The 115,343-nt window shown below is 61.7% G+C and carries 101 protein-coding genes, 1 tRNA gene and 1 riboswitch (2 of these 103 cut by a window edge); of the genes, 40 read left to right on the top strand and 62 right to left on the bottom strand.

Translation table 11 applies throughout. The features are described from left to right. Positions 1-1,012: the 5' portion of a 2-oxoadipate dioxygenase/decarboxylase HglS gene (hglS, locus tag OS035_RS14045; RefSeq protein ID WP_097624988.1), read on the bottom strand. The gene continues 401 nt to the left of window position 1, outside the view; 1,012 of the gene's 1,413 nt are visible here — the first part of the coding sequence; the start codon lies at positions 1,010-1,012; its stop codon lies beyond the left edge, outside the window. Positions 1,013-1,115: 103 nt separating this feature from the next. On the opposite strand from hglS, the gene OS035_RS14040 reads away from it, so the two are divergent. The 3 genes from OS035_RS14040 to OS035_RS14030 all read left to right on the top strand — a co-directional run bounded on the left by OS035_RS14040 (position 1,116) and on the right by OS035_RS14030 (position 3,779). Then, the gene (locus tag OS035_RS14040) at positions 1,116-2,024 is read left to right on the top strand and encodes a LysR family transcriptional regulator (protein ID WP_097624989.1); all 909 of its coding nucleotides are present in this window, start codon (positions 1,116-1,118) and stop codon (positions 2,022-2,024) included. A gap of 70 nt (positions 2,025-2,094) precedes the next feature. Continuing rightward, a complete protein-coding gene (locus OS035_RS14035) occupies positions 2,095-2,331 on the top strand; it encodes an Lrp/AsnC ligand binding domain-containing protein (protein ID WP_003567502.1) in 237 nt (78 codons plus the stop codon). A 269-nt stretch (positions 2,332-2,600) separates the two neighbouring features. After that, the gene (locus tag OS035_RS14030; protein WP_097624990.1) at positions 2,601-3,779 is read left to right on the top strand and encodes a glycosyltransferase family 4 protein; all 1,179 of its coding nucleotides are present in this window, start codon (positions 2,601-2,603) and stop codon (positions 3,777-3,779) included. Positions 3,780-3,798: 19 nt separating this feature from the next. On the opposite strand, the gene OS035_RS14025 is transcribed toward OS035_RS14030, so the two are convergent. The 9 genes from OS035_RS14025 to epmA form a co-directional block, all read right to left on the bottom strand. Then, a complete protein-coding gene (locus OS035_RS14025) occupies positions 3,799-7,110 on the bottom strand; it encodes an oligosaccharide flippase family protein (RefSeq protein ID WP_183778453.1) in 3,312 nt (1,103 codons plus the stop codon). 191 nt (positions 7,111-7,301) lie between these two features. After that, a complete protein-coding gene (locus OS035_RS14020; protein ID WP_183778455.1) occupies positions 7,302-8,480 on the bottom strand; it encodes a glycosyltransferase family 4 protein in 1,179 nt (392 codons plus the stop codon). A gap of 46 nt (positions 8,481-8,526) precedes the next feature. Further along, a complete protein-coding gene (locus OS035_RS14015) occupies positions 8,527-11,007 on the bottom strand; it encodes a glycoside hydrolase family 2 protein (RefSeq protein ID WP_183778457.1) in 2,481 nt (826 codons plus the stop codon). A gap of 16 nt (positions 11,008-11,023) precedes the next feature. Then, complete coding sequence (locus OS035_RS14010; protein WP_331813837.1) at positions 11,024-12,004, bottom strand: DUF1839 family protein; 981 nt, start codon at positions 12,002-12,004, stop codon at positions 11,024-11,026. Beyond that, complete coding sequence (locus OS035_RS14005; RefSeq protein ID WP_097624993.1) at positions 11,995-12,903, bottom strand: amino acid--[acyl-carrier-protein] ligase; 909 nt, start codon at positions 12,901-12,903, stop codon at positions 11,995-11,997. Before OS035_RS14005 ends, OS035_RS14010 begins: the two co-directional genes overlap by 10 nt. Before the next feature lie 5 nt (positions 12,904-12,908). Then, complete coding sequence (locus OS035_RS14000) at positions 12,909-14,090, bottom strand: acyl-CoA dehydrogenase family protein (protein WP_097624994.1); 1,182 nt, start codon at positions 14,088-14,090, stop codon at positions 12,909-12,911. Continuing rightward, positions 14,090-14,341 carry an acyl carrier protein gene (locus OS035_RS13995; RefSeq protein ID WP_012559298.1) on the bottom strand — a complete coding sequence of 84 codons (252 nt, stop codon included), beginning with the start codon at positions 14,339-14,341 and terminating at the stop codon, positions 14,090-14,092. Before OS035_RS13995 ends, OS035_RS14000 begins: the two co-directional genes overlap by 1 nt. Positions 14,342-14,603: 262 nt before the next feature. Further along, complete coding sequence (locus tag OS035_RS13990) at positions 14,604-15,656, bottom strand: lysine-2,3-aminomutase-like protein (RefSeq protein ID WP_097624995.1); 1,053 nt, start codon at positions 15,654-15,656, stop codon at positions 14,604-14,606. Beyond that, a complete protein-coding gene (epmA, locus tag OS035_RS13985) occupies positions 15,653-16,714 on the bottom strand; it encodes an EF-P lysine aminoacylase EpmA (RefSeq protein ID WP_183778458.1) in 1,062 nt (353 codons plus the stop codon). Before epmA ends, OS035_RS13990 begins: the two co-directional genes overlap by 4 nt. 147 nt (positions 16,715-16,861) lie before the next feature. Here epmA and efp point away from each other — a divergent pair, with 147 nt between their 5' ends. Further along, positions 16,862-17,431, top strand: a complete 570-nt coding sequence (gene efp, locus OS035_RS13980; RefSeq protein ID WP_097624997.1) for an elongation factor P — start codon at positions 16,862-16,864, stop codon at positions 17,429-17,431. A gap of 160 nt (positions 17,432-17,591) precedes the next feature. Here efp and OS035_RS13975 read toward each other — a convergent pair whose 3' ends face one another. The 6 genes from OS035_RS13975 to metA form a co-directional block, all read right to left on the bottom strand. After that, the gene (locus OS035_RS13975) at positions 17,592-18,320 is read right to left on the bottom strand and encodes an SIS domain-containing protein (RefSeq protein ID WP_097624998.1); all 729 of its coding nucleotides are present in this window, start codon (positions 18,318-18,320) and stop codon (positions 17,592-17,594) included. A gap of 17 nt (positions 18,321-18,337) precedes the next feature. Continuing rightward, entirely contained in the window at positions 18,338-19,489 is a 1,152-nt protein-coding gene (gene nagA / locus OS035_RS13970; protein ID WP_097624999.1) for an N-acetylglucosamine-6-phosphate deacetylase, read from the bottom strand. Further along, entirely contained in the window at positions 19,489-20,520 is a 1,032-nt protein-coding gene (locus tag OS035_RS13965; protein WP_097625000.1) for an SIS domain-containing protein, read from the bottom strand. Before OS035_RS13965 ends, nagA begins: the two co-directional genes overlap by 1 nt. Beyond that, a complete protein-coding gene (locus OS035_RS13960) occupies positions 20,517-21,290 on the bottom strand; it encodes a GntR family transcriptional regulator (RefSeq protein ID WP_097625001.1) in 774 nt (257 codons plus the stop codon). Before OS035_RS13960 ends, OS035_RS13965 begins: the two co-directional genes overlap by 4 nt. A gap of 148 nt (positions 21,291-21,438) precedes the next feature. Continuing rightward, positions 21,439-22,461 carry an aldose epimerase family protein gene (locus OS035_RS13955; RefSeq protein ID WP_097625002.1) on the bottom strand — a complete coding sequence of 341 codons (1,023 nt, stop codon included), beginning with the start codon at positions 22,459-22,461 and terminating at the stop codon, positions 21,439-21,441. 93 nt (positions 22,462-22,554) lie between these two features. Further along, positions 22,555-23,478, bottom strand: a complete 924-nt coding sequence (gene metA / locus OS035_RS13950; protein WP_097625003.1) for a homoserine O-acetyltransferase MetA — start codon at positions 23,476-23,478, stop codon at positions 22,555-22,557. 49 nt (positions 23,479-23,527) lie between these two features. Then, a riboswitch (SAM riboswitch) is annotated at positions 23,528-23,605 on the bottom strand. A gap of 155 nt (positions 23,606-23,760) precedes the next feature. Here metA and OS035_RS13945 point away from each other — a divergent pair. Continuing rightward, positions 23,761-25,626, top strand: a complete 1,866-nt coding sequence (locus OS035_RS13945) for an ABC transporter ATP-binding protein/permease (RefSeq protein WP_097625004.1) — start codon at positions 23,761-23,763, stop codon at positions 25,624-25,626. 46 nt (positions 25,627-25,672) lie between these two features. Here OS035_RS13945 and OS035_RS13940 read toward each other — a convergent pair whose 3' ends face one another. From OS035_RS13940 to OS035_RS13925, 4 genes are all read right to left on the bottom strand, one after another. Further along, positions 25,673-26,302: a hypothetical protein gene (locus OS035_RS13940; RefSeq protein ID WP_331813810.1), complete on the bottom strand. Its 630-nt coding sequence runs from the start codon at positions 26,300-26,302 to the stop codon at positions 25,673-25,675. A 171-nt stretch (positions 26,303-26,473) separates the two neighbouring features. Further along, the gene (locus OS035_RS13935; protein WP_097625006.1) at positions 26,474-28,294 is read right to left on the bottom strand and encodes an ABC-F family ATP-binding cassette domain-containing protein; all 1,821 of its coding nucleotides are present in this window, start codon (positions 28,292-28,294) and stop codon (positions 26,474-26,476) included. A 3-nt stretch (positions 28,295-28,297) separates the two neighbouring features. Then, on the bottom strand, positions 28,298-28,954 hold the full coding sequence (locus OS035_RS13930; RefSeq protein ID WP_179867093.1) for a thiamine diphosphokinase: 657 nt from the start codon (positions 28,952-28,954) through the stop codon (positions 28,298-28,300). A gap of 113 nt (positions 28,955-29,067) precedes the next feature. After that, positions 29,068-29,595: a MarR family winged helix-turn-helix transcriptional regulator gene (locus tag OS035_RS13925; protein ID WP_097625008.1), complete on the bottom strand. Its 528-nt coding sequence runs from the start codon at positions 29,593-29,595 to the stop codon at positions 29,068-29,070. 115 nt (positions 29,596-29,710) lie between these two features. Between OS035_RS13925 and OS035_RS13920 the strand changes: the two genes are divergently transcribed. Further along, positions 29,711-31,249, top strand: a complete 1,539-nt coding sequence (locus OS035_RS13920; protein WP_331813809.1) for an MDR family MFS transporter — start codon at positions 29,711-29,713, stop codon at positions 31,247-31,249. Positions 31,250-31,631: 382 nt separating this feature from the next. Beyond that, on the top strand, positions 31,632-33,176 hold the full coding sequence (locus OS035_RS13915; protein ID WP_097625010.1) for a M48 family metalloprotease: 1,545 nt from the start codon (positions 31,632-31,634) through the stop codon (positions 33,174-33,176). A 102-nt stretch (positions 33,177-33,278) separates the two neighbouring features. Here the strand turns inward: OS035_RS13915 and OS035_RS13910 are convergent, their stop codons facing one another. From OS035_RS13910 to OS035_RS13890, 5 genes are all read right to left on the bottom strand, one after another. Continuing rightward, positions 33,279-34,142: an RNA polymerase factor sigma-32 gene (locus OS035_RS13910; protein WP_097625011.1), complete on the bottom strand. Its 864-nt coding sequence runs from the start codon at positions 34,140-34,142 to the stop codon at positions 33,279-33,281. A gap of 378 nt (positions 34,143-34,520) precedes the next feature. Next, positions 34,521-35,093 carry a CarD family transcriptional regulator gene (locus tag OS035_RS13905; RefSeq protein WP_003543775.1) on the bottom strand — a complete coding sequence of 191 codons (573 nt, stop codon included), beginning with the start codon at positions 35,091-35,093 and terminating at the stop codon, positions 34,521-34,523. Between the two features lie 395 nt (positions 35,094-35,488). Then, complete coding sequence (gene fdxA, locus OS035_RS13900) at positions 35,489-35,827, bottom strand: ferredoxin FdxA (protein ID WP_007632346.1); 339 nt, start codon at positions 35,825-35,827, stop codon at positions 35,489-35,491. Positions 35,828-36,020: 193 nt separating this feature from the next. Further along, on the bottom strand, positions 36,021-36,425 hold the full coding sequence (locus OS035_RS13895) for an RNA-binding S4 domain-containing protein (RefSeq protein WP_097625012.1): 405 nt from the start codon (positions 36,423-36,425) through the stop codon (positions 36,021-36,023). 2 nt (positions 36,426-36,427) lie between these two features. Beyond that, complete coding sequence (locus OS035_RS13890) at positions 36,428-39,652, bottom strand: helicase-related protein (RefSeq protein ID WP_097625147.1); 3,225 nt, start codon at positions 39,650-39,652, stop codon at positions 36,428-36,430. 794 nt (positions 39,653-40,446) lie between these two features. Between OS035_RS13890 and OS035_RS13885 the strand changes: the two genes are divergently transcribed. From OS035_RS13885 to OS035_RS13875, 3 genes are all read left to right on the top strand, one after another. After that, positions 40,447-40,602, top strand: a complete 156-nt coding sequence (locus OS035_RS13885; protein WP_003543790.1) for a DUF3309 family protein — start codon at positions 40,447-40,449, stop codon at positions 40,600-40,602. Between the two features lie 27 nt (positions 40,603-40,629). After that, positions 40,630-40,890: a YMGG-like glycine zipper-containing protein gene (locus tag OS035_RS13880; protein WP_003543792.1), complete on the top strand. Its 261-nt coding sequence runs from the start codon at positions 40,630-40,632 to the stop codon at positions 40,888-40,890. Between the two features lie 194 nt (positions 40,891-41,084). After that, on the top strand, positions 41,085-41,243 hold the full coding sequence (locus OS035_RS13875) for a hypothetical protein (RefSeq protein ID WP_165503890.1): 159 nt from the start codon (positions 41,085-41,087) through the stop codon (positions 41,241-41,243). 91 nt (positions 41,244-41,334) lie between these two features. Here the strand turns inward: OS035_RS13875 and OS035_RS13870 are convergent, their stop codons facing one another. Together OS035_RS13870 and OS035_RS13865 are read right to left on the bottom strand one after the other, a co-directional pair. Continuing rightward, positions 41,335-42,060: a beta-ketoacyl-ACP reductase gene (locus OS035_RS13870; protein WP_331813808.1), complete on the bottom strand. Its 726-nt coding sequence runs from the start codon at positions 42,058-42,060 to the stop codon at positions 41,335-41,337. Positions 42,061-42,129: 69 nt separating this feature from the next. Beyond that, on the bottom strand, positions 42,130-43,311 hold the full coding sequence (locus OS035_RS13865; RefSeq protein WP_097625013.1) for an acetyl-CoA C-acetyltransferase: 1,182 nt from the start codon (positions 43,309-43,311) through the stop codon (positions 42,130-42,132). Positions 43,312-43,549: 238 nt separating this feature from the next. Between OS035_RS13865 and phaR the strand changes: the two genes are divergently transcribed. Then, positions 43,550-44,122, top strand: a complete 573-nt coding sequence (phaR, locus tag OS035_RS13860) for a polyhydroxyalkanoate synthesis repressor PhaR (RefSeq protein WP_003583046.1) — start codon at positions 43,550-43,552, stop codon at positions 44,120-44,122. Here phaR and OS035_RS13855 read toward each other — a convergent pair. From OS035_RS13855 to mtgA, 5 genes are all read right to left on the bottom strand, one after another. Beyond that, positions 44,117-44,524: a hypothetical protein gene (locus OS035_RS13855; protein WP_003589652.1), complete on the bottom strand. Its 408-nt coding sequence runs from the start codon at positions 44,522-44,524 to the stop codon at positions 44,117-44,119. The two genes, phaR and OS035_RS13855, sit on opposite strands and share 6 nt — an antisense overlap. A 143-nt stretch (positions 44,525-44,667) precedes the next feature. Then, entirely contained in the window at positions 44,668-44,853 is a 186-nt protein-coding gene (rpmF, locus tag OS035_RS13850) for a 50S ribosomal protein L32 (RefSeq protein WP_003543812.1), read from the bottom strand. Positions 44,854-45,008: 155 nt separating this feature from the next. Then, positions 45,009-45,656 carry a glutathione S-transferase family protein gene (locus OS035_RS13845; RefSeq protein WP_310805813.1) on the bottom strand — a complete coding sequence of 216 codons (648 nt, stop codon included), beginning with the start codon at positions 45,654-45,656 and terminating at the stop codon, positions 45,009-45,011. 13 nt (positions 45,657-45,669) lie between these two features. Continuing rightward, the gene (locus OS035_RS13840; protein WP_183778466.1) at positions 45,670-46,392 is read right to left on the bottom strand and encodes a DUF1868 domain-containing protein; all 723 of its coding nucleotides are present in this window, start codon (positions 46,390-46,392) and stop codon (positions 45,670-45,672) included. 95 nt (positions 46,393-46,487) lie between these two features. Beyond that, on the bottom strand, positions 46,488-47,225 hold the full coding sequence (gene mtgA / locus OS035_RS13835) for a monofunctional biosynthetic peptidoglycan transglycosylase (protein WP_183778468.1): 738 nt from the start codon (positions 47,223-47,225) through the stop codon (positions 46,488-46,490). Positions 47,226-47,359: 134 nt separating this feature from the next. Here mtgA and OS035_RS13830 point away from each other — a divergent pair, with 134 nt between their 5' ends. After that, positions 47,360-48,274, top strand: a complete 915-nt coding sequence (locus OS035_RS13830) for a polyprenyl synthetase family protein (protein WP_097625017.1) — start codon at positions 47,360-47,362, stop codon at positions 48,272-48,274. 8 nt (positions 48,275-48,282) lie between these two features. Here the strand turns inward: OS035_RS13830 and hisC are convergent, their stop codons facing one another. From hisC to OS035_RS13810, 4 genes are all read right to left on the bottom strand, one after another. Further along, positions 48,283-49,344 (bottom strand): histidinol-phosphate transaminase, encoded by a 1,062-nt coding sequence (hisC, locus tag OS035_RS13825; protein ID WP_097625018.1) that lies wholly within the window; start codon positions 49,342-49,344, stop codon positions 48,283-48,285. 16 nt (positions 49,345-49,360) lie between these two features. Then, positions 49,361-50,611 carry a flavodoxin-dependent (E)-4-hydroxy-3-methylbut-2-enyl-diphosphate synthase gene (gene ispG, locus OS035_RS13820; RefSeq protein ID WP_331813807.1) on the bottom strand — a complete coding sequence of 417 codons (1,251 nt, stop codon included), beginning with the start codon at positions 50,609-50,611 and terminating at the stop codon, positions 49,361-49,363. A gap of 96 nt (positions 50,612-50,707) precedes the next feature. Further along, a complete protein-coding gene (locus tag OS035_RS13815; RefSeq protein ID WP_097625020.1) occupies positions 50,708-51,901 on the bottom strand; it encodes an MFS transporter in 1,194 nt (397 codons plus the stop codon). Between the two features lie 64 nt (positions 51,902-51,965). Then, positions 51,966-52,742 (bottom strand): DeoR/GlpR family DNA-binding transcription regulator, encoded by a 777-nt coding sequence (locus OS035_RS13810; RefSeq protein ID WP_097625021.1) that lies wholly within the window; start codon positions 52,740-52,742, stop codon positions 51,966-51,968. 202 nt (positions 52,743-52,944) lie between these two features. Here OS035_RS13810 and OS035_RS13805 point away from each other — a divergent pair, with 202 nt between their 5' ends. From OS035_RS13805 to OS035_RS13790, 4 genes are all read left to right on the top strand, one after another. Beyond that, a complete protein-coding gene (locus tag OS035_RS13805; RefSeq protein ID WP_331813806.1) occupies positions 52,945-53,802 on the top strand; it encodes a DMT family transporter in 858 nt (285 codons plus the stop codon). Between the two features lie 153 nt (positions 53,803-53,955). After that, positions 53,956-54,729 carry an amino acid ABC transporter substrate-binding protein gene (locus OS035_RS13800; protein ID WP_331813805.1) on the top strand — a complete coding sequence of 258 codons (774 nt, stop codon included), beginning with the start codon at positions 53,956-53,958 and terminating at the stop codon, positions 54,727-54,729. Between the two features lie 207 nt (positions 54,730-54,936). Then, on the top strand, positions 54,937-55,617 hold the full coding sequence (locus tag OS035_RS13795) for an amino acid ABC transporter permease (protein ID WP_064841116.1): 681 nt from the start codon (positions 54,937-54,939) through the stop codon (positions 55,615-55,617). Next, positions 55,614-56,378: an amino acid ABC transporter ATP-binding protein gene (locus tag OS035_RS13790; protein WP_097625024.1), complete on the top strand. Its 765-nt coding sequence runs from the start codon at positions 55,614-55,616 to the stop codon at positions 56,376-56,378. Before OS035_RS13795 ends, OS035_RS13790 begins: the two co-directional genes overlap by 4 nt. Before the next feature lie 44 nt (positions 56,379-56,422). On the opposite strand, the gene OS035_RS13785 is transcribed toward OS035_RS13790, so the two are convergent. The 3 genes from OS035_RS13785 to OS035_RS13775 form a co-directional block, all read right to left on the bottom strand. Continuing rightward, the gene (locus OS035_RS13785; protein ID WP_097625025.1) at positions 56,423-56,995 is read right to left on the bottom strand and encodes an NADPH-dependent FMN reductase; all 573 of its coding nucleotides are present in this window, start codon (positions 56,993-56,995) and stop codon (positions 56,423-56,425) included. A 269-nt stretch (positions 56,996-57,264) separates the two neighbouring features. Next, positions 57,265-60,729, bottom strand: a complete 3,465-nt coding sequence (gene pyc, locus OS035_RS13780; protein WP_097625026.1) for a pyruvate carboxylase — start codon at positions 60,727-60,729, stop codon at positions 57,265-57,267. Between the two features lie 216 nt (positions 60,730-60,945). Continuing rightward, the gene (locus OS035_RS13775) at positions 60,946-61,701 is read right to left on the bottom strand and encodes a LuxR family transcriptional regulator (protein WP_097625148.1); all 756 of its coding nucleotides are present in this window, start codon (positions 61,699-61,701) and stop codon (positions 60,946-60,948) included. 322 nt (positions 61,702-62,023) lie between these two features. On the opposite strand from OS035_RS13775, the gene OS035_RS13770 reads away from it, so the two are divergent. Next, on the top strand, positions 62,024-63,787 hold the full coding sequence (locus OS035_RS13770) for a glucan ABC transporter ATP-binding protein/ permease (RefSeq protein ID WP_097625149.1): 1,764 nt from the start codon (positions 62,024-62,026) through the stop codon (positions 63,785-63,787). A gap of 428 nt (positions 63,788-64,215) precedes the next feature. Further along, positions 64,216-64,569, top strand: coding sequence for a VOC family protein (locus tag OS035_RS13765; RefSeq protein ID WP_097625027.1), 354 nt, complete (start codon positions 64,216-64,218; stop codon positions 64,567-64,569). A 51-nt stretch (positions 64,570-64,620) separates the two neighbouring features. Here OS035_RS13765 and OS035_RS13760 read toward each other — a convergent pair whose 3' ends face one another. The 13 genes from OS035_RS13760 to OS035_RS13700 form a co-directional block, all read right to left on the bottom strand. Then, positions 64,621-65,859, bottom strand: a complete 1,239-nt coding sequence (locus OS035_RS13760) for an OpgC family protein (RefSeq protein WP_183778487.1) — start codon at positions 65,857-65,859, stop codon at positions 64,621-64,623. A gap of 100 nt (positions 65,860-65,959) precedes the next feature. Continuing rightward, positions 65,960-74,479, bottom strand: coding sequence for a GH36-type glycosyl hydrolase domain-containing protein (locus OS035_RS13755; RefSeq protein ID WP_131710926.1), 8,520 nt, complete (start codon positions 74,477-74,479; stop codon positions 65,960-65,962). 554 nt (positions 74,480-75,033) lie between these two features. Beyond that, positions 75,034-75,198, bottom strand: coding sequence for a hypothetical protein (locus OS035_RS13750; protein ID WP_165503891.1), 165 nt, complete (start codon positions 75,196-75,198; stop codon positions 75,034-75,036). 158 nt (positions 75,199-75,356) lie between these two features. Next, positions 75,357-75,545: a hypothetical protein gene (locus OS035_RS13745; RefSeq protein WP_097625030.1), complete on the bottom strand. Its 189-nt coding sequence runs from the start codon at positions 75,543-75,545 to the stop codon at positions 75,357-75,359. Between the two features lie 162 nt (positions 75,546-75,707). Further along, the gene (locus OS035_RS13740) at positions 75,708-76,457 is read right to left on the bottom strand and encodes an ABC transporter ATP-binding protein (protein ID WP_097625150.1); all 750 of its coding nucleotides are present in this window, start codon (positions 76,455-76,457) and stop codon (positions 75,708-75,710) included. Then, on the bottom strand, positions 76,454-77,287 hold the full coding sequence (locus tag OS035_RS13735; protein WP_097625031.1) for an ABC transporter ATP-binding protein: 834 nt from the start codon (positions 77,285-77,287) through the stop codon (positions 76,454-76,456). Before OS035_RS13735 ends, OS035_RS13740 begins: the two co-directional genes overlap by 4 nt. Then, a complete protein-coding gene (gene nikC, locus OS035_RS13730) occupies positions 77,284-78,219 on the bottom strand; it encodes a nickel transporter permease (RefSeq protein WP_097625032.1) in 936 nt (311 codons plus the stop codon). The genes OS035_RS13735 and nikC overlap by 4 nt, the downstream gene beginning before the upstream one ends. Further along, positions 78,216-79,283, bottom strand: coding sequence for an ABC transporter permease (locus OS035_RS13725; protein WP_097625033.1), 1,068 nt, complete (start codon positions 79,281-79,283; stop codon positions 78,216-78,218). Before OS035_RS13725 ends, nikC begins: the two co-directional genes overlap by 4 nt. A gap of 18 nt (positions 79,284-79,301) precedes the next feature. Continuing rightward, on the bottom strand, positions 79,302-80,945 hold the full coding sequence (locus OS035_RS13720; RefSeq protein WP_331813804.1) for an ABC transporter substrate-binding protein: 1,644 nt from the start codon (positions 80,943-80,945) through the stop codon (positions 79,302-79,304). 100 nt (positions 80,946-81,045) lie between these two features. Continuing rightward, entirely contained in the window at positions 81,046-82,104 is a 1,059-nt protein-coding gene (locus OS035_RS13715) for a dipeptidase (protein ID WP_097625035.1), read from the bottom strand. A gap of 149 nt (positions 82,105-82,253) precedes the next feature. Next, positions 82,254-83,279, bottom strand: a complete 1,026-nt coding sequence (locus OS035_RS13710) for an ABC transporter permease (RefSeq protein WP_049733299.1) — start codon at positions 83,277-83,279, stop codon at positions 82,254-82,256. 34 nt (positions 83,280-83,313) lie between these two features. After that, the gene (locus tag OS035_RS13705; protein WP_085743472.1) at positions 83,314-84,855 is read right to left on the bottom strand and encodes a sugar ABC transporter ATP-binding protein; all 1,542 of its coding nucleotides are present in this window, start codon (positions 84,853-84,855) and stop codon (positions 83,314-83,316) included. Positions 84,856-84,918: 63 nt separating this feature from the next. Continuing rightward, positions 84,919-85,848 (bottom strand): sugar ABC transporter substrate-binding protein, encoded by a 930-nt coding sequence (locus tag OS035_RS13700; protein ID WP_088936927.1) that lies wholly within the window; start codon positions 85,846-85,848, stop codon positions 84,919-84,921. A 367-nt stretch (positions 85,849-86,215) separates the two neighbouring features. Here OS035_RS13700 and OS035_RS13695 point away from each other — a divergent pair, with 367 nt between their 5' ends. After that, complete coding sequence (locus tag OS035_RS13695) at positions 86,216-86,713, top strand: DUF1993 domain-containing protein (protein WP_097625036.1); 498 nt, start codon at positions 86,216-86,218, stop codon at positions 86,711-86,713. 6 nt (positions 86,714-86,719) lie between these two features. Here OS035_RS13695 and OS035_RS13690 read toward each other — a convergent pair whose 3' ends face one another. Further along, entirely contained in the window at positions 86,720-88,276 is a 1,557-nt protein-coding gene (locus tag OS035_RS13690; RefSeq protein WP_097625037.1) for an alkaline phosphatase family protein, read from the bottom strand. After that, positions 88,254-89,237 (bottom strand): UDP-glucose 4-epimerase GalE, encoded by a 984-nt coding sequence (galE, locus tag OS035_RS13685; RefSeq protein ID WP_097625038.1) that lies wholly within the window; start codon positions 89,235-89,237, stop codon positions 88,254-88,256. The genes OS035_RS13690 and galE overlap by 23 nt, the downstream gene beginning before the upstream one ends. A 246-nt stretch (positions 89,238-89,483) precedes the next feature. Between galE and OS035_RS13680 the strand changes: the two genes are divergently transcribed. Then, the gene (locus OS035_RS13680; protein WP_097625039.1) at positions 89,484-90,128 is read left to right on the top strand and encodes a ThuA domain-containing protein; all 645 of its coding nucleotides are present in this window, start codon (positions 89,484-89,486) and stop codon (positions 90,126-90,128) included. A gap of 161 nt (positions 90,129-90,289) precedes the next feature. Continuing rightward, positions 90,290-90,859, top strand: coding sequence for a GNAT family N-acetyltransferase (locus OS035_RS13675; RefSeq protein ID WP_097625040.1), 570 nt, complete (start codon positions 90,290-90,292; stop codon positions 90,857-90,859). 34 nt (positions 90,860-90,893) lie between these two features. Here OS035_RS13675 and OS035_RS13670 read toward each other — a convergent pair whose 3' ends face one another. Next, positions 90,894-91,148 (bottom strand): DUF2934 domain-containing protein, encoded by a 255-nt coding sequence (locus tag OS035_RS13670; protein ID WP_097625041.1) that lies wholly within the window; start codon positions 91,146-91,148, stop codon positions 90,894-90,896. 197 nt (positions 91,149-91,345) lie between these two features. Between OS035_RS13670 and OS035_RS13665 the strand changes: the two genes are divergently transcribed. Both OS035_RS13665 and OS035_RS13660 read left to right on the top strand, forming a co-directional pair. Beyond that, on the top strand, positions 91,346-92,782 hold the full coding sequence (locus tag OS035_RS13665; protein ID WP_097625042.1) for a DUF6880 family protein: 1,437 nt from the start codon (positions 91,346-91,348) through the stop codon (positions 92,780-92,782). Between the two features lie 35 nt (positions 92,783-92,817). Then, a complete protein-coding gene (locus OS035_RS13660) occupies positions 92,818-93,378 on the top strand; it encodes a DsbA family protein (protein ID WP_183778491.1) in 561 nt (186 codons plus the stop codon). Positions 93,379-93,580: 202 nt separating this feature from the next. On the opposite strand, the gene OS035_RS13655 is transcribed toward OS035_RS13660, so the two are convergent. Continuing rightward, a tRNA-Ser gene (locus OS035_RS13655) sits at positions 93,581-93,670 on the bottom strand. Positions 93,671-93,975: 305 nt separating this feature from the next. On the opposite strand from OS035_RS13655, the gene rplU reads away from it, so the two are divergent. The 4 genes from rplU (at position 93,976) to OS035_RS13635 (ending at position 95,962) form a co-directional block, all read left to right on the top strand. After that, positions 93,976-94,293: a 50S ribosomal protein L21 gene (gene rplU / locus OS035_RS13650; RefSeq protein ID WP_003543907.1), complete on the top strand. Its 318-nt coding sequence runs from the start codon at positions 93,976-93,978 to the stop codon at positions 94,291-94,293. 33 nt (positions 94,294-94,326) lie between these two features. Further along, the gene (rpmA, locus tag OS035_RS13645) at positions 94,327-94,596 is read left to right on the top strand and encodes a 50S ribosomal protein L27 (protein WP_003567620.1); all 270 of its coding nucleotides are present in this window, start codon (positions 94,327-94,329) and stop codon (positions 94,594-94,596) included. A gap of 125 nt (positions 94,597-94,721) precedes the next feature. Beyond that, the gene (locus OS035_RS13640) at positions 94,722-95,378 is read left to right on the top strand and encodes a GNAT family N-acetyltransferase (protein WP_097625044.1); all 657 of its coding nucleotides are present in this window, start codon (positions 94,722-94,724) and stop codon (positions 95,376-95,378) included. Then, positions 95,375-95,962, top strand: a complete 588-nt coding sequence (locus OS035_RS13635; RefSeq protein WP_331813803.1) for a GNAT family N-acetyltransferase — start codon at positions 95,375-95,377, stop codon at positions 95,960-95,962. The genes OS035_RS13640 and OS035_RS13635 overlap by 4 nt, the downstream gene beginning before the upstream one ends. A gap of 38 nt (positions 95,963-96,000) precedes the next feature. Here the strand turns inward: OS035_RS13635 and OS035_RS13630 are convergent, their stop codons facing one another. Beyond that, positions 96,001-96,867: an endonuclease/exonuclease/phosphatase family protein gene (locus OS035_RS13630; protein WP_097625046.1), complete on the bottom strand. Its 867-nt coding sequence runs from the start codon at positions 96,865-96,867 to the stop codon at positions 96,001-96,003. Between the two features lie 84 nt (positions 96,868-96,951). On the opposite strand from OS035_RS13630, the gene obgE reads away from it, so the two are divergent. From obgE to modC, 7 genes are all read left to right on the top strand, one after another. Next, positions 96,952-98,046, top strand: coding sequence for a GTPase ObgE (gene obgE / locus OS035_RS13625; RefSeq protein ID WP_183778493.1), 1,095 nt, complete (start codon positions 96,952-96,954; stop codon positions 98,044-98,046). Continuing rightward, positions 98,033-99,202 (top strand): glutamate 5-kinase, encoded by a 1,170-nt coding sequence (gene proB, locus OS035_RS13620; RefSeq protein WP_097625151.1) that lies wholly within the window; start codon positions 98,033-98,035, stop codon positions 99,200-99,202. The genes obgE and proB overlap by 14 nt, the downstream gene beginning before the upstream one ends. Next, the gene (locus OS035_RS13615) at positions 99,195-100,478 is read left to right on the top strand and encodes a glutamate-5-semialdehyde dehydrogenase (protein WP_097625048.1); all 1,284 of its coding nucleotides are present in this window, start codon (positions 99,195-99,197) and stop codon (positions 100,476-100,478) included. Before proB ends, OS035_RS13615 begins: the two co-directional genes overlap by 8 nt. A 37-nt stretch (positions 100,479-100,515) precedes the next feature. After that, on the top strand, positions 100,516-101,115 hold the full coding sequence (locus OS035_RS13610) for a nicotinate-nucleotide adenylyltransferase (protein WP_239620443.1): 600 nt from the start codon (positions 100,516-100,518) through the stop codon (positions 101,113-101,115). Between the two features lie 478 nt (positions 101,116-101,593). Beyond that, positions 101,594-102,388, top strand: a complete 795-nt coding sequence (modA, locus tag OS035_RS13605) for a molybdate ABC transporter substrate-binding protein (RefSeq protein ID WP_097625050.1) — start codon at positions 101,594-101,596, stop codon at positions 102,386-102,388. Positions 102,389-102,654: 266 nt separating this feature from the next. Continuing rightward, positions 102,655-103,356, top strand: a complete 702-nt coding sequence (gene modB, locus OS035_RS13600) for a molybdate ABC transporter permease subunit (protein ID WP_097625051.1) — start codon at positions 102,655-102,657, stop codon at positions 103,354-103,356. Next, on the top strand, positions 103,353-104,420 hold the full coding sequence (modC, locus tag OS035_RS13595; RefSeq protein WP_097625052.1) for a molybdenum ABC transporter ATP-binding protein: 1,068 nt from the start codon (positions 103,353-103,355) through the stop codon (positions 104,418-104,420). Before modB ends, modC begins: the two co-directional genes overlap by 4 nt. An 8-nt stretch (positions 104,421-104,428) precedes the next feature. Here the strand turns inward: modC and OS035_RS13590 are convergent, their stop codons facing one another. Further along, positions 104,429-104,788 (bottom strand): winged helix-turn-helix domain-containing protein, encoded by a 360-nt coding sequence (locus OS035_RS13590; RefSeq protein ID WP_097625053.1) that lies wholly within the window; start codon positions 104,786-104,788, stop codon positions 104,429-104,431. A gap of 209 nt (positions 104,789-104,997) precedes the next feature. Here OS035_RS13590 and rsfS point away from each other — a divergent pair, with 209 nt between their 5' ends. The 6 genes from rsfS to OS035_RS13560 all read left to right on the top strand — a co-directional run bounded on the left by rsfS (position 104,998) and on the right by OS035_RS13560 (position 110,759). Further along, the gene (gene rsfS / locus OS035_RS13585) at positions 104,998-105,441 is read left to right on the top strand and encodes a ribosome silencing factor (RefSeq protein WP_003589592.1); all 444 of its coding nucleotides are present in this window, start codon (positions 104,998-105,000) and stop codon (positions 105,439-105,441) included. A 116-nt stretch (positions 105,442-105,557) separates the two neighbouring features. Then, positions 105,558-106,040 (top strand): 23S rRNA (pseudouridine(1915)-N(3))-methyltransferase RlmH, encoded by a 483-nt coding sequence (rlmH, locus tag OS035_RS13580; RefSeq protein ID WP_097625054.1) that lies wholly within the window; start codon positions 105,558-105,560, stop codon positions 106,038-106,040. A 163-nt stretch (positions 106,041-106,203) separates the two neighbouring features. Beyond that, a complete protein-coding gene (locus tag OS035_RS13575; RefSeq protein ID WP_097625055.1) occupies positions 106,204-107,604 on the top strand; it encodes a murein hydrolase activator EnvC family protein in 1,401 nt (466 codons plus the stop codon). After that, a complete protein-coding gene (locus OS035_RS13570) occupies positions 107,594-108,916 on the top strand; it encodes a S41 family peptidase (protein ID WP_003543943.1) in 1,323 nt (440 codons plus the stop codon). The genes OS035_RS13575 and OS035_RS13570 overlap by 11 nt, the downstream gene beginning before the upstream one ends. A gap of 74 nt (positions 108,917-108,990) precedes the next feature. Continuing rightward, positions 108,991-110,187, top strand: coding sequence for a divergent polysaccharide deacetylase family protein (locus OS035_RS13565; RefSeq protein ID WP_097625056.1), 1,197 nt, complete (start codon positions 108,991-108,993; stop codon positions 110,185-110,187). A gap of 38 nt (positions 110,188-110,225) precedes the next feature. Beyond that, positions 110,226-110,759, top strand: a complete 534-nt coding sequence (locus OS035_RS13560; protein ID WP_097625057.1) for an RNA pyrophosphohydrolase — start codon at positions 110,226-110,228, stop codon at positions 110,757-110,759. An 84-nt stretch (positions 110,760-110,843) separates the two neighbouring features. Here the strand turns inward: OS035_RS13560 and bfr are convergent, their stop codons facing one another. From bfr to OS035_RS13540, 4 genes are all read right to left on the bottom strand, one after another. Further along, positions 110,844-111,329 carry a bacterioferritin gene (gene bfr, locus OS035_RS13555; protein WP_003589587.1) on the bottom strand — a complete coding sequence of 162 codons (486 nt, stop codon included), beginning with the start codon at positions 111,327-111,329 and terminating at the stop codon, positions 110,844-110,846. Next, a complete protein-coding gene (locus OS035_RS13550; protein ID WP_082366254.1) occupies positions 111,295-111,693 on the bottom strand; it encodes a (2Fe-2S)-binding protein in 399 nt (132 codons plus the stop codon). Before OS035_RS13550 ends, bfr begins: the two co-directional genes overlap by 35 nt. Before the next feature lie 121 nt (positions 111,694-111,814). Beyond that, a complete protein-coding gene (locus tag OS035_RS13545; protein WP_097625058.1) occupies positions 111,815-115,279 on the bottom strand; it encodes an error-prone DNA polymerase in 3,465 nt (1,154 codons plus the stop codon). Beyond that, a protein-coding gene (locus OS035_RS13540) for a Y-family DNA polymerase (protein WP_331813836.1) crosses the window boundary here: on the bottom strand, positions 115,276-115,343 show its 3' end. 1,378 nt of this gene lie beyond the right edge of the window; the window shows 68 of its 1,446 coding nt (coding positions 1,379-1,446); the start codon falls outside the window, past its right edge — the gene reads right to left on this strand; its stop codon occupies positions 115,276-115,278. Before OS035_RS13540 ends, OS035_RS13545 begins: the two co-directional genes overlap by 4 nt.

Here is a 115,343-nt window from a genome sequence, read left to right as displayed (position 1 = left end):
CAAGTTCCTGATCGTAGGCGCCGGCCTTGGCGCCGCCGGCGCCGACCTGCACTTCGCCGCGGACCGAGGCGAGCAGCCGGTCGTAGAGCGCCCGGCCCTTGGCCGTCAGTGCCACGCCGCGCTGTTCGATCTCGCCGAAACGGGCGGTATGCGTCCCTTGAACCGCTTCCACGTCACCGGCAAAGACGATCGTTTCTTCAAGCGCCTTGAAGCTCGTCTGCCGCAGCAGAATATCGCAATGGCGGCGCGGCGGTCCTTCGATGACGGCCTTCGGGGTGATGCCGCGTTCCGGCATGCGGGCCTGGACGGCATCGATATCGAGCGTGCGCGGCGTCAGGTGGTTGATATGCGGGCCCTTGAAGCTGACAACGTCGGCGATCAACCGGTGCGCATCATGCAGGCGCTTATAGGTTTCGGCGCTAACCGTCGCCTCGCCGTGCCAACGGAAGGTTTCAAGCGCCTCGGCGACGAACTCCGTCGCCTCCGCCTCCGTCAGGCCGCCATTCTGCTCGTGACGCTCGATCAGCGCGACGGCGCGCGGCGTATAGATGCGCCGCTTTGCCAGAATGGCTTCGGCTTCGCTGCGCAGCCCTTCGTCCTCGATCAGCTCCAAGCGCAACAGCGAGGTGAAGACGCGGAACGGATTGATGTTGAGTGCGGCCTCGTCGATCGGCCGGAAGCAGGTAGAGTGAACAGGCACGCCGGCGACCGAGAGATCGTAATAGCCGACCGACTGCATGCCCATGACCGCAAACAGCCGGCGGATGGTGAAAAGCTCTTCCGCCGTGCCGAGCCGGATGGCGCCGTGGCGCTCGACATCAATGCGCTCCAGTTCGCCGGCGCCGGCCAGCCTTTCGCGCAGATCGGGATTGTTTTTGAGGCAGCCGGCATTCACATCCGCCACCAGTTCGATCAGCGTGCCATATTGCGGCACCTCGGCCCGATACATCTGCGACATCGCTTCGGTGAACAGCGAGCGGATACGGTCTGTGGAAACGAAGGCTTGCGGCATCTCGGAAACTCCGGCTCATTCCGTTTTTGCAGGATGAGCCTCTTTACAACGGCCATAAAGGCGGAAATATCGACATTTTGGAAATAGCTCATTCTGAAATGGAATGAACATGTTCGCTTCAAGACGTTTTCTGCCGTCGATTTCGCATCTCGCCGCTTTCGAAGCCGTTGCCCGCACCGGCAGCGTCACGGCCGCCGCCCGTGAACTCGATCTGACGCAGAGCGCCGTCAGCCGCCAGGTGAGCGCGCTGGAGGAGCAGCTTGGTGTCGAACTCTTCCTGCGCGAACGTCAGACCATGCGGCTGACGCCAGCCGGCGACAGTTATGCCCGCGAGATCCGCGAGGCGCTGCGGCGCATATCGAGCGCCTCGCTGAACCTGCGCGCCAATCCGCATGGCGGCACGCTCAACCTCGCCATCCTTCCGACCTTCGGCACGCGCTGGCTGGCGCCGCGCCTCGGGCGCTTCCTCGTTGCCAATCCCGGCGTGACGATCAATCTGGTGACCCGGCTTTCGCCTTTCGATTTCCGCCTCGATTCGATCGACGCCGCCATCCATTTCGGCCATCCGCACTGGCCGGGCGCCGAACTCGCCTTTCTGATGTCGGAGCGCACGGTGCCGGCCTGCAGCCCCGATTTTCTGAAGCGATACACGATCTCCGGGCCGCAGGATCTGCTGTCCGTTCCGCTGCTGCATCTGACGACCCGGCCCGACGCCTGGGAGCAATGGTTCGCCGGCAACGGCGTGTCTTTCGAAAGCGTGCACGGCATGCTCTTCGACCAGTTCGCCACCGCCGCGCAAGCGGCGATCGCCGGTCTCGGCATCGCTCTTTTGCCGAAATTTCTGATGCAGGAAGAGCTGCGGCGCGGCGATCTCGTCGCCGCCATCGACGGCGAAATGGAAAGCCGCGAGCGCTATTATCTCGCCTTTCCGCCCGAGCGTGCCCACTATGCGCCGCTTGCCGCCTTCCGCGACTGGATCGTCGCGGAAGCGGCCGCCGAGCCGGCAGCGTGACGAACGGCTTGCATCGGCATGGCGCTTTCGACCATTATATTAGCCAAACAACCCTTTGCAGGAAATCCCCATGAAGCCGATCTTCGTCCAGCTCCAATGCGCCCCCGGCAAGACCTATGAGGTCGCCGACGCCATCTACCAGACCGAACTGGTCTCGGAGCTCTATTCCACAAGCGGCGACTACGACCTGCTGCTGAAGGTCTACATTGAGGAAGGCCAGGATATCGGCAAGTTCATCAACGACAACATCGCCAACATTCCCGGCATCGTCCGCTCGCTGACGACCCTGACTTTCAAGGCCTTCTAAAGCAATTCCAGCAAAAGTGTGCAGCGGTTTTGCCAGGCAAAGCGCGAAGCGCTTTTGCCGGGAATTGCGTAAAAAACAAAAGACAGAGCATTTCCGTGATGCGAAGAAAAACGGAAATGCTCTGAACTCCGTCAGACGCGGTTAACCTTTTTACGAAGAATCGCCTCTCGGGATGCCGCTTAAACCACGGCTTAACGCCTGAGATATCTGGTCGTTGCTATAAGAGTCCCGTCTCGGCATGAGGCGGCGCGTGCAGCGATAGGTGGAAAATGGTGATCGTCGAGGCAGACAGGATGCGCGAGAGGCCGCAGCCGGAAACGGCGCCGCTGATCGTCCATGTCGTGCGCCAGTTCCTGCCCAACCGGGGCGGCCTGGAAGACGTTGTCGCCAATCTCGCCCGCCAGACCGTTCGCCGCGGTTATCGCGTCCGCGTCGTCACCCTCGATTCGCTGTTCACCGCACCTGATGACAAGCTGCCGCCGCGCGAAGATATCGACGGCATCGAGGTGGTGCGCATTCCCTGGTCCGGCAGCAGCCGTTATCCACTGGCGCCCAAAGTTTTCGGCCATCTCGCCGATGCCGATCTCGTCCACGTCCATGCCATCGATTTCTTCTTCGACGCGCTCGCCTGGGGCCGGCTGCTGCACCGCAAGCCGATGATCGTCACCACCCATGGCGGCTTCTTCCACACCAGGAAATACGCGGCGATCAAGAAGATCTGGTTCCGGACGCTGACCCGCGCTTCGGCACTGGCCTACCGGCGGGTCGTCTGCTGCAGCGCCTCCGACCTCAAGCAGTTTTCCGAAATCGTGCCCGACAGCCTGCTGATCGAAAACGGCGCCGATATCGGTAAATTTGCCGACACTGCTTCGCGCCGGGCGCGGCGCCGCATCGTCACCATCGGCCGGTTCTCGGTCAACAAGCGGCTGGACCATTTGCTCGATGCGATGGCCGAGCTGAAGACGCGCAATGCGGAATGGCATCTCGACATCGTCGGGGCCGAATCCGATCAGAACCGGGCCGACGTCGAAGCCGCGATCGAAGGCCGCGACCTGTCCGGCCGCGTCACCCTGCACGTCTCACCCGACAACGCCGCCATCCGGCGCATCATCGCCGACGCCTCGCTCTTCGCCTCCGCCTCGGAATATGAAGGTTTCGGCCTGGTGGCGCTGGAGGCGATGAGCGCCGGCCTGCTGCCGGTGCTGAACGCCAACGACGCCTTTACGACACTTGCCGGCCGGCATCCCGTCATCACGCTTGCCGATTTCACCAATCCGGAGACCGCCGCGACCGGGATCGAAGCGGCCTATGAAACGCTCGCACGCCAACCTGACGCCGTCCGCGCCGGGCTTCTCGACGCCGCGCGCGGTTACTCCTGGGACATTGTTGCCGGGCGTTATATCGATCTCTATCGGTCGCTGAACGTCGCCACTGCAGACAGCATCTGAACTACCGGCCTGAAATTCCTCACGCCCTCGCCAGGCGGATGATCTCGTCGAGCACGAATTTGCGCGATTGCGGCGGCGTCAGATTGTGGTCGGCATCCGGCAGCATCAGCAGCCGCACATTCGGATAGCGGGAAAGCTTGGCGCCGCGCGGTCCGAAATGGAAATAGACATGGTCGAGCCCGACATCGCCCTCGCTGTAAATCAGCGTCAGCGGCACCTTGCGCTTGCCGAACAGCGCGAAGGAATGCCGAACCTCGCGAGCAATATGGCGCCGGTCGGGAAGCAGTTCCAGCAGCGGCGCGATAAAGGGTGACAGACGCCGGCCACCGGCGATGACGATATTCTGCAGCGCCGACACCACGTCCACCTGGCCGCTGAGCAGCCGCTTCAGCGTATCCACCCGCGCCAGGCGCTGACCGTAGTCATCCAGGCTGCGCGGGACGGAAACGACATGCTCCCGACGCACCGGCACCTCGGGATCCCAGTAATAGACGAAGGGATTGATCGAGACCACCGCCTTCAACCGCTCGTCGGCGACGCCGGCGCGGAAGGCGACGTAGCCGCCGCTGCACCGGCCGGCCACCATGACCGGACCTGCAACGACGCTTTCGAGCAGATCGAGCGCGGCAACCGCATCCTCGGTCTGCGTGCTGGAATAAAGCACCTGTTCCGGCGCATCCGGCCGCGGCGGGCTGTCTCCGACATTGGCGGAATCGAAGCGCAGCGAAACGACGCCCTGACGTGCGAGCTCACGCGCCATATCCACCGTCGTCCGTCCCCAGCCGGCATGCCGGTCATAGGCCGTCGACAGGAAGAGAACCGCATTGCCCTTGATCTCGCCGAGCGGCCGGCTGACGACGCCGACCAGATGGTCGTGGCTGCCGAAACGCACCGGTGTTTCGACAAAACCCTCGCCGGCAAGCGGCGCATTTTCGATCGTCGCCGGCGAATGCGCGCCGGACGTCTCCGTCGTCATCCTCTCCAGCCACGTCTTCAGCAACTCGACGACCTCAGCCGGCGTCTTGGCAAACAGCGGATTGGTGGCGAGCTCGTCATAGCCTTCGAAAACCGTCTGTTCGACGTCGGCGCCGAGCGCCTTCAGCGCATCGGCAAAGCCGGTATCGTCGACCTTGGCGGGACGCTCGAGGATCAGATAACGCGACGCAGCAAGCCCCTGCGGCGCGGCGATGTTGAGCTTGCCGAGTTCGGCGGCGATCTCTTCGGGCATGACGAGCCCGGCGATCTGCACCTTCGCGGTCTGGACATGCTCCTTGCCGAGGCCGAGATCGGCATCGATGATCTTGGACCACATGTTGAGTTCGCGCAGATAGGCCCGGCCGCTCAGCACCGGCGCCAGCATGACGAGGCTGTCGACGCCGTCGATCGAAGCGCCGATGCGATGAGCAAGCGTTGCGCCGAGCCCCTGTCCGATGAGGATGATACGGTCGCAGCCGCTCAGCGATTTGAGCTTGGCGGCCGCCGCGCGGATCGAATTTTCCCAGGTTTCCAGCCTTGCCGGCAGCGCGCCGAAATCGAGCGCATCGCCGGTGCCGCGATAGTCGAAACGCAGGCTCGCCACGCCGATATCCGAGAAATGCTCGGCGGCCACACGGAAGAATTTGCGGCTGCACATTTCCTCGAAACCCCAGGGGCTGACGAAGAGCACGGCGGCCGAACGCTTTTTCGCCAGAGGGTTTTCAGGCATGAACAGCCCGATCGTGCCGTCGAAGACGACAGGCAGGGCGGCGTTGCGCCCGGCACCCTCGGCCGGTTCGAGCGAAAATTCCCCGGGCGCGACCTTGGCGCGGTCGGGGTCGCCCGGAAGCCGCGGCGCAATGAAATTGATCGCGTAGCCTACAGGGCGCTGCAGCACCCGCGGCATCTTGGCGAGAATGGAGCGCATGACCTCGACATCTTCGGCCGGCATGACGCGCAGCAGGCGGAGTGCCACGAGATAGCAGAATGTGCCGGCAAGGATCGCGGCGACGAGACCGACCGGCCCCTGGATGAATTCCAGCACCGAGAGCGCCCCGCAAGCACAAAGCACGGCGGCAAGGGTCACCTTCGTCAGGCTTGTGTAGAGGCCTGAAAGCTGGGATCCGAATCCTGTCTGTCTGATCATCATCACCGACATCGCAACGAAGACGAGGATGCGCACGAGTGCGGCACCCTCGGCTGCAAGCCTAGGTATGATCAGTAAACAACCGACTACCATCAGAAGGCCACCTATCACACTGATGTTCAGGCGAGAGCGAACCCTGTCCATCGACAAGAGGTAGAGACTGAGGATCTGCATGAAGGTATAGGCGGGCGCGACCAGCGCAAGCAGCGCTACCACCGTTCCGCTGCGGCGGAACGCTTCGCCGAACACCACGAGCACCAATTCACTGGAGATCGCCGCCAGCCCGAGGCTCATCGGCAATACGATATAGGCCATGCTGCGGGTGACGGCGGCGAAGACCTCGACCGGCAAGGTCGAATCGTCGCTGTTGTGCCGCCGCTCGGAATAATAGGGCAGCAGGCTGCCGGTCATCTGGATCGGCAGCTGCAGCGCGATATTGGCGATCGACAGGCCGACGGCGTAGTAGCCGACCATCTCCACCGACCAGAACTGCTGCAGGAAGAGCAGCTCGAGCCGATTAAGGAAGATCGAATCGATAATAAACTGGATCGACAGGATGACCGAGGAGGAGGCGAGCGCTTTGAGAGAGACCCCGCACCAGTCGCGCCGCGCAAGAAGGATCGGCAGTGTGGCGAAGAAAAGCACGAGCTGGCCGAGCGCATAACCGACGAGAACGCCTTCCACCCCATAGAGCACGGCGCCGACGGCAACGCCGGCAAGCTGTACGATCGAGACGGCAACCGTCAGCCGGAAGAAGGCGCCCAGTTTCTTTTCGCCGATCAGGTAGAATTTGACGAAGGATCCAATTGCCTGGACGAAGAACAGCACGCCGGTGACAAGCGCGACGGACGGCGCGGTATCGGCCCAGTGCATCTCCTCCGACGTCAGGAAGAACAGCGCGTAGAGCGCCAGCAGCACGACGGTCGAAAACATCATGAAGCTGACGAGGATGGCGGCAAAACCCCGCCGACGGCGCATATCGTAACCTTCCGCCGAAAGCTGCGGCAGGGTCTTCAACAGCGTGATGCTGGAACCGAGTTCGGCGATCGAGGCGCCCGTGACCACCAGCCACAGCGAGAAGGCGACGATGCCGTTGGCCTCCGGCCCGAGCAGCCGCGCGGTTATGATCGACGAAACGAAACCCGTCAGCAGCAGCAGCATGCCTGCCGCCGCATTCATCACCGAATTTGCGATAATACCCTTCGACATCTGTCCATCCGCCGGCATCGGCCTAAAGCGCGCTGCGATCTTTCAGATTCGCTCCTCGCGCTTTAGCTCTCGTTTTTAAGCATGCCGTTATCGCAAAACCGCCGCACACTTTTGCGCGCCATGCTCTAAAGCCGCATACCCGTCATCTCTAATGCGAAAATGTTAAAATAAAGCGGAGTGACGACCTCACCTTAGCTGGATTGCATCGCCGCCAGCGTCTGGAGCGCCCTCTCATAGCTGTTGTCTGCGAGATGGTGCCGTAGGAACTCCCGCGCTTTCTCGGCCTTTCCTCGCGCGAGCTCGGGCGCGCGGAAGATGTCGCTCAAATGGGCGGCGGCGGCTTCGGGAGAGGGATCCGCCCAGACCGCACCCTCAAGCCCGGCAAATTCGGGATGGGTATCGACGACGGGGATCAGAGGAGTGGGGACCAGCCAGCTATTGCGGGGGTCGCAGAAATCCGCTGTGCCGGACCAGGCCGTGGAGACGACGGGCGTGCCCTGCATGATCGCCTCGGCGACCGTCAGCCCGAAACCCTCTGAACGATGCAGCGAAAGATAGGCGTCGGAAGAGCGGATGAGGCCGTTGATATCGGCGTTCGACAGCCTGTCGGTGACGATCCTGATCCGGGCGTCGCCCGCGACCGAAGCGACCAGCGCGCTGAGGGCTTCATCCTTGTTCACATCGCCGCTGGCCTTCATCAACAGGAAGGCGCTTGGGGCTTCGGCGGCAAATATCCTGAAAGCCTCGATGACGGCCTGCGGATTTTTCCGGTTGATCGACGAGCCGGCGCTGAAGATGAAGCTGACGAGAAAGGCGTCCTTCTCGATGCCGAACCTCTCCCGCATGCCTTCGGTCGCCGGCGCCTCGATCACCGGATGGGGAACGACGAGGACCGGTGCCTTGGTGAGCGGCGCAATCGCCCGCCGGGTGAATTCCGACGGCACGAAGACCGCGTTCATGTAGTGCATGGCATTGCGCCATTCCGCCGGCACCACTTCGAGCTCCCAGGCGAAGTAGCCGATATTGAAGGTGCGGGTGAAATTGCCGACACCCTTCTTCAGGATGGCGCGCGGCAGCATCGGCGGATTGAGGTGCCAGATACGGCTTCCTGGCGGCTCGGTGGAAAGACGCGACGACGTCCATCCGGGGAAGGACTTCTCGTCGGGATGCGTGCTGACGTCGGAGAGCGAAATTGCCCTTCCGGCTTCGGAGAGCGCACCGGCGCAGAGCCTTGCCGATTCGCCGACGCCGACAGCCATCGAGAGATAGCCGACGATTTCCACCGGCCGGCGCGGATTGAAGGCAAGGCGCGACCGCGGGATCAGCCGCTGCAGGACATGGGCACGCAAAAAGCGGTATGTCGTTCTCAAATCACGGTCTTTCTCAATGGATGGGCATCGTTTTTCACAGAGAGCGTCAGCCCGAGAGCACGACACGATGCGAACTGCCTAGGCTTCTGACCTCGCCTGCGGGCGCGATATCGCTCTCAGTGCCCGACAGCGCGACGAGTTTCACGCGCCGCATCGCGCCGGGCGCGAGATGGAACCAGTCGTCATCGGGCCGATAGCCGTCGACGTCGATATGCACCGATTGCGCCAGCCGGTCGGTCCTGAGATCGACGAACCAGTCGTCGCCATCTCTTCCGAGCGATGCCTCGATGCCTGCTTCATGCAGCGCCTTGTCCCGTCCGCAGGGAAAGTGGAAGCTTTCGGCTAGAACGGCGCCATCCGCAAGCGAACGCAGGCGCGCCACACTGACATCATGCGACGGCGGTCCGAAGCGGAAGGCATAGGTCGTATCGAAAAAGGCACCGAACAGCGCGGTCGCGGCAAGACGTTCCGTGTCCCTTGCCGCCAGTTTGAAGGCCCTGCTGCCGCTGACGACCTGCTGCTTTCCATCGCGCAGGCAGACGACTTCGAGCTCGACGTCGAGGTCTGCGTCCGTCTCGTTGACGACATGCACGTCGAGGCCGTTGGTTCCCTCGTCGGTGAACACCGTCTGCACCGGCCGAAAGGCGCGGCGCATCGCATACCAGACCGGCTTCGGCTCGCCGGTGGAATCGATCACCCCCCAGCCGGGACCGGGCAGCAGGTCCTGCAGCGTCCAGACGAGCGCGCCGTTGCAAGCCGAACCCTTGCGCCGCCATTCGGCAAACGTCTCCTCAATCACCTCGCCAGTGACGGCGCGGGAGAAATCGAGATAAAGTTCCGAATCCTCGCGCCGCAGGCGGGCCGGATCGAAACCATAGAGAAGCTCCAGATAGAAATCGCGAACGTCCTCGAAATCCCAGGATGCGCTGCGGTCGCGCGGCACGCGGGCCTTCCAGAGCGGGCTGTGGACGGCCGGCACGTCGAGATGACGATGCAGCGTCCTTAGCTGCGGCACATGCGCAAACGCAAGGCTTTCTGAGGCAAAACGCACATCGGCGCGGCGCGCATCGGCAATCGGCCGCATATAGGCGCCGACGCCGTAATAATGGGCGATACCGGCATTCGGCGAAAACGGCATCGCCCCGCCATAAGGCGAATTCGGAACGTAGGGCACGTCGGGACGCATGCGCGTAACGATGGCCGGGATGATTTCATCGGTAACCGGTCCGCTCCAGAATTCCACGGGCAGACCGAGCATCGCCGCCTGCTGATGGATTTCGCTGCCGCCGCAGAGCACCGCCAGCGATGGCGACGCCTGGACGCCGTGCAGGAATTCCTCGACCTCCGCATGCACGTGGCCGAGAAAAGCCTTGTCGTTGCGCGGATAATCGAAGTTGGCGAACATGAAATCCTGCCAGACCAGCAGGCCGAGTTCGTCGCAAAGCCCGAAGAAATCCGGTGTCTCGTAGGCCATGGTGCCGCCGATGCGGATCATGTTCATGCCGGCTTGCGCGGCAAGCCGCAGGAACGGCTCATAATCCGCCCGCGTGCCCGGCAGACGCGCGATATCGGCTGTCGTCCACACCGCGCCGCGGCAGAAGATGCGTTCGCCGTTAATAAGGAGCGCGAAGTCGTCGCCATCGGCGCCGCGCTCGACGTCGATCCGCCGGAAGCCGGTCGTGCCGAGCGGATAGTCCACGCCGTCGGAAACGAGCGTCAGCTCATAGAGACGCGGAGCGCCGTGCGTATGCGGCCACCAGGGCTCGATGTCGGCAAGCTTGAGGATAGAAGAGTAATGACTGTCGCCGATCTTCTCGAAAGGCTGCTCCATGCCGCCGCAGCGCAGCAGCATTGCCGGATTCTCGGCATTGCTGTGCAGGGAAACGCTGAGACGGCCGACGCCGTTCTCGTCTAACACGGCGCGGACGGAGACATTGTCGATCGAGACGGGGTTGCGCCGCACCAGCGAGATCGGCCGCCATGGCCCGACCGCATGGATATCGGGGCACCAGCCCGGCATATGGCCGAGCAGCGTCGTGCGGAAATTTTTGAGACCCGCCGGCGTGATCATCTGCGGCCGCCAGCGCGCACGCGGGCCGGGCTCCGACAGGCGGGGGCCGAGCGCCCGGAAACACAGCGCCAGCTCGTCGCCACCCACCAGCGTCACCGGGATTTCATGGGCCGTGAACATGCTCTCGGAAAAAAGGATTTCCTGGCCGTTGAGGAAGACATGGCAAAGCGTGGCAAGTCCCGCGAAACACAGGATCGCTTCACCCGGCTCGGCATCGAACAGCCGGCAGAGATACCAGGCATCCCGCGTATTCAACGGCTCTGGATTTTCCCGGTCGAACAGTCCGGCCTTTTCGAGTGCTGCGGCAACGGTCCCGGGAACGGGGGCGGGAGTGAACTGCGCGGAGAGCGGAATATCATGCGGCACGGCGCAGGCGCCCGGCTCCGTCAGGATCAGGTTCCAGCCTTCGGAAAGCAGGCTTTCCTCGGCACCGATGCTTGCCAAACGCCCGCGCATGGTCAGATCTCCGGCCTCAGATTCGCTCCGCAAGCGATGTCATCATGGAATCCCATGCATCGGCGGCCGGATCAAGGGCTGCCTGCAGCGGCTCGAACTTCCGGCGGGCAATGGCGCGCGCAAGCTGGAACTGCACCGATTTCGCCACGTCCGAAATGCGCCGGGCATGCTCGGCGGCGGCGGCGAATTCATCTGCGGAAAGCCAGGCCAGATAATCGGCCGCCAGCTCGAAATTGGCGCCGACCTGGCGAAGCGTGTTGAAGGCATATTTGTGGAAGAATCCGAACGGCCGCTCGGCAACCGCTTCGACCTGCTGCGGAAAGACGGCTGCAAAGGCGCGGATCGGATTTTCGCTCGGGCGCCTGCTGAAATGAACGCCGGCAAGCCGCCGGGCAGTGGCGCTGAGATGCGCTTCGTCAGCGGGCTTTTCCGGGAACCGTGCAAATTCCGTATAGGGCAGGAACGGCGGCTCGTTCTCCGTCAGGTGCAGCTGGAACAGCCCATCGAAATCCTCGCCTTCGAGGCGGAAATAGCCGGCATTGTGGAAATAATCGACGCGCTTGGCCGCAACGTCCAGCCGGTTGATCGCAACCGTCGTCTTGCCGTGCTCCTGCCGGTAGGCGGTGCCGCGCGTATCCGGCATGTAGAAGGAATCCATCTCGATCAGGCAGAGACGGCCCCGCGCGATCTGGACTTCGACATGGCGTTCGACACGGTCGTAGATGGCAAGCTCGGTTGCGCGAATGCCATAGAGCGCGTCGAGATCCTCGAGCGGCACCTTAAAGAAGGTGAACTGATCGCCCTCGAAATCCTGCGTCAGGGTGAAACCGAGCATCGCCTCGGGCGCCACCCCCGAGGTCGCCAGCACTTCGATCCAGAGATCGACGTAGCAATTGGTTTCCGGCCAGGCGCGTTCGCCGGAATGCAGCGCGTGCTGACGGTAGGTTTCCGGGTCGATTCCCGAAAATACCGATGTCATCGACCGGCTCAGCCCCACAGCGCTTTCCGTACGTTGGCCGGCCATTCCTTCACCTCGAGCCCGTGATGGTGGAAGAGGGCAAGCGCGATGCGCTCCAGCCCGAAGCCGACGCAGGCCGTATGCGCGACACTGCCGTCTTCGAGGTTCAGGCCCCACTTCGAACCGAAGGCATCCTGATGATAGTTGAAGCTCATGCAGGCGGTCGGATTGGCGGCCGAGGTGATCGGGATCAGCAGTTCGAACTTCAGGTTCTGGTCGCGCTGATTGTTGGCGAGCATCTTGCCGGCGCGGCCGAAGAACGGATCGTTGGCGATATCGATCGTTACATCGAGGCCGACGGCCTTCATCATCTCGACGCCGCGATCCATCCAGCGTTGGCGGAAATCGGTGACATGCTCTTCGGTGCCCATGCAGACATATTCGCGCATGCGGAACAGCTGCTGGCGGGCCGGATCTTTCGACGGCTCATGGCGGAAGCAATAGGATTGCAGATCGAACAGGCCGCCCGTCTTCGGCAGATTGCCGCGCTTGGCAACCGTCGGATAGAGCGGATAGCAGGCAGCCGGGGTCAGCACGATATCGGTCGCCTCCTGACCCTTGGTCCAGTCCTCGCCGACTTCCATGCATTGCAGCAGGCTGACATGATCGAGTTCGCTGCCGCAGAAACTATGCACCGTTCCTGCAAGCTGCGGGAAGCTCTTCATATAGCCGCTCTTTTCGAAGAAGGCGCGATTCATGCCGGGCGGAAAGCGCATGGCCTCCGCACCGTCGCCGCCGCCAACCTTGTCGATGAGACGCTCGAAGGCAGCGATCACCTCCTCGAATTGGCCGCTGCGGCCATAGAGCCCATCGATGCCCGTATCGATCAGCAGGCCGGCTTCGAAAAGCCGGTCGAGAAACGAGGTCTGCATATCCATGACTGTCACCCCAGTAGGCTAGTGTCCTGCTTATGGACAAGAAGCATGCTCGACGTATTGCCGAGGATGCGGTCGTTCGAAATCATGAGCTGAGCCGAATGCGCGTCGCGCAGATGGCGTCCGAGACTGAAGGGCGTGCCGTTCTTGTAGCCCATGATGCCGCAGATCAGCATGGCATGGTTGACGATCTCCAGGATCGTCTCGGAAGAGGCGATCTTGACGTTGTTCATCGCCACGGCAAAGCCCATCGAGGACAGCCTGTCGACATCGGCCTTTGCATCCTCATAGGCCTTGAGTCCGGCAACCACGTTGGATTTGACCATCTGCAGCAGGTTCGAAACTTCGGCGAGGCGCAAGGCGCCCGGCGGCTGAGTATCCGGCGCCTTGCGCGCGGCAGCGCGCACGAAGGCCTGGGCGCGCGCGACGGCGTCGACCGCGATGCCGTACCAGACGCCGCTCCATAACAGGTGCGACGAAGCGAGCATGGATTGCGCCGCGATCTCGGCGAAAGGCTTCGGCAGGATCTGATGCGCCGGCGCTTCGCCTTTGAAGAGGAAGCCATCGGAGCAGGTGCCACGCATGCCGAGCGTATTCCAGGCGTGCGTCTTCTCGAGCGTGTACTGGTCCCTGAGAAAGGCCGTCAGCACCTGGTCTGAGGAAGCCGCCTTCGCATGGGCACGCGAGGTGATGAGGATGGCGTCGGCATGCGAACCGTAGGAAATGACGGTCGCATCCTTTTCGAGACGGCAGGTATCGCCGTCGACTTCGACAGCGCAGATACTGTTGCGCAGGTTTCCGCCGATACCGCCCTCGGTGGTGGCCGATGCGATCAGCAGCTGCTCGGCCGCAATGCGGCGCATGAAGTCGCCATGCCATTCGCTGTCGGCGCCATGTTCGACAAGGCTCGACAGCTTGATGTGATGCATGGCGAAGACCATGGCGCTTGCAGCGCAGGCCTGACCGAGCATCGAGCACAATTCGGCGATCTCAGTGATTGAGGCGGATTCGCCGCCGAATTGGCGCGGCACCTGGATGCCGAGCAGTCTTTCGGCCTTCATTGCATCCACGGCTTCCCTGGGGAAGCGGGCTTCGACATCGACGGCATCGGCGTGTTTCGCCGCGATTTCGGCGACTCGGGCGACCCGCGCGACAAGACCGTCCTGCATGATCTTGACGGGGAAATTCATCAGGCGACCTTCCGGCTGTCCCGAATGAGATCGACCGTCCTGGCGATCGCCGAGATGCTCGCGAAGGATTTACGGTTCAGGAGATTGTCGGGAAATTCGATGTCGAAGGCTTCTTCGATGCCAAGCATCAGCTGCACCGAAGCAAAGGACGTCAGACCTGCCGCATAAAGATCGGCATCGTCGGCGACCTGGTCGATCGACGCCGGAAGTTTGCCGAATTTGGCTACAAGGTCGCGGATTGTCTTATTCATCCCATCACTCCAAGATTCTCATGATCCCGAACCGGCGTTCATCGCCTTGTCATGAGCGTTCTTTTAGTGCGGAAAACAGAAAATTCCGCTAATTTATAGCGTTAAATATGACTAAGGCTCACAGCTAGAATTTTAGCGATCGCCGTGGCAGGAGTTCCAATATCGATTTAAAATCAACGCATTACGCCTATTTCGTCGACGGCGCTCGACGCAATTTTCGCCGCGGCGAGTACAGAAATGACACGGAAAACGCCGTTTCACGTCATTCAGCGGGTGGGTAGGAATGCTCGTCACCGCGATAATCCGAGACGGAATAACATCCATCGCCCCTGGCCTGCACGGTGCTGCCGCTGACGACGGTTTTGCCGTAACCGCCCGGGATATCGAGGATGTAGGTCGGCTGGCAGAGCCCGGAAACCCGTCCGCGCAACGCCGAGACGATCCTTTGTCCCTCCTCGATCGTCAATCTGAAGTGGCCGGTGCCGGGCGCCAGATCCGGGTGATGCAGGTAATAAGGTTTGACGCGGATTTCGACGAAGGCCTTCATCAGCGCCGCAAGCACGTCGGGATCGTCGTTGACGCCTTTGAGCAGCACCGACTGGCTGACCATGGCAATGCCGGCATCGACCAGACGGGCGCAGGCGGCACGCGCTTCCGCCGTCAGTTCCCTCACGTGATTGGCGTGCAGCGCCACATAGACCGTCTTGCCGCTCGCCTTCAGCGCGGCGATCAGTGCGTCGTCGATCTTGTCGGGATCGACGACGGGAACACGCGTGTGGAAACGCACGATCTTCACATGCGCAATGTCCGCCAGCGCCTCCATGATCTCGCGAAGGCGGCGCGGGGACAGCACCAGCGGATCGCCACCGGTGAGGATGACCTCCCAGATCTCCTCGTGACCTCTGATATAGTCAAAGGCTGCCTGCATCGCCGCCGCATCGAGCGTCCCGAGACCCTGCGGCCCGACCATTTCGCGCCGGAAGCAGAAGCGGCAATAGACCGGGCAGACATGCACGGCCTTCAGCAGCACGCGATCGGGATAGCGGTGGACGATGCCTTCGACCGGGCTATGGGCGTGATCGCCGATCGGATCGGCGCGTTCTTCAGGCAAGACCGTGAGTTCGGCGGCATCGGGCACGAACTGCCGCGCGATCGGATCAGCGGGATCGGCGCGATCGATCAGCCTGGTCATAACAGGCGTCAAGGCAATTGCGTAACGCACGGCAACCTCCTCGAGCGCTCTGCGATCGGCGGAAGAGACCAGCCCCGCCATCACCAGATCGTCGACGCTCTTGACCGGTTTGACGGCATTCATCGTCCATACTCCGCGACCGGCGCCCAAAGCACCTGATCAATGCGCGACGCTCCCGTCGCCAGCATCACCAGCCGGTCAAAGCCGAGCGCGATGCCGCTTGCCTCGGGCATCAGCGACAGTGCGGCGAGGAAATCCTCGTCGAGCGGATAGGTCTCGCCATAAACACGCGCCTTCTCGGCCATCTCGATCTCGAACCGCCGCCGCTGCTCGGCAGCACTAGTGAGTTCGCCGAAGCCGTTGGCAAGTTCGACTCCGCAGGCATAGAGCTCGAAACGCTCGGCAACGCGTGGATCGCGGGCCGAAGGGCGCGCGAGCGCTGCTTCCGAGACCGGATATTCGTCGAGGATGGTGATGCGGCCGAAGCCGAGATGCGGCTCGATTTTTTCCACAAGCACCCGGCTGAACAGATCGGCCCAGCCGTCGTCATCGGCAACACGCATGCCGACACGCTTCATCTCGGCGGCCAGATGATCGCGATCGGTCGAACCGTCGGCGGCGACCGAGGCGAGAAGATCGATGCCGGCATGGCGCTCGAAGGCTTCGGCAACGCTGATCCGCTCCGGACCGGCGAAAGGATCGCTCTCGCCGCCGCGATAGGCAAGCTTTTCGGTGTTTGCCGTCTCGGTCGCAAGCGCCAGAATCCGCACGCAATCCATCATCAGGCTCTCATAGCTTTCGCCGGCCCGGTACCATTCGAGCATGGTGAATTCGGGATGGTGCAGCGGCCCGCGCTCGCGGTTGCGATAGACATGGGCAAAACACGAGATACGTTCCTCACCCGCCGCAAGCAGCTTCTTGCAAGCGAATTCCGGCGAGGTGTGCAGATAGAATGGCGCCTTTTGCCCGTCCGTCGTCAGCGCTTCCGTGGCGAAGGCATGCAGATGCGCCTCGTTGCCCGGCGAGATTTGCAGCACCGCCGTATCCACCTCGATGAAATCCTCGCGCGCAAAAAAGCCGCGCAGCGCCGCCTGGATCGCATTGCGCCCGATCAGGAACGGACGGCGATCGGCATGCACGGACGGGGTCCACCAGGGGGACGCTTTCGCCGAAGAGTTCATTCCAAGCTTTCTTCGCCGGAGAAGCCGGTATGGGGATGGCTATTTCCCGGATTTTAGGTTAGTTGCGCCCCAAAGAAAAATATTTGCGTCTCCGAGGCGTCTCGACAGTCATCTACGACGCCGAAAGCCGAGTTACAAGGAAGTCTTATGGTCAAGGTCATCGCCTCTTCGGTCCGCAAGGGCAACGTTCTCGATGTCGACGGCAAGCTCTACGTCGTTCTCACCGCTCAGAACTTTCACCCGGGCAAGGGCACGCCGGTCACCCAGGTCGACATGCGCCGCATCGTCGACGGCGTGAAGGTCTCCGAGCGCTGGCGCACCACCGAGCAGGTCGAGCGCGCCTTCGTCGAGGACGTCTCCTTCCAGTATCTCTATGAAGACGGCGAAGGCTTCCACTTCATGAACCCCGGCAACTACGATCAGGTCGTGGTCGATGTCGAAACCATGGGCGATCAGAAGGCCTATCTGCAGGAAGGCATGTCCTGCGTCCTGTCGATCCATGAAGGCATTCCGCTGGCGCTCGAACTGCCGCGCCACGTGACGCTCGAAATCACCGAGACCGAGCCGGTCGTCAAGGGTCAGACGGCATCGTCTTCCTACAAGCCGGCGATGCTGTCGAACGGCGTGCGCACCATGGTGCCGCCGCACATCAATGCCGGCACCCGCGTCGTCATCGCAACGGAAGACAATTCCTACGTCGAACGCGCCAAGGACTGATCCTCGTCATCATCGCATGCAAAAGGCCGGTTTCGACCGGCTTTTTTGTGTCCGCCGCCAACAGGGAATTTCCGGTCAATGCATGTCATCAGGAAGTGTGCAGCGGTTCCGGGATAACGACATGCATAAATTGCATGAATCAAATTCGATGCGATGCGCTTTAGAGATGCGGGTTGCGCGGCCGGTATTTCCGCACGAGCTTCTGATTGATCTCGGCGGCACCCGGCATATTGGCGCTGAGATAAACCGGCGCATCGCCGGATTTCGAAAGCTCCGAGGCGACTTCGGCGAAGATCGCATTGATGACCGTCACTCCGACCGCCGTCGAGACCGGCCCAACCCGAAGGCCCGTGCCTTCCAGATCGAGAACGGCGTCACCCGGCGGCAGCCCGTTGTCGAGCACCACATCGGCCGCGTCGGCAAGCCGCCGGCGGCCATTGGCGATCGCTGAGGAATAGGCGATCGACGTGATGGCGATCACCTTTGCGCCGATTTCGCGCGCATAGTCGGCAGCCTCGATCGGCGCGGCGTTCACGCCCGAATTGGAGGCGATGATGATGACATCGCCCGGCTGCATGCCGTATCGCTCCAACATCGGCCGCACCAGGCCCTGCGTGCGCTCATAGACCGAACTGATGACCGCACCCTCATGCAGCATGGCCGAGCCGACGAGCACCGGCACGGTGAAGGCGAGCCCGCCGGCCCGATAATGCACCTCTTCGGCCAGCATATGCGAATGGCCGGTGCCGAAGACATAGACGCGCTTGTCGCCGCGGGCAGCATCGAGAATGACGGCCGCCGCCTGCGCCATCGGCTCGGCAAGCGTCTGCTTCAATTCTTCCAGCCGGCCGATCAGGTTGGAGAAATAGGCATCGGTGATATCGGTCATCCCACGTCTCCTTGAGGTCACGCCGTTTCGCCGGCAAGCCAGGTGGCGATGACGGTAAGCGCATCGGTGAGATGCACGAGGTCGGCGCGCGCGCCCGGCGAGAGATGGCCGCGATCGGCAAGCCTGAGGAAACGGGCGGGGTAAAGCGTCGCCATGCGCAAGGCTTCGGCGAGCGTCAGGTCGAGATAGGTGACGCCGTAGCGGATCGTCGAGATCATGTCGACGTCGGAACCGGCCAGCGTGCCGTCGGACAGCACAAGCTTCGAGCAGAAGCCTCCCCTTTCGCGCCGGACGGTGCGCCCGTTCAACGTGAACGAGTCCTTCTCAGACCCGACGAGCGACATCGCGTCGGTGACGAAGAACAGCTTGCCTTCACCGCGCTTGGCGCGCAGCGCCGTGCGCAAGGCCTTCGGATCGACGTGATGACCGTCGGCGATGATGCCGCACCAGGTCGAGGGATGATCGATCGCCGCGCCGACGAGGCCGGGCGCTCGGTGCCCCAGCTGGCTCATGGCGTTGAAGAGATGCGTGACGCCGCGCGCGCCGGCATCGAAACGTTCCGCCGCTGCCTCGCTCGAACAATCGGAGTGGCCGATGCTGACGGTCACGCCGGCTTCCGCAAGTTCGCGCACCTGGGCAACCGTCACCTGCTCGGCGGCCATGGTGACGAGCAGCGTGCCGATCGCCTCGCGCGCCTGGATGAACGCCTTGACGTCGCGGCCCTCGACCGGCCGCATCAGTTCGGCCAGATGCGCGCCCTTGCGTGCCGGTGCCAGATGCGGGCCTTCGAGATGCAGACCGGCGACGCCGCGGTTCGCCTTGACCGCTTCTGTCGCCGCCTCGATCGCGGCAATGGACGCTTCAGCCGTATCGGTGATCAGCGTCGGCAGCAGCGATGTCGTGCCATAGGGGCGGTGCCCGCCGGCGATGATCTCCATCGAGGCAACCGAAGGTTCGTCGTTCAGCATCCGTCCGGCGCCGCCATTGACTTGCGCATCGATGAAGCCGGCCGATAGCACGCCGCCGGAAAGCGTCACCGTCTCGCCATCCGGCAGATCGTTTCCAGCAGCAATCGCTTCGACCCGGCCATCGGCAACGATGAGCGCCTTGTCGTCATGGAAGCGCTCGCCATCGAAGATGCGCGCGCCGACAAAGATCTTGCGGGCCATCAGACCGTCTCCGTCACCTTGAGCAGGTTTGCCGGCCTGTCGGGATCGAAGCCCTTGCGCCGCGTCACCGACTCGATCAGCCGATAATAGACGAGCAGCGACACCAGCGGATCGACCAGGCCGTTGCCCGTCGTCGGCACGCGCAGATTGATGCCGGAAAGCGGCTGGGTGGAAAAACCGACAGTGGTGGCGCCGAGCTTCTGCAGACGCTCCAGCGCTAGGCCGTTATTGGCGAAGGCCGCATCGTCGGGCGCAAAGGCGACGATCGGAAAGCCCGGCTGCACCAGGCGCATCGGACCGTGCATCAGTTCCGCCAGCGAGAAGGCTTCGGCATGCAGGCCGGACGTTTCCTTGGCCTTCAGCGCCGCTTCGAGCGCGATCGCGAAGGCCGGGCCGCGGCCGGCCGTATAGAGCGAGGTCGCGTTGAAGAGCACCTCTTCGGCTGCCGCCGTGTCGATCCCGGCGGTGGCCGAAAGCGCCTCCGGCAGTTTGCCGAGTGCAGCCTGCAGCTCGGACGCGCCGCCGATCGCAGCCGTCACCCCGGAAAGGGCAGCGACCGAGGCGATGAAGGATTTCGTCGCCGCGACGCTCTTTTCCGCTCCGGCATTGAGGCCGAGAACGATATCGGCCTGTTTCGCCAGCGGGCTGTCGATGACGTTGACGACGGCGATCGTCGTCGCCCCGCCCTTCTTGGCCGCCTCCTGCAGCGCGACGATATCGGGGCTGGCGCCCGACTGCGAGACGGTGAAATGAACGCCACCCTTCAGATGGAGGGCAGCGCCGTAGACCGAAGCGATCGACGGGCCGACCGATGCGACCGGGACGCCGCAGGTGATCTCGAAAAGATATTTGAAGAAGGTGGCGGCATGGTCCGAGGAGCCGCGCGCCGCCGTCGTCACCACGCTCGGGCGGGCTGAGGAAAACAGCCGGGCGATCTCGGCAAAGACCGGTTTTTCCTTTTCGAGAAGCGTGGCCACCACCTCCGGCGATTGGCCCGCTTCTTGAAGCATCAGCGACTGGTTCTCACTCATAGGTCATCTCCGATTCTCAATTCGGCAACGAAATCATAGGCATCGCCGCGATAATGCGAGCGGGTGTATTCAACGACGCGCTGGTCTTCCAGGCGCGAGACGCGTTCGATCAGCAGCGCTGGCGCGCCGGCATCGACATTCAGGATCGCCGCAGAGGACGGGTCAAGCGTCACCGCGGTCAGCCGCTGCAGCGCCCGCACCGGCCTGTGGCCGTTGGCGGTCAGCGCATCATAGAGCGATCCCTCGCCGCCGGCATCGTCGCCTAAAAATTTGATCGGCACCACGGCACGTTCGATCGCCAGCGGCAGGCCGTCGGCGAGACGCAATCGGTCGAGCCTGAGCACCGGCTCGTCACCGCCAAGCCCGAGCAGGAAGGATTCGTCCGGCGACGGCGTATTGACCGTCCGTGACAATATCTTTGCGGCCGGTTGACGCCCGCGCGAGCGCATGTCGGCGGAGAAGGAGGACAGCCGCCAGAGCGACTGCTCCATGCGCTCGACCTTGCTCGATACGAAAGTACCGCTTCCGTGGCGCGATTCCAATGCGCCGGATGCCATCAGATCGCGATAGGCGGTGCGCACGGTGACGCGGCCGAGCTTCAAGGCCTCGGCAAGATCGCGCTCCCCCGGCAGCGCCGTGCCGGGTTTCAGCAATCCTTCCTGAATAAGGCCGGTCAGCGTCTGCGCCAGCCGCTTGTAGAGCGGCCCGGTCAGCGCCGCGTCACGCAGGCCGCGACTCTTTAGCTCCGCTATCAGACTGGTCCTATCCATGGGCAAGCAATAGAACCTATTTAGAACCAATCGGCAAGATATAATTACCGGCAAGCGAGAAAAAACCTCCCCGGCGCGGGCCGGAGAGGTTTTCATAGCGATAAAATTTGACAGCCGTACGTCCCGGCGCCGCGTCTCAAAAAGACGCTCAGTTCTTGGTGAAGATGTAATCCGTCTCCTGGCGCAGCACTTCGCCGGGGCGCAGCACCGCATTCGGGAAACCCTGGTGATTGATGGCATCCGGCCAGACCTGCGTCTCCAGGCAGAAGCCAGCGAAGGGGCCGTATTTGCGTCCGCCGAGGCCGGGAGCACCGGTATTGAGCTTGAAACCGGCATAGAACTGCACGCCCGGCTCGGTGCTGCGCACTTCAAGCGACACGCCGGAATAGAGACTGCGGGCGAGCGCGACGCTGCGCTTGGCGGTGCGTTCGCCGGACAGGCAGAAATTATGGTCGTACAGCACCTGCTCGCTGCCGGCGAAACGCTTCATCGGCGCCATCTCGCGGAAATCGAATTCCGTGCCGGCGACGGAACGGATCTCGCCGGTCGGCACCTGTTTCTCGTCGGTCGGCAGGTAGTGGTCGGCAGCGATCATGATGTCGTGGCCAAGCGCGTCCTCGCGACCGTCGAGATTGAAATAGGCATGCTGGCAGACATTGGCGAGCGTCGGCTGGTCGCTTGTGGATTCGTAGGTCACCGACAGTTCGCCGTTGCCGTGCACCCAGAAGGTTGCCTGGATGGTGCAATTGCCGGGATAGCCGGCGCGGCCATCGGGATCGACGATCTTCAGCACCACGCGGTCGACATCATGCTCGACGACCGTCCAGTTGCGTTTGGCAATATTGTCGCTGCCGCCATGCAGATGCGTCACGCCGTTTTCGTTCAGCTCGAGCTGGTGATCCTTGCCGTCGAGCATGAAGGCACCGCCGCCGACACGGTTGGCGCAGCGGCCGGGCGTCGCGCCGAAATAGGCTGAATGGAGCGGGTAGCTGTCGAATTCCTCAAAGCCGAGCTGCAGCGGCGCGTCATGCCCTTCCAGGCGCAGATCCTGGATGACCGCGCCCCAGCTGATGATCTTGGCGGTCAGTCCGCCGCCGCTGATGACGACGCGATAGACGGTCTCGCCCGCCTTCGTCTGCCCGAAAACTTCCCGCTCCAACTTATCCGACATGATCGACCGTCCATTTGATATCTAGCATTCCGACCGGAACCTGCCCGCATTTGTTCCAAACCGCAACCGGCCACGATGAGAAAGGGGTACGGCTCACAGATCCGTGCCGATCTCCTCCACATCGAACGGCGTCGTCTGGTAGATCTCGTTGATCCAGTTGCCGAACAAAAGATGCGCATGGCTGCGCCAGCGGTTCTGCGGCGCAAGCGCCGGATCATTATGCGGGAAATAGTTGTGCGGCATCTTGATCGGCACGCCAGCATTGACGTCGCGGAAATATTCGTCGGACAGCGAGGTGGAATCATATTCGACGTGGTTGAACATATAGAGCCGCCGGCCTCGCCTCTCGTGCACGAGGCAGACGCCCATCTCGCTGGATTCCATCAGGATCTCCAGCTTGTCCGATTTCTCGATATCGTCGCGGCGCACTTCGGTCCAGCGCGACACCGGCACCTCGAAATTGTCGGAAAAGCCGTTGAGATAGATCGACGCAGGCTTCAGGTTGCGGTGGCGGTAGACGCCGAAGGCCTTCTCCTTCAGCTCGTATTTCGGAACGCCGTGGAAATGATAGATCGCCGCCATCGCGCCCCAGCAGACGTTCATCGTCGAATGCACATTCGTTTCCGTCCAGTCGAGAATCTCCTGCATCTCCGGCCAATAGGTAACGTCCTCATAGGGCAAAAGCTCGATCGGCGCCCCGGTGATGATGAAGCCGTCGAATTTGCGGTGCTTCACCTCCTCCCAGGTCTGGTAGAAGGCAAGCAGGTGATCTTCGGAGGTGTTCTTCGCCTTGTGGCCGCCGATGCGGATCAGCGACAGCTCGACCTGCAGCGGCGAGGCGCCGACAAGGCGGGCCATCTGCAATTCGGTCTTGATCTTGTTCGGCATCAAGTTGAGCAGCCCGATCTGCAGCGGACGAATATCCTGACGGATCGCCAGCGTCTCGGTCATCACCCGTACACCCTCTTGAACGAGGGTTTCAAAGGCGGGCAGCGTGTCGGGGATCTTGATGGGCATTGCGGTCACTCGATCAAAAAACAAAAAACCGGCGGCGAAAAAAATCGCTACCGGTCCGCACGCGGCCCTTTAGCGAATTTTTTAACGTGGCTGCAAGCCGGCCGGCCAAATCACCACGAAACGCTTAAATAGACCCAGTCGAGCCACGAATCAACTGTCGAATGCATGCGGGAGCGACTCATGCAAGCATCATCACAGTTTAATGACTGATAGAATCTGTTGATAGACCGGTAACGCCACCATGTTAATAATGGTAAGCATGGGCGATGTTGGAAAAGCGTGATGGCAGATAAGACCGAGGGGAGGCCGGGCATCCGAAGGCAGGATAGGGTAGGCTATGATCTCAGCCTGACTGACCGCCTCGGGGTGATGTTCTCAGCATTCTGGAATTCGCAAGTGCGTGGCAAGGTGCTGTTTCTGGCGACCGTGCTGATCCTCGTCATCCTGGCGACGTCCTACGGCCAGGTCATCCTCAACAAGTGGAATGCACCCTTCTACGATTCGCTGGAGCGCCGCGACCTCGGTGAATTCTTCCACCAGCTCGAAATCTTCGCGATGATCGCCGGCACGCTGCTCCTGCTCAACGTGCTGCAGGCATGGCTGAATCAGATGACCGCGCTCTATATGCGCGAGGGCCTGTCGCGCGACCTCGTCGACCAGTGGTTGAAGCGCAAGCGGGCGTTGCGGCTCGCCTCCAGCGGCCTGATCGGCGTCAATCCGGACCAGCGGCTGCACGAGGATTCCCGCAACCTCGCCGAGAGCACGACAGGGCTCGTTCTCGGCCTGCTGCAGTCGACCATTCTTCTCGTAAGCTTCATCGGCGTACTCTGGGAGCTTTCCAGCGGCTTCATCTTCCACATCAGCGGCCACAGCTTCTCCATTCCCGGCTATATGGTCTGGGCGGCGATTTTCTACGCCGCTTCCGCCTCGGTGCTGAGCCAGGTCGTCGGCCGCAAGCTGGTAAAGCTCAATGCCGACCGCTTCTCGAAGGAGGCCGAGCTTCGCTTCACGCTGATGCATGCCAACGAGAACATGCCGGCGATCACGGTTGCCCGCGGCGAGGAGAACGAACGCCGGCGCATCAACACCGACATCAGCTCGGTGCTAAGGGTGGTCAAGCGGCTCGCCATGGCCAATACCAACCTCACCTGGGTTTCGGCCGGCTACGGCTGGCTGGTCATCGTCATTCCGATCATCGTCGCCGCACCGGCCTATTTCTCCGGCGGCCTCACCCTCGGTCAGCTGATGATGTCGGTCGGCGCCTTCAACCAAGTCAACACGGCGCTGCGCTGGTATGTCGCGAATTTCGGTCCGATCGCCGAATGGCGCGCCACACTGATGCGCGTCACCGATTTCCGCCAGGCGCTGCTCGACATGGAAGAGGAATTCGCCCTGAAAGACGGCATCGCCTATGAAAACACCGCGCCCGACACGCTGACATTGAAGGACGTGGTGATCGTCGCCAAGATCGGTGAAGACATCGACGAATGCGGCGGCTTCCGCCTGCGCGAAACCGATGTCGTGATCAAGGTAGGCGAAAAGATCATGATCAACGGCGATCACAGCGTCAACCGCAAGCTGCTGTTCCAGGCGATGGCCGGCCTCTGGCCGTGCGGCAGCGGCACGATGGGCCTGCCGCCGGTCGACGACATGCTGTTCGTCCCGCAGATCGCCTATATTCCCGGCGGCACGCTGCGTGAGGCGCTGGCCTTCCCCGAAAGCCCCGATGCCTATGACAAAGCCGCCGTCGAGGCAGCCCTCGACAAGGCCGGCCTGCATTCGCTGATATCAAGGCTCGATACCCGCGCCCGCTGGGACAAACTGCTCGATAGCGACGAACAGAAGGCAATCGGCTTCGCCCGTCTGCTTCTCGCCCGTCCGCGCTGGATCATTTTCGACGAAGTGCTGGAGGGCATGGAGCCGGAATGGCAGGAAACGATGGCCGGGCTGCTCACTTCCATGCCAGAGAGCGGCATGATCTATATCGGCCGTTCCGAAGCCTATCTCGAGGCATTGAAGCCGCGCGTGCTGCATCTGCAGGCGCTGCCGGCAAAATCCGAGGAACAGCAGCAGCAACAGCAGCAAGTCACCCGTACCGGCGCCAGCGCCGCCACCGGTGCTGCCGCCATGCCCGCGCCGGCACTGTAGAGCGCCGCGCCGACAGCCGCTACATACCTTTGAATTTCACGAATGGTCACATCGGCGGCGTGATACCGTTCAGGCCGACGGCCACCTGGCTGGCCGAAATGCTGCCGTCCGCCGCTTTCTCGCCGGTGACGATGACGCCGGCGCCGGCCTTCAGATCGTCCTTGGTCGCCGGCGCCAAGGTCACGATCGGTGTCGCATCGGCGATGGTGATCGTCTTTTCTTTGCCCTGATAGGTCAGCGTGACCGTATGGCCGTCGACGGATTTGACGGCATTGCTGACGGTCGCGTTGGTCATCTGGCTGTTCGGCTGCGCATCCCAGGGGCGGTTGCCCTCGCCGGTTCCCTTCATCGACGCCGGAAAGATCAGCACCTCGATCGCCCCATCCGGGCCGCTGCCTTTCGGGAGCGAGGCAACACCGACGAAATCGCCGGGCTTGATATCCTCGACCGACGCTTTTTTGATGCCACCGACTTTCCAACCGGCTTTCAGCGTGATCGTCGCATCGCCGCCTTCGCGCGTCTTGACGACGAGACTATCGCCGCTGAAGCTTTCAATGGCACCGCGAACGCGAATGCGGTTGCCATCCTGTGCCTGTGCGGCCTGCAAAGCGGCAAGCGCAGCGAGGCCGCCGGCCGCAAGTATCGTGAAAATTCTGGAATTAGGCTTGAGGGACATATGAGTTTTCCTTATCGCCATTGCGATCGGCATAGCCCAGCAGCGCCGCGCGTCTTTTCAACCGCACAGCAGACGCTGCAACACTTGGATTTTCTGCCGGACGGCACCTTATGCCGCGCAACGGCAGACTGGCCAATCAAGGAAAGGTGAGGCGGGTGGAGTTGGAAAGCCTCAGCCTTCCAGCTCTTCCCGCAGCATTTCGAGCTCCAGCCACTCCTCTTCCATCTTGGTGAGGCTGGCCCGCAGTTTCTCCATCTCGCTGGCAAGCCGGTTGAAGGCAGCGGCATCGCGCGTAAAGAGGTTGGGATCGGCCATCGCCTGTTCGCGTTTGGCGATCTCGGCTTCGGCTTTCGCCATCTCCTTCGGCAAATTGTCCAGCGCGAATTTCTGCTTGAAGGAGAGCTTGCTCTTCGAGCTTCCGCCGGAAGGTGCCGCCTCCTGGGGCTTCGGCTTCTCCGTCGCCTTCTCGGCCCGCTTGCGCTCGTCGATCGCGCCCTTGCGCTGCGCAAGCATGTCGGAATAGCCGCCGGCATATTCGATCCAGCGGCCATCAGGCGCATGCGGCACGGCGGGTGCAATCGTCGAGGTCACGGTGCGGTCGAGAAAATCGCGGTCGTGGCTGACGAGAATGACGGTGCCGGGAAAACCGGCGACGATCTCCTGCAGCAGATCGAGCGTTTCGATATCGAGATCGTTGGTCGGTTCGTCGAGGATCAACAGATTTGCAGGGCGCGAGAGAATACGCGCCAGCATCAGCCGGGCGCGCTCGCCGCCGGAGAGGCTTCTGATCGGCGTTCGCGCCTGCTCCGGCTGGAACAGGAACTCCTTCATATAGCCGGTGACATGGCGCTGTTCGCCGTTGACGAGCAGGTTTTCGCCGCGCCCATCCGTCAGGTAATTGGCGAGAGTATCCTCGGGATCGAGATCCTCGCGCTTCTGGTCGAGTGTCGCGATCTCCAGATTGGTGCCGAGCTTTATCGTGCCGCTATCCGGCGAAAGCTGCCCGGTCAGCATCTTCAACAGCGTCGTCTTGCCGGCGCCGTTCGGCCCGACCAGACCGATGCAATCGCCGCGATGCACGCGGATCGAGAAGGGCGTGACGATCGGCCGGTCGCCGAAGCTCTTGGTGATCTTGTCGGCCTCGATCACCAGCTTGCCGGATTCCTGCGCGTCCGAAGCCGTCGCCTGCACCGTTCCCTGCGGCCCCTTGTGGCCGCGATATTGCGAGCGCATCGTCTGCAACTCGCCGAGGCGGCGCATGTTGCGCTTGCGCCGCGCCGTGACGCCGTAACGCAGCCAGTGCTCCTCGCGCTCGATCGCCTTGCCGAGTTTATGCTGCTCCAGCTCTTCGGCTTCGAGCACCTGGTCGCGCCAGGCCTCGAAATGCGAAAATCCCCTGTCGAGCCGGCGCGAGGTGCCGCGGTCGAGCCAGACGGTTGCCGTCGAGACCTTTTCGAGGAAGCGCCGGTCGTGCGAGATCAGCACCAGGGCGCTGCGCGTCTTCTGCAGCTCGCCCTCCAGCCATTCGATTGTGGGAAGGTCGAGATGGTTGGTCGGCTCGTCGAGCAGGAGAATGTCGGGCTCCGGCGCCAGCACGCGGGCAAGTGCTGCGCGGCGCGATTCGCCGCCGGAAAGGGTGCTCGGATCTTCCTCGCCGGTCAGCCCGAGATGGGACAGCAGATAGGTGACGCGATATGGGTCGTCGCCCGGCCCGAGGCCGGCCTCGGCATAGGCCTGGACAGTGTTGAAACCAGCAAAATCGGGCGCCTGTTCGAGATAACGCACCGTCGAAGACGGATGACGGAAGACCTCGCCGGATTGCGCCTCGACCAGGCCGGCGGCGATCTTCAGAAGCGTCGATTTTCCCGAGCCGTTGCGCCCGACGAGACAGATTTTGTCGCCGGGCTCGATCTGCAGGCTGGCACCGGCCAGAAGCGGCGCGCCGCCGAAGCTCAGAAAGATATCGTCGAGTTTCAGAATGGGAGGGGCCAAAAATCAGACTCCGGAAAGATCATAGGGCCTGGCGAGCACAATCGCCCGGCCGCTGCGGAGCGAAAAGCAAACCTTGCCTTCCGCGACATTGGAAATGGTGCGCGACGAGCCGAAAGGCAGATGGAAATCGGCCAGCGGATAACGCGCATTGTCGATGCAAAGCCCGGTCAGCTCGCTGAACCCGAGCACGGAAAACAGGCTGGCCTTGGGAAGATGCAGCTCGATCGTTCCGGCAAGCAGCGGCACCGCCTCCTCCTTGCCCGAGGTCAGCAGCAGGTCGAAACCTTGTTCCGCCAGACTGACGGCCGACAGCAGATGCTGAAGCGCGTGGTCCGAGCGTTCGCCGCCAAGCGCACCGGCCAGGATCAGCCGCCGCGCACCCCGCGCGATTGCTTCCGACACGGCGATTTCGCCGTCCGTCGCCGCCTTTGCCGCGGGATAGGGCTGTTTCGGCACATCGGGAAAGGCGCCTTCGAGATCGGCCGGGGTCGAATCGAAATCGCCGACCCAGATCTCCGGCGTAATGCCAAGTGCCGCCGCATGCCGCATACCGCCATCGGCTGCGATGAAACGGCTGCCGCCGACGGCATGGCGCAGACGCTCCGTCAGGCTGAGTTCGCCGCCAAGGAGAATGGTAAAGGTGGATTGGCTCATGGGCATTGCCCTTAGCGCAAACGAGGGGTCGAGGGGAAGGGGCGCGGCTGGATCGGCCCCATTTGCCGTCTAGCGCCGCGCATCCAACAGGACGCGCCCGCGCTCATGTGAAAATGACGCTAGCCCGGCGTGTCCTTGTCGCGCGACTGGAAGACCGCCTCGTAGCCGCCGATGAAACGTTCGAACAATATGGCGAAGCGATCGACATCCTCCTCGGACCAGTCGGAGACGATCTCGGAGATGATCGCTAGTTTCTGCGCGACGATCTCGGCAAGCAGTTTCTGGCCGACCTCGGTCATGACGACGACAATCCGCCGGGCATCGGCCTGTGAAGCCTCGCGGCGCAGCACGTTACGCCCGACCATGTCGGCCACCACCCGGCTTGCCCGTGACGGATCGATGCGCAGCATCTCCGCGATCATGCCGACCGTGACTTCGCCGGCAGGCTGCGCCCTGCGCACAGCATCGAGCACATCGAGATGCGAAAGTTCGAGGCCCGGCGCGGCACTCTGGATCGCCAACCGGCCGATCAACCGCCGCCCGGTCATCAACCGCATGCGCCCCATGCTCCGGCCGATGCGTGGGACGTTTTTCTCATCCGGCGCAGCCGGTTCCGGGGAATTGGTTTTGGTCAGCACGTCATTCATAATCGGACCATATCAGAGCCGTTTCAGATTTTGAATATGCCGATGTCATTAATGTGCTATTGACAAATATATGCTGTCAGCACATAAAAAGCGGCCAACCCGGAACGATGCTCCCATGGACATGCAATTCGCGCCTCAGCCGCTCGTGACGGATCCTCGTCGCCGGCTTATCCTCTTCTTCTTCCTGATGACGGCCATGTTCATGGCGACGCTCGATAATCAGATCGTTTCGACGGCGCTGCCGACGATCGTCGGCGAATTCGGCCATCTCGAGCGTTTCGGCTGGATCGGCTCGGCCTATCTCCTGGCGCTCAGCGCCGTCATGCCGCTCTATGGCAAGCTCGGCGATCTCTTCGGCCGCAAATATGTGATGATGGCGGCGATCATGATTTTCACCGTCGGCTCAGCGGTCTGCGGCCTCGCGGTCTCGATGAACACGCTAATCGCCGCCCGCGTGCTGCAGGGTCTCGGCGGCGGCGGCATCATGGTGTCGATCTTCGCGGTCAATGCCGATTTGTTCGAGCCGCGCGAGCGGGCGCGTTACCAGAGCTATTCCAGCCTCGTGCTGATGGCGTCCGGCGCGATCGGTCCGGTGCTCGGCGGCACGATGAGCGACCTTTTCGGCTGGCGTTCGATTTTCCTCGTCAACGTGCCGATCGGCCTGATCGCGCTCGCCGGACTTGCCATGATGTTACCTTATCGCAAGCCGCATCGCCGCCCGAGGATCGATTATGCCGGTGCGCTGCTGCTCGCGCTGACGACAACCAGTATCGTGCTTGCCACTGACAGCAGCGAACTGTTCGGCGCATTGGTCTCGCCGCAGAGTATCGCCATCGTCGCCTTCGGCGTCGTCTGCGCCGTCACTTGGGTATTCGTCGAACGCTGCGCGCCGGAGCCGATCGTGCCGCTGGAGCTCTTTCGTAATTCGACCTTCAACCTGCTCCTGGTGATCTCGATTATGGGCGGCGCCATCGCCATCGGCATGGTCAATTACCTCGCGCTCTTTCTCCAGACCACCACCGGCCTTTCGCCCTCTGCCGCCGGCCTTCTCTTCATCCTTCTGACGGGCGGCCTCGTCTGCGGATCGCTGTCCGCAGGCCGCATCATCTCAAAGACGGGGCGCTACAAGCCCTTCGCCATTGCAAGCCTGACCTGCAGCGCCATCGCCTTCGCGCTGATGTCGCAGATCCATGCGGGAACGCCGATCGCTTTCATCGGCGCGATCATGATGCTGCATGGTATCGGCATCGGCCTTGCCCAGCAGGTTCCCGTCATCGGCGTGCAGAATGCAGCGCCCGCCCGCGACGTCGGCGCCGCCACCGGTTCGGTGACGCTGTCGCGCATGGGAGGCGCGTCGATCGCTATCTCCATCTATGGCGCCATCATCGCCTCTCAGCTTAACAAGGTCGGCGTGTCCATTCCCGGTGTCGCTGATATCGAGCAGCTGACGCCGAAGATGATGGCTTCCCTTCCCGAAGCAAGCCGCCAGTCTGTCGCCGACCTTTATGCCGCCGCCTTCTCGCCGCTCTTCCTGACGGCCTGCGCCTTTGCGGTGATCGGCCTTGTGGCCGCTCTCATGCTGAAGCCTGTGCAACTGCCCCGCGCCGGCGAGACGATAAGACCACAACCGACGACGGCCGAAGCCGCGGAATAACGAATCGGGGCGGATACCTCATCGGAAGGCGTTCTTCTGGGACAGGACCATCAAGGATTGTAATTTTCCCGGCTGACTGCCCCCATCAGCTCGATTGCTTCAATCGGGCCGTTCTTTTTCCGCGCAGTCGACGAATCTCCGCTTTCTGACGGAACTTTCGCCATAATTTCATCCGAGCGAAGGGAGGCCTCAACGCCCGAGGCTTGCCAAAATGCAACGCCGCCACATTTAAGCAGAGTCTCGCTATGCAACCGATGCGTAAATCAGCTACAGCAAGGACTTGTATCGGCCGATTGTGCAGCGCGAGATCAGGGGTGGGCACCTGTTGAATTCCCCTTGCCACGGTCGGTGCCAATCTGCGGCGAACCGGCAAAATAGCGACATGATGCGGAGAACCAGACTGGAAAGCTTGACGACGTGGAAATCGCCCGCGCTTTCCAGTGATGCCATCTTCGCGCCCCGGCGCTTCGCGCGTCGCCTGATGCTGCTTTCGACCATCGCAATGGCGCTGAATGGCTGTCAAACGCTGATCGAGCAATCCTATCAGCCGAGCGTGTCGCCTTCTTCCAATCCGCAGATCGTCGACGAGGTGCAGAAGAACGACCCGCGCGCGGCAATGGGCGCCCGCGAACATCCGCGCATCGTCGCAAGCTACGGCGGCGAATACAAGGACGCCAAGACCGAGCGCCTCGTCGCCCGCATCGCCGGCGCGCTGACGGCGGTGTCGGAAAATCCGAGCCAGTCCTACCGCATCACCATCCTGAATTCACCGGCGATCAACGCCTTTGCGCTGCCGGGCGGCTATCTCTACGTCACCCGCGGCCTGCTCGCCCTTGCCAACGACGCCTCCGAGGTCGCCGCCGTGCTGTCGCACGAGATGGGCCATGTGACGGCGAACCACGGCATCGAGCGGCAGAAGCGCGAAGAGGCTGAGGTCATCGCCAGCCGCGTCGTCGCCGAGGTCCTTTCCAGCGATATCGCCGGCAAGCAGGCGCTAGCCCGCGGCAAACTGCGGCTCGCCGCCTTCTCCCGCCAGCAGGAATTGCAGGCCGATGTCATCGGCGTGCGCATGCTCGGCGAAGCCGGCTACGACCCCTATTCCGCTGCCCGCTTCCTCGATTCCATGGCGGCGTACAGCCGCTTCATGTCGGTCGATCCCGAAGCCGATCAAAGCCTCGACTTCCTGTCGAGCCATCCGAATTCCGCCCAGCGCATCGAGCTTGCCCGCACCCATGCGCGGGCCTTCGGCCAGGAAGGGTCGGTCGGCGACAAGGGCCGCGACTATTATCTCGACGGCATAGACGGCCTGCTCTACGGCGACAGCCCGGAGGAAGGCTATGTGCGCGGCCAGACCTTCCTGCATGGAGGCCTCGGCATCCGCTTTGACGTGCCACCGGATTTTCACATCGACAACAAGGTCGAAGCCGTGATGGCCACCGGCCCGAACGACATCGCTGTCCGATTCGACGGCGTCGCCGACAATCAGAACCAGAGCCTCACCAACTATATCTCCAGCGGCTGGGTGACCGGCCTCGACCCGTCGACCATCCAGCCAGTCACCATCAACGGCATGGAAGCAGCCACAGCGCGTGCAAGCGCGGATCGCTGGGATTTCGACGTTACCGTGATCCGCAACAATTCGCAGATCTTCCGTTTCCTGACCGCCGTGCCGAAAGGCAGCGACGCCCTTGAGCCGACCGCCAATGTCCTGCGCGCAAGTTTCCGGCGCATGACGCCGGCGGAGGCAGCCTCGCTGAAGCCGCTGCGCATCCGTGTCGTCACCGTCCGACCGGGTGAAAACATCTCGACGCTCGCCGCCCGCATGATGGGCACCGATCGCAAACTCGATCTCTTCAAACTCATCAATGCCCTGCCCACGGGTGCAGCCGTTTCACCCGGCGATCGCGTCAAGATCATCGCCGAATAAAAAAACCCGGCTTACGCCGGGCGAGTCAGTGCTGCTGGAGGGGAACGAAGTTACGGCGCCGGGCGTCTTTCGACGCCCTCGGGACGCAGCAGAACTTTAAATCTAAGCATAGGCCGCCATGTGCGGATCGGCGTTGACCAGCGCGCTGCGGAGCTTCTCCATCGCCCGGCTTTCGATCTGCCGCACACGTTCCTTGGAAATACCGAGATCGGCGCCGAGTTCTTCGAGCGTGGCGCCGTCTTCCGCCAGACGCCGGGCGCTGATGATTTTCATCTCGCGTTCGTTGAGATGTTTCAGCGCCGAGGCGAGCCAGACGCGGCGGCGCTCGCCGTCGATCATGTTGGAAACCTGCTCATCCGGCAGGGGATCGTCGCTGACGAGGAAGTCCATCTTCTCTGCACTCTCGGCATCGCCGGAGACCGAAGGCGCCTGCAGCGAGGCGTCGTTGCCGGAAAGCCTGGCATCCATCGTCTGCACATCGGCGAGGCTGACGCCAAGCGCCGCGGCGATTTCCTGGTGAATGGATTGCAGCGTCAGCTGGGTGTCGCCCTTGGCGAGCTTGGCGCGCAGACGACGCAGATTGAAGAACAGCGCCTTCTGGGCCGAGCTCGTGCCGCCGCGCACGATCGACCAGTTGCGCAGGATATAATCCTGAATCGAAGCCCTGATCCACCAGCTTGCATAGGTCGAAAAACGCACATCGCGTTCCGGCTCGAAGCGGGCGGCCGCCTCGAGCAGGCCGACATAGCCCTCCTGCACAAGATCGCTCATTGGCAGGCCGAAATTGCGGAACTTGCCCGCCATCGATATGACGAGCCGCATATGGGCCATGGCGATCTGGTTGCGCGCGCCGCGGTCGTCGTGATCCTTCCAGCGAATGGCGAGATCGTGCTCTTCCTGACGGGCGAGGTAGGGGGCGGCCATCGCGATCTTGATCATGCGCCGGTCTGCAGACATGTTCTTCATTTCGATCTCCTGAAACAGGCCTCTCGCCCTAAATGAACAATAAAACGCACCTTCCGGAACATCGCGGTCCGGACTGAATGGGGGATCTGAATGCATAAAGGCCTCGCCCCTGGACTTTTCAGGGGGAGGCCCTATTTCTCATCATGTGCCGTTAAGACGGCCGGGCTGGACCTGTTTCTTCACCTTGCCGGATGGGCAATATTGAAAAGGCATGATCCGCTCCTCATCGAACATTGACGGAATAGCAGTTCGCCCGTCGAGGCACATTGCCCGACGAGCAGTCCGCAATTACGTGTGTTAAACGCGGCAGCCGTGAAAAAGTTCCAATAAAAAACCCGGCTTGCGCCGGGTTTTTTGATAAAGAAAAACAGGATCGCCTTAAGCGGCTTCGTCCTGCGAATCGTCTTCTTCGATCGCCTTACCACGCTTCGGACCCTTGTTGAGATTGGTCTCGACGAGGCGGACGGCTTCGGTTTCCGACATCTTGTTGACGGCGGCGATTTCGCGCGCCATGCGGTCGAGTGCAGCCTCATAAAGCTGGCGCTCGGAATAGGACTGTTCAGGTTGGTTTTCGGCACGATAGAGATCGCGCACGACTTCAGCGATGGAAATCAGGTCGCCGGAATTGATCTTGGCATCATATTCCTGGGCGCGGCGGGACCACATGGTGCGCTTGACGCGGGCCTTGCCCTGCACGACCTTCAATGCACGCTCGACGAAATCCGTTTCCGAAAGCTTGCGCATGCCGATGCTCATGGCCTTCGCGACCGGAACCTTCAGGCGCATCTTGTCCTTTTCGAAATCGATAACGAAAAGTTCGAGCTTCATGCCGGCAACTTCTTGCTCTTCGATAGCGGTGATGGTACCGACGCCGTGAGCGGGGTAGACGATCGATTCACCGGTCTTGAAGCCATGGCGTGCTGTGGAAGGCTTTTTCTGCTGAGTCGTCATTCTATTCAAAAACTCCCTGTTACGCTTCCGGCGGCGGCCGGAGCCGGGTCAGTCAGGCCCGGGTGAGACGGTAGAATCCGTCGGGTGACTTCACTCTGGTCCCATCGGGCAAAAGCAAAGAACTTCTTGCGCACGATCTTGGGACCCGGCGCTCAAAGCGTTGATATGTCACGGAAACCGCGTACGGATTTGGTTTTGCTTTCGTGATGGTTTTGGGCATGCGTCATGCCACAAATGGAACAGTAGACGAAACCTATCATAAAAATATGAGGAAATCAATAATTTGCTTCGCTTGAGTCATGCGGGCAACACATGTCACCCATATCCCTCACGCAGCTTTTAAAACGTTTTACCCCACAGCCGCCTCAATCCGGCGGCCGATTATGGCCGCCGTCTCAATCGCCGGAACCGGGTTTTTCCGAGAAATACTTCTCGAACTTTCCGGTCTCGCCATCCATCTCCTTGGCCTCCGGCAACGGCTCCTTCTTGACCGTGATATTCGGCCAGATGGTGGCATATTCGGTGTTGATCTTCAGCCATTTGTCGAGGCCTGGCTCGGTATCCGGCTTGATCGCCTCGGCGGGACATTCAGGTTCGCAGACGCCGCAATCGATGCATTCGTCGGGATGGATGACGAGGAAATTCTCGCCCTCGTAGAAGCAGTCGACGGGGCAGACTTCCACGCAATCGGTGTATTTGCACTTGATGCAATTGTCGGTCACGACGTAGGTCATGAAGAACTCCAGGATTCCATGCTGATGGGGCCGGGCAACCTGGAACGTCGCGCCTGTCCCCGTGCCGGAAGAAAAGCGTGGGCAGGCTTGGGAGGCAAGCACGCTTCCGGCAGGTTGTCAGTGACGTATCGGCTTTAACGCCGGATTTCAAGGATAAACGATCTGCAAAAGCCGCCACCGCGGGCAGAGTTTTCTAATCCTCGTCCGACATCAGGCGGTCGATTGCGCGTCGTTCCTTTTTGGTCGGCCGGCCGGTGCCGGTCGCCCGGATCGCCTGCTCGTAGGGGCTGAGGCGTTTTGCCTCATCCGGCGGCGGCGACAGGTCCTCGTAGAGCAGGCGGGCCTCCTCGTAAGGCCCCCGCCGCTCGCCGGCGAGTCGCATGACGAGAACGACGTCGCGCCGCTCCAGCGTCAGCTCGATACGGTCGCCCGGCTTGACCATCTGGCTCGGATGATTGCAGCGCTCGCCGTTGATACGCACATGGCCCGACTGGATATGGCTCTGCGCCAGCGAGCGCGACTTCACCATACGCGCGAAGAACAGCCACTTGTCGATGCGCTGGCGCGAACCGCTTGTCGGCTGTGTCTCCCCGCTCATGATTACTTCTTCATCTGCTCCTTGAGAGCCGCGAGCTTGGCGAAAGGCGAATCCGGATCGATCGGCTTCTCCTTGCGCGGCGGCTTGGCTTCGAAGCGCAGCGGCTGCGAACCGCCGCGGTTGTTGTTGCGATCGTTGCGGTCATTTCGCTCGCCGCGATCCTTGCGGTCCTGCCGGTCACCGCGTGGCTGGTCGCCCCGTGGCTGGTTGTTGCGGTCGCCTCTTGGCTGCTGCGGCCGGCCGCCATCGCGGTTGCCGCCGTCCTTGCCGCGGTTGTGACGATTATTGTCGCGGCCTTCGCCGCCGCGATTGCCATCGCCGCCTTCACCACCACCCGGCCGGCGATTGCGGTCGCCGCGTTCCTGGTTCTGGCCCCGCTCCTGGCCCTGGCCGCCACGGCGTTCGCCATGCCCGCCGCGCGCCTGGCGCTGATTGTCGTTGCGGCCGCCGAGACGCCACAGAAGAACCGGCTTCGGTTCCACCGGCTCGCCGGTTTCCTCGGAAGCGGACACCGCTTCCTCAGGCGCGGAAGCTTCATCAGGAGCAGATGTCTCGACCGCTTCATCAGGAGCCGCGGTTTTCACCGTTTCCGCCACCGGCGTGTCCACATCAGCAGAAGCTGCCTCGGCCACAGATGGCTCGGCGGCAGTTTCCTCCGTCGCGCCGTCGGCATCGTCGTGATCGGCCTTTTCAGCTGTATCGTCGGCAGGCGTTTCCGCGGCCGTTGCCGGCACTGAGGCCGCATCCTGCGTCGCAAGATGTGCCGATGCCTCTTCCGCCTTCACCGCATCGGCGCGATAGCCGAGACCCTTGAGGATTTCTTCCATGTCCTCGAGCGTCGCCCCGAGGATCGACAGCATCGCCGTCGTCGTCGTGAAGCGGCGGCCGTCATAGGCGCCCTCCGGCCGGTTGCTCTGACCGGGCTTCCACTGCAGCAGCGGCCGGATGATATCGGCAAGCCGCTCGAGGATGTCGATGCGCACGGCACGCTTGCCGAGGAAGCGGAAGCCGGCGAGCTTATAGAACATCCGCTCGAAACTTGGGTCGGTGACGACCGAGGTGCGGCCGGCGGCAAGCACCGGAATGAGATCGCCGTAGCCCGGCTTGTCCAAACCGTCGTTCTTCAGCGCCCAGAGCAGCGTGATGAGCTCGGCCGGCGCCGGCTTCAGAAGTGCCGGAACGAAAATATGGTAAGCGCCGAAACGCACGCCGTAGCGGCGCATCGAGGCGCGGGCCTCCTGATCGAGCGACTTGACCTCCTCGGTCACGTCACGGCGGAACAGCACGCCGAGGTTTTCGACGAGCTGGAACGCGAGCCCCTTTGCCAGACCCTGCAGGTCCTCGGCGCGCGACAGATCATCGAGCGGCTTCAGCACCGTGCTGATATGATGATTGACGAAGCGTTCGACACGGGCGGCGACATGATCGCGGGCATTGCCCGTCAACTGCTCGTCGGCCAGCAGAATCACCCGCGGACGCATGATGTGATCGCTGCCCGAAAGCCGCGCCACCGGGTCGCCGATCCAACGGATCAGGCCATCCGAACCGATCGCCAGGTCACTGTTGCCAGCGGCATGGATTCGAGCCGCACGGGCCTCGAATTCGAGCGCGAGCGCTTTCTGCGACGCAGCCTGAACCGCCTTGGCATCCGGTCCGTCCGTTCCCGCCACCGGCGTGAAGCGGAATCCGCTCAATTGCCCTACATGATGTCCTTCAACGAAGACATCGCCATTCACACTGATTTCAGCTTCCAGCATCGCATTCTCTCTCAGGCGCTTCATGAGCACAGATGTCCTGCGATCAACAAAGCGTTTCGTCAACCTTTCATGTAACGCGTCGGACAATCGATCTTCGATTTCCCGCGTCTTTTCCTGCCAGTGTGTCGGATCGGCAAGCCAACCAGGCCGATTCGAAACATAGGTCCAGGTTCTTATCTGCGCGATTCGCGCCGAAAGCGTGTCAATTTCCCCATCTGTCCGATCGGAGCGATGAACCTGTTCCGCGAGAAACTGCTCGTTCACCGTGCCATAGCGCACGAGATCGGAAAAGAGGGTCGAGATAAGATCGGCATGTTGTGCCGGGGTGATACGCCGATAGTCGGGAAGCGCGCAAGCCTCCCAGAGTTTTTCGACCCGGGCCGGCCTGTCGGCAAGGTTGATCACCTCGGGATAACGTGAAAGCTGTTCCAGCGCCTGCTGGTCGACCGCAGGCAGCGCCCGCGTCAACCCCGCTACGCGCGGTCCCGCCTCGAGGCTGGCGCGCAGCGCTTGGATCGAGGAGAAGTCCATCTCGGTGGTGCGCCACTGCAAAACCTTGACGTTGTCGAATTCATGCCCTTCGATGCGCTGTACCAGCTCCTCGTCCAGGGGCGAAACCTGTCCGGTGACGCCGAAGGTACCGTCGCGAACGTGCCGCCCGGCGCGTCCGGCGATCTGGCCGAGTTCGCCCGGATTGAGATTGCGAAACTGGTAGCCGTCGAACTTCCGGTCCTGGGCGAAGGCGACGTGATCGACATCGAGGTTGAGGCCCATGCCGATCGCATCGGTCGCCACCAGATATTCGACATCGCCCGCCTGATAAAGCGCCACCTGCGCATTGCGGGTGCGCGGGCTGAGCGCGCCGAGCACGACAGCCGCGCCGCCGCGCTGCCGGCGGATGAGTTCGGCGATCGCATAGACCTCGTCGGCCGAGAAGGCGACGATGGCCGAGCGCTGCGGCAGCCGGGTGATCTTCTTCTGCCCGGCATAGAAAAGATGCGAAAGCCGCGGCCGCTCGACGATCGTGATGCCGGGCAGGAGCTGCTGCAGGATCGGCTGCATCGTTGCCGCGCCGAGCAGCAGCGTTTCCTCGCGGCCGCGAAGATGCAGGATGCGGTCGGTGAAGATATGGCCGCGCTCAAGATCGCCGGCGAGCTGCACCTCGTCGATTGCGACGAAGGCGGCCTTGGTCTCACGCGGCATCGCCTCGACGGTGCAGACCGAAAAGCGCGCATTGGGCGGCGAAATCTTTTCCTCGCCGGTGACCAGCGCCACATTCTGCGCGCCGACCTTCTCCACCACCCGCGTATAGACCTCACGCGCCAGCAGCCTGAGCGGCAGGCCGATCACGCCGGTCCCGTGAGCGACCATGCGCTCGATGGCATAATGGGTCTTACCGGTATTGGTCGGCCCAAGCACCGCGGTCACACCGCGCCCGCTCAGAATCATCGGCTGCGAAGTCAGAGTCATGGTCCATGCAAATGAGGCGGGCAGCCCCCAGGAAAACAGTGCTTCCGCGACGGAAGCCAGAGAACACATGGACAGCCGCCGCCGCAAACGCAAGGGCAGATTTTAAAATGCTGCCGGGATTACGACCTTGGCGAGTCACGCGGACCGCCGGTATTTGCGATTCGGAACAGCGTGAGAACGAATCAGCGACGAATCGCTGACTCCCGATGATTCAGCTTTTGTTCACGGCTAAGTATTGATTTTGAATCACTTTTTCCCACTAGATGCTGAATCGTCTGACTCCCTCCGCTTGGCATTTTCGTCACCGCCATCGGCGAATCCGGCCAGTGGCGAACAATCAAAAATTGCGCCTGAAATTAACCTCTCGACCAAAGCCGGAACGAATCGGCGACGAATCGCTGACCGCATCGTTTTCGCCTTTCGTTCACGGCCACATCTGGTGGCGAAACTCGGTCCATGCGCTATATGCGTATCGCCGATCGGCGTCCCCGTTCCGCCTTGTCCATCGGCATTAATCTTTCGGAAGCCGGATTCATATCCCGTTAAGCCGGGATGGTCGCCGGCGGCGCGCCGATCAAATACGGAACGAATCGCTGACGAATCGGCGACATCGGGACCTTCTCGCTTTGTTCACCGCAACATGTTGTATTTAAACGCCTTTTTAACCATACGGGCAGGTTTTCGATAGGGCGGGGGTCCGAGCGCGTCACATTTCCTGGCTTAACCGGGAACAAAAATCGCCAATGCGTGTTTCTGGTCCATTCAAATTGCGGATGAAATGAAGGAAACACACCATGCTTGGCACAATACTTCTTGTTATCCTCATTCTGCTCTTGATCGGAGCCTTGCCGAATTGGGGTTATAGCCGTGGCTGGGGCTATGGACCTTCTGGCGGTTTGGGGCTAGTTCTCGTGATTATCATTATCCTTGTACTCATGGGCCGCATCTAAAGGCCAACAAACCTGGGGAGTTACGACATGATGAAGAAGATTGTTCTTATTGGTGCGCTCGTCGGCGCCCTGGCATCCTGCACAGCGACCGAGCAGGGAACGGCGATCGGCGCCGGCACCGGCGCGGTCATCGGCGGTGCCGTGACCAACAGCTGGGGTGGTGCCGCCGTCGGCGCCGTTGCCGGCGGTCTGACCGGCGCTCTCATCGGCCAGTCGGTCGAACGCCGCGGCTACTGCGTCTATCGCGACCGCTACGGCCGCCGCTACGAGGCCCGTTGCCGCTACTGATCGGCAAAAGCATATCGGACTTCCCAACGGGCGCTTCGGCGCCCGTTTTTCTTTGATGGCCGCCTCCGTCAACGCGGCGTTGACGATCGGTCGCCAAAGCCAAACCTACCGACCTCCATCAGGCAGGTGCACATTTGCTTCATGAGCGCAGTGGGCAGGCGAATCCGCCCGGCGCATCTGAAAGGAACGCTTCCATGGGTCAGATTTTCCTGAATTCCGCTGTCGCCATTCTCATCGCCTTGGCTTTCCTCACAAGCGCGATTTCAGCTCTTCGCGGCCAGGATCGCTCGCCGCAGCGCGTGCCGGTCAAGATTCCGCCACGGCGTCACCAAAACACCGGCGGCCGTTCCTGATGTCCGCACGGCGGGCATCCATACAAAGAGCGATAGCGCGTCCGGCAAGACGCGCTATCGCTTTCAAGTCGATTCCGATTTCCGGGGCCGGTTAGACGAAGAACTGCCCGCCATTGGCGGTCAGCGTCGAGCCGGTGATGAAGCCGGCATCGTCGGAGGCGAGGAAGGTAACGCAGCGCGCAATTTCCTCAGGCTCGCCGAGACGCCCGACGGGAATCTGCGGAATGATACGTTCGTTCAGCACCTTCTCCGGCACGGCGAGCACCATCTCGGTTCCGATGTAACCGGGGCAGATGGCATTGACGGTGATGTTCTTGGCCGCCCCTTCCTGGGCCAGCGCCTTGGTGAAGCCGAGATCGCCGGCTTTGGCCGCCGAATAGTTCGCCTGACCCATCTGCCCCTTCTGGCCGTTGATCGACGAAATATTGACGATGCGGCCGAAGCTGCGGTCACGCATGCCGGTCCAGACCTGATGCGTCATGTTGAACAGGCCGGTGAGGTTGGTATTGATCACCTCGTGCCACTGCTGCGGCGTCATCTTGTGGAACATCGCGTCGCGGGTGATGCCGGCATTGTTGACGAGCACTTCCACCGGCCCGCTCTCGCTTTCGATCCGGGCGATCCCCTCGCCGCAGGCGGCGTAATCCGAAACATCCCATTTGAACACCGGCACGCCGGTGGCGTCGTGGAAGGCTTTGGCCTTCTCGTCGTTGCCGGCATAATTGGCGGCAACCCTGTATCCGGCGTTTTTCAGCGCCACGGATATGGCCGCACCAATGCCGCGCGTACCCCCGGTGACCACAGCCACTCTGCTCATGTTCCGCTCCCCTTTTGTTTTCGCCCCGCTCTGGCGGGATTTTTCAATCAATGACGGATCGTATGCTGTTTAAAGTGCTTCGAAGCACATGGCGACACCCATGCCGCCACCGATGCAAAGCGTGGCCAGCCCCTTCTTGGCGCCGCGGCGCTTCATTTCGAACAACAGCGTATTGAGAACGCGCGCGCCGGAAGCGCCGATCGGATGGCCGATCGCGATCGCCCCGCCGTTGACGTTGACGATCGCAGGATCCCATCCGAGATCCTTGGTGACGGCGCAGGCCTGCGCCGCGAAAGCCTCGTTGGCTTCGACGAGATCGAGATCGCCGACCGACCAGCCGGCCTTTTCGAGCGCCTTGCGCGACGCCGGGATCGGGCCGGTGCCCATGATCGAAGGATCGACGCCGGCGGTCGCCCAAGAGACGATGCGGGCGAGCGGCTGGATACCGCGACGGACCGCCTCCGCTTCGCTCATCAGCACCGCGGCAGCGGCGCCGTCGTTGAGGCCGGAAGCATTCGCTGCCGTCACCGTGCCCTCCTTGTCGAAGGCCGGGCGCAGCTTACCCATCGCCTCCAGCGTGGCGCCATGGCGGATATATTCGTCGGCATCGACCGTAACGTCGCCCTTACGCGTCTGAATGATGTAGGGGATGATCTCGTCGGCAAAGCGGCCGGCCTTCTGCGCCGCCTCCGCCTTGTTCTGCGAGGCGACGGCGAACTGATCCTGCTCGTCACGCGAAAGCTGCCACTGACGCGCGATATTCTCGGCGGTGATGCCCATGTGGTAGCCGTGGAACGCATCGGTCAGGCCGTCCTTGATCATGGTGTCGACCATCTTGGCGTCGCCCATCTTGACGCCGCCGCGCAAGTGCATGGCATGCGGTGCCATCGACATGGATTCCTGGCCGCCGGCAACGATGATCTTGGCGTCGCCGGTGGCGATCTGCTGCATGCCGAGCGCGACGGCGCGCAGACCCGAACCGCAGAGCTGGTTGACGCCCCAGGCTGTCGCCTCCTTCGGAATGCCGGCTTTTATCGCCGCCTGGCGCGCCGGGTTCTGGCCCTCGCCTGCAGCGAGCACCTGACCGAGGATCACCTCATCCACTTCGCCGGCATCGACGCCGGCGCGCGCGAGCGCACCCTTGATGACGGCCGCGCCGAGCTCATGCGCCGGAACCGTTGCGAAAGCGCCGTTGAACGAGCCGACGGCCGTTCGACCTGCACTGGCGATGACGATGGATGAATTGCTCATGGGGACGCTCCTCGTTTTCGTCTCACTTACATAAGAGGAAACTGGCAAAGCTTGGAGCGCAAGTCAAACGCGAAGACCGGCCGGGGTCATTTTTCGGCACGAACGCGAAAGCCCGAATTCATCTGCTCTGTGAAAGGTTTGCCGCATCGCACAAAGAGATTGTCACCGGCCTTCTTTTGCGTTTACAGTCTGAAGTGGAGGAATATCCATAATTCAGACGGGGGTCCAGGAGACTGATATGGCGAAGCATGAGGGTCAGATAGTCATCAAGAAATACGCCAATCGCCGCCTATACAATACAGGCACCAGCACCTACGTCACGCTGGAAGACCTGGCGGAGATGGTGAAGAAGGGCGAAGAATTTACCGTCCAGGATGCAAAAAGCGGAGATGACATCACTCATTCGGTGCTGACCCAGATCATCTTCGAGCAGGAATCGAAGACCGGCAACACGCTTCTCCCGATCTCCTTCCTGCGCCAGCTCATCACCTATTACGGAGACCAGATGCAGATGGTCGTGCCGAGCTTTCTCGAACATTCGATGCGCGCCTTCAGCGAACAGCAATCCCAGATGCGCGAGCAGGTAAACCGGGCCTTCGGTGAAACGCCGCTCGGCAAGAACCTGCAACTGCCGATGCAGATGGTCGAGGACCAGGTTCGCCGCAACACCGAGCTGTTTCAGCAGGCGATGCAGATGTTCTCGCCCTTCATGACGCCGCCGGCCAAGGAAAGCCGCAAGGCCGAGGCCAAGGATATCGATGAGCTGAAGGAACAGCTCCGCGCCCTTCAGAACAAACTCGACAACCTATAATCCGATCGAGACATCCCGTCCGGCGCTCCGGATCGACACGGCAAACCCGCCAATCACATCGATCAGAGCGATCGTCATCAAAATGAAGAAGACCTGCGTTGCAGCATCTCGGACGAGCAGAAACTCGACCAGGAAGGCGATGAAAACCAGCATCGACAATATGTGGTTGATGAGGTTGCCGGGACCCGTTCTGGTCGCTTTCAGGATTTCGAAGAACAGCACGACGAGCGCGATGACGATGAAAAGATCGCCGAGCGCCATGCTCCAGATCGCGCCTGATATCATCGACAACACGATGACGTCATGCTGCAGCGCCGGAATACCGCCCTCGCCCATCAGGCCGAGCATCGCCAGGTTGTAGAGAACGAACGGGATAATCATCAGCGGCATTGCAGCTATCATCGGCAATCTCCTTGGCGGCTGGAAGAATACTGCCGCAAAGCATTGCCCCACCGCAAGTCATTGCAAATATTATATCGCTGAATATGAAAAGGCCGGCGTGACGCCGGCCTTTAAGCGTTCGATCGGACGAGCCGAATCGGAAATTATGCGCTTTCCTTCGGCGTCAGAACCTGGCGGCCGCGATACATGCCGGTCTTCAGGTCGATGTGATGCGGACGGCGAAGTTCGCCGGAGTTCTTGTCTTCGACATAGGTCGGAGCCTTCAGCGCATCAGCCGAACGGCGCATACCGCGCTTGGACGGGCTTGTTTTTCTCTTCGGTACAGCCATTTCTATTACTCCACTTGCGGGCAAAACATTCCCACGGCCAGACTGGCGGCCGAAACGGACATGTCGCGATTTCGGAATTTTGCGCGCTTATACATGCAAGGCGCGGCCTTGACCAGTCCCCATGCATATTTTTTGACACGCCGATGATTCCCACCTCAGACTTCGTCTTCCGGCACAACCCAAGGCTCGGCGCGCGCCGCCTCTTCCCATTTGCGCCAAGCCGGATGCGCCTTCATGGTCTGCATGTAGGCAAGTGTATCGCTTCGGTCGACCAGATCATAGATCTCGAACCGGTTGACGACGGGCGCAAACATCGCATCTGCGCCCCCGAACGCGCCGAAGAGAAACGGCCCGCCGGATTGCTGCAAGAGATCCCGCCAGATCGTCTCGATTCGGCTGATATCGGTATCGACACCATCCGGCAGCGCGATCCTCGCCTTCGGCCGGCGGATATTCATCGGGCAGGCGCTGCGCAGAGCCCGGAAGCTCGAGAGCATCTCCATCGAAACCGACCGGGCGAGCGCCCGCTGGGCGCGATCGGCAGGCAGAAGACCGGCGTCCGGATACAGCTCGGCGGCATATTCGATGATCGCCAGCGATTCCCAGATCTTCAACGCGCCATGCTGCAGAAGCGGCACCCGCCCGGTCGGAGACACGGCCTTGATATTGGGATTGCCGGCTGCGTCGTCGAAGGGGATCAGGACCTCCTCGAAATCGATACCGAGGCCCGTCAGTGCCATCCACGGCCGGAAAGACCAGGAGGAATAGTTCTTGTTGGCGATATAGAGCGTCGGTCTATCCATGGGCTTCTCCCGTTCAGGCGTCGAAATCGAAAATCAGCAATTCGTGGAAATGGTTCATGTCCTCGAAAACGCAGAATGCCGGTAGCGTCAGCTCGAAAACAGGGGCCTTGCGGCGGATGTCCTCGGCAACGTCATCGAGCATCGCCTGCCAGCGCGGCAAGGCTTCGTCCTCCAGCCGTTCGATCGCATAGGCGAAGGTCATGTGAAACTTGTAGTCTTCATGGTTCGGCTGGCGATAGCCGAGGAGATCGGCAAACGCGTGGCGCCAGGCGCGCATGACCTTGCGGTCGTTCTCCGTCGCTCCGTCGAGGAGCAGGCCCGACGGGCGCGCTTCGACCACGGCGACATTGAAGGGGTCGGCCATCGAAAAACCTTCGAGCCGCGCCGCCATCAGTTCGGTCATGTTGTCGATCGGCGTCTCAAGCGGAAGATCGCCCGGCCAGAAATCCTGCCGGCGCCTGGTCTCGATGACGCCTTCGAAAAGCGTCATGTGAAGGCTCGATATCGGCGTGAAGAGGAACTGCTGGGCCTCCGGCATCGCCAGATATTTCTCCCGCGCCTCGATTAGCACCGTCTGCGTCCGCGAGCCTTTCTCGGCATGGCAGACGATGGTGTTCCCGGCTTCAGGCAAAAAGCCGCCGACCTTGCGATAACGGCTGCCGAGATGGGCGGGCGGGTTCGGATTGTGCGTCTTCGAATAGAGGAGAAGCTCGGGAGAAAACATCGTAGCGGTCATGGGCGACTCGAAGGTTCTGTTTGGACTGCACCGCCCATATGGCAGAACCAAGAATGTCAGATGACGCTCGAGGCTACCAATGACAAGTTCTGCTCTCACTCATAGATGCATTTGATGTAATCGCCGGAACCCTGTGCGCGTCTCTCGATCACGCCGGCAAGCCGGCGAAGGCCGCGGCCTGGTTTGCCGGCATTGCGGTCGATCGGGTTCGGCAGCGAGACCGCAAGCAGCGATGCCTGGCGCCGTGTCAGCTTCGAGGCCGGCACCTTGAAATGATGCTGAGCCGCCGCCTCGATGCCGTAAATGCCCGGACCCCATTCGGCGATGTTGAGATAGATTTCCATCAGCCGCCGTTTCGACAGGACGAAATCCGTGGAGACGGCCAGCGGAAGCTCCATCGCCTTGCGCACGAAGGAGCGGCTGTTCCAGAGAAAGAGGTTCTTCGCCGTCTGCATCGGGATGGTGCTGCCGCCGCGCGTTGCCTGGCCCTTCAGCGTATCTTCGACCAGCATGCGCATTTCCGCCCAGTCGACACCGCCGTGAAAGCAATATTGCCCGTCTTCGGACATCATCACCGACTGCACCACAACCGGGGCGATCTCATCAAGCGACACCCATCTGCGGTCATAGCCGCGCAGCAGTACGAGATCGCGCAGCATCAGCGTCGAGACGGGGTGAATGAACGGCAGCACGTAGAAAAAGATCAGCGCGTAAGGAAGGATCACCAGCGCCAGCACGGCAAGCACGATGCGTTTCAACACGCGCCGGTCTCCGAACCATTGCCGGCGAGCCGGCATGTCGGCGATGTCCTCTCTCTCCGGCGCTATATCCAATGTCCCCAACCCGATTTCGCTCCTGTCGTTCTCATAACGCCTGTAGGCCGCTTATGCCAGAGTGCGTGGCGAATCTTGCCGCGCCATCGACAATTCCGTTGCAAGCCCGGGGGCGCTCATGCCAAACAGCGCCCATGGATGCGAACCGGGACACTTTCGAGACGAGGCTGAAGAACAACGCCCGCGAGATCGAGGCGCTGCTCGATGCATTGCTTTTACCGAACGCCCTTTCCGACGAAATCGCCAGGCCCGAGACGCTGCGCAGCGCCATGCACTATGCCGTGCTGAACGGCGGCAAGCGGCTGCGCCCGTTCCTGGTGGTCGAAAGCGCCGCCCTTCTTGGCGGTGATGCCGAGGCCGCACGCCGCGTCGGCGCCGCACTCGAATGCGTCCACTGTTATTCGCTGGTGCATGACGATCTGCCCGCCATGGACGATGATGATCTCCGCCGCGGCAAACCGACCGTTCATATCAAGTTCGATGAAGCCACCGCGATCCTCGCAGGCGACAGCCTGCTGACCTACGCCTTCGATATCATCGCCGCGCCGGAAACTACGCTTGCCGATACGAGCAAGGCCTCGCTGGTGCTGGCGCTTGCCCGCGCCGCCGGTCTCGGCGGCATGGCCGGCGGCCAGGCGCTTGATCTCGCGGCGGAAAAACAAGCCCCTGACGAGGCCGGCATCATCCGCCTGCAGGCGATGAAAACCGGCGCGCTGATCCGCTTCGCCTGCGAAGCCGGCGCCCTCATCGCGGCGAGTCCGCCGGAAGATCGTCGCCGCCTGCGTGCTTTCGGCGAAAAGATCGGCCTTGCCTTTCAGCTCGCCGACGACATTCTCGACCTGACCTCTGATGCCGCGACCATGGGCAAGGCGACCGGCAAGGATGCGGCCCGCGGCAAGGGAACGCTCGTGGCGCTGCATGGCATCGAATGGGCCGAGGAGCAGCTCCGCCAGCATGTCCGCGATGCCGAGGCGCTGCTTGCCCCCTACGGCGCCCGCGCCTCGACGCTGATCGCCGCGGCACATTTCATCGCCGACCGGAAGAGCTGAAGCGTCACTCAGGCTGCCAGTATTTCCTTGAGGGCGGAAACCAGACGCGCGCATTCCTCGTCCGTGCCGATGCTGATGCGCAGGAAATCCGAAATGCGCGGCTTGGCGAAATGCCGGACGAGAACGCCACGCTCCCGCAGAGCCGCTTGAAGCGCAGCACCCGACCGGCTTTCATGCCTTGCGAAAACGAAATTCGCCTGAGACGGCAGCACTTCGAATTCCAACGCTTCGAGGTCCCGGACGAGACCGTTCCGGCTGGCGATCAGCTTCCTCCGACATGTCTCGAACCACGCCTCGTCCTTGATCGCTGCCGTTGCGGCAACCTGCGCCAGGCGATCGAGCGGATAGGAATTGAAGCTGTCCTTGACGCGCACCAGCGCCTCGATCAGGTCCCGCTGTCCGAGCGCGAAGCCGACTCGCAGGCCCGCAAACGAGCGGGATTTCGACAGGGTCTGAACGACAAGCAGGTTGGGATATTTGGAAATGAGCGGAATGGCGCTGTCACCGCCGAAATCGACATAAGCCTCGTCGATCACAACGACCGCATCCGGATGGGCGGCGACAAGCGCCTCTATGTCGGCAAGCGGCAGGCCGATGCCGGTCGGCGCATTCGGATTGGGTATGATGATCGCACCGCACGGCCTGTCGTAATCCGCAAGCCGGACCTGGAACTTGTCATCGACCGGCACTTCGATCGCTTCGATGTCGTATAGCAGGCTATAAGTCGGATAGAAGCTGTAGCTCACATCGGGATAGAGAAGCGGCAGCTCATGTTTCAGCAGCGCCTGAAACGTATGCGCAAGGACCTCGTCGGAGCCGTTGCCGACGAAGACCTCATCCGCCGTCAGGCCGTGACGGGCAGCGATCGTCTCGCGCAATTCCGTCGCCGCCGGATCGGGATAGAGCCGCAAACGATCATCCGCCGCTTGGCCGATCGCTTCGATCGCCTTCGGGGACGGCCCGTAGGGGTTCTCGTTGGTGTTGAGCTTGACCAGACCGGGAATGCGGGGCTGCTCCCCGGCGACGTAGGGTCGGAGCTTGCTGACGATGGGCGACCAGTAGCGGCTCATGCGAATTCGCCGACCTTCATTCCGCCGCCGTCCGCTGGCCGAAACGCTTCTCGATATAGTCGACGACGAGCGCCTCGAAGTCGGCGGCGATATTGGGACCGCGCAACGTCAGCGCCTTCCGGCCGTCGATAAAGACGGGGGCTGCCGGAGTCTCGCCGGTGCCGGGAAGCGAAATGCCGATATCGGCATGTTTGCTTTCGCCCGGTCCGTTGACGATGCAGCCCATGACGGCAACGTTCAGCGCCTCGACGCCCGGATATTTCTCGCGCCAGACCGGCATGTTCTTGCGGATGTCGTTCTGGATGTTCTGAGCAAGCTCCTGGAACACCGTCGACGTCGTGCGTCCGCAGCCGGGACAGGCGGCAACGACGGGCACGAACTGGCGGAAGCCCATGACCTGCAGGATTTCCTGCGCCACCTGAACTTCGCGCGTGCGGTCGCCGTTCGGCTCCGGTGTCAGCGACACGCGGATCGTATCGCCGATGCCCTGCTGCAGCACGAAGCCCATCGCCGCCGACGAAGCGACGATGCCCTTGGTGCCCATGCCGGCTTCGGTCAGGCCGAGATGCAGCGCGTGATTGGAACGCTCGGCGAGCATGGAATTGACGGCGATCAGGTCCTGGACCTGGCTGACCTTGGCCGACAGGATGATGCGGTTGCGCGGCAAGCCGATCTCTTCGGCAAGGGCCGCCGAAAGCAGCGCCGATTGCACGATCGCCTCGCGCGTCACCTGCCGGGCCGAAAACGGCGAGCCGGCTGCGGCATTCTCATCCATCAGCGCCGTCAGGAGATCCTGATCGAGCGAACCCCAGTTGACGCCGATGCGCACCGGCTTGTCATAGCGGATCGCCATCTCGATGATCTCGGCGAACTGCTTGTCCTTCTTGTCCTTGAAGCCGACATTGCCGGGGTTGATGCGGTATTTCGCCAGCGCTGCGGCACAATCAGGATGATCGGCAAGCAGTTTGTGGCCGATATAGTGGAAGTCGCCGATCAATGGCACGTCCATGCCGAGCCGCAACAGCCGCTCGCGGATCTTCGGCACGGCGGCCGCACTTTCGTCTCGGTCGACGGTGATGCGCACCAGCTCCGAGCCAGCCCGGTGGAGTGCGGCGACCTGCGCGACGGTCGAATCGATATCGGCCGTATCGGTGTTCGTCATCGATTGCACGACGACCGGCGCCCCGCCGCCAACGATGACGCCGCCGACATCGACGGCAACGGATGCGCGGCGCGGTTTCGGATCAAAATCGGCAATTGGAGACATTAAGAGTTCCTGGACCCCTGAAAACAGTGCCTTTCAGGTGGATCATGACTGCTTTCTTGTCAACCGCTCCTGATATCACTTTTGTTGGGAGGCGGCTTAATGGCCGCCGCCGGAGACTCCGTCGGCATAACGGGCTAGTTTGGAGAACAGCAGAACGACGAGCAGGAGTACCGGCAGCGCCATGAAGACCGCCGCAAAGCCGACATGCTCGGCGACGAAGCCGATCAAGGACGGCGCAACCAGCATGCCGGAATAGCCCATGGTCGTGACGACCGAGATGCCGATGCCGGGCTTGAGGCCGGGAATGTTGCCCGCCGCCGAGAAGGCGATCGGCACCATGTTGGAGATGCCGATGCCGCAAAAGGCAAAGCCCAGAATGGCAATCTCCGCATTCGGCGCCAGACCTGCAAGCAGCATGCCGACGATGGCAAACACGGTGCAGATCCGCAGCGTTTTGACGCCGCCCAGACGGTCGCGCACCAGGTCGCCGGCAAAGCGCATGATTGCCATCGTCGCCGAAAAGGCTGCAAAACCAAGGCCGGAGAGCGCCACGGAGGCATCCATTTCCTGGCGGAGATAGAGCGCGCCCCAGTCCAGAACCGCGCCTTCCGGCACCATGGAGAACAAGGCCATCAATCCGAGCAGCCACGGCAGCGGCACCATCGGCAGCCTGGTCTTTTCCTTCTTGGCATCGGGATGCGGCGGATCGGCCAGGATCATTGGCCAGGCGATCGCGAGAAAGATCGCCGCCAGCACCGTCGCCAGTTCGGCATGGCCGAGAATGCCCAGCTTGGAGATCACGATGCCGCCGAGACCCGAGCCGATCAGCCCGCCGAGGCTCCAGAAAGCGTGGCAGGACGACATGATGGAGCGACGCATGGATTTTTCGACCGACACGGCATTGGCATTCATCGCCACATCCATGGCGCCGATAAAACCGCCGAACAGGAAGAGCGAGATTGCCCCGGTGATCACATTCGGCGCGAGCGTCAATGCCAGGAGCAGCGGCAGCACGCAGACAGCCAGCAGCTGAACGACGATACGCGAGCCGTGTTTGGCAATCTGCGCCCCGGCGATCGGCATCATCACCAGCGAGCCGACGCCGAAGACAAGGATCATCAGCCCGAGTTCGAACTTGGAGAGCGCCAACCGCTCGGCAAAATCCGGGATCTTCGGCGCCCAGCAGCCGACGACGAAGCCGTTCATGAGAAAGAGCAGGGAAACCGCCGCCCTGCTTCTGGTGATGAAGCCGCTTCGAGCTGCCGGCGGCGCATTCACATGACTGTCCATTTCTCGGTCTTTCCTCATTGCCGGGCTTGCACGCCCGGTTTCCCTAAACTCGATGACGAGGGTCTCAGTTCGTTTTCTCGGCGACGACGGTCCTGCATCCGCGCGCGCGGTAATCGGCGAGAATGGCCGGATCGGCATCGTGCTCGACCACCAGGCATTCGCAATGGGCAACTGGCAGAATGCTATGGGGGGCGGCAGTGCCGAATTTCTCCGAGGTTGCCGCCACCAATACCTTTCTGCTTCGCGACGCCGCATAGCGCTTGAACTCGGCATCTTCGAAACCGAACACGGTGATGCCGGCCTCAAGATCGACGCCGCAGGCGCCGAGAATGCAGAGATCGGGCGAAATCTGCTCCATATCCCGCAAGGCTTTGGCACCGAGCGAACCGCCCGTCTGCCGGTCCACCATTCCGCCGATCAAAATGACGTTGACGGCAGGCTTGTCGATCAGCGCCGCGGCGATCGCCGGCGCATTCGTTGCAGCCGTCAGCGCAAGTTCAGCCGGCAGTGCGTTGGCAATCGCCAGATTGGTGCTGCCGGCATCGAAGAATACCGTCGAACCGGCGGCAATCTGCTGTGTCGCAGCGCGCGCCAGCGCCCGTTTCCGGTCAACGGCAAAACCGATCCGCTGTGTCAGACTTCCATGCGCCGGCGAGATCGGCAATGCGCCGCCATAGACCCGCTCGCAAAGCCCTGCCGCGGCCATTTCGCGCAGATCGCGCCGCACCGTATCTTCGGAGACGCCGAATTCGAGCGCAAGTTCCGTCGCCAGCACGCGGCCGTTCAGCCGCAGCCTCTCGGAAATCACGCCCTGGCGCTCGCGCAACAAAAAATCCTGCATGTTTTTACCGGATTGAAATCTGTGAAACTAGAAACGTGCATAAACGCTTATGATCCGGCACACAATATGCACAAACACACATTTCCTGACGTTGTGAAACAAAGCTCCACCATGCGAAAGATCGCCTATTGACCGGTCAAGAGGCCTATCGATCGACCATTCCCCACTTCCCCGCCGGCATTCTGCCATCTGGTGCGCTCCCGTGAAAAACTCCGTCAGCCTGGGCATCCTGCTCACGAGCCTCGCCTATATGGCGTTCACATTCCATGATGCGATTATCAAGATCCTGACCTCAAGCATTCCGGTCTGGCAGATCCTGTTTTTCCGCAGTCTCACCATCCTTACCTTTGGCCGCGGCAAGCTCGTCCGCCAGACGATGCGATCGCCGATCATCAAGCCGATGATCGCCCGCAGCATCCTTCTTCTCTGTGCCTGGCTTTCCTATTATTCCGCGGCAAGCCGCCTGCAGCTGGCCGAAGTGACGACGCTCTATTACGCAGCACCCATCGTCGGCACCGTGCTTGCATGGCTCATCTTGAAAGAAGAGGTCACGCCTGCGCGCTGGCTTGCCGTCGGCGTCGGTTTCGTCGGCGTGCTAATTGCCTACAACCCCATCGGTCTCACCATTTCCTGGCCGGTTTACCTGGCACTGCAGGCAGCCGTTCTCTGGGCCTCGGCCATGGTGCTGCTGCGCAAGACTTCGCTGCACGAGAAAACCATCGTCCAGCTTACCGTTTCCAACGTCTTTTTCCTTGTGATGACCGGTGTTGCCGTTCTCTGCACATGGAAGACCCCCGACATGGCACAGCTGCCGCTTCTCATTGCCACCGGCGTCGTCGCCGGATCCGCGCAGTTCGCTCTCTTCGAGGGCATGCGGCAGGCGCCGGTCTCCGTGCTCGCGCCGTTCGAATATACTTCCCTCGTCTGGGCCTTTCTCTTGGGTCATCTGATATGGGCCGATATCCCCACGCCCAATGTCGTATTCGGCGCGGCCATGATCCTCGCCGCCGGACTGATTATCATCGTCAGCGAAAAGCTGCGCCGCCGCATCGCGGCGTGATGCCCGTTTCTGCAGGATTCACAGCTCAGACGGCCGCTTGAGAAAAATATTTGCAGTTGCTGCTTTTATTCGCAGTTTTTTACGCTTCCGGCGCCCTAAATTTCTGCGAACTATCCCTCATCCGATGACAACCTCCCAAGGATGGATAAAACAATGAACTGGTTGAAAACCGTCGCCGTAGCCGCCCTCATTCAGGCCGCCGCCCTCCTGCCCGCCCATGCCGGCGAAAACCTCGCCGCCATCAAATCGGCCGGCGTCTTCAAGATCGGTACCGAGGGCACCTATGTGCCCTTCACCTATCATGACGAAAGCGGCAAGCTCGTCGGCTTCGACGTCGAGATCGGCGAAGCGATCGCTGCCAAGCTCGGCGTCAAGGCCGAGTTCGTCGAAGGCAAGTGGGATGGCCTGATCGCCGGCCTCGATGCCAAGCGCTACGACACCGTCATCAACCAGGTCGGCATCACCGAAGCCCGCAAGCAGAAATATGATTTCTCCGAGCCCTATATCGCCTCCAAGGCCGTGCTGATCGTCCGCGACGGCGACGACAGCATCAAGACCTTCGCAGACCTGAAGGGCAAGAAATCCGCCCAGTCGCTGACCAGCAACTTCGGCAAGATCGCAACCGAAGCCGGCGCCGAACTCGTCGGCACCGATGGTTTCGACCAGTCGATCCAGCTCGTGCTGACCAAGCGCGCCGACGCGACGATCAACGACAGCCTCTCCTTCCTCGATTTCAAGAAGCACAAGCCGGACGCGCCGGTGAAGATCGCCGCCGAACAGGAAAATGCCGATTATTCCGGCGTCATCATCCGCAAGAATGAGCCGGAGCTTCTGGCCGAAATCAACAAGGCGCTCGCCGACATCAAGGCCGACGGCACTTATAAGAAGATCGCCGACAAGTATTTCGGCCAGGACGTTTCGAAGTAAGTCCATTCAAGAAAGTCCCCTCCCCAACCCCTCCCCACAAGGGAGGGATTTCGAAGGCGGACCGCCTCATCTCAAAATAACCGTTTCGGCCCGCAGTTCGGCTGCTATTTCGCGCGGCGAGAGACTGGGCAAGTCCCTCCCCCTTGTGGGGAGGGGTTGGGGAGGGGTACAGCTCGAACGCACCAATCCACGAGAGGGAGCACCCCTTTGCCCCACTGGCTTCAACTGATGGCGGAATCGCTCCCCTCGCTCCTCTGGGCGGGATTGATCTTTACCATTCCCCTCACGCTGCTGTCCTTCGTCTTCGGCCTGATCCTCGGCCTGATCACCGCGATTGCCCGGCTTTTCGGCCCGGGACCTGTCGCGGCCATCGCCCGTTTTTATGTCTGGGTCATCCGCGGCACGCCGCTGCTCGTGCAGCTCTTCGTGATTTTCTACGGCCTGCCGAGCATCGGCATTCTGCTCGATGCCTTTCCCGCCGCCCTGATCGGCTTTACCCTGAATATCGGCGCCTACAGCTCCGAGATCATTCGCGCCGTCATCTCCTCGGTGCCCAAGGGCCAGTGGGAGGCCGCCTATTCGATCGGCATGAGCTGGCGGCAGGCAATGAGCCGCACCATCCTGCCGCAGGCCGCCCGCGTCGCCGTGCCGCCGCTGTCGAACACCTTCATCTCGCTGGTCAAGGATACTTCGCTGGCCGCCGCCATCACCGTGCCGGAGCTTTTCCAGGCGGCGCAGCGCATCGTTGCCACCACTTATGAGCCGCTGATCCTCTATATCGAGGCGGCGCTGCTCTATCTCGTGCTGAGCTCCGTCCTTTCGCAGCTGCAGGTACGGCTGGAACGCCGCTTCGCACGGTATGGCGGCATGCTGGAGGCCAATGCATGATCGAGCTTTCCAACATCGAAAAGCGCTTCGGCGACGCCGTCATCCTCAAGGATATCACCATCCGTATTCCCGAAGGCAGCGTCACCGCGCTGGTCGGCCCCTCAGGCGGCGGCAAAAGCACGCTGCTGCGCTGCATCAACCTGCTCGAAATCCCGACATCAGGCGCGATCCGACTCGGCGTAGAAACGCTGTCCTTTGCCCCGGGCAAACGAACGAGCTGGCAGGCGATCCAGAAGATCCGCCGCCAGACCGGCATGGTCTTCCAGAATTTTCAGCTTTTCCCGCATCAGACCGCGATCGAGAATGTCATGGAGGGCTTGGTGACAGTGCTGAAATGGCCGCGGGAAAAGGCGCGTGAACGCGCTATGGAGCTGTTGACCAAGGTCGGCATGACCCACAAGGCCGACGCCTGGCCGTCGACGCTCTCAGGCGGTCAGCAGCAGCGTGTGGCGATCGCACGCGCCTTGGCGCCGTCGCCGCGCGTACTTCTCTGCGACGAGCCGACCTCGGCGCTCGATCCGGAACTCTCGGCCGAAGTGGTCGACGTACTGGGTCAGCTTGCCCGCGAGGGCACGACGATGGTGATGGCGACCCACGATCTCCGGCTCGCCTCGAAGATCGCCAATGACGTCGTCTTCTTGGAAGCGGGCAGCGTCGTCGAGACGGGCAGCGCCAGGGCGATCTTTACTGCGCCGGAACGCGAACGCACCAAGCGCTTCATCTCGACGATCAACGCCGCCGCCCATACCTACGATATCTGAGGCAATGCCGGGATGCTGCCATCCCGGCATTGCCGGAATACCGGTCAGGAGGCCGTGACGACGGCGCGCGCGGCCTTCAGCGCATTGCCCCACCAGGTGATCTGGTCAAGCAGGTTCTTGGCGGCTTCGTTGAGATGCGGGTAGTCGCCAAGGCCCTTGCCCTCCTTGAGAACGGCAAGGTATTCGCTGAATGCGATGTGGACCCCGGTCTTGACGGAAGCAGCGCTCATTTCCACGAAGATCAGCCGCAGCTGCTCGACCGCCCGTGCGCCACCGACGCCGCCGTAACCAACGAAACCGACCGGCTTCTGGATGAATTCGCCGAGATCGATCGCGTTTTTCAGAACCGCCGTCGGAGCATGGTTGTACTCGGCGACGGTGAAGATGAAGCCGTCGAATTCGCGCAGCTTCTTTTTCCAGCGCTCGGCGGATTCGCTTTCCGCCGTGGTGGCGCGCTCTTCGCCGAAGAAATGCATCGGATAGTCGAAAAGATCAAGAACCTCGACGTCCAGATCGGAACGCTGGCCGGTGAGGTCAGCGATCCACTTGGCCGGGTGCTGGGCGAAACGGCCGATACGCGTGCTGCCGACAATGACGGCAATCTTCAGCTTGCTCATGGGGATCTTTCCTGTTGAATGACGGGTTTGCTGGAACGTTACGGCCGATAGGACGCGCTACGAACGCTCCTCGCTTTCAATGGCGTATAATCCTTTAGGGTTATGCGCCCGCCATTTCTAGGAAATAAGCCCCATGCCCGGCAAGCCGGGGGCTGCAGGAAACGGTCAAAAGTTCCGCATTCCCGTCGGCCGAACGCACACAATCGGGTGATTGATCACGAATGATGCGCTGCCGGAGCGACGTCGAGCGCTCCGGCAGGCCGAATTGCTTAGCCGCCGTAGACGACGAGCAGGTCCTTGGCGTCGATCTGATCGCCCGCCTTGACCAGCACCTCGGCGATCGTGCCGTCCTTCTCGGCATGCAGCGCCGTTTCCATCTTCATCGCCTCGATCGAGACGAGCACGTCACCGGCGCTGACGGCCTGGCCTGAGGAGACGAAGACGCGCGAGATGACGCCCGGCATCGGCGCACCGACATGGACGGCATTGCCGGGTTCGGCCTTGCGGCGGACCGCTGCTCCCGTCGCCCCATGGGCGCGGTCCGGCACCTTGATGCGGCGCGGCTGGCCGTTGAGCTCGAAGAAGATGGTGACCATGCCCTGGCTGTCGGTGGCGCTCATCGCCTGGTTGACGATGACAAGAGTTTTGCCGCGTTCGATATCGGCAAACAGCTCCTCGCCATCACCGAGGCCGTAGAAGTAGGCAGGCGTCGGCAGCACCGAGACCGGGCCGTAGGTATCGGAAGCGAGCGCGAAATCGGTGAAGACCTTCGGATACATCAGATAGGAAGCGAATTCGAAGTCGCTGACCTCCCGCTCCAGCTTCGTCTCGATGACCTTACGCTCGGCATCGAGATCGGCCTCCTTCAGCAACGAGCCGGGACGCACTGTATAGGGTTTGTCGCCCTTCAGCGCCTTCTTCTGCAGCGCCTCCGGCCATCCCGACGGCGGCTGGCCGAGATCGCCTTTCAGCATCGAGACGACCGATTCCGGGAAGGAGACCTCGCGTTCGGGGCTGACGACGTCGGCAACCGTCAGGTCCTGGGACACCATCATCAGCGCCATGTCGCCGACCACCTTGGAAGACGGCGTCACCTTGACGATATCGCCGAACATCTGGTTGGCGTCGGCATAGGCCTGCGCCACCCGGTGCCAGCGGGTCTCCAGACCGAGCGAGCGGGCCTGCTCCTTGAGGTTGGTGAACTGGCCGCCCGGCATTTCATGCAGATAGACTTCCGAGGCCGGCCCCTTCAGATCGCTTTCGAAGGCGGCATACTGGTTGCGAACGGCCTCCCAATAGAAGGAGATGCGGCGGATCCATTCCGGATCGAGGCCCGGATCGCGCTCCGACCCGCGCAGCGCCTCGACGATCGAACCGAGACAGGGCTGCGAGGTATTGCCGGAGAGCGCATCCATCGCCGCATCGACGGCATCGACGCCGGCTTCGACCGCGGCAAGCACGGTTGCCGCCGCAATCCCCGACGTATCATGCGTATGGAAATGGATCGGCAAGCCGGTCGCCTCGCGCAGCGCCTTGAACAGCACCTTCGCCGCCGCGGGCTTGAGCAGGCCGGCCATGTCCTTGAGCGCGATGATATGGGCGCCGGCCTTTTCCAGCTCGACGGCAAGGTCGGTATAATATTTCAGATCGTATTTCGGGCGCGCGGAATTGAGAATATCGCCGGTATAGCAGATCGCCGCCTCGCAGAGCTTGTTCTCCTCGGCGATGGCATCCATCGACACCCGCATGTTCTCGACCCAGTTCAGGCAGTCGAAGACGCGGAAGAGATCGATGCCGCCGCGGGCCGCCTGGCGGACGAAGTATTTGACGACATTGTCGGGGTAATTGGTGTAGCCGACGCCGTTGGCGCCGCGCAGCAGCATCTGCAAGAGCAGGTTCGGCGCGCCCTCGCGGATCAGCGCCAGCCGTTCCCACGGATCTTCGGTCAGGAAGCGCATCGAGACGTCGAAGGTGGCGCCGCCCCAGCATTCAAGCGAGAGCAGGTTCGGCAGCGCATGCGCATAGGTGCCGGCGATGCGGGCGATGTCATAGGTGCGCATGCGGGTGGCGAGCAGCGATTGGTGGCCGTCGCGCATCGTCGTGTCGGTCAGGAGCACGCGCTTCTCATTGCGCATCCATTCGCCGAACTTCTTCGGGCCGAGCGTGTCGAGCAGCTGCTTGGTGCCGTCCTTGACGCCATTGCCGTTGGCATAGGGAACGACCGGCTGGGCAGCATTTTCCAGCGGCCGCGGTCGGTCCTTGGCTTCGGGATGGCCGTTGACGGTGACGTCGGCGAGATAGGTGAGCAGCTTCGTTGCGCGGTCCTGGCGCTTGACCTGCTGGAAGAGCTCCGGCGTCGTGTCGATGAAACGGGTGGTGTAGCTGTTGTCGCGGAATTTCGGGTGGCCGATGATCGCTTCGAGGAAGGTCAGATTGGTGGCGACGCCGCGAATACGGAATTCGCGCAGCGCCCGGTCCATGCGGGAAATCGCTTCGGAGGGGTTCGGCGCCCAGGCCGTGACCTTGACGAGCAGCGGATCGTAATAGCGGGTGATGATGGCGCCCGAATAGGAGGTGCCGCCATCAAGGCGGATACCGAAGCCGGAGGCCGAGCGATAGGCGGTGATGCGGCCATAATCCGGAATGAAGTTGTGCTCCGGATCTTCGGTGGTGATACGGCACTGCAGCGCATGGCCGTTGAGACGGATGTCGGCCTGAGCGGGAACGCCGGATTCCGGCGTACCGATCGCGGCGCCGTCAAGGATGTGGATCTGCGCCTTGACGATGTCGATGCCGGTGACGACTTCGGTCACCGTATGTTCGACCTGGATGCGCGGATTGACCTCGATGAAGTAGAATTTGCCGGTATCGGCATCCATCAGATATTCGACGGTACCGGCACCGACATAATTGGTCGCCGCGGCGATCTTCAGCGAATAGGCGGCAAGTTCCTGGCGCTGCGCCTCGGATAGATAAGGGGCCGGCGCCCGCTCGACAACCTTCTGGTTGCGGCGCTGGATGGAGCAGTCGCGCTCGAACAGATGCACGACATTGCCGTGCGTATCGCCGAGAACCTGGCTTTCGACATGGCGGGCGCGCTCGACGAGCTTTTCCAGATAGACCTCGTCCTTGCCGAAGGCGGCCATCGCCTCGCGCTTGGCCTCGGTCACCTCGCGGGCAAGATCCTTCGGGTCGCGGATGGCGCGCATGCCGCGCCCGCCGCCGCCCCAAGAGGCCTTCAGCATCACGGGATAACCGATCTCTTTCGCCATCTTCGCCACCACGGCCATATCGTCGGGCAACGGCTCGGTCGCCGGCACGACAGGCACACCGACCGAGATCGCCAGATTGCGGGCGGCAACCTTGTTGCCCAGCTGGCGCATCGTATCGGCCCTCGGGCCGATGAAGATGATACCGGCCTTGTTGCAGGCATCGACGAATTCGGGGCTTTCCGACAGCAGGCCGTAACCCGGGTGAATGGCGTCGGCGCCCGAGAGCTTGGCGACGCGGATCACCTCGTCGATCGACAGATAGCTCTCGATCGGTCCTAGATCACGCGCCAGATGCGGGCCGCGGCCGACCTGATAGCTTTCGTCCGCTTTGAAGCGATGAAGCGCCAGCTTGTCCTCCTCAGCCCAGATCGCCACGGTTTTTATTCCAAGCTCGTTGGCCGCGCGGAACACGCGAATGGCAATTTCGGAGCGATTGGCAACGAGAATCTTGGAAATGGGCAAAACGGTCTCCTCAGACGTTCAGACGCGGGCATGCTGCACCCGCGAAGGAAATTCTTAACTTCTTGTCACAGGAAGTTCAATTTCTCTTGCGACTGCGAAATGCAATTTCTCGCCATTCTGGATGCGGATGCAGCCTCGCCGGATCGGCCCAGATCCGAATCCTGATCGAAATCAAAGAGGTAGTATGAAAATCGCTTATATTGTCAGCAGGCTGCTTTAGCTTATCAGCCGGTGACGAAAGGCAAGCGCCACCGCCTGTTGCCGGTTTTTCGCCTTCAGCTTGTTCTGCAAGCCGTTCATATACCAGTCCACGGTGTGGTTTGAGATCTTCAGCACCTTGCCGATTTCCATCGAGGTCATGCCTTCGGCGAGATAATGCAGGATCTCCATTTCACGTCGCGTCAGCGGCGTGTCGGCCGGCAGCACGGATTCCAGCGCCTGCGCCTCGTCCTTCAGTTCGAGCAATCGCCAGAAGCTCTTGCGCGCCACCGCTTCAAACAAGGCGATCTCCACCGGCGACAGCTCGACAGGTTTGCCGGCGAGACTGAGGCTGCCGAGAATGCCGTTCCGTCCGTGGACCGGAAAGATATAACCGTCTTCCAGTCCGTGACCGAAAGCATCGACCATCATCTGCTCCATGCGGCGCCGCTGCGCATCCTTGCCGAAGGCTGCCAAACTTTCCCGCCAGCGGAAAGGCCGCTGGGCATGGGCGAGATAGCGCACCATCGGATCGATCATGACATATTTTTTCGCGGAATAGATTTGCGGCCATTGTTCCGGCCAGCGATCGGCAAGCGCCGCCGCCCGAGGTTCCGGATTCCGCTGCACAGGATTTTGCGGCAAATAGCGCAGCAGGCCGTAATATTCGAAGCCGCTATCGTCGATCACCCGTTCGAGCTCGGTCACCACAGCCCGAGAGTTCGGCGATTCTTCCAGAACTATAAGCAATTGAATTAACAAATTAATATTCACAAAATGCCCCTTGCCCGGACGTGACGCCCGCATCCGAGGCCGTCGGCGGCTTTCAAATGGGTCGCGAAACGGTCGTCTCAAAAAATGCAGTCTCTAATTTAATGCTGCGCTAAAAATTTATTAAAATGCAAGCGCAAATTGTTGCGGGGATATAGCCGAGTAACAATTTCAGCGCCATAGCCTATCTCGTCGCATCCTGCGATAGTACGATGGGGTGAATCGTCGCCTGGATTGAACCCTGAATACTCCGTTAATCGCCGGTTCAGGTAGCCTTTTGTAGCATGGCATCATCCCGTTTTCGCAGATGCACAAGAGGTTCGACGTGACGCTATTCAAGGTCTATGCAAGAGCTCTGCGCTATCTTGGCGCCTACAAGCTGCGCGTATCCCTGGTCGTGGTGGCAAACATCGTTCTGGCAACGATTACCATCGCGGAGCCGATCCTGTTCGGTCGCATTATCGATGCGATTTCCGGCAAGGGTGAGGTCAAGCCCATCCTTTTCATGTGGGCGACTTTCGCCGTCTTCAACACCGTCGCCTTTGTCCTGGTCGCCCGCGAGGCCGACCGGCTGGCCCATGGCCGGCGGGCGACGCTGCTGACGGAAGCCTTCGGCCGGATCATTTCCATGCCGCTCGGCTGGCACCATCAGCGCGGTACCTCCAACGCGCTGCATACATTGCTGCGCGCCTGCGAGACGTTGTTCGGCCTCTGGCTGGAATTCATGCGCAACCACCTGTCGACGGTCATCGCGCTTGCCCTTCTGATCCCGACCGCAATGTCGATGGACCTGCGCCTTTCCGCGGTGCTCATGGTGCTCGCCGTCGCCTACTGGCTGATCGGCCGCGTCGTCATGAGCCGCACCAAGGACGGTCAGGCTTCGGTCGAAAACCACTATCACACGGTCTTCTCGCATGTCAGCGACTCGATCAGCAACGTTTCGGTCCTGCACAGCTACAACCGCATCGAGGCTGAAACCCGGGCGCTGAAATCCTTTGCCGACCGCCTGCTCGAAGCCCAGTATCCGGTGCTCGACTGGTGGGCGATCGCCAGCGCGCTGAACCGCATGGCCTCGACAATTGCGATGATGGTGGTCCTGATCATCGGCACCATGCTCGTCCAGGCCGGCCAGCTGCGCGTCGGCGACGTCATCGCCTTCATCGGCTTTGCCAACCTGCTGATCGGCCGCCTCGACCTGATGCGCCAGTTCGCCACGCAGATTTTCGAAGCCCGTTCCAAGCTCGAGGAATTCTATGTGCTCGAAGACTCGGTGCGTGAACGCGAAGAACCGGCCGGCAATGGCGAGATCAAGGACGTCAAGGGTGCGATCGAATTCCGCGACGTCTCCTTCGGCTTCGGCAATAGCTCGCAGGGCCTGCACAATGTCTCCTTCTCGGTGAAGGCAGGCCAGACGGTTGCGATCGTCGGCCCGACCGGCGCCGGCAAGACGACGCTCGTCAATCTGCTGCAGCGCGTCTACGACGCCCAGGGCGGCCAGATCCTCGTCGACGGCACCGACATCACCAAGGTGACTCGCAAGTCGCTGCGTCGCCACATCGCTACCGTTTTCCAGGACGCAGGCCTGCTGAACCGCTCGATCAGCGAGAATATCCGCCTCGGCCGCGAAGGTGCGAGCGAAGAGGAAATGCGCCGTGCGGCCGAAGCCGCCGCCGCCGCCGACTTTATCGAGACCCGTGAGGATCGCTACGATACGCATGTCGGTGAACGCGGCAACAAGCTCTCCGGCGGCGAGCGCCAACGCATCGCGATTGCCCGCGCCATCCTCAAGGACGCGCCGATCCTGGTGCTCGACGAGGCGACCTCGGCGCTCGACGTCGAGACCGAAAACCGCGTCAAGGTCGCGATCGACAATCTGCGTGAGAATCGCACCACCTTCATCATCGCCCACCGCCTGTCGACGGTCCGCGAAGCCGATATGGTGCTCTTCCTGGATGACGGCCGCGTCGTCGAACAGGGCAGCTTCGATGAACTAAGCCACAGCAACGGCCGCTTCGCCGCCCTGCTGCGCGCCAGCGGCATCCTGACGGACGAAGAAGTCCGCAAGGCCCACGCAACCGAAGCCGCCTGATCGGTTCGGTTTTCAAGACAAAGGCCGGAAGGGTAGCTCCCTTCCGGCCTTTTTTGTTGGGCTGGGTTAGGCGCGCCTTCATATGCCACGCTTTAGGACTTTGCTTTCTCCCACTGCTGATATGGACAATAATGCATTGGCAGTTTGCCGTGTGGCTATCCCTCTGCCCTGCCGGGCATCTCCCCACAAGGCGGGAGATTGGCCAGTGGTTGACCCTCAATCCCTCTCTACTGCGGTGCGGAACATCAGTTGGTCATTGCTTGGGGAAACCATCGCGCCCAGCCGATCTCCCTCCTTGTGGGGAGATGCCCGGCAGGGCAGAGGGGGCCTACACTCCGCCGCGTCGCCATTCTAAGCCAAACCCCGATTGACCACCCTGCCGATCTTCCTACCTTCCGCCTTGTCAGCAAGCATCGGAAGGAAAGCCCATGAAGGTCTTGCGCATCGTCGCTAATATCCAGACACCCGACATCACGCCGGCCCGGCGCTTCTATCAGGATATCCTCGGTCTTGACGTCGTCATGGATCACGGCTGGATCACGACCTTCGGCGCCGCGAGACCGATGAACGTTCAGCTGAGCATCGCTACCGAGGGCGGTTCCGGAACGCCGGTGCCCGATCTATCGATCGAAGTTGATGAGCTCGATGCCGTGTTCGAGGCGATGTCGGCTGCCGGTTTTGCGATCGAGTATGGGCCGGCCGACGAACCTTGGGGCGTCAGGCGCTTTTATGTACGCGATCCCTTGGGCAAGCTGGTGAACATTCTCGTCCATAAAAATTGAGCCGGCGGCCATCGGCCACCGGCTCCTTCATCTGGCAGCCGCATCCGAGACCTATTTCCGTTCGTTGCGGCGATAGGCGTTGGCCGTTCCGCCGATACGGACGGGCACCGGGATGCTGGCGGGCTCGGTGACGAGTTTCCCCTTGACCTTGCCCTGCTGGCGCTTGCGTTCGAGATAATAGGCATAGGCGAATTGCGTCGCGACGCCCGCGATCACGAACAGCGGGCCGACCAGCGGGTCCTTGTTGGTGATATAGAGCACCACCTGGCCGATCATGGCGAGGATCGTGCCGGCGACGAAAATGTTGAGCGAATGGCGGCCGAGGATGGTCAGCGGATGATCCGCAGGGCGGCGCAGAATGCGTGAGAGCGCCGGAATGCTGATGACGAGATAGGTCAGCGCCAGCACATGCAGCAGCCGCGGCAGCGACAGGAAGGTCTTGTCGAAACCGGTGATGACAGGCGGCAGGCCAAGGGCTGCCAGCGAATTGCCGAAGGCCCAGAGATGGCCGGTCACCCAGACGAAGGATAGGGCGACGTAGCCGGCAGCGGCCGCAAACAGCAGCGGATGCCGCGGGATCGTGCCGCCCCGCTTGATATGCAGCATCGAAACGATGCCGATCGTAAACAGGAACTGCCAGGAAAGCGGATTGAGGAACCAATAGCTCTCGATCAGCATGTTGTGCGGCGCCACCTGATAAATGCCCGCAAGCAGCCAGACCGTGCCGGAAACGCCGAGCGCCAGCAACGGGCTGCGCGCATTCAAGAGCAGGATGATCGGCACCATCAGCATCAAGGCGCCGTACATCGGCAGGATATTGTTGTAGCCGATCTGATGGCCGAGCAGCAGCAGCGCCGGAATACCCTCCTTCAGGTTCATCAGCACCGCCAGAATGTTGATTTCGACCAGCAGGCCCGGCCGGTGAAACAGCCATGCGCCGCAGATGAACAGCGCCAGTGTCATGAAGGTGGTAATCATATGCGCGAGATAGAGCGTAAAGGCACGTTTTGCCGCCTTGACCGCCATCTTCAGCCGGTTGCCCGGCCGGAACCCGGAACCATAGGCAAGGCCGACGGCTATGCCCGAGATCAGCACGAAGGCCTCGGCAGCATCCGAGAAGCCGAAATTCTTCGTCGTCACATATTCGAAGATCTGTCCGGGAACATGATTGATGAAGATCATGATCAGCGCCACGCCGCGCAAGACATCGAGCCTGGTGTCACGCATCGGCGCAGTTGCGGATAGGGAACTGCGCCCGGTGACAATGGCTTCGGTCGGCGTGCTAGCCATGGGTCTCTCCTTATTATCCGATTTGCAAACGCGACGACGGCCAAAAGGGTTCCGTTTTGGCCGTCGCGAATCGCCGTGTTTTTCAGCGTGGAGAACGCTGTTATCCGAGCGGATATCCCTCTTCGGGATCGGTGACTTCGCAGCCGTTGATAGACAGAGTGTAGCCGCTGTCATTGGACGCTTTTGAGACCGAAATGCGGTATTTGTCGCCGCCCTGTTCCACCTCTGCCGCAAAACCGTCCCATTCCGACGGGAGCGACGGCCGCACGTAGAGCCGGTCGCCCTTCAGCCGGATGCCGAGGATGCCCTCGACGGCGGCGCGGTAGAGCCAGCCGGCAGAGCCGGTATACCAGGTCCAGCCGCCGCGCGATGTATAGGGCTCATGACCATAAACGTCGGCCGCCACGACATAGGGTTCGACGCGGTATTGCTCCGCCGAAGCCTTGTCGAGCGCATGGGTGATCGGGTTGAGGATCTGGAAGCAGCGCAACGCGTCGTCGCCCCGCTTCAGTTCCGCCAGCGCCATCACCACCCAGGTAGCGGCATGGGTATATTGCCCGCCATTTTCGCGCACACCCGGCGGGTAGGCCTTGATATAGCCGGGATCCCTGGCGGAGTTGACGAAAGGCGGCGTGAACAGCCGGATGATGCGGGCATCCTCGTCGACCAGCTGGTCGAGCACGGCATCCATCGCCTTTACGGCGCGGGCCGGATCCCCCTCTCCCGACAGCACGCTCCATGACTGCGCAATCGAATCGATCCGGCATTCCGGGCTTTCCCTGGAGCCGAGCAGCGCGCCGTCGTCGAACGTGCCGCGGCGATAGTAGCCGCCGTCCCAGGCCGCGGTTTCGAGCGCCTTCTTCAGCTCGGTCAGATGCGCCGACCAGCGCTCTGTGCGGGCCGTGTCGCCGCGTTCTTCGGCATAGGGAATGAAGGAGCGCAAGGCGCCTGCCAGGAACCAGCCGAGCCAGACGCTGGTGCCGCGCCCGCCGATGCCGACGCGGTTCATGCCGTCGTTCCAGTCGCCGCCAAGGAACAGCGGCAGGCTGTTTGCTCCCTTGCGGGCGATGGCGAGATCGAGCGCCAGCGCCGCGTGCTCGTAGACGCTCGCCTTATCCTCGGAAATCTCCGGCCGGTAGAAGGAGTCGTGCTGGCCTTCGAGCAGAGCCGGTCCCTCCAGGAAGGCGATCTCCTCGTCGAGCACGCTCTTATCGCCGGTAACGGTGCAATAATGATGGATCGCGTAAGCGAGCCAGACGACATCGTCCGAAATCAATGTGCGCACGCCGGCACCCGTTCCCGGCAGCCACCAATGCTGCACGTCGCCTTCGCGGAATTGGCGCGAAGCGGCATTCAGGATCTGCCCGCGGGCAAGCGAGGGTTCGTGCAGCACGAAGGCCAGCGTGTCCTGCAGCTGATCGCGGAAGCCGAAGGCGCCGCTTGCCTGGTAGAAGGCGGTGCGGGCCATGATCCGGCAGCCGAGGCTCTGATAGGGCAGCCAGGTGTTGACGAGATTGTTCATCCCGCGATCCGGCGTCGATATCTGCAGCCTGCCGGTAAAATCCCGCCAGAAGGCCCGGTTCGTCTCGACGGCATCGTCGAACGAAACTTTGCGGATATCGGCGATGATGCTGCGCGCTTCGTCCTCCGTCGGGGTATCGCCAAGGAAGAAAGTAAAGTCGCGCTCCTCGCCGGCGGCAAGCTGGACGTCGATCGCAAGGGCTGCGGCCGGATCGCCGTCGAGGTCGGCCGTGCCGGAAAGCGAGGCGGCAGAGATCACGGCCTGCGGCGCTTGGATCGTTCCCGCCTTGCCGACGAATTCGCGACGGCTTGCCGAGAAGCTCGAAAGCGCCTCGCTCGCCGCGAAGAAGGCGGTGCGGTTGGAATAATCGATGCTGTAGGGATTGCTGGCAAACAGCGCCCCCGTCTCCTCGTCGTGTTTCGACAGGATGAAGGGCGCGGTGCGTGCCGCATTGCTGCCGAGGATCCACTCGACGTAACCGTAGAGACGCAGCCTGCGGCTGGTCGAACCGGTGTTGCGCAGGCGCAGGCGCTGCAGTTTCACCGGCCTTTCGCGGTCGATCGTCTGCGTCAGCTCCAGCGCGATATCGTGCTGAACGCTGGAGAAAACGGAATAGCCGAGCCCGTGGCGGGCTTCGAAACGGATGTCCGGCCGGCGGGAAAGTGCTGCGAACGGTGTCATGACCGCACCGCTGTCGAGATCGGCGAGATAGAACGCCTCGCCCGACCGGTTGATCACCGCATCGTTCGACCAGGAGGTCAGCTGATAGTCGCGCGAATTGGCGCTCCAGGTGAAGCCCGCGCCCTCGGCCGAGACGTGGAAGCCGAACCTGTCATTGGAGATAACATTGATCCAGGGCTGCGGCGTCGCGTGGCCTCCGGGCAGGCGAACGATATATTCGCGTCCGTCACGGGCAAAGCCGCCGATGCCGTTCCAGAAGTCGAGATCGCCCTCTTCCTCGATGACGACGGCGGGCACGGCGGGTGGCGGCACCGGCGCGACGCGCTTGACCGGGACCTTGTTGCGCTCGGCCCGTTCCATCTCCTGCAGCTCCTCCTTGGAGGGGGCAAACAGGGCGACGGCGCGGTTGATCTGGTCGACCACCTTGCCGTTCTTCGTATGCAGCGTGACGCGGGAAGCCGCGATCAGCGCGTGATAGGTGCTCTCCTCCATCAGGTCCTTGCGAACCGCAAAGATATGTTGGCGCAAGCCGTCGGCTTGGCCCATTCGGCGCACGTTTTCGCACATGGCGTCGAGCGCATGCTGCATGTCCTGCGCATAGGAAGAGGCGCGTTCGTTCATGATGACGAGATCGGCGGTGACGCCGCGCGAGCGCAGATATTCCTGCGCCAGCAGCGCCTCGCGGGCGATTTCGAGATCCATGTCGTCGTTGATGCGCAGCGTGAAGATCGGGAAGTCGCCGGAGATCGCCAGCGGCCACAGCGCCGATTGCGACTGCAGGCCGGCCTCGACGGTCGCTTCATCCTTGCGCAGCTGCATGTCGGGATAGACGAGGTAGCGGCCGAGATGCTGGAAGGCCGCCGCCTGCTGCGAGGTGACGCCGACGTGACGCATCTGCACCTGCGTGCGCGTCCAGGCCTGGACCAGTTCGTGGGTGAAGGCGTCGGGATGACGGTAGCGATTGACCGCCTTGTCCACTTCGTCGCGGCTCGGCGCTGCGATCGTCCAGAAGATGACACTGACTTTCTTGCCGGCCGGCACGCGGACGGTGCGGCGCAGCGACATCACCGCATCGAGCATGAAGCCGTCGCTGCCGGAAAGCGTCGCCCCCGGATCGAAGGCCGCCGCATTGGCAAGACTGCGGCCGCGGCCGATAAACTTGCGGCGGTCGGTCTCGAATTCCGTATGGCGGGTGTCGCCGGCATTGTCGACGATCAGATGGGCGATGCTGATGTTCGGCTCGTTCGGATCGCGCTTGTTGCGTTCGGCGCGGATGACGTCGCCGCGCTTGCCGATCTCGGTCTTGACGAACATGCGGGCGAACGCCGGATGCGCATTGTCGGTATCGTCGGAGGTGATCACCGGTTCGAGATAGGAGGTGACTTCGATGAAACGGTCTTCCGTACCCATGTTGAGCAGGGTGACGCGGCGGGCCTCGGCATCATGCTCGGTCGCGATGATGCATTCCACCTCGCTCGTCAGGTCGCCGACCGTCTTGGTGAACTGCGCCTTCTCGTCGGCGAATTCGACCTTGATCGCTTCGCCTTCGACACCCTTCGGCTCCGATGTCGTCGACCACCATTCGTTCGTGGCGGTATCGCGCAGGAAGATGAAGCTGCCCCAGCGGTCTTCGGTCGGATCGGCTTTCCAACGGGAAACGGAAAGGCCGTTCCAGCGGGAATAACCGGCGCCTGTCGCCGTCAACATCAGCGAATAATGGCCGTTCGACAGGAATACGAGTTCGCGGTCGCGTGACGCCGGATCGCTGATCTTCCTGATCTCCGGCCGCAGCAGATCCTCCTGGATGCTGGCCGGTGTGTCGGATTCATGCTTGCCGCTCATCACCGGAATGTCGCGCGGCGCCTTTTCCTGCAGCAGAAGCTCCGCCGCCTCGATGACCGGATCGGCGTGGAAGAGTTCGCGCAGATGGCCGTTGAAGGCGACGTTGGCGACGGCTGCGATCGACATGCCGTGATGGTGGGCATAATAATTATAGACCACGGCGCATTTCTTGCCTTCCGGCACGCGCGTCGGCGTAAAGTCGACGGCATCGTGGAAGCCGAATTTGCCGAGCGCACCGACCTTGCGCAGCCTCTGCAGATTTTCGAGCGCGCCCGGCGGGTCGTACTGGCTGGCGAGCAGCGAGGCGTAGGGCGCTATGACGGCATTGTGGCCGAGGCCACGCTTCAGGCCGAGTGTCGGGACGCCGAAATTCGTGTACTGATAGTTGAGGTTATGGTCGCGGGCATTGAAGGCCGCTTCCGAAATGCCCCACGGAATGCCGAGCTTGCGGGCGTAATTCATCTGTTCGACGACGACCAGATTGTTGGTCTGGTTGAGAATGCCTCCGCCGCGCTCCTGCATGACGAGCGGCGGCATCAGATATTCGAACATCGAGCCGGACCAGGAGACCAGCGCGCCGCGCGACCCCACAGGCACGACCTGGCGGCCGAGACGGTACCAGTGCTCCGTCGGCAGATCGCCCTTGGCGATGCCGAACAGGCTGGTCAGGCGGCATTCCGAGGCGAGAAGGTCGTAGCAAGCCTGGTCGAGTTCACCGCTTTCGACGCGGTAGCCGATCGACAACAGGCGCCGCTCCGGCCGGAACAGGAAGCCGAAATCCATTGAGAAAGCCAGATCGCGGGCCTTGTCGCGCAACGCCACCAAGCGCGGCCTCAACGCATCGACCTTGGAAAGGTCGAAAGTGCTGTCTGAAATATGCGCCTCGCAGACCTTCACCAGGGATGCCGCCCATTGGGTGACCTCTTCGCTCTGTTTCGACTTGACCTCATGGTCGAGATTGGCGGCGAGCTTCTCGATATCGCGGGCGAGAACGGCGAGGTTGATGATGCGGATCGAGGCGAATTCATGCTCGCGCTTGACGGCGGCAAGCGCGTTCTGGAAACCGACGATGCGCTCTTCCAGGCGCCGGCGCAGCGGCCGCACGGTCTTGCGGTCATCCGGCAGGTCCGCCAGCACTTCGCCGAGAATGCCGGCCGTGTCGCCGACGCCGTCGAGATTGCCCTGCATATGGGCGGAGGGCGCCTCGGCCCAGTTGCGGCAGGCCGACGAAATGGCGATCAGATGACCGGCGAGATTGCCGCTGTCGACGGCCGAGACATAACGCGGCCCGAGCGTCTGCAGCGTATCGGTGTGATACCAGTTGAACAGATGGCCGCGGAATTTCTCCATTCTGTCGATCGTCGAAATCGTCTGCTCCAGCCGATCGAGCGTCTCCTCGAAGGAGAACCAACCGAATTGCCGGCCGGAGACGACGGAGAGCAAATAGACGCCGATATTGGTTGGCGAGGTGCGCGCCGCGACGATCACATGCGGCGTTTCCTGGATATTGTCAGGCGGCAGATAGTTCTGCTCGGCGGTGGTGAAGGTCTCGAAATAACGCCAGGTGCGCCGGGCGATCTTGCGCAGTTCGCTCGACACCGAATCGGCGACCTCGAGCCGGTCCTCGGTCTCCGCCGACTGGCTGACATACCAGGCGACAACAGGCGACAGGATCCACAACAGCGCGAAGGGTATGCCGACGACGAAGGCGTTGTCGCCGGGCAGGGCGGCAAAACCAAGGGCCAGCAGCGCCAGCACCGGCGCATGCCACATCGCCTTGTAGTAGGAAATCAGCGTCCCCTGGCCGCCGGCCTGAACGCTGGCGGCGGTCCGCCATTGCAGCATCAGCTTGCGGCTGACGAACAGACGGTAGAGCGACCGGCCGATCGCATCGGCCATCATGGCGGCGGAATCGGCGATGAAGACGATCCGCAGAGCAACCTGGGCATTGGCGGCCGTGATATCGGACCAGACGGTATAGAGATGGGCGCGGGCGACGATATCGCTGGTGCGCGGAATGATACCGTTGATCAGCGACAGCGTCGGCGCGACGAAGAGGCAGAAGATCAGCAGAATCTGCCAGATAAGCGCGCCGAGCGGGCCCATAAAATACCAGCCGAGCACGGAGGCGAAGAACCAGGCGATCGGCGTCAGCGAGCGGCGCAGATTGTCGAACATCTTCCAGCGGCCGAGTGCTGTGACGCCGTATTTCGGATTGAACATATAAGGCAGCAGCTGCCAGTCGCCGCGCGCCCAGCGATGCTGGCGCGAGGTTTCGACCTCGTATCGGATCGGGAAATCCTCCACCAGTTCGAGATCGGTGACCAGCGCGCAGCGCGCCATCGAGCCTTCGAGAAGATCGTGGCTGAGCACGGAGTTTTCGTCGATCCGGCCCTTCAGCGAGGCTTCGAAGGCATCGACATGATAGAGGCCCTTGCCGGTGAAGGTGCCTTCGCCGGCGAGATCCTGATAGACGTCGGACACGGTGAAGACGTAAGGGTCGAGGCCGCGATTGATCGAAAAGACGCGCTGGAAGACCGACGCGTCCTTGCCCGTCGTCAGCGACGGGGTCACGCGCGGCTGCAGCACGCCGTAGCCGCTTTCGACACGGCCGGTTTTCGGGTTGATGACCGGGCGGTTGATCGGATGATAGAGCTTGCCGACGAGCTTGGTGACGGCATCGCGCATCAGGCGCGTATCGGCATCGAGCGTCATGACATATTGCACATTGGCCGGCACGGTGTTGGCGCCCGGCAGATAGGTCGTGTCGCGGTCGCCGCGCAGCAGCATGTTCAGCTCGTGCAGCTTGCCGCGTTTACGTTCCCAGCCCATCCACACACCTTCGGACGGATTGTACAGGCGGCGGCGATGCAGCAGATAGAAACGCGTCTTGCCATCATAGGCATAACGGGCGGAAAGATTGGCGATCTCGCGCCTGGCATAATCGAGAACCTCGAGATCGGCGGGCGTTTCCTCAGCCTCGCTGTCCGGCCAATCGCTGAGCAGCGCGAAATAGAGTTCGCCGCGCGGATTGGCGAGATAATGCACTTCGAGATTGCGCACGTGATCGTCAACGCTGTCGCGGTTCGAGATCAGGCAGGGAACGACGAGCAGTGTGCGGGCATCCTCCGGAATGCCTTCCTTGAACTCGTAGCCGACAAGGCGCGCGGGCGTCACGAAGAAGGAAAGCACGGTGTTGAAGAGGCCCGTCGCCCCCTCCGACGCGGGCAGTGAGAACATGATCAGCAGCAGGGCGATTTCGATCGGCCCCATGCCGGCATTGGCCATGAATCGGCCGACGACCGCCATGGCGATGATCGTCAAAAGCATGACGGGCACGGCAATTGCCAGCCAGTTGAACCGGCGCACCGCGCGCACGAAATGTTGGGTGACTGTCGGGCGATAGTTCGCCCGCGCCTCGAGCTTCGGCCGCTGGGCGCCGGACAGGAATCCGCCGACATTCGGTTCATGCGGCTGCGGCTCGTCGGAGGCCTTGGCGGCATCCGTCATGTCGAGCGCCAGCTGGGCAATTTCCATTTCCGTCAGCGGCGAGCGTTTGGCCAGCTTTTCGATCTGCTTGCGGTATTTATTGCGCGAGCCGGAATCGAGAATGCCGTAATCAGAATGCTCCCAGAGCAACTTGTCGACATGGCTGACCTGCTCGACCCAGACCGACCATTCGGCATCGTCGATCTCGCGAAGGCTGCGGATGATGTTGCCCATCGTCACGTTGCCGGAAGAGAGACGGCTGTGTTCGGCCGTCGTCGCCTCTTCGGTGTTGCGGCCAAGCTCTTCCAGCCGCTCGTCGAGCCAGGTGATCGCAAGGCTCGACGTCTGCGAGCCGTCACGCATGCGATAGAGGAACTGCGTCGAGAAGGTATTGTCCTCGGCAAGCGGTTCCAGCGTCTTCAGATAGGCGGCCGCCGCGGCCGGATCGGTCAGGCGCACCAATTCGTCGGCCGCCTCGTTGGCGCGGCGGCGCAGGCGGCGGCTGGCTTCGACACGGCTGGAAATGCGGCGAAGATTTTCCACGAGCACGTAACGCACAAGCGAAGGCAACGCCCACAGTTCGCCGATCCTCAGCGTCTCGCTGGCCTGAAAACCGTCGACCAGCGCCGTCAGGCTTTCCTGCGAGATCGTGCTGTGGGTGTGAGCGACATAGAGCCAGGCCAGCACGAGGGTGCGCGGCACCTCGACACCGCCAACCACCATAGTCGGCAATTCGCGATAGAAGCGGCGGGGGAAGTCGCGCCGCACCTCCTGGATCGCCTCTTCGACGATATAATGATTGTCCAGCAGCCATTCCGCCGCAGGTGTGATCGTCTCTCCTGCCTCTACGTCGGTCGCCGTAGTCCGGTAGACGCGCAGAATTTCCTTCTCGTTTTCCTTGTGACGCGCGAAGAAGTCGAAGGGAGCGAAAGCCGGCAGCCGGTCGACGCCGCCGCGGGCGACCGTATTGCCGATCGCCTTGATGTCCTCGATGGCAAGATAGGTCGAGCGGATCGAATCATTGTGATCGATCTGCTTCGTCTCGGGTTCGCGCGGAAGGCTCGGAGAAAGATTTGAAATAGACATGGGTTCGGTTCTGGATCCAAACGAAGTTATGGCTGTTTTGCTCAGCCTTTTGCACTGCTTATCATGACTGCTACATGAACGGAGCCCGTTTCTTCGAAGATCGATGAAGCCGGGATAAATGACGCTTGGGCCAAGCGATGCGAACGGGTTAAGCCCCGGTCCAGGGCGCGGCCCGACGGGTGATCAAGACCATCGATACCCTCTCCGCGAAAGCCATGTCGAAAATTGGACACTATCGGGATAATTCAAGTCAAGAGGCATGAGCGGCGCGCCCGGCGCGCTTGGGACGTGCATGAACGACACAATGCCCGCCCCGGTTCCGGTAATGCAAAAGCTCTTCGATTTTGGGAGAAGACGCGCGATCTCGGATGGCATCATCGGTTCGAAAACGCCGACATGCAGACAAAAGATCGGAAATGCGTCGCACGAGTAAGTTCGATGCGGCCGCTCGTGATGAAATGAAGACGTACAGAAGAAAAAAGGGGATCGGATACCGATCAACCAGGCGAAAACCGCCGCAACGCCGGCATTCGCCGGCGTCTAACATTCGCCGATCAGCCGACGACGCCGCAAACCATGGCCACGACGAACAGGAATGCCGCGGTGAAAATGGCTCCATGGAGCATCGTTTGAAGCCTATGGCGTGTGGTCAGCGGCTTCTTGGTCTCTACGGAACCGTATTGGTTCACGTGAGCATGCGAAATACCCAGATCTGCCATATGTCGCCTCCGTTGTTTTTAAGCGGCCGGTTGTGCGGCTCGCGTTGATATTCTTATATTCTCTATCAAGTAGGTAGAGATAAATTTCCGTCCAGAGCGAACGAAAGAGAAAATTCAACCAGCCCTTTCAGCAGCCTGTCTTTTTAGCAGTCCGCATTTTAGCAGACTGTGCGCCATGCCCAGATCCACGGACGCTCGACGCTGTCCTCGGTCTGAGACGGGTTGGCGGGGATCTCGATCAGCCGACGATCCTTTTCCGCAGGAATGGAGGCCGAAACCTGTTCCCGGCGATCGGCTTTCACGGGAGGATCGAGGTAGCCCATGGTCATCCCACCGAGAAAGAACATGCCTCAACCTCCATCGATCACGAAAGCTAACAATCGTTAACAGGATCATGACAGAAGCGGGGCAGCTGTCAATAGTCTAGTTGAATGGTCGTCTTTTAGGAAAATCTTATCCTTAACGCCGCCGCTGGTCTTTTCTTTTCAACGCGCTGAAAAGATTGGCTTTCAGGCTTTGACGAACCCCTTGCTGGCGATCATCAAATTTCTCGTGTAGTCCTCATGAACCGCACCCTCCGCCAGTTCCCGGGAGCTCAGCCGCTCGACGACGGCGCCGTTGCGCATCACCGCCAGCCTTTCGCACATATGGGTGACGACGCCGAGATCATGGCTCACCATCACGAAGGTGAGCTTGCGGTCGCGCCGGATCTGCTCCAGCAGGTTCAGCACCTCGGCCTGCACCGAGGCGTCGAGCGCCGAGGTCGGCTCGTCGAGCAGCAGGATCGACGGCTCGACGATCAATGCCCGGGCGATCGCCACGCGCTGCCGCTGGCCACCCGAGAGCTGGTGCGGATAGCGGAAACGGAAACCATTGCCGAGGCCGACCTCGTCGAGGGCGCGTTCGATGCGCCTCTCGCTGTCGTCAATATCATGGATTGCCAGCGGCTCGAGCAGAAGCCGGTCGATGGTCTGGCGCGGATGCAGCGAACCATAGGGATCCTGAAAGACCATCTGCACGCGGCGATAGAAGGTTTTACTGCGCTTCGAACCCCTCAGCGCTTCGCCATCGATGCGGATCGCCCCGCTGCTGATCGGCGCAAGGCCGGCGACAGCGCGCAGCAAGGTCGATTTTCCCGAACCGGATTCACCGACGAGGCCAAAGGATTCGCCGCGTTCGACCGCAAGGCTGACATCCTTCAGCGCATGAAATTCATCGTAGACGACGCTGAGATTGTCGATCTCCAGAGCTGCGATCATGCCGCCCACTCCGGCCTGCGGTCGAGCACCGGCAGCGGATGACGGTTCGAGCCGATCTCGGGCATGCAGTTCAGCAGTCCTTGCGTATAGGGATGCTGCGCATGTTTGAGATCGGCGGCCGCGAGCTCCTCGACGATCTTTCCGGCATACATGACGATCACCCGGTCGCAGAAGGAGGAAACCAGCCTGAGATCATGGGAAACAAAGATCAGCCCCATGCCGCGCTCCGCCACCAGCCTGTCCATGATTCTGAGCACATCGAGCTGCACCGTCACGTCCAGCGCCGAGGTCGGCTCGTCGGCAATCAGCAGTTCGGGCCCGGCAATCAGCATCATGGCGATCATCGCCCGCTGCCCCATGCCGCCCGAAACCTCGTGCGGATGCAGGTCGAAGACCCGTTTCGGGTCGCGGATCTGCACCGCTTCCAGCATGGCGAGCGCCCGCTCGCGCGCCTCCGCCTTGCCGACTTTTTCATGCGTGCGCAAGGTTTCGCAGATCTGCCGCCCGATCGACATGACCGGGTCGAGCGAATATTTCGGATCCTGCAGGATCATGGCGATGCGCTTGCCGCGCAGCCTGCGCCTTTCGCCGGTGGAGGCTTTGATGAGGTCGATGCCGTTGAAGTCTAGCCTGTCGGCGGTGACAACGCCGTGTTTCGGCGTCAGGCCCATGATCGCCCGGCCGGTCTGCGACTTGCCGGAGCCTGATTCGCCGACGATGCCGAGCCTTTCCTTGCCGAGCGTGAAGGAGACGCCGCGCACGGCCTCGATCACCCCGGTGCGCGTGGGATAGCTGACCTTGAGATTGTCGACCGTCAGAAGTGTCGTCACTGGCCGGCCTCCTTCGGATCGAGCGCGTCGCGCAGGCCGTCGCCGAGCAGATTGAAACCGAGGCTGACGATGAGGATGGCGATGCCGGGCATGGCTGCGACCCACCATTGATCGAGAATGAAACGCCGTCCCGAGGCGATCATCGCCCCCCATTCCGGCAGCGGCGGCTGCGCCCCGAGGCCAAGGAAGCCGAGACCGGCCGCCGTCAGGATGATGCCCGCCATGTCGAGCGTCACGCGCACGATCAGCGAGGAAATGCAGAGCGGCATGACATGGCGCAGGATGATGCGGAACGGCGAGGCGCCCATCAGCTTCACCGCCGAGATATAGTCGGAGCGCCGGACTGTCAGCGTCTCGGCGCGGGCGATGCGGGCATAGGGCGGCCAGGATGTGATGGCGATGGCGATGATCGCGTTCTGAATGCCAGGGCCGAGCGCGGCGACGAAGGCGAGCGCCAGCACCAGCTTCGGAAAGGCGAGAAAAATATCGGTGATGCGCATCAGCGTCGCATCGACCCAGCCTCCGGCATATCCGGAAACCGTGCCGACGATCAGGCCGATCGGCGCCGAGATAACGGCGACGAGCACGATGACGAGCAGCGTCAAACGCGATCCGTAGATCAGCCTCGAAAAGATATCGCGGCCCTGGTCGTCGGTGCCGAGCAGGTATTCAGCCGTTCCCGGCGGCAGCAGCCGTGCATTGCGCAGATCGCCGACGACGGGATCATGCGTGGCGATGAGATTGGCGAAGGCGGCGACGAAAAGCAGCGCGACGATGATCAGCAGGCCGACGACGGCAAGCCGGTTGGCCGTGAACTGCCGCCAGGTGACGTAGGCGCGGCCAAGACGCGCCTGCAGACGCGATTGCGGCCGGTCGGACAACAACCATTCGCGGCGGCTCATCGCAGGAGATGGGCTGGCGGGAGCGGTCATCGGTTTCGCGTCCTCGGGTCGAGCGTCCGGTAGAGAAGATCGGACAGAAGGTTGATGCCGATGAAAACAGTGCCGATGACGATGGTGCCGCCGAGCACGGCGTTCATATCGGCGTTCTGCAGTGAATTGGTGATGTAAAGCCCGATGCCGGGCCAGGAGAAGACGGTCTCGGTCAGCACCGATCCTTCGAGCAGGCCGGCATAGGAAAGCGCGATGACGGTGACCAGCGGCACGGCGGCATTGCGCAGCGCGTGGCCCCAGATCACCCGCGTTTCCGAAAGCCCTTTGGCGCGCGCGGCGACGATATATTCCTGGGAAAGCTCGTTCAGCATGAAGCTGCGCGTCATGCGGCTGATATAGGCGAGCGAGAAATAGCCGAGCAGCGATGCAGGCAGGATGATGTGGCGAAAGACGTCGTAGAAGACGTCCCATTGACCCTGCCAGGCACTATCTAGCAGATACAGGCCCGTGATCGGCGTGAACGTATATTCGAAAACGATGTCGATGCGGCCGGGAAATGCCACCCAGCGCAGCTGCGCATAGAAGATGACGAGCGAAATCAGCGCCAGCCAGAAGATCGGCACCGAATAACCGACGAGGCCGACGACGCGCACCACCTGGTCGGCGATGCTGCCGCGGCGCACGGCGGCGAGAACGCCGAGCGGCACGCCGACGAAAGCGCCGATCAGCGTTCCGAGCGTCGCAAGCTCGATGGTTGCCGGCAGGACGCGGCGGATATCGACCATGACGGGATTGGTCGTCAGCACCGAATTGCCGAAATCACCGGACAGGATACCTTTGATATAGATGAAGAACTGCTGATAGAGCGGCAGGTTGAAGCCCATTTCCTGGCGCACCCGCTCGACGACGTGGCTGGGCGCGCGGTCACCGAGAATGGCGAGCACGGGATCGATCGGCACGACGCGGCCGATGAAGAAGGTGACGGCCAGGAGGCCGAGATAGGTGGTGACGGCGGCAAACAGGAACCGCCCGGCAGCCTTTGTAAAGGCCCCTGCACGGCCCTTGCGGGGCCGCGCCTCCTGTGTTGTTTCGACGGTGCTCAAGCGATCGATCCTGCCGGACTATTCCTTGGCGATCGGACCGACGAAATTGGTGTCGAAGCTCGGACCCAGCTTGAAGTCCTTCAGGTTCTTGCGGTAGCCGGCCACTTCGGTCTGCTGGAAGATGAAGACGAAGGGGCTATTGGCCAGATATTTCTTCTGGATATCCTGATATATGGCGGCGCGCTTGGCGGCATCGCGTTCCAGCAGTGCGGCCTTCGCCTGTTTGTCGAGCTCCGGCGCTTCCCAGGCATTGCGCCATGCGAGCGTCTTCACCGTGCCGGCGTCGGAATTGTCGGGATTGCCGGTAAAGGTATCGGCATTGGAATTCGGGTCGAAATAATCCGAGCCCCACTGGCCGATATACATGTCGTGGGTGCGGGCGCGGTACTTGGTCAGCGTCTGCTTGCCGTCACCCGGGATGATTTCCATCTTCACGCCGGCCTGCGCCAGCGTCTGCTGCATGGATTCGGCGATCCCGGTCACCGGCTGCGTGTTGCGCACATCCATGGTGATCGAGAAACCATCGGGCACGCCGGCCTTGGCGAGCAGTTCCTTGGCCTTGGCGACATCGAGCTTGTAGGGATTTTCGTCGAGCGCGCCGAGCTGGCCCTTCGGCAGGAAGGTCTGGTGGATTTCGCCGATCCCCTTGATCAGCGTTGCGCCGATCGCATCATAGTCGACCAGGTATTTGAAGGCTTCCTGGACCTCGGGCTTCTTCAGGTTCTCGTTCTTGTTGTTGAGGCTGACATAATAGATCGTGCCCTTCGGCGCGCTCGTCGTCGCGAGATCGGCATTTTTGGAAACGGCGTCGATGTCGCCAGGCTCGAGGTTGCGGGCGATATCGATATCGCCGGCTTCGAGCGCCAAGCGCTGGGCAGCGCTTTCCTTCATATAGCGGTAGATGACGCGGTTGAGCTTTGCCTTGTCGCCGTAATAATTGTCGTTGCGTTCCAGAACGACCACTTCGTTGGCGCGCCATTCGCGCAGCTTGTAGGCCCCGGAGCCGGCATAGCCTGTTTTCAGCCATTCATTGCCGAAATCATTGTCGTATTTGTGCTCGGCATCGGGTGTCACCGCCTTCACATGCTCCATCACCAGCTTCTTGTCGACGACGGAGGCAACCGTTGCCGTCAAGCAGTTGAGCACGAAGCTCGGCGCATAGGCCTTGTCGACGGTGAAGACGAAGGTGCCGGCATCGGCCGCCTTGGCCTTTTCGGTGACGTTGTCGCCGGTCAGGCCGAACTGGGTGAGGATGAAGGCCGGGCTCTTGTCGAGCTTGACGGCGCGCTCGAACGACCACGCGACGTCCTCGGCGGTGATCGGGTTGCCGGAAGCGAATTTCATGCCGGATTTAAGCTTGAACGCATAGGTCAGACCGTCATCGGAAACGCTCCAGCTCTCGGCCAGATCACCCTTCACCTTGGACGTGTCCTCCATGTCGAGACGGACGAGCAGGCTGTAGCTGTTGCTGGTGACTTCGGCGGTCGAAAGCTCGAACGCCTCGCCGGGATCCATCGTGATGATGTCGTCGATGGCAAAGCCCTCGACCAGCGTATCCTTGGGTGTCTCGGCGAAGGCGGCGGGTGCTGTCATCATCAGCAGCGAAAGAGCAGCCCCCGTGGAAAGCATGCGGAAATTGCGGCTAAGCTTGGTCATCATCATGGTCAGTTCCCCCTGTTTTGATTGATTACGAAGCGTTTTGTCGGTCCTGCTTCATTAAAACTATTGCCCATTCCTGGCGCGTCCAGAGGTGCGCAACGCTTTAGGCGTCGTCCTCCCGCCAGGCTTGTGCGAGGATGCGAAGCCAATTTTCACGGGCAAGTTTCGTGAGATCGGCCTCACCATAACCAACCTCCCTGAGAGCGGCAATCAGCTTCTGATTGCCGCTGGCATCGCCGATTTCCTCAGGAATTGTGGCCCCGTCGAAGTCCGATCCGAGGCCCACGCAATCGATGCCGATGCGGTTCACCAGATAGTCGATATGGCGGACCATGTCGGCAAGCGGTGTATCGCTATCCGAGCGGCCGTCGGGACGCAGCATGGCGGTGGCATAATTGATGCCGACGAGCCCGCGGCTTTCGCGGATCGCATCGAGCTGCCTGTCGGTCAGATTGCGCGCGACCGGCGTCAATGCGTGGGCATTGGAATGGCTGGAGACCAGCGGCTGGTCTGTCGTCTTCGCCACGTCCCAAAAGCCCTTTTCGGTGATATGGGCCAGGTCGACCACGATGCCGAGACGATTGCATTCCCTGACCAGCGCGAAGCCGGCATCGGTAAGACCGGGCGCCGTGTCCGGCGACATCGGGAAGGCGAAGGGCACGCCGTAACCGAAGACATTGTGCCGGCTCCAGACCGGCCCGAGCGACCGCAGCCCGGCTGCGTAGAACACCTCGAGCGCCGCAAGATCGGCGCCGATAGCCTCGCAGCCCTCCATATGCAGGACGGCGGCAAAAATATTGTCGGCCATGGCGCCGCGGATATCTTTTACCGTCCGGCAGAGCCGCCAGGCGCCGGCCTGGTCGAGCCGCAGCGCGATCGCGGCCATTTCAGTGGCAATGGCAAGGGAAGGGAGCGGATCGAGAGGGGCCGCCATCGGCGTGATATAACGGCCTTCGGCATCCGGATCGGCAAAGACCAGATCGCCGGAGGGAATATAGATGGCGCAAAGACCGCCTGAAAGGCCACCCTCCCTGGCCCGGCGCGCATCGATATGCCCGACCGTCGTGCCCTCTGCAAATTCCGCGATCGGATCGCTGCCGTCTTTTGAATGTGTCCAGAGTCGAAGGAGAACGTCGTTGTGGCCGTCAAATACGAATTGCATCTGTCTTCCTGCGCTGCCCGAGCGGGAAGACCAGAATAGAAAAGCTGACGGAATTCGCCACCTCTTTTTTATAAATCCGTTCTCGCGCTCTAAAAACGGAACGGGGGCCGAAGCCCCCGCGAAAACAATTCGGATCGCACTATCTGAGATCAGTGCTTGCGGCGCTTCTTTTGGCGGTAGACGTCGATGACCACAGCCGCGACGATGATCAGACCTTTGACGATCTCCTGGTAATAGGCGTCGATCCTAAGGAAGGTGAAACCTGATGTCATGACCCCGAGGATGATGGTGCCGATGACGGTGCCGGTGATGCGCCCGACGCCGCCGGTGAGCGAAGTGCCGCCGATGACGGTCGCGGCGATCGCATCGAGTTCATATCCGACGCCCATGCTGGCCTGCGCGGTTTCGGCGCGTGCCGCCGTGACGATGCCGGCCAAGCCGGCCAGCAATCCGGCGATCACATAGACCTTGACGAGATGCGCCTCGATGTTGATGCCGGAAACGCGTGCCGCCTGCGGGTTGGCGCCGATGGCATAGGTGAACTTGCCGTAACGGGTGTAGCGCAGCGCGATGTGAAAGATCAGCGCAACGACCAGGAAGACGACGACCGGCCACGCCTTGGTGCCGATGAAGTGAAACTGCTCGGTGATCCCGGAAACCGGCTGTCCCTTCGTATACCACTTCGCGACACCGCGGGCCGAAACGAACATGCCGAGCGTTGCAATGAACGGTGGGATTTTCGTGTAGGCGATGAGCGCGCCGTTGGCGAGACCGGCGGCCGCCCCGATCAGCAGCCCGATCATGATCGGCACGAAAGCCGGCAGGTCGGTCAGCGACGGAAAGACCGCCCGTCCCCAGGTCGACGATTGGGCGAAGCTCGTGGCGATCATCGCCGTCATGCCGACGACCGAGCCGGATGACAGGTCGATACCGCCGGTGATGATGACCTGGGTGACGCCGACGGCGATGATGCCGATGACGGAGACCTGCAGGATCATGATCGTCAGGCGCTGCGAATTCATCAGGAAGCTTTGGCCGATGAACATCCAGCCGAGCGCTTCATAGATGAGCGCGATGCCGACGAGCACGAGGAAAATGCTGAGCTCGGTCGGCAAACGCCGCCGCCGTTGCCGGGTTGCGAGCGGAGCCGCGCCCTCTGCTGCCTTGGTACTCATGTCAAACCTCCCTTGGGCGATGACGGACGGCGCATCACTGCGCAGCCAGCTCCATCACCTTGATCTGCGTTGCTTCATCGCGATTGAGGAAACCGGTCACGCGTCCCTCATGCATGACCATGATGCGGTCGCTCATCCCGAGAACCTCGGGCATCTCGGATGAGATCATGATGACCGCCACGCCGTTTCGCGCCATTTCGGTCACCAGCCGGTGGATTTCCGCCTTGGCCCCGACATCGATGCCGCGCGTCGGCTCGTCGAGGATGAGGATCCGCGGATTGGTGAGCAGCCAGCGCCCGATCAGCACCTTCTGCTGATTGCCGCCCGAAAGATTCTCCACCCGCTCGTAGAGATTGGGGGTTTTCACCCGCAGCTTTTTTGCCATGTCTTCGCAGGTCGCCTCGATGGCACCCTGCTGCACGAAGCCGCCCTTGACGTATCTGTCCTGCAGCACGGCGATCTGCATGTTCTCGAGAATATCGAGGATCAGCAGACAGCCGGTATCCTTGCGGTCCTCGGTCAGGAACGCCATCTGGTGGCGGATGGCCTCGGTCGGCGAGGAAATCGTCACCGGCTTGCCGTAGAGCTCGATCGAGCCGGAGCTTGCCGGCGTCACGCCAAACAGCGTTTCGGCGACATTCGACCGCCCGGAACCGACCAGGCCGGCCACGCCGAGGATCTCGCCCGCCCGCACCTCGAAGGAGACGTTCTTGAAGACACCGTTGAGGCAAAGATCCTTGACCGAGAGCATGACCTCGCCGATCGGCACCTCTTCCTTGGGGAACATCTGGGTGATCTCGCGCCCGACCATCATGCGGATGATGTCGTCGCGGGTCACATCGGTGGAGGCATGCGTGCCGATATAACGGCCGTCACGAAAGACGGAGAACTCGTCGGCGATCTCGAAAAGCTCGTTCATCTTGTGGGTGATGTAGACGATGCCGATGCCCTGCGCCCTGAGGTCGCGGATAATGCGAAAGAGGTGCTCGACCTCGCGCTCGGTCAGCGCCGAAGTCGGCTCGTCCATGATCAGCACGTCGGAATTATAGGAAACCGCCTTGGCGATCTCGACCATCTGCCGGTTGGCGACCGACAGGTACCGGACCTCGATATCGGGATCGATGTCGATATTCAGCCGGGCAAACAGCTCTTCGGTCATGCGATGCATCACGCCGTGATCGACGAAGCCGAAGCGGTTCTTCGGTTCGCGGCGGATCCAGATATTTTCGGCAACCGTCATGAACGGCATCAGGTTCAGTTCCTGATGGATCATGGCAATGCCGTTCTCCAGCGCGTCGAGCGGAGATTTCAGCTGGATCTCGATGCCTTTCAGGCGGATGTCACCTTTATCGGGTATGTAGATGCCGGCGAGGATCTTCATCAGCGTCGATTTGCCGGCGCCGTTTTCGCCCATCAGCGCATGCACGGAGGCGCGCTTCAGCCGGAACTGCACGTCGTCGAGGGCGACGACACCGGGAAATTCCTTGCGAACGCCCTCGGCGCTCAACAGATATTCCGCATTCGGGACTGCGCCGCTCGCGCGCACGGCGGCCATGGTTGTCGGGCTGACGGCCATATCATCTCCTCCGGACAGGCGAAAAGGATGCGGGCAAAGCCCGCATCCGGTTTGGCGTTCGCCTCAGTTCTTGGTGACGAAGTCCTTGACGTTTTCAGGCGTGACGAGCTGGAAGGGAATATAAACCTTCTTCTCGGTCTTTTCGCCCTTGGCGAGCTTGAGCGCCGTGTCGAGCGAACCCTTGCCCTGGCCGGCGGCATCCTGGAACACCGTGACGTCGAGATCGCCTGCCTGCATGGCGGCAAGCGCGTCCTGCGTGGCGTCGACACCACCGACGACGACCTTGGTCATGTCCTTGCCGGCTGCCTTCAGCGCCTGGATGGCGCCGATCGCCATTTCGTCGTTGTTGGAGATAACCGCGTCGAATTCGATGCCGCTGGAGAGCCAGTTGGTCATCAGGTCGGCGCCTTGGGTACGATCCCAGTTGGCCGTCTGCTCTTCGACGATCTCCAGGCCCTTGCATTCATCGGTCTTGATGACGTCATGGACGTCCTGGGTGCGCATGCGCGCAGCCTGGTTGGAAAGCTCGCCCATGATGACGACGGCCTTGCCCTTGCCGCCGAGAATGCGGCAGATTTCCTTGGTTTCCAGCGTACCGGATTCCTGCTCGTTGGAGGCGACGAAGGCCTGTTTGTCCGGCAACGTGTCGACATTGACCGGCTGGCGGTTGACGTAAACCAGCGGAATGCCGGCATCGGCGGCGAGCTTCGACATTGCCGTGGTCGCGTCGGTATCGACCGGGTTGACGATGATGGCATCGACCTTGGAGGCGATGAAATTCTGGATCTGGCTCTGCTGCTTGGAAACGTCGTTCTGCGCGTCTTCGACCTGCAGGGTTACGCCGCTCAGCGTCTTGGCATAATCGGTCATGCCGTTTCGCAGCACGGTCAGAAAGTTGTCGTCGAATTTCGCCATCGAAACGCCGACGGTTTCTGCGTGAGCGGCCGTCGACATGACGAGCGCCATCGCAGTGCCCAGGATAAACTTTTTCATTTTACTTCCTCCACAAACGGTGCCCGGCTGCACCCTCCTCACGCCGGAGCCCCAGGCATTTGCCCTGGAGCCGCGATTTCCTGCCGCCTCTCCTGCGGCGCTCCGTGCAAAACGGAACAAACAAACCGTAAAATTTGCTCTTCGGAATATTCATTCCATTTTCTGGGAACGGCGTCAAGCCTCTTTCGCGGCGACGAGATCGGGAAGAAGACGCAAGGCCGCGCACGTCGCGATCACCGCCTGCATTGCCTCTGTTGTGAAAGACCAAGACCGCCTCCATCTATGGAGATCGAAGGCGGGACCGCGGCCGCAGGCGTCTTCGATTCTCGACGCGGCCAGTCATTTAAAGATTTTGGAGACAGGACAGATGTCCATTTCGATCTATCGCCTCACCGTTCCGATGTTCCAGCGCGGCCTCGCCAGCCTGAAAACCTATCTCGACAAGGCGGAAGCCTATGCGAAGGAAAAGAACATCGATCCCGCCGTCTTGGTCGCCGCGCGTCTCGCGCCCGACATGCTGCCGCTCTCCGGCCAGTATCAGCGCGCCAGCGACAGCGCCAAATTCACCCTCTCTAGGCTGACCGCCACCGACGCCCCGAAATTCGAGGACAATGAGAAGACGTTCGACGAACTGCGCGAGCGTCTGGCCAAGACCGAAGCCTATCTCGCCGGCTTCTCTGAGGAAGCGCTGGAGGGCACGGAAGCGCGGGAAATCACCCTGCCGGGCAAGAGCGGCATCGTGCTTCCGGGCGTCGACTATGTCACCGCCTTCGCCCTACCAAACTTCTATTTCCACGTCACTACCGCCCACGCCATCCTGCGCAACCAGGGTGCGCCGATCGGCAAGCGCGATTATCTCGGGTAAAAGGCATCAGGGCCGGCGCGTCACCGGCCCTTTTTCCGTCAGCTCGGTATAGGCGAGCGTCTGATCGAGGTGCCGCGCCCTCAGCGACAGCAGCTTTTCGGCATAGTCGAGCCGGATCGCCGCATAGGCGGGATCGGCCGCGACATTCTTAAGCTCCATCGGATCGTCGCCGAGATAGAAGAGCAACGGCGGCAAGGCGGAAAAATGCACATATTTGAACCGCGCGTCGCGGATCACCGCGAGATTGCACTCGTTCGACCTGAGCCCGAAATACCGCTCCGTCTCGCCGCCGGCGATATCGCGGAAATCGAATTCCCAGAATGCCGCATCCCGCCAGCCGTCCGCGCTACCGCCCTCGACGAAAGGCATGAGCGATCGGCCGTCGAGCCCGTTCTGCGCCTCGATGCCTAGCCTTTGACAGAGGGTCGGAAAAACATCCGCAGCGCTGGTGAAATCGTCGACGACCCCGGCCGCCGCCCCGCTTGCGGGATCGCGAATGACAAGCGGAATATGGTAGCTGCCGTCGAAGAAGCCGCCCTTCCCCAGCGTCCAGTGGTCGCCCGCCATCTCGGCGTGGTCCGAGGTGAAGACGATAAGCGTATCGTCCCAAGCGCCGGCATCCTGCAGCGCCTGCCAGATCCGGCCGAGCTGCGCATCGACCTCTGCTATCATGCCGTAATAGATCGCCCGGATCGCCGCGAAATCCTCGCCGTTCCAATCGCTGAGCGGCCCCTTCGCGCCGTGGATGAAACTGCCCTTGCCGGTGCGCGGCATCGCATAGGCGAGATAGGGATGACGCGCCTCTTCCGCTTGGGCGTTTGCCGCTCGCGCAAAAGCCGGCCCCTCGCCCGGCGTGAACATCCGGTTGAATGGCTCCGGCACCGAAAAGGGCGGATGCGGGCGCAGGAAAGAGACATGCGCAAACCACGGCCTGTCCTGCTCACCCAGCCAGCGGATGAACTCGCCGGCGAGGAACGCCGTCTGGGTCTCGTCGCTGGAATAGGCCGGCGCCGCATCGGAAATGTCGCCGGCTGCAGCGCCGACGGGAATATGGATGTCGCGGCTGACGGCGTCCCGATGACCGCGGGATCGGAGCCAGGAGAGCCACTGCCTTTCATGCTCCGGCAGAAGCTGGCGTGAAGTAAAGCCTGGCAACACGCCTTCATAACTCGTCAGATGCGCATCATTGGCATCCATGCCACGCGGATCGGGCGCCGTGTCCGTATAGCCGAACAGCGTCGGGTCGTATCCCGCCCGCCGGGCGGCCAGCGCCAGATTGTCGAAGCGGGCATCAAGCGGCGAACCATTGCGGCAGACGCGATGGTTCATCTGGTAGAGGCCGGTATAGAGTGTGGCCCGCGCCGGCGAGCAGGGCGCCGCCCCTGCATAGTGCCGCCGGAACAGCGTGCCCTGGCGCGCCAGCGCATCGACATTGGGCGTTTTCACGCAAGGATGACCGACGACCGACAGGCAATCGCCACGCCACTGGTCCGCCGTGATCAGCAGGATGTTCGGCCTAGCGCCCTTCTCAATTCCGGGCTCAATGCTGGTTGGTTTTGGCATGCCAGTTCCAGGCGGAACGGATGATCTGATTGAGATCATACTGCGGCACCCAGCCGAGCACGTCGCGCGCCTTGTCGTTATTGGCGACCAGCGTATGCGAATCGCCTTCGCGTCGGCCGATATATTCGACCGGGAAAGGCCGGTTCGACACATCCTCGATCGCGCCGAGCAATTCCCTGACCGTGGTGCCGGTGCCGGTGCCGAGGTTGAGCGCGACGGACTCTCCGCCCTTCAGCAGATATTCGACGGCGCGCACATGCGCATCGGCAAGATCCAGCACATGGATATAGTCGCGCACGCAGGTGCCGTCGCGCGTCTCATAATCGCTGCCGAACACCTTGAAGCCTTGGCGGCGGCCGAGTGCCGCGTCGATCGCCAGCGGGATCGCATGCGTCTCCGGCTGGTGCCATTCGCCGATCCGGCCTTCGAAATCAGCGCCGGCGGCATTGAAATAGCGCAGCACCACCGAGCGCAGGCTCTTGTACTGGTCGTAATCGGCAAGCGCCTGTTCGACGATATATTTCGTCCGCCCGTAGGGATTGATCGGCACCTGCCGATGCGTCTCGTCGAGCGGCACGCTCTGCGGCAGGCCGTAGGTGGCGCAGGTGGAGGAGAAGACGAAGGCATTGATGCCGGCCGCCTGCGCCGCCGAAAGCAGCGTCAACGTGCCGATCACATTGTTCTCGTAGAAGGAAACCGGATCCTTGACCGATTCGCCGACCTCGATCAGTGCTGCAAAATGCAGGATCGCTGCCGGCTTGTGCTTGGCGAGCACCTCGTCCAGCCGGGGGCGATCGCGAATATCGCCTTCCTCGGCCGGCCCCCATTTGACGAACTCGCGATGGCCGTTGGAAAAATTATCGAAGACGACAGGCTTGTAGCCCTTGTTCGCCAAGTCGAGACACGTATGCGAGCCGATATAACCGGCGCCGCCGACGACAAGAACCGTTTCACCTGCCATGCACCACCCTTATTATTAGCGAGAGATGAAAGAAACCTAGACGAGATACACGTCAATAAAAAGAAGGAATTACGATCGGCGTGAACGGACAATACGTCAAATGCCGAACTGCCCCGGCCCTATATGATTTGGCCCGAACCGCCAACCTTCGCGAATTATTCGCGTGATTTGCATAGCCGCCCCCTCTAAGGGGCGTTCACCACCATGATGCAACGGACCGCGGCAATCGGACAGGGGAGCGCGCGAATGAGGAAGGCATTGGTCGTTTGGGGCGGCTGGCAGGGCCATGAGCCGGAGCAATGCGCTCATATCGTCGCCGATCTCTTACGCGAGGACGATTTTACGGTCGAGGTCACCGGCGATCTCGGCATATTCGGATCGCCGACGCTCGCCAAAGCCGATCTGCTGGTGCCGATCATCACCGGCGAAACGCTGGAAAAACCCCACGCTAGCGCCTTGGTCGAAGCCGTGCGCGGCGGGCTGGGGCTTGCCGGCCATCACGGCGCGCTCGCCACCTCCTTCAAGGAAAGCGCGCCTTTCCGCTATGTCTCCGGCGTCACCTGGGTCGCTCATCCCGGCAACATCATCGACTTCCGCGTCGCCGTCACCCGCCAGGACGATCCGGTCATGGACGGCATTCCCGATTTCGACTACCGGTCGGAGCAATATTATCTGCATTATGATCCGACAGTCGAAATCCTGGCGACCACCACCTTCACCGGCGCCTATGATCCGGCAGCCCGCAATGTCGTGATGCCGGTCGCCTTCAAGCGCCATTTCGGTGCCGGCCGCATCTTCTATTCCGCCCTCGGCCATGTCGCAGCCGAATTCGACCATCCCTACATGCCCCTCATCCTGCGGCGTGGCCTGAGCTGGGCCGCACGCCAGTAGCGTCAGGGCGAGCCGCACGCCGGCGAATGCCGACCGGCGGCGACAGCCGGACGACGTCGGCCGCTAAAGAATAAGCATTTCAAGCTGGTGGGCCGCCGCGGCTGATCGGCCGGCACGGGCGACTGCTTGCCGATCACCCGCCCGCGCCATAATTTGCCCGGATGCAGGATCGCTTCTCTTTCTTCCCCGCAACCACCGACCGCCTGGCCGATATCGAAGCGGTCTTCGACGATTGCGCCGACGGCCGGAATTGTCGCTGCGCTTACTGGTATCGTCCGAATGCCGACTACAAGGCAGGATGGGGCGAGGGAAATCGCACCTGGTTCCGAAGCCTCGTCGCCGAACGGCGCCCGCCCGGTATTCTCGGTTATCACGAGAATGAACCGGCCGGATGGTGCGGTGTCGCGCCACGCGCCGTATTCGATCGGCTGCGCCGCTCAAAACCCTTTGCGCCGGTGGATGACAAGCCGGTTTGGTCGATCAATTGCTTCATCGCCCGCAAGCCGTTCCGGCGGCAGGGTCTGTCGCGATTGTTATTGAAACACGCCGTCGAATTCGCAAGCGCGAACGGCGCCGAATGTCTCGAAGCCTACCCTGTCGATCAGGCAGCCCGTGCTTCGAACGGAGCCGAGCTCTATCCGGGAACGCTGTCGATGTTTCTGGATGCCGGTTTCGTCGAGGTGGCAAGACGCCTGCCGGCAAGGCCGATCGTCCGCCTGGAATGCCGCTGAATATTTCGGCAACCCAAGGATTGAAAAATACGGCCTAGCGAGCCGCCTTCATCTGCCGGTCGTTCTGAACGGCGGGCGCCGACTCGTCATAGATCCGCATCAGCCGCCCGGCTGCCTTCAGCTTCTCGATGAGATCGTTTCCATCAGGCGAGGCCTTCGTCAGCTCCAGTTGCTCGAACTCCCTCAGCGCCTGCGCCCAATGGCTTTCCCCACGCCCATCCGGCCTGCCTTCCGATTCCCATAGTGAATAAGCGCGCTGGCTGACCCAGGCGTCTTTATTATGACTCATAATCAACCCCAGCGAGAAATTGGAAGCAATATTCGACAGGCAACAAGGTGCCAAAACCGGCTTTAGGAGTCGTTACGAGGCAGCGTTAGTTTTTAGCTAATAGCGAGGCACAGAGGATTATCCCTGTGCACATTCCCGGACCTTGGCCTCGCACCGCCTGCAGGGTAGGGTCATCGCAGAAACGATAGCGATGACCGATGGCAGCCAAGACAACACTCAATGCGAAGAATCTTGAATCCCTTGGTGCGCATCGCCTTGCCGAGCTGCTGGTCGAGATCAGCATGGGCAGTGCTGCCCACAAGCGACGGCTTCGAATGGAGCTTGCCGGCAATTACGGCAGCGCCGAGGTCGCGCGTGAGGTACGAAAGCGGCTTGCCAGCATCGCCCGCGCTCGCACCCTCATCAACTGGCGCAAAGTGAAGGCGCTGAAGACCGACCTGGAAACGCAGCGCAAGACGATCACAGAGACGGTTGCCGCAGATGATCCCCAGGAGGCCTTCGAACTGATATGGCAGTTCCTCGCCCTGGCGAATTCGATCTTTGAGAGATCCAACGAGAGCAGCGGTTCTGTCATCCAAAGTTTTCATCAGGCTTGCGAGGATGCTGCCGCAATCGCCGCGTCCGCCAAGATTGACTCCAATGTCCTGGCCGAGAAGGTGTTCAAAGCCGTGCAAGACGATGGTTACGGCCAGTACGACAACCTGATTGCGGCGATGGCGCCAGCTCTCGGCAAGGATGGTCTCGATTGCTTGAAGACCCTCTTCGTCCAATGGTCCAAGGAGCCGAAAGACAAGCCGGCGGAAGACGAGCGCGAGATCATCGGCTGGGGCAGCGCGGGCCCCCTTTACGAAGATGAGATCGGCGGCACGCAGCGAGATCTAACGGTGCGCATAGCCTTGCAGGAAATTGCCGACGCCCAGGGCGATGTTGATGCCTACATTGGCCAACACCCCGAGGACGCGCGCAAGGCGCCGATGATAGCTGCCGACATCGCCAATCGTCTGCTCTCGGCCGGTCGGGCGAAGGAAGCGCTTGAGACGTTGGATGAGGCCGACAGGAGAGGCTGGGCCGACATGCCATTCGAATGGCAGCGCGCGCGCGTTGAGACGCTCGAGGCCCTGGGGCGTGCAGCGGAGGCACAGACCTATAGATGGACATGTTTCGAGCAGTCGCTGCATAGCGAGCACCTCAAGGCTTTCCTCAGGCGGCTGCCTGATTTCGACGATCTTGAGGCCGAGGAGAAGGCATTTGTCCATGCCCGGGCTTTTCCTGACGTCCACCAGGCACTTGCGTTTTTTCTCAATTGGCCGACGCCTGCCGAGGCGGCAAAACTTGTAGTGAGCAGAAAGGCGGAACTGGATGGCAATCTCTATGAGCTGATGACGCTGGCGGCCGAAGCTCTGGCGGAGAAACATCCGCTCGCGGCAACCATTGTCTTGCGCTCCATTATCGATTTCGCGCTCGATAGCGGCCGGTCCGGCCGCTATAAGCATGCGGCGAGGCATCTGGCGGACTGTGCATCCTTTGCGCCTCATATCGATGATTTCGGCAACACCAGATCCCATGACCTCTATGTCGCGGAACTCAAACGTCGGCACGGCAAGAAGCATGGCTTCTGGAGCCTGGTGACCTAAGTTGCTCCGGATACTTTACCTCAGAGAGGAATTCCATGACGACCACTTCCTGGCACGCCGATCCGCTGACTTGGGGCACTGGATCCCGCATCTTCGAAGCCTTTCTGGAGCCGACTTGCCCTTACTCGGTCAGAGCGTTCAATAAGTTCGAAGAACTGCTGAGCCAGGCGGGCGAAGACAGGATCACCGTGAAGATCCGCCTGCAGTCGCAGCCCTGGCATATGTATTCGGGTGTCCTCGTCCGCTGCATCATCGGAGCCTCAACGTTGGAAGGTGGCAAGCAGACAGCAAAGAAGGTGATGGCCGCCATCGCGGCTCACCGGGAGGAATTCGAATTCGAGCGCCATGCCGGCGGCCCGAATATGGATGTGACGCCGAACCAGATCATCGAGCGCCTGGAACGCTACAGCGGCGTCAAGCTGAAAGAAGCCTTCGCAATCCCGGATCTCGACCGGGAGATCAAGTGGCACTGCAAATATGCCCGGCAAAACGGCATCCACGTCTCGCCGACCTTCATGATCGATGGGCTGGTGCAGGCAGATATGAGCAGCGGTGATGAGGTTGGCACCTGGGTGAAGAAGGTGCTGGGTACCTGACGAGATACCGCACCAAGAGCCACCCCGTATATTTGTCTCCTGCCTGTTTCGCTCAATGCATATCGGGCAGAATCAGCGCAAGCAAAGCGCGATGTTTGATTCGGGAGCGGCTCTCGTGCGGCCTTGGAATGCATGCGATTCTGAGCGCCGGTCACGGCAATCTCCCGGTAATCTCAAAACGTTAATAATCCCGGGAAATTCATGGCGGAGAGGGTGGGATTTGAACCCACGATACCCTTGCAGGTATGCCGCATTTCGAGTGCGGTGCATTCGACCACTCTGCCACCTCTCCGCGGTCAGGTCGGCGCTTGTTCGGCGCGGGCGTTCTCATAACGAGCCTGTGACGGGTTGGCAAGCCGAAAAGTCGAAGCATTCCATCCTTTTGCCTTGACACTTTTTTGTCACTCGCGTATCTCGGCTGCGCAATAGGTTCGGAGTAATCCGTGCCTTGCCAGTCCCGCGCTCGCGTGGGGCGTTTCACCGGCAGGAAGAGCTCGAGGCCAGCCCTCTGAAATCCCTGCTTAACTTCGACTGATAAAAAGACGGCCACCCTGCTGATCAGCGGGGAGAGCTGGAACGAACATGAAAGGATAAAAAATGTTCGCAGTCATCAAGACCGGCGGTAAACAGTACCGTGTGGCAGCCAACGACGTGCTGACCATCGAAAAGCTGGAAGCCACCGCTGGCGACTCCATTGAATTCACCGAAGTGCTCGTGATCGGCGAAGGCGCCGACGCTGCGATCGGTGCGCCCTTCGTCACCGGCGCCTCTGTCAAGGCAGAAGTCGTCGAACAGAACCGCGGCAAGAAGGTCATTGCCTTCAAGAAGCGCCGCCGTCAGAATTCGAAGCGTTCGCGCGGCCATCGTCAGCATCACACGGTCGTCCGTATCACGGACATCGTGGCTGCCAAGTAAGATCAACGGGACAAGGTTTAAAGGAGAACTCCAATGGCACACAAAAAAGCTGGCGGTTCCTCGCGCAACGGTCGCGATTCCGAATCCAAGCGCCTTGGCGTGAAGAAGTTCGGCGGCGAAGCCGTCATCGCAGGCAACATCCTCGTGCGTCAGCGCGGGACGCAGTGGCATCCGGGTTCCAACGTCGGCCTCGGCAAGGATCACACGATTTTTGCGCTTACCGCCGGCAATGTGAACTACCGAACCAAGGCCAACGGTCGCGTCTACGTGTCTGTCATGCCGAAAGCGGAAGCAGCGGAATAAGCCGGTAGCGCTCTAAAACAGCCGGCGTCTCATCGACCCGGCTGGCCGTACCAGGTTCAGTCCAGAAAACAGGGGAGATGGGGCGCCATCTCCCCTTTTTCTTTGTCCAAACAGGAGGACTAAACATGCAAGGCGAATTGTTAAGGGTTGACCAATCTCGGTCGCCCCGGGAAGGCCAGGTGGCTTCCCAAGAACGGCTGAGGCCGGAGCGGTTAAGGACCGATTGCCCTGTCTTGTTATCGGAAAGGCTCGTCATGCGCGCGCCCCACGAAGAAGACATCGACGCCCTTGCCCATCTCGCCAATAACGCCAAAGTCGCCACCATGGTATCGCGTATGCCGCACCCTTATACCGCCGATGATGCTGCCGACTTCGTGCGTCGCACGAAAAATGGCGAGATTGGCAAGTGCGTCTATGCAATCACCAAAGCCGAAAACGGCGCCTTTATCGGCTGCTGCGGTGTCGAGCCGCATGCCGACGGCAGGACCGTCGAGATCGGCTACTGGCTGGGCGAGCCCTATTGGAACAAGGGTTATACCACCGAGGCCTGCCATGCCCTGGTCGATATGGTGTTCAGAACACGCCAGGATATCGACCAGATCGACGCCCGCTGCCGGGTGATGAACGTCGCCTCGCGCCGCGTCATCCAGAAGTGCGGCTTCCAGTTCCAGGGATCGGGGCTTGCCGCTTCGCTGGCGCTCGGCAGCAACGTGCCGGTGGAATGGTACAGGCTCGACCGCAAGACCTGGATGTCGCTCCGAAGCTGGGGGAACATCGCATGAGCACGACCGCGCTGCAAAGGCCGGAGACAAAGCCGATGATGCCAGGCCCCGCGCCTGTCATCTCGACCGCCCGGCTGACGCTCCGCCCCCACAGGATGAGCGATGCGCCAGCGATTGCGGAATCGCTTTCCGATTTCGCCGTCACGCGCATGCTGTCCCGCGTGCCCGCGCCGTTCGACCGGCAGGATGCACTGGACTGGCTGGTTCCGGTCACCTCGGGCGCCTTGCCGGACTGGCCGTTGGCGATCACCGGCAAGGACGATGTCCATATCGGCAACGTCTCGATCGAGCTGCGCCACGGCCGCTGGCACCTCGGCTATTGGCTGAACCGCTATTACTGGCGGCGCGGCTATATGAGCGAGGCGGTGGCTGGGATTATCGAGCGCTTTTCGCGCCGCATGCCGGAGACGCCGATCCATTCCGGCGTCTTCGCCGACAACCCGGCTTCGCTGCGGCTGCAGGAGAAGCTCGGTTTCCGCATGACCGGTTGCGGCGAAATCTATTGTTTCGCCCGCAACACCATGGTCTCGCACATCGAAACCGTGCTGCAGCCGGGCATGCTGCAGCCGCGCAAGGTGGCGTAATCACAAAGGAGATGCTGCCGCCCGCGGCGGCGTCTCCGTCAATTGCCGATCTCGACCCATAGGGGAAAATGATCAGAGCCGACGGATTGCGTATCGATCCGGGCGGATTTCAACCGGCCCTCGAGGCCGCAACTGACGAAGCAATAATCGAGATGCATGCGTTCGCCGTGATCGTCGGGATTCATCCAGCTGTAGCTCTCCGGGCGGTAAGCTTTGAGCGCCGCAAAGGCGTCGACCGGCGTGCCGATCCTGGAGATACGGCCGTAATATCCGCCGCCGGCGCCGGCAAGTGCGCAATATTCCGGCGATTCCGGCTCCATGTTGAAATCGCCCATGACGACGTAATCCTCCGGCAGCGGCGGCTCCGGCAGATCGAATTCGCTACCCCCCGTCAGCGACCCGCCCTCCTGGACGAAAGCGTTGATATGCGCGTTCAGAAATTGCAGCTGGCGAATGCGCTCGTCGGGAGAGACATGGTCGAGATGAACGGAATAGGCGCGGATCGCCCCGCCCGGTACCGCGATCACCGCCTCGGTCGCGCCGCGCTGCAGGTTGATCTTGCCGATCGTGCGGCTGCGCGGCAAAAGCAGCGTCCGGGTCGAAAGGATCGGCCAGCGCGACAGCACCATATTGCCGAACTGGAAGCGGGTGCCCCGCACCGGCTGACGACCACCGCTATCCGCCTCGACATGGATGTCGCAGGCCGGCCCATACACCCAGAAATAGTCGGGAAAGCAGGCTGCAAAGTCGGCCGCCATGTCGGCAAAACCGTTGCGCGAGAAGCCGCGGGTCACCTCCTGCAGTGCGATGACATCGGCGCCCTCAAGGCTCCGGGCAATGCGCGCGAGATCGTATCTGCCGTCAAGACCGAAGCCGTACTGTATGTTATAGCTCGCAAAATTCACGATAATCTTTGACCTCCGTCGGAACCGCCTATATCGAATGGGCCAAGACGGGCCGTCCAACTGCCACCGGATACTGGAAGTAAAATGAAATTTCTCGACGAAGCAAAGGTCTATATCCGATCCGGAGACGGCGGCGGGGGCAGCGTTTCCTTCCGGCGCGAGAAATTCATCGAGTTCGGCGGCCCCGACGGCGGCGATGGCGGTCGTGGCGGCGATGTCTGGGTCGAGACCGTCAACGGCCTCAACACGCTGATCGATTTCCGTTTTCAGCAGCATTTCAAGGCGACGATCGGCACCCATGGCATGGGCAGGAACCGCACCGGCGCCAATGGCAGCGACGTGACGCTCAAGGTTCCCGTCGGAACCCAGATCTTCGAGGAAGACCGGGAAACGCTGATCTGCGATCTCACCGTCGAAGGTCAGCGTTACTGCCTCGCCCATGGCGGCAATGGCGGCTTCGGCAACGCTCATTTCAAGACCTCGACCAACCAAGCGCCGGATTGGGCCAATCCCGGCCTGCCCGGCGAGGAAAAGACCATCTGGCTGCGGCTGAAGCTGATTGCCGATGCCGGCCTCGTCGGCATGCCCAATGCCGGTAAGTCGACCTTCCTGGCATCAGTCACCCGCGCCCGGCCGAAGATCGCCAATTATCCCTTCACCACGCTGCACCCCAATCTCGGCGTCGCCACCATCGACGAGCGGGAATTCATCCTGGCCGACATTCCGGGCCTGATCGAAGGCGCCCATGAGGGCGTCGGCATCGGCGACCGTTTCCTCGGCCATGTCGAGCGCACCCGCGTGCTGCTCCATCTCGTCTCCGCCCAGGAGGAAAAGGTCGGCAAGGCCTATAAGACGGTGAAGCACGAGCTCGAAGCCTATGGCAACGATCTGACGGACAAGCCCGAGATCGTGGCGCTGTCGCAGATCGACGTGCTCGACGAAGCCGAACTGAAGAAAAAGACGAAGGAATTGGCCAAGGCCTGCGGCAAGACGCCGTTCCAGATTTCGGCCGTCACCGGCAAGGGCATGACCGAGGTGCTGCGTGCGCTGCGCGACATCATCGTCGAAGAAAATGCCGAGGAAAAGCCGGCCAAGGTGCCGAAGCTGCGCCATCGCGACATTGCTGTCGCCGATGAGGCTGAGGACCTTGGCGAGGATGGGGCCGATGACCAGCCGTAAGCCGCTCGGCCGCTACCGCCGCATCGTCATCAAGATCGGCTCGGCCCTGCTGGTCGATCGCAAGGCCGGGCTGAAAAAGGCCTGGCTTGACGCCATGTGCGCCGACATTGCGGGGCTGAAGGCCAAGGGCATCGACGTGCTCGTCGTATCCTCCGGCGCCATCGCGCTCGGCCGCTCGGTGCTCGACCTGCCGTCCGGCGCGCTGAAACTGGAGGAAAGCCAGGCGGCGGCGGCCGTCGGCCAGATCGCGCTGGCCCGCGCCTGGTCGGAAAGCCTGTCGCACGGCGAGATCGTCGCCGGCCAAATCCTGCTGACGCTCGGGGATACCGAGGAGCGCCGCCGTTATCTCAATGCGCGCGCCACCATCAATCAGCTTTTGAAAATCGGCGCCGTGCCGATCATCAACGAGAACGATACGGTCGCCACCAGCGAAATCCGCTATGGCGACAACGACCGCCTGGCTGCCCGCGTCGCGACGATGACCGGCGCCGATCTGCTCGTCCTTTTGTCCGATATCGACGGCCTCTACACCGCGCCGCCGCATCTCGACCCGAACGCGACGTTTCTGGAGACGATTTCCGAAATCACCCCGGAGATCGAGGCGATGGCCGGCGGCGCGGCTTCCGAGCTTTCGCGCGGCGGCATGCGCACCAAGATCGATGCCGGCAAGATCGCCACGACATCGGGCTGCGCCATGATCATCGCCTCCGGCAAGACTGAAAGCCCACTGTCGGCGATCGAAAACGGCGCCCGTTCTTCCTGGTTCGCGCCGTCGGGCACGCCGGTCACCGCCCGCAAGACCTGGATCGCCGGACAGTTGCAGCCGGCCGGCGAACTGCGTGTCGATGACGGCGCCGTCACCGCCCTCGGCGCCGGCAAGAGCCTGCTTCCGGCCGGTGTGCGCGGCGTTTCCGGCCTGTTCAGCCGCGGCGATACGGTGGCGATCGTCGGCCCTGAAGGTCGTGAGATCGCCCGCGGGCTTGTCAGCTACGATGCCGAGGATGCCCGCCGGATTGCCGGCCGCAAGTCGGCGGAGATCGAGGCCATTCTCGGTTATCCCGGCCGTGCCGCCATGGTCCATCGCGACGACATGGTGATGACCGCGCAGATCAGACAGAAATCGGAAAGGCAGAAGAAGGACGCGGCCCATGCTTGATACCGTTGCGCTAAGCCCTGACATTGACGCGCTGATGAACGACATCGGCCGCAAGGCAAAGGCTGCCGCGCGACCGCTGAGCTTTGCGTCCACCGAGGTCAAGAACAGGGCGCTGAACGCCATGGCCGATGCGATCCTGGCCAACAAGGCGGAGATCCTTGCCGAGAATGCCAAGGATTTGAAAGACACCGAAGGCAGCGAGATGCTCGCCTCCTTCGTCGACCGGCTGACGCTGAACGACAAACGCGTTGCCGAGATGGCCGAGGGAATCCGCGCCATTGCCGCCCTTGCCGACCCGGTCGGCGAAGTCATCGCCGCCTGGGACCGGCCGAACGGGTTGAAGATCGAGCGCGTCCGTACGCCGCTCGGCGTCATCGGCGTCATTTTCGAAAGCCGGCCGAACGTCACCGCCGATGCCGGCGCCCTCTGCCTCAAGGCGGGCAATGCCGTGATCCTGCGCTGCGGTTCGGATTCGCGCCGTTCATCGCAGGCGATCCATGCCTGCCTGGTCAAGGGTCTGAAGGCGGCGGGACTTCCAGAGCATGCTATTCAGCTCGTGCCCGTCACCGACCGCGCGGCCGTCGGCGCCATGCTGCGCGGCTTGGACGGAGCGATCGACGTCATCGTGCCGCGCGGCGGCAAGAGCCTTGTCGCCCGCGTGCAGAGCGAGGCCCGCGTGCCGGTTTTCGCCCATCTCGAGGGCCTCTGCCATATCTATGTCGATGGCTCGGCCGATATCGAGATGGCCAAGCAGATCGTCGTCAATGCCAAAATGCGCCGCACCGGTATCTGCGGCGCGGCTGAAACCCTGCTTGTCGATGGCGCCGCGATCGGCACGCATCTGACGCCGCTGCTCGAGGTGCTCACCGCGGCCGGCTGCGAGGTCCGCGCTTCGCCGACGGTGCTGAAGGTCGCCCCCGGCCTGAAGCCTGCGACCGAGGAGGACTGGTCGACCGAATATCTCGACGCGATCATCTCGGTCGCCGTCGTCGACGGCATATCCGGCGCGATCGCCCATATCCAGAACTACTCCTCGAATCATACCGAGGCTGTGATCGCCGAGGACCCCGATGTCGTGGCGCGGTTCTTCACCGAAGTCGATTCGGCGATCCTGCTGCACAATGCCTCGACGCAATTTGCCGATGGCGGCGAGTTCGGCATGGGCGCGGAGATCGGCATTGCTACCGGCAAGATGCATGCCCGCGGCCCGGTCGGCGTCGAGCAGCTGACGTCGTTCAAATATCGGGTGCACGGCGCCGGACAGACGCGGACCTGACGTGACGACGGAGAGTCTGGACCGGCATTATCTCCGCATGCCGCACAGCGAGCGCGGCATGGTCGTCGGTCTGTTCGGCGGTTCGTTCAACCCGCCGCACCAGGGCCACGCGCTGGTCGCCGAGATTGCCATCAAGCGGCTCGGCCTCGACCAGCTCTGGTGGATGGTCACCCCCGGCAATCCGCTGAAGAGCCGCAACCACCTGGCACCGCTTGCCGAGCGCATTGCCGAAAGCGAGCGTGTCGCCGCCGATCCGCGCGTTAAGGTCACCGCCTTCGAACAGGCGCTCGGCGTCAGCTACACCGCCAATACGCTCGCCCGCGTCAAGGCCCGCAATCCGCATGTGCATTTCATCTGGATCATGGGCGCCGACGGCCTGCAGACCTTCCACAAATGGCAGAAGTGGCAGGAAATCGTCCGCACCTTCCCAATCGCGGTGATCGACCGGCCGGGCGCCACGCTCTCCTATCTCTCCTCGAAAATGACGAGGACCTTCGATTTCGCCCGCGTCGACGAGGACGACGCGCGTATTCTCTGGAAGAAACCCGCGCCGGCCTGGACCTTCATCCACGGCCCGCGCTCCGGGCTGAGTTCGACAGCAATCCGCAACGGCGCGCTGCCGGGCAGTTCCGAATAGGCTGATTTTCAAGGAAATCCTAGAAACGAGAAAGCCCGACGGGGGAGGATCCGTCGGGCTTATAAACTCGATCGACAACTGGGAGGAGGAGTGTTGTCGACCCTATCGAACGGCTATGGGAGGAGGAGAAAGCCGTTTCGATGACTATGTTTTATCATATTCCGCAGGAAGGTGAATATCGATTTGTGCAATGCAGCAATGCGAGCGATGCAATCCTATCGAGGACGAACTGGGGAATGCTGCCGTTTTTATCGGCAGGCCAGACACCCTTTGCCCGGCTGGGCCCATAGCATCTCGTCTGGTATCCCCGTGCCAGTTACGCGCCCGCATATGGTTTTTCTCCGAAACCCCGGCGCTTCCTGATTCCGTGAATGGCGGGTGCCCAGCCGATACGGTTATATTTTGTTGGATATATCCCTGGCCAAGTCATGAGCATCGTTATATTCGTCGCAATATTTCGATCCCTGGGGAGTAAATCATGCAGAACCGCCGGCAATGGATGAAACTGGCAACCACCGCAATCACCGCTATCTGGCTTGGAGCAGCCGCGCTTCCGACGCCGGCCGCAGCCGCCGACAAGCTCACCGTCTTTGCGGCGGCGAGCCTCAAGGATGCGCTCGATGCCGCCAATGCCGCCTGGGCCAAGGAAAGCGGCAAGGAAGCCGTCACCTCCTATGCGGCAAGCGGGGCACTGGCCAAGCAGATCGAAAACGCGGCACCCGCCGATGTCTTCATCTCGGCCGACCTTGCCTGGATGGACTACCTCGCCGAGAAGAACCTCATCAAGGCCGATACCCGTTCGAATCTGCTTGGAAACCGGATGGTGCTCGTTGCCGAGAAGGCCAAGGCAAAACCGGTCGAGATCAAGCCGGGCTTCGATCTCGCAGCGCTTCTGGGTGATGGCAAACTGGCGATGGGTGAGCCGAAATCGGTCCCGGCCGGCAAATACGCCATGGCCGCCCTCGACAAACTCGGCGTCTGGAAATCCGTGGAAAGCAGGGTCGCCGGCGCCGAAAGCGTCCGCGCCGCCCTCGCCCTCGTCTCCCGCGGCGAAGCGCCCTACGGCATCGTCTATCAAACGGATGCCGCCGCGGATAAGGGTGTCGCCGTCGTCGGCACCTTCCCGGCCGATTCCCATCCGCCGATCATTTACCCGGTCGCCATTCTTGCCGAGAGCAAAAACCCGGATGCCGCAGCCTATCTCGACTTCCTGAAATCCGACAAAGCCGCCGCCTTCTTCACGGCGCAGGGTTTTACCATCCTTAGTGATTGAAGCGGCCAAATGATTGCGGAATCAACAGTGACAGCTTAGCGTGAAGGCTCACTTAGGCGAGCCTCCTGTCCGGTTCGAGCCAATGGCTGCCCTTCACCCTAACCCTCTCCCCGCTCGCGGGGAGAGGGGACGTGCCCTGCGAAAGGTTGGCGAGGGACGGAGAGGTCGCGGCATATCCCCTTCGCCCCGTTTGGGGAGAAGGTGGCGGCAGCCGGATGACGGGCAGACACCGAGTGATACCGAATTTCCGGGGGAGATAGCTGCATTTGGACATCTTCGGCCTGAGCAACGAGGAATGGACGGCGATCCTGCTCAGCCTGCGCGTCTCTTTTGTTGCCATGCTGGCGAGCCTGCCCTTCGGCATTCTCGTCGCTCTGCTGCTTGCCCGCGGCCGCTTCTGGGGCAAGTCGGTGCTGAACGGCATCGTGCACCTGCCGTTGATCCTGCCCCCCGTCGTCACCGGCTTCCTTCTTCTCATCCTGTTCGGTCGCCGCGGTCCGGTCGGCAGCCTGCTCGACCAGTATTTCGGCATTGTCCTTTCCTTCCGCTGGACGGGCGCGGCACTCGCCTGCGCCGTCATGGCCTTTCCGCTGATGGTGCGCAGCATCCGCCTGTCGATCGAGGCTGTTGACCGTAAGCTGGAAGAGGCGGCAGGAACCCTTGGCGCCGGTCCCGCCTGGGTGTTTTTGACGATCACCCTGCCGCTGACGCTGCCCGGCATCATCACCGGCATGATCCTTTCCTTCGCCAAGGCGATGGGTGAATTCGGCGCGACGATCACCTTCGTCTCCAACATTCCCGGCGAAACCCAGACGCTGTCGGCAGCGATCTACACGTTTACCCAGGTGCCGGGCGGCGATGCTGGCGCACTGCGGCTGACAGCCGTCGCCATCGTCATTTCCATGGCCGCGCTGCTCGCCTCCGAATTCCTCGCCCGCCTCGCCGGCCAAAGGATCGATCCCGAATGACGCTGATCGTCGCGGCAAAACAGAGGCTCGGCGGCTTTTTGCTCGACGCCGCCTTCACCTCCGAGCGTGGCGTCACCGCACTATTCGGCCGCTCCGGCTCCGGCAAGACCTCGATGATCCGCATCATCGCCGGCCTCGCCCGCCCCGACGAAGGCCGCGTTATCCTTGACGGCGAGGCCCTGACCGAAACCGCAACCGGCACTTTCGTCCCAAAACATCGCCGCCGCTTCGGTTATGTCTTCCAGGAGGCGCGGCTTTTCCCGCATCTCAGCGTCCGCGCCAATCTTTCCTACGGCCGCTGGTTCACGGCGAAGACCGTAGGCGGGGAAAACTTCGATCGCATCGTCGACCTGCTCGGCATCGAGCCGCTGCTGGAGCGCAGCCCGGCAAAACTTTCCGGCGGCGAGAAGCAGCGTGTCGCCATCGGCCGCGCCCTTCTCTTTGCGCCCCGCCTGCTGCTGATGGACGAGCCGCTGGCGGCCCTCGACGAGGCGCGCAAGGCCGAGATCCTGCCCTATCTGGAGCGATTGCGCGATCAGACCGAAATTCCGATCATCTATGTCAGCCATTCGATCGCGGAGGTGGCGCGGCTGGCAAACCAGGTAATCGTCCTCAGCGACGGCAAGGTGGAAGCGACCGGCCCGGCCGTCGACATCTTGAGCCGTCCCTCTGCGGCGGCCGACCGGAAAGAGGCGGGCGCGCTGCTCGAAGGCATCGTCGAAAGCTTCGATGCCCATCACCGCCTGTCGACCGTCGCGCTGAAATCCTCGCAGCTGCATATTCCGGGCGCAGCGCTTGCGCCAGGCCGACCGGTGCGCATCCGAATTCCATCGCGCGACGTCATGCTGGCGACCGTCAGGCCCGAGGGCCTCAGCGCGTTGAACATTCTCGAAGGCAGGATCGAAGCCATATCTTCGGACGAGGACGGAACCGTCGAAATCCGGATCGACTGCGGCGGCGACGCCATTCTTTCGCGCATTACCGCATTGTCCTGCGAGCGCCTCGATCTTCGCCCCGGCAAGACCGTCTTCGCCGTCATCAAGACGGTTGCTTTGGAGGCCTGATCCGTTCTCTACAGACCGCGTTTTGCTTCGAGCCAGGCGAGATCTTCGGCGAGGCTCTCGCGCATCGTCTTTTCCATCCGGCGAAAACGCTCGAGCAATTCTTCCCCGAACGGCGTCAGCGCCGCGCCGCCGCCCTTCTGACCGCCGCGCTGCGGCTCCACCACCTGTTCAGAGAACATTTGGTTCATCTCGCTGACCAGCAGCCATGCGCGCCGATAGGACATGTCCATCGCCCGGCCCGCCGCCGAGATCGATCCGGTCGCGCGTATGTGCTCCAGGAGCTCCATCTTGCCGTGGCCGAGCCGATCCTCATCCGGGAAGCTGATTCGCAGGACGGGCACGAGTGTTTTTGCGGCTGGATCGGTCATCGAATCGTGAAATCGTGAAATTTGGCGCACTTTACGCGGCGGTACGGAAACTGTACACCGCCTGCACCAGCAGCCCGCGCGGCAATATTCTTCAATTCGGACGCCAGATCGGATTTTCGGCCGTTCTGTATCTTAGCACGTCTTGAAACATTAATGGTTTGATGCCTATCTTAACCATGATCCGGTCTCGATCGGATCTCGTGTTGTGCATGGTTTGTCATTCCAGGAAAGGGAAAGCACTGACAACAGTACACGCCAAGGGAAAAACGTTCGCCGTTATCCCGAAGAGTGCGGAACGTGGCGCCGATGCCGCCGCCCGTGCCCTAGAAACCGTCCTCGCCAGCCTCGAGGACTCCAAAGCTGAAGATATCGTCACCATCGACATTGCCGGAAAATCGGCGCTCGGAGACTACATGATCGTCGTCTCCGGCCGATCGAACAGGCACGTCATGGCGATCTCGGATCACCTGCTCACCGACCTGAAGGACGACGGCCTCGGCACGGCCCGCGTCGAAGGCCAGGAAGGCGGCGATTGGGTGCTGATCGACACCGGTGACATTATCGTGCATGTGTTCCGTCCTGAAATCCGCGAGTTCTACAACATCGAAAAGATGTGGGCGGCTCCGGATATGGATGAAGAAACGCGGCACTGACAGGCAGGCCGGCATTCTGTCCGGCGCCTGAACGTGGCATTGGCTGGCCGGGCAATATGAAAACCGGCCGGCGGCGCCTTGTGCGCCCGATGTGCCGCATCAGCGGGAGCGGATGAATGCGAATTGGTCTTTTTGCGGTGGGACGGCTGAAATCCGGCCCCGAAAAGGATCTTGCGGCCCGTTATTTCGACCGTTTCGCCAAGGCCGGCCCTGCCGTCGGCCTCGAACTTACCCGTGTTGCGGAAGTGGCCGAAAGCCGCGCCTCCAATGCGGAAACCCGCAAGCGCGAGGAAGCGGCACTGCTTCTGAAATCGCTTGCCGATGGCAGCATCCTCATTCTTCTCGACGAACGCGGCAAGGCGCTCGACAGCGAAGCCTTCGCGGGCCTGCTCGGCGCCTATCGCGACCAGGGCAAACGCGACCTGACGATCGCCATCGGCGGCGCTGACGGCCTCGATCCCTCCCTCTACGACCGTGCCGACGCCACGCTTTGTCTGGGCAAGATGACATGGCCGCATCAGCTCGTGCGCACGCTGATCGCCGAACAGCTCTATCGCGCCGTGACCATCCTGTCCGGCCACCCCTATCACCGCGTCTGATGCTCCAGCGTTCGGCAATTCGCATTGTCACGCAGCCGTGTTCCGCCTGCCGGCCGTTGGCCGTCAAACTTTCTGGCAAAGCGCGCCAAATCAGCTTAGTCTCCGCGCGATTTGAGAAAGTGCCCTAACACGCATGACGAGAGAAGCAACCAGGCGACACCGCATGATCCTGCCGGCTATCGCGGCCGGTGTCGGTGTAGCGGTGGTTGCCGTGTCGGCAAATCCCTTCATCGTCCGGGCGCAGGATGCCGCACCTGAAGCGGCGCAATCTGCGCCGCAGCCGGCAGCCGAGCCGCCGCCGCCCGACCCGGCCGCCGAGCTGGCCGCCAAACGGGACAAGACCCGTGCCGAACTGGAAATCCTGTCGAAAACGATCAGTCTTTCCAGCGACAAGGTGAGCGCGCTTCAACAGAGTATCGCCGATCTGGACAAGAGCACGCAAAGCATCCGCCAAGCGCTGATCGAGTCCGCCGCCCGCCGCAAGGCGCTCGACAAGCAGATCCTTGCAAGCGAGAAGAAGCTTGCCGATCTCGGCGTCAAGGAGGATGGCATCCGCCGGTCCCTGCACGAGCGCCGCGGCCTTCTGGCCGAGGTGCTGGCAGCGCTCCAGCGCATGGGCCGCAACCCGCCGCCCGCTTTGCTCGTCACCCCCGATGACGCGCTCGCCTCGGTGCGCAGCGCCATCCTGCTCGGCGCCGTCGTGCCCGGCATCCGCAAGGAGACCGACAAGCTTGCCGCAGACCTGGCAAGCCTTGCCGCCTTGCAGACAGCAAGCGCTGCCGAAAAGGCCGGCCTGACCGCGACGATGACCGATGGTATCGAGGAAGAGCGGCGCATGGACCTGCTGCTTGCCGAAAACGACAAGCTCAGCCGCAGCAATGCCGCCGAACTCGAGGCCGAGAAGAAACGCTCAGAGGAACTGGCGGGCAAGGCGACCAACCTTGAAGGCCTCGTCGCCTCGGTGGAATCCGAGATCGCTTCGGTGCGCGATGCGGCTGCGGCCGCCCGCCAGGCGGAGGAGAATCGCAAGCTGATGACCGACGAGCAGCGCGCCCAGGCCAAGGCATTGGCCGACAGCGGCGTGCCCGATAAAAACCGCATTGCGCCCGCATATCGCTTCGGAGAATTGAAGGCGAAATTGGAGGTGCCCGTTGCGGGCGATATCCTGCGCCAGTTCGGCGATGCCGACGGCACCGGACACGAGGCAATGGGAATGACGGTCGCCACCAATCCGGAAACGGTGGTGACGGCGCCTGCCGATGGCCTGGTGGTTTTCGCCGGCGCCTTCCGCAGTTACGGCCAGATGATCATCCTCGACACCGGCGATGGCTACCACTTGGTTCTCTCGGGAATGGAGACGATCAATACCCGTCAGGGAAAATTCGTTTTCGCCGGCGAGCCGCTCGCCGTGATGGGCGCGAAAAGAGTGGCAAGCGCAACTGCATTGGCGCTGGAAACGGACCGGCCAACGCTTTACATTGAATTTCGAAAGGACGGTAAACCGGTCGATTCCCGACCGTGGTGGACCGCCAAAGACACTGGAAAGGCACGCAATGATTCGTAGGGCTTCTCTTGTTCTGGTCGGCGCATTGATGGGTGCGACCGCCATGAGCGTCATTTACTCGGCGGGTGTGCCGGCAGAAGCGGCCGGATCGTCCACGTACAAGGAACTCTCGGTGTTCGGCGATGTCTTCGAGCGTGTGCGCGCCCAGTACGTGACGCCGCCGGCCGAAGACAAGCTGATCGAGAACGCCATCAACGGCATGCTTTCCTCTTTGGATCCGCATTCGAGCTACATGAATGCGAAGGACGCCGAGGATATGCGCACCCAGACCAAGGGTGAGTTCGGCGGCCTCGGCATCGAAGTCACGATGGAAGACGAACTCGTCAAGGTCATCACCCCGATCGACGATACGCCCGCCGCCAAGGCCGGTGTTCTCGCCGGTGATTACATTTCCGAGATCGACGGCCAGTCCGTGCGCGGCCTGAAGCTCGAGGACGCGGTCGAGAAGATGCGCGGTGCCGTCAACACGCCGATCAAGCTGACGCTGATCCGCAAGGGCGCCGACAAGCCGATCGAGCTGACGATCGTCCGTGACGTCGTCGCCGTCCAGGCCGTCAAGTCGCGTGTCGAGGACGATGTCGGCTATCTCCGCATCATCTCCTTCACCGAGAAGACCTATCCCGACATGGAAAAGGCGATCAAGAAGATCAAGGACACCGTTCCGGCCGATAAGCTGAAGGGTTATGTCCTCGACCTGCGCCTCAATCCGGGCGGTCTGCTCGATCAGGCGATCAACGTCTCCGACGCCCTCTTGCAGCGCGGCGAAGTCGTCTCGACCCGCGGCCGCAATCCCGATGAAACCCGCCGCTTCAATGCCGGTCCTGGCGACCTGACCGATGGCAAGCCGGTTATCGTGCTGATCAACGGCGGTTCGGCTTCCGCATCGGAAATCGTCGCCGGCGCCCTTCAGGATCTGCGCCGCGCCACCGTTCTCGGCACGCGCTCCTTCGGCAAGGGCTCCGTCCAGACGATCATTCCGCTCGGCGAAAACGGCGCGCTGCGCCTGACCACGGCGCTCTACTACACGCCGTCGGGCCGCTCGATCCAAGGCACCGGCATCACCCCCGACATCAAGGTCGAAGAGCCGCTGCCCGAGGAACTGCAGGGCAAGATGGTGACCGAAGGCGAATCCAGCCTGCGCGGCCATATCAAGGGCCAGAGCGAGACCGACGAAGGTTCGGGCTCCGTTGCCTATGTGCCGCCGGATCCGAAGGACGACGTCCAGCTGAACTACGCGCTCGATCTGCTGCGTGGCAAGAAGACCGATCCGGCCTTCCCGCCGAACCCTGATAAGGCGGTCGTCGCCAAGTAATCATCACCTCAAGGCCGGGCACCGCCCGGCCTTGACCCTTTCTGCTGTTTCCCGGTTTTGGAGCGGGTGAAAAATTGGGAACGGACCTGCATGCGCCTTTGGGCCGCAACCGCAAAGCCGGCCGCCGGCGCCCGGGTGTTCTGCGCCTCGGCCGCATCGCCGCCAGTCTTTGTCTTTTCGCGATAGGCGGCTTTTCCCTCTATACGGCGTTTCGCGGCGATGGGCTCGAACGCACCAAACCACCGGCGGCCGGAGAGGCCGCAACGCCACCCTCCAATACCGCTCAGCCACCGGCGACGACCACCAACCAGGCGGCGGACGGCATGCCGCGCGCCGAACCGCGCTCGGGCGCCAATGTCGAACAGATGGTCACAGGCGACGGCTCCGTCGTCACCAAATACAGCCCCCGCCCGCGCGACGGCAGCGGGCCGGTGCTGGTGGATGCCATGCAGATCGGCCAGGATCCGCGCATGGCGGCCCAGCCGAATGAAGCACTGCTCGAAGACACCCCTTTCGGCAGGCTGCCGATCGTCGGTCCCGATGGCCGACGGCCGATGGACCAATATGCCCGTCCCTCGTCCGGCGCGCGTGGCGTCCGCATCGCCATCGTCGTCAGTGGCCTCGGGCTCAGCCAGACCGGGACGCAGCGCGCCATCGCCGAATTGCCTGAGGAAATCACCTTCGCCTTTGCCGCAAGCGGCAACAGCCTGCAGCGCTGGATGCAGGAAGCCCGCCGCGGCGGCCACGAGATTCTTCTGCAGGTGCCGCTCGAGCCCTTTGATTACCCGGCGAATGATCCCGGCCCGGAAACGCTGCTGACCACGAAACCCGTGGCCCGCAATATCGAGAACCTGCACAAGGCGATGGGCGAGATCACGAATTACACCGGCGTCATGAATTATCTCGGCGGTCGTTTCCTGTCCGATTCCACCGCCATGGAACCTGTCATGCGTGATATCGGCAAACGCGGGCTGCTGTTCCTCGACGACGGCACCTCGGCGCAGTCGAAGACGGCTGATGTCGCCAAGGGAACGGAACTGCCCTATGCCTTCGCCGACCTGCAGCTCGACGGCCAGCTCGATATCAACGCCGTCCTGAAGAAGCTTGACGAGCTCGAGCGCATCGCGCGCAAGAATGGCCAGGCGATCGGCGTCGCCTCGGCTTTCGATGAAAGCGTCGACGCCATCGCCAAATGGAGCGAGGAGGCTGCGATACGCGGCATCGAGATCGTCGGCGTCGCCGCCCTTTCCAACGACCCCCGGAACCCTTGAGATCAGTCTCTTAAGCGAATCCCTGAACGGAGAAGAAGATGAGCCAGGCGACCGTGAAAGCCGAGGACCTGCCCTACCGCCCCTGCGTCGGCGTGATGATCCTGAACCGCGACGGCCTCGTCTGGGCCGGGCGGCGCATTCCCGACGGCAATTCGGAATATGACGGCTCGCCGCAGCTCTGGCAGATGCCCCAGGGCGGCATCGACAAGGGCGAGGATCCGTTGGACGCCGCCTATCGCGAGCTCTACGAGGAGACCGGCATCAAGACGGTGACCCTGCTTGCCGAAGCGGGCGACTGGATCAACTATGATCTGCCGCCGGCATTGATCGGTATCGGATTGAAGGGAAAATTCCGCGGCCAGACGCAGCGCTGGTTCGCCTTCCGCTTCGACGGCGACGACAGCGAGATCGCCATTAATCCGCCGCCCGGCGGCCACGAGCCGGAATTCGATGCGTGGGAATGGAAGCCGATGCAGGAACTGCCCAGCCTGATCGTCGCTTTCAAGCGGGGCGTGTACGATCAGGTCATCGCCGAATTCCAGCATCTGGCGACACTGCAATCGGAAGACTGATCATGCCGGGGTGACGCCACCGTTTGCGCTCGGCAAGCGGCAGGAGTTCCGGCCGCCCAAAGGCGGCCGGCATCTCGTGGTAGCTTATTCTGCCTCGTTGGCGGAATCCGCGTTCAGCTGGCCGTATTTGCTCTCGCCGATTTTCCCGAGTAGATCGAGCTGCGTTTCGAGGAAGTCGATATGGCCTTCCTCATCCATCAGCAGTTCTTCGAAGAGCTTCATGGAAACGTAGTCGCCAGCTTCGTGACAGATATCGCGCGACTTCTTGTAGGCTGCGCGGGCGTCGTATTCGCCGGCAAGATCGGCCTCCAGCACTTCCTTGACGTTCTGGCCGATGCGCAGAGGTGCAAGGGTCTGCAGATTAGGATGGCCTTCGAGGAAAATGATGCGCGCAACAAGCCGGTCGGCATGATGCATCTCTTCGATCGATTCGGCGCGCTCCTTCTTGGCGAGCTTGGTGTAACCCCAATCCTCAAGAAGACGATAATGAACCCAATATTGATTAACCGCCCCGAGCTCGAGGAACAACGCCTCGTTAAGCCGCTCGATGACTTTTTTGTCGCCTTTCAATGTCCGCTCTCCTGTTTTCCTCATGGAATTGTTTCAAGCGGGACATGAAATCAAATATTTCCGTCTCCGTCGAGTGGCGACGGGCGTGATACTCCTCCGTCGTCTGGATAATGATGTCGACGACGTTGGGGAAACAGCCGCAGCAACGGCCGCGTTTTTCCATAGCGTGATAGACCTTCGCCGGCACGATAAGCTGCCAACAGTCTTCATCGAGAAGGTTGGTGATAACCTCCCGGATTTCCTTGTCGGTTATATAATTGCAGCTGCAGACAAGCACGTCTTCATTCCAAACATGACACTGACTATCGTGTTTTCTGCTAAAGAAGATGGTGGCTGTCAAGAAAAAATTCGAGCCCCGCTTCATCGGACGCGGTGTCGGAATGACAAGCCAATGCATATCGCCCGAGATTATGCAGTGCTTCCAGGGTGATGACGCCATGAGGCAAGTGAAGGGGACCGACGATCCCGATCGGTGCTCACGCATTTTAATGGAAGTTGCGTCCGCGCGGCATCACCTCGGCGGTTTCCGCTGCGCCGGAATTGCGGCCTGTGGCCACCATCCGTTTTTCCAGCTCCGCTCTCTCCTGCGCCTGCGCAAGCTTTCTCTGCCGCTGATCGACACCTGGATTCAGCACTTCGTCTGCCCGCTCACAGACGCCGAAACGCCGAGCCTCGCGTTGCAAAATGCCGAGCGCCGGCGTCATGTCCTCGATATGCTCGACGACGGTATGGATCACGCCGCTCTGGCTTTGCAGCCTACCGCGGATTTTCACCAGCCGGGCGCCCATCACGACCGAGCGGTATGTGTCGAAGATTTTCGGCCAGACGATCGCATTGGCGACGCCGGTCTCATCCTCGAGCGTCATGAAGATCACGCCTTTGGCCGATCCCGGCCGCTGGCGCACCAGCACGAGGCCGGCGATCGTCACCCTTCTGCCGTTGGGGACCTTCAACAGATCGACATTGCGCGTCACATCCGCATGCCGCAATTCCTCGCGCAGGAAGGAGACCGGGTGCGCCTTCAGTGACAGCGAGAGATAACGATAGTCCTCGATGACCTGCTCTCCCGGCAGCATTTCCGGCAGCTTCGTTGCCGGTTCGGCCTGGAGATCGACATGACGGGCCTGTTCGAAAAGCGGCAGCTCCTCGGCCGCGCTCTTCACATCCAACGCCCGCACCGCCCAGAGCGCGTCGCGTCGTGATAGCCTCAGGGATTGGAACGCATCCGCATCCGCCAGTCGCTCGATGACGGATTTCGGCAGGCCGGACCGCAGCCAGAGATCCCGAACGGAACTGTAGCCTTTGCCTCGATTTTTGACGAGCAGCTCCATCTCTTTATCCGAGACACCCTTGATCTGCCGGAAGCCGAGCCGCACCGCGTGCCGGGCCCTGATGATCCCGCGCATCTCACGGTGGCGGAAATCGACGGCACTCGGATCGAAAGCGGCCTCTTCCAGACCGCAATCCCAGTCGGATTCGTTGATGTCGACCGGCAGGATTTTAACCCCGTGCTCGCGTGCATCCCGCACCAGCTGCGCCGGCGCATAAAACCCCATTGGCTGGGAATTCAGCATCGCCGCGCAGAAGACGTCGGGATAATAGGCCTTGAGCCATGAGGAGGCATAGACGAGCAGCGCAAAGGAGGCGGCATGGCTTTCCGGAAAACCATATTCACCAAAGCCTTTGATCTGGTTGAAACACTGCTGGGCGAATTCCTGAGCATAGCCCTTTGAGGTCATTCCCTCGATGAACCGCGTCTTGAAATTGCCGATCGTGCCGGTTCTCTTGAATGTCGCCATCGCTCTGCGAAGCTTGTCGGCCTCTGCCGGTTTGAAGCCTGCAGCAGTAATCGCGATCTGCATCGCCTGTTCCTGAAACAGCGGCACGCCGAGAGTTCTTTCGAGAACCGCTTCCAGCTCCTTGCTTGGATATTCGATCGGGATATTCTTGGCCCGCTGCTCTCGGCGCTTCAGATAGGGATGCACCATATCGCCCTGGATCGGTCCAGGCCGGACAATGGCCACCTCGATGACGAGGTCGTAGAACAGCTTCGGCTTGAGGCGCGGCAGCATGCTCATCTGCGCCCGGCTCTCGATCTGGAAGACGCCAAGCGTATCGGCCCGGCCCATCATCTCGTAAACCGGCCTGCCTTCGTCCCCATGTTCCCTGTTGCCGAGATCTGCCAGCGTCTTCTTCACACCGTAATGCCGTTCGAGCAGCGAAAAACCCTTCCGCAGGCAGGTCAGCATGCCGAGCGCCAGCACATCCACCTTGAGGATCTTGACGTTGTCGAGATCGTCCTTGTCCCATTCGATCATGTACCGATCCGGCATCGCCGTCTTCATGATCGGCACGACCTCGTCGAGCCGATCCCGCGTGATGACGAAACCGCCGACATGCTGGGTGAGATGGCGGGGGAAGCCGAGAAGCTCGGAGGCATATTTCAGCACGTTCCTGGTGACCGGATCCTTGATGTCGAGACCGGCCGCCTTTGCATCCCGCTCGGAAAGATTGTCCTCCGACCAGCCCCAGACGAGGCTGCTGATCGCCGACTGGACATCCTCCGACAAGCCGAAGGCCTTGGCGACTTCGCGGCCGGCCGAGCGGGTCCGGTAGGTGGTCACTCCAGCCGTCAGCCCGGCATGTTCTCTCTTGTAGGTTCTGTAGATGAACTGGATGACCTCTTCGCGCCGATCGTGCTCGAAATCGACATCGATATCCGGCGGTTCGTCACGATCCATCGAAATGAAACGGTCGAAGAGCAGCGTGCTCTTTTGAGGATCGACTTCCGTAATTTCGAGGCAATAGCAGATGACCGAATTTGCCGCCGATCCGCGCCCTTGGCACAGGACCTTGAGGTCATAACGGGCGTGATGGATGATCCTGTGAACCGTCAGGAAATAGGAGGCATAGTTCTTATCGCCGATGAGTTTTAGCTCATAATCGATCTGCTTCGCCACCTTGGCCGGGATACCCTCGGGATAGCGCCTTGCGGCTCCCGCCCGCGTCAGCCTCTCGAGCGTCTCCTGCGGCGTTTCGCCGGGATCGTTTTCAGGCGGATAATTATGCTCCAACTCCTTCAGCGAAAAGGTCAGTTTGCCGAAGAAGACCTGGGTATTTTCGATCGCACCAGGATAGTCCCGGAAGATCCGGACCATTTCACGTGAATCCTTGAGGTAGCGCTCGGCATTCGGCGCCAGCAGGAATCCGGCTTGCGCGATCTGCACATGCTCCCGGATCGCAATCACCACATCCGAAAGCGGCCGGCGTTCGGGATGGTGGTAAAGCGGCTGATTGGTCGCAATCAGCGGCACGCGATTGCGCGCCGCAAGCATGGCAAGCACCGCAAAGACCTGCCTGTCGCGGCCGTCATAGGCTGGCGCCAGCGCCATAAAGAAATCCTTGCGGAACCGTCTGCGAAACCGTTCCAGATAATCTTCCAGCGCCGACTGGCCCTCCTGATGATCGATAAGGGTGCGATCGGGAACCAGTGCGAGCATCATCTCGTCCCCCCATTCCATCAGCTCCGCTTCCGTCAGGATGCAGTTCCCCTTGACCGCTTCTTCCTTCAGATTGCCGGCGCTGAGAAGACGGCAGAGATTTGCCCAGCCCCGCCGATTGCGTGGGTAGGCGAGGATATCCGGCGTGTCATCTGAAAAGACCAGGCGGGCGCCCGGCTGAATCCGGATGGGCTCGAGAATCTCTTCCCGTTTCCCTTCCTTCTCCGCCTTGGCCAAGATCGCCTCTCTGTTCCTGTATCTCTCTTCGAGCTGCAGCGCCTGCGCATGCGCCCTGACCACGCCGGCAACCGAATTCCGGTCCGCAATGCCGAGACCGCCAAGCCTGAGATGAGCGGCCTGCACGACCATCTCTTCCGGACCGGAGGCGCCTTCGAGAAACGAAAAATTCGTTCTCACGCCGATCTCGAAAAATGCGGACCCGCTCTTCATGCAAATACACCGTGCATGAACCAGCGAGGATCGAGTTCGCGGCCATAAAAACCGCGACGATAGA

The organism is Rhizobium sp. 268 (assembly GCF_036571585.1).
GTDB lineage: Bacteria > Pseudomonadota > Alphaproteobacteria > Rhizobiales > Rhizobiaceae > Rhizobium > Rhizobium redzepovicii.
This window is presented reverse-complemented; position numbering and strand designations above follow the sequence as displayed.

Coding starts and splice junctions, on each gene's coding strand:
- OS035_RS13695 (WP_097625036.1), top strand. CDS start 86,216: ATGTCCATTTCGATCTATCGCCTCACCGTTCCGATGTTCCAGCGCGGC.
- OS035_RS14025 (WP_183778453.1), bottom strand. CDS start 7,110: ATGTCGAAGGGTATTATCGCAAATTCGGTGATGAATGCGGCGGCAGGC.
- OS035_RS13760 (WP_183778487.1), bottom strand. CDS start 65,859: ATGGCTAGCACGCCGACCGAAGCCATTGTCACCGGGCGCAGTTCCCTA.
- OS035_RS13680 (WP_097625039.1), top strand. CDS start 89,484: ATGAGGAAGGCATTGGTCGTTTGGGGCGGCTGGCAGGGCCATGAGCCG.
- OS035_RS13640 (WP_097625044.1), top strand. CDS start 94,722: ATGCAAGGCGAATTGTTAAGGGTTGACCAATCTCGGTCGCCCCGGGAA.
- hisC (WP_097625018.1), bottom strand. CDS start 49,344: ATGAGCCGCTACTGGTCGCCCATCGTCAGCAAGCTCCGACCCTACGTC.
- phaR (WP_003583046.1), top strand. CDS start 43,550: ATGGCGAAGCATGAGGGTCAGATAGTCATCAAGAAATACGCCAATCGC.
- OS035_RS13545 (WP_097625058.1), bottom strand. CDS start 115,279: ATGAAGAGCGGGTCCGCATTTTTCGAGATCGGCGTGAGAACGAATTTT.
- OS035_RS13940 (WP_331813810.1), bottom strand. CDS start 26,302: ATGTCCCTCAAGCCTAATTCCAGAATTTTCACGATACTTGCGGCCGGC.
- OS035_RS13855 (WP_003589652.1), bottom strand. CDS start 44,524: ATGATAGCTGCAATGCCGCTGATGATTATCCCGTTCGTTCTCTACAAC.
- OS035_RS13955 (WP_097625002.1), bottom strand. CDS start 22,461: ATGTCGGATAAGTTGGAGCGGGAAGTTTTCGGGCAGACGAAGGCGGGC.
- OS035_RS13810 (WP_097625021.1), bottom strand. CDS start 52,742: ATGCAGGATTTTTTGTTGCGCGAGCGCCAGGGCGTGATTTCCGAGAGG.
- OS035_RS13785 (WP_097625025.1), bottom strand. CDS start 56,995: ATGAGCAAGCTGAAGATTGCCGTCATTGTCGGCAGCACGCGTATCGGC.
- OS035_RS13845 (WP_310805813.1), bottom strand. CDS start 45,656: ATGGATAGACCGACGCTCTATATCGCCAACAAGAACTATTCCTCCTGG.
- rsfS (WP_003589592.1), top strand. CDS start 104,998: ATGGTTTGTCATTCCAGGAAAGGGAAAGCACTGACAACAGTACACGCC.
- OS035_RS13830 (WP_097625017.1), top strand. CDS start 47,360: ATGGATGCGAACCGGGACACTTTCGAGACGAGGCTGAAGAACAACGCC.
- OS035_RS13715 (WP_097625035.1), bottom strand. CDS start 82,104: ATGCAATTCGTATTTGACGGCCACAACGACGTTCTCCTTCGACTCTGG.
- OS035_RS13700 (WP_088936927.1), bottom strand. CDS start 85,848: ATGAAAAAGTTTATCCTGGGCACTGCGATGGCGCTCGTCATGTCGACG.
- OS035_RS13710 (WP_049733299.1), bottom strand. CDS start 83,279: ATGAGTACCAAGGCAGCAGAGGGCGCGGCTCCGCTCGCAACCCGGCAA.
- OS035_RS13975 (WP_097624998.1), bottom strand. CDS start 18,320: ATGACCGATATCACCGATGCCTATTTCTCCAACCTGATCGGCCGGCTG.
- proB (WP_097625151.1), top strand. CDS start 98,033: ATGACCAGCCGTAAGCCGCTCGGCCGCTACCGCCGCATCGTCATCAAG.
- OS035_RS13755 (WP_131710926.1), bottom strand. CDS start 74,479: ATGTCTATTTCAAATCTTTCTCCGAGCCTTCCGCGCGAACCCGAGACG.
- OS035_RS13590 (WP_097625053.1), bottom strand. CDS start 104,788: ATGACCGATCCAGCCGCAAAAACACTCGTGCCCGTCCTGCGAATCAGC.
- OS035_RS13960 (WP_097625001.1), bottom strand. CDS start 21,290: ATGGATAGGACCAGTCTGATAGCGGAGCTAAAGAGTCGCGGCCTGCGT.
- OS035_RS14005 (WP_097624993.1), bottom strand. CDS start 12,903: ATGGATATGCAGACCTCGTTTCTCGACCGGCTTTTCGAAGCCGGCCTG.
- OS035_RS13930 (WP_179867093.1), bottom strand. CDS start 28,954: ATGCCCATGAGCCAATCCACCTTTACCATTCTCCTTGGCGGCGAACTC.
- OS035_RS13890 (WP_097625147.1), bottom strand. CDS start 39,652: ATGACTCTGACTTCGCAGCCGATGATTCTGAGCGGGCGCGGTGTGACC.
- OS035_RS14030 (WP_097624990.1), top strand. CDS start 2,601: ATGGTGATCGTCGAGGCAGACAGGATGCGCGAGAGGCCGCAGCCGGAA.
- OS035_RS13995 (WP_012559298.1), bottom strand. CDS start 14,341: ATGAATAAGACAATCCGCGACCTTGTAGCCAAATTCGGCAAACTTCCG.
- OS035_RS13945 (WP_097625004.1), top strand. CDS start 23,761: ATGGCAGATAAGACCGAGGGGAGGCCGGGCATCCGAAGGCAGGATAGG.
- OS035_RS13670 (WP_097625041.1), bottom strand. CDS start 91,148: ATGAGTCATAATAAAGACGCCTGGGTCAGCCAGCGCGCTTATTCACTA.
- OS035_RS13550 (WP_082366254.1), bottom strand. CDS start 111,693: ATGAAGCGGGGCTCGAATTTTTTCTTGACAGCCACCATCTTCTTTAGC.
- OS035_RS13815 (WP_097625020.1), bottom strand. CDS start 51,901: ATGGACAGTCATGTGAATGCGCCGCCGGCAGCTCGAAGCGGCTTCATC.
- fdxA (WP_007632346.1), bottom strand. CDS start 35,827: ATGACCTACGTCGTGACCGACAATTGCATCAAGTGCAAATACACCGAT.
- OS035_RS13635 (WP_331813803.1), top strand. CDS start 95,375: ATGAGCACGACCGCGCTGCAAAGGCCGGAGACAAAGCCGATGATGCCA.
- nikC (WP_097625032.1), bottom strand. CDS start 78,219: ATGACCGCTCCCGCCAGCCCATCTCCTGCGATGAGCCGCCGCGAATGG.
- rpmA (WP_003567620.1), top strand. CDS start 94,327: ATGGCACACAAAAAAGCTGGCGGTTCCTCGCGCAACGGTCGCGATTCC.
- OS035_RS14035 (WP_003567502.1), top strand. CDS start 2,095: ATGAAGCCGATCTTCGTCCAGCTCCAATGCGCCCCCGGCAAGACCTAT.
- OS035_RS13610 (WP_239620443.1), top strand. CDS start 100,516: ATGCCGCACAGCGAGCGCGGCATGGTCGTCGGTCTGTTCGGCGGTTCG.
- ispG (WP_331813807.1), bottom strand. CDS start 50,611: ATGTCTCCAATTGCCGATTTTGATCCGAAACCGCGCCGCGCATCCGTT.
- OS035_RS13750 (WP_165503891.1), bottom strand. CDS start 75,198: ATGGCAGATCTGGGTATTTCGCATGCTCACGTGAACCAATACGGTTCC.
- OS035_RS14015 (WP_183778457.1), bottom strand. CDS start 11,007: ATGCGCGGGCGTTTGGCAAGCATCGGTGCCGAGGAAAGCCTGCTTTCC.
- OS035_RS13740 (WP_097625150.1), bottom strand. CDS start 76,457: ATGATCGCAGCTCTGGAGATCGACAATCTCAGCGTCGTCTACGATGAA.
- OS035_RS13765 (WP_097625027.1), top strand. CDS start 64,216: ATGAAGGTCTTGCGCATCGTCGCTAATATCCAGACACCCGACATCACG.
- OS035_RS14040 (WP_097624989.1), top strand. CDS start 1,116: ATGAACATGTTCGCTTCAAGACGTTTTCTGCCGTCGATTTCGCATCTC.
- OS035_RS13560 (WP_097625057.1), top strand. CDS start 110,226: ATGAGCCAGGCGACCGTGAAAGCCGAGGACCTGCCCTACCGCCCCTGC.
- OS035_RS13885 (WP_003543790.1), top strand. CDS start 40,447: ATGCTTGGCACAATACTTCTTGTTATCCTCATTCTGCTCTTGATCGGA.
- OS035_RS13575 (WP_097625055.1), top strand. CDS start 106,204: ATGATCCTGCCGGCTATCGCGGCCGGTGTCGGTGTAGCGGTGGTTGCC.
- metA (WP_097625003.1), bottom strand. CDS start 23,478: ATGCCCATCAAGATCCCCGACACGCTGCCCGCCTTTGAAACCCTCGTT.
- OS035_RS13880 (WP_003543792.1), top strand. CDS start 40,630: ATGATGAAGAAGATTGTTCTTATTGGTGCGCTCGTCGGCGCCCTGGCA.
- OS035_RS13840 (WP_183778466.1), bottom strand. CDS start 46,392: ATGACCGCTACGATGTTTTCTCCCGAGCTTCTCCTCTATTCGAAGACG.
- rplU (WP_003543907.1), top strand. CDS start 93,976: ATGTTCGCAGTCATCAAGACCGGCGGTAAACAGTACCGTGTGGCAGCC.
- OS035_RS13745 (WP_097625030.1), bottom strand. CDS start 75,545: ATGTTCTTTCTCGGTGGGATGACCATGGGCTACCTCGATCCTCCCGTG.
- OS035_RS13925 (WP_097625008.1), bottom strand. CDS start 29,595: ATGAATGACGTGCTGACCAAAACCAATTCCCCGGAACCGGCTGCGCCG.
- galE (WP_097625038.1), bottom strand. CDS start 89,237: ATGGCAGGTGAAACGGTTCTTGTCGTCGGCGGCGCCGGTTATATCGGC.
- OS035_RS13690 (WP_097625037.1), bottom strand. CDS start 88,276: ATGCCAAAACCAACCAGCATTGAGCCCGGAATTGAGAAGGGCGCTAGG.
- rpmF (WP_003543812.1), bottom strand. CDS start 44,853: ATGGCTGTACCGAAGAGAAAAACAAGCCCGTCCAAGCGCGGTATGCGC.
- OS035_RS13875 (WP_165503890.1), top strand. CDS start 41,085: ATGGGTCAGATTTTCCTGAATTCCGCTGTCGCCATTCTCATCGCCTTG.
- modC (WP_097625052.1), top strand. CDS start 103,353: ATGACGCTGATCGTCGCGGCAAAACAGAGGCTCGGCGGCTTTTTGCTC.
- modA (WP_097625050.1), top strand. CDS start 101,594: ATGCAGAACCGCCGGCAATGGATGAAACTGGCAACCACCGCAATCACC.
- OS035_RS13915 (WP_097625010.1), top strand. CDS start 31,632: ATGATGCGGAGAACCAGACTGGAAAGCTTGACGACGTGGAAATCGCCC.
- OS035_RS13665 (WP_097625042.1), top strand. CDS start 91,346: ATGGCAGCCAAGACAACACTCAATGCGAAGAATCTTGAATCCCTTGGT.
- epmA (WP_183778458.1), bottom strand. CDS start 16,714: ATGAACTCTTCGGCGAAAGCGTCCCCCTGGTGGACCCCGTCCGTGCAT.
- OS035_RS13720 (WP_331813804.1), bottom strand. CDS start 80,945: ATGATGATGACCAAGCTTAGCCGCAATTTCCGCATGCTTTCCACGGGG.
- OS035_RS13965 (WP_097625000.1), bottom strand. CDS start 20,520: ATGAGTGAGAACCAGTCGCTGATGCTTCAAGAAGCGGGCCAATCGCCG.
- obgE (WP_183778493.1), top strand. CDS start 96,952: ATGAAATTTCTCGACGAAGCAAAGGTCTATATCCGATCCGGAGACGGC.
- OS035_RS13800 (WP_331813805.1), top strand. CDS start 53,956: ATGAACTGGTTGAAAACCGTCGCCGTAGCCGCCCTCATTCAGGCCGCC.
- OS035_RS13660 (WP_183778491.1), top strand. CDS start 92,818: ATGACGACCACTTCCTGGCACGCCGATCCGCTGACTTGGGGCACTGGA.
- OS035_RS13870 (WP_331813808.1), bottom strand. CDS start 42,060: ATGAGCAGAGTGGCTGTGGTCACCGGGGGTACGCGCGGCATTGGTGCG.
- OS035_RS13920 (WP_331813809.1), top strand. CDS start 29,711: ATGGACATGCAATTCGCGCCTCAGCCGCTCGTGACGGATCCTCGTCGC.
- OS035_RS13790 (WP_097625024.1), top strand. CDS start 55,614: ATGATCGAGCTTTCCAACATCGAAAAGCGCTTCGGCGACGCCGTCATC.
- rlmH (WP_097625054.1), top strand. CDS start 105,558: ATGCGAATTGGTCTTTTTGCGGTGGGACGGCTGAAATCCGGCCCCGAA.
- OS035_RS13905 (WP_003543775.1), bottom strand. CDS start 35,093: ATGACGACTCAGCAGAAAAAGCCTTCCACAGCACGCCATGGCTTCAAG.
- OS035_RS13910 (WP_097625011.1), bottom strand. CDS start 34,142: ATGAAGAACATGTCTGCAGACCGGCGCATGATCAAGATCGCGATGGCC.
- nagA (WP_097624999.1), bottom strand. CDS start 19,489: ATGGCCCGCAAGATCTTTGTCGGCGCGCGCATCTTCGATGGCGAGCGC.
- OS035_RS13865 (WP_097625013.1), bottom strand. CDS start 43,311: ATGAGCAATTCATCCATCGTCATCGCCAGTGCAGGTCGAACGGCCGTC.
- OS035_RS13705 (WP_085743472.1), bottom strand. CDS start 84,855: ATGGCCGTCAGCCCGACAACCATGGCCGCCGTGCGCGCGAGCGGCGCA.
- OS035_RS14000 (WP_097624994.1), bottom strand. CDS start 14,090: ATGAATTTCCCCGTCAAGATCATGCAGGACGGTCTTGTCGCGCGGGTC.
- OS035_RS13675 (WP_097625040.1), top strand. CDS start 90,290: ATGCAGGATCGCTTCTCTTTCTTCCCCGCAACCACCGACCGCCTGGCC.
- efp (WP_097624997.1), top strand. CDS start 16,862: ATGGTCAAGGTCATCGCCTCTTCGGTCCGCAAGGGCAACGTTCTCGAT.
- OS035_RS13570 (WP_003543943.1), top strand. CDS start 107,594: ATGATTCGTAGGGCTTCTCTTGTTCTGGTCGGCGCATTGATGGGTGCG.
- OS035_RS13615 (WP_097625048.1), top strand. CDS start 99,195: ATGCTTGATACCGTTGCGCTAAGCCCTGACATTGACGCGCTGATGAAC.
- OS035_RS13990 (WP_097624995.1), bottom strand. CDS start 15,656: ATGAATGCCGTCAAACCGGTCAAGAGCGTCGACGATCTGGTGATGGCG.
- OS035_RS13895 (WP_097625012.1), bottom strand. CDS start 36,425: ATGAGCGGGGAGACACAGCCGACAAGCGGTTCGCGCCAGCGCATCGAC.